General features: G+C 64.0%; 103 protein-coding genes, 3 tRNA genes, 1 pseudogene and 1 riboswitch (2 of these 108 running past the window's edge). Of the genes and pseudogenes, 49 read left to right on the top strand and 58 right to left on the bottom strand.

Going from position 1 to position 111,873, the window contains the following annotated elements; genetic code table 11:
• The 3 genes from QTA58_RS06000 to QTA58_RS05990 all read right to left on the bottom strand — a co-directional run.
• Window positions 1-826, bottom strand: the 5' portion of a protein-coding gene (locus tag QTA58_RS06000) for an MFS transporter (protein ID WP_289672082.1). Its footprint begins 440 nt before the window's first position; 826 of the gene's 1,266 nt are visible here — the first part of the coding sequence; it begins with the start codon at window positions 824-826; its stop codon lies beyond the left edge, outside the window.
• Window positions 827-1,061: 235 nt separating this feature from the next.
• Window positions 1,062-1,697: a hypothetical protein gene (locus QTA58_RS05995; protein WP_289672081.1), complete on the bottom strand. Its 636-nt coding sequence runs from the start codon at window positions 1,695-1,697 to the stop codon at window positions 1,062-1,064.
• Between the two features lie 110 nt (window positions 1,698-1,807).
• A complete protein-coding gene (locus QTA58_RS05990) occupies window positions 1,808-2,521 on the bottom strand; it encodes a pyrimidine 5'-nucleotidase (protein ID WP_085422157.1) in 714 nt (237 codons plus the stop codon).
• Window positions 2,522-2,626: 105 nt separating this feature from the next.
• Between QTA58_RS05990 and QTA58_RS05985 the strand changes: the two genes are divergently transcribed.
• Window positions 2,627-3,529, top strand: a complete 903-nt coding sequence (locus tag QTA58_RS05985; RefSeq protein WP_289672080.1) for a DMT family transporter — start codon at window positions 2,627-2,629, stop codon at window positions 3,527-3,529.
• A gap of 74 nt (window positions 3,530-3,603) precedes the next feature.
• Complete coding sequence (locus QTA58_RS05980; protein WP_289672079.1) at window positions 3,604-4,377, top strand: isocitrate lyase/phosphoenolpyruvate mutase family protein; 774 nt, start codon at window positions 3,604-3,606, stop codon at window positions 4,375-4,377.
• Window positions 4,378-4,385: 8 nt separating this feature from the next.
• On the opposite strand, the gene argB is transcribed toward QTA58_RS05980, so the two are convergent.
• Complete coding sequence (gene argB, locus QTA58_RS05975; RefSeq protein WP_085422160.1) at window positions 4,386-5,273, bottom strand: acetylglutamate kinase; 888 nt, start codon at window positions 5,271-5,273, stop codon at window positions 4,386-4,388.
• A 139-nt stretch (window positions 5,274-5,412) separates the two neighbouring features.
• On the opposite strand from argB, the gene QTA58_RS05970 reads away from it, so the two are divergent.
• From QTA58_RS05970 to QTA58_RS05960, 3 genes are all read left to right on the top strand, one after another.
• Complete coding sequence (locus QTA58_RS05970; protein ID WP_085422161.1) at window positions 5,413-5,958, top strand: sigma-70 family RNA polymerase sigma factor; 546 nt, start codon at window positions 5,413-5,415, stop codon at window positions 5,956-5,958.
• Entirely contained in the window at window positions 5,955-6,680 is a 726-nt protein-coding gene (locus QTA58_RS05965) for an anti-sigma factor (protein ID WP_289672078.1), read from the top strand. The genes QTA58_RS05970 and QTA58_RS05965 overlap by 4 nt, the downstream gene beginning before the upstream one ends.
• 135 nt (window positions 6,681-6,815) lie before the next feature.
• Window positions 6,816-7,373, top strand: coding sequence for a fasciclin domain-containing protein (locus QTA58_RS05960; protein WP_289672077.1), 558 nt, complete (start codon window positions 6,816-6,818; stop codon window positions 7,371-7,373).
• Between the two features lie 64 nt (window positions 7,374-7,437).
• Here the strand turns inward: QTA58_RS05960 and yihA are convergent, their stop codons facing one another.
• The 4 genes from yihA to rpmH form a co-directional block, all read right to left on the bottom strand.
• Window positions 7,438-8,097: a ribosome biogenesis GTP-binding protein YihA/YsxC gene (gene yihA, locus QTA58_RS05955; protein WP_289672076.1), complete on the bottom strand. Its 660-nt coding sequence runs from the start codon at window positions 8,095-8,097 to the stop codon at window positions 7,438-7,440.
• Window positions 8,098-8,221: 124 nt separating this feature from the next.
• Window positions 8,222-10,021 carry a membrane protein insertase YidC gene (gene yidC, locus QTA58_RS05950; protein ID WP_085422165.1) on the bottom strand — a complete coding sequence of 600 codons (1,800 nt, stop codon included), beginning with the start codon at window positions 10,019-10,021 and terminating at the stop codon, window positions 8,222-8,224.
• A complete protein-coding gene (gene rnpA / locus QTA58_RS05945) occupies window positions 10,021-10,413 on the bottom strand; it encodes a ribonuclease P protein component (RefSeq protein ID WP_085422166.1) in 393 nt (130 codons plus the stop codon). The genes yidC and rnpA overlap by 1 nt, the downstream gene beginning before the upstream one ends.
• Before the next feature lie 27 nt (window positions 10,414-10,440).
• Window positions 10,441-10,575: a 50S ribosomal protein L34 gene (rpmH, locus tag QTA58_RS05940; protein WP_081953029.1), complete on the bottom strand. Its 135-nt coding sequence runs from the start codon at window positions 10,573-10,575 to the stop codon at window positions 10,441-10,443.
• A 471-nt stretch (window positions 10,576-11,046) separates the two neighbouring features.
• Here rpmH and QTA58_RS05935 point away from each other — a divergent pair, with 471 nt between their 5' ends.
• From QTA58_RS05935 to QTA58_RS05925, 3 genes are all read left to right on the top strand, one after another.
• Entirely contained in the window at window positions 11,047-13,080 is a 2,034-nt protein-coding gene (locus QTA58_RS05935) for a methyl-accepting chemotaxis protein (protein ID WP_289672075.1), read from the top strand.
• A gap of 245 nt (window positions 13,081-13,325) precedes the next feature.
• Window positions 13,326-14,756, top strand: a complete 1,431-nt coding sequence (locus QTA58_RS05930; protein ID WP_234811214.1) for a HAMP domain-containing sensor histidine kinase — start codon at window positions 13,326-13,328, stop codon at window positions 14,754-14,756.
• Between the two features lie 138 nt (window positions 14,757-14,894).
• Window positions 14,895-14,971: transfer RNA gene (locus QTA58_RS05925), tRNA-Arg, on the top strand.
• 137 nt (window positions 14,972-15,108) lie between these two features.
• On the opposite strand, the gene QTA58_RS05920 is transcribed toward QTA58_RS05925, so the two are convergent.
• Window positions 15,109-15,321: a hypothetical protein gene (locus tag QTA58_RS05920; protein WP_085423346.1), complete on the bottom strand. Its 213-nt coding sequence runs from the start codon at window positions 15,319-15,321 to the stop codon at window positions 15,109-15,111.
• Window positions 15,322-16,006: 685 nt separating this feature from the next.
• On the opposite strand from QTA58_RS05920, the gene QTA58_RS05915 reads away from it, so the two are divergent.
• Window positions 16,007-16,957: a WecB/TagA/CpsF family glycosyltransferase gene (locus QTA58_RS05915; protein ID WP_289672074.1), complete on the top strand. Its 951-nt coding sequence runs from the start codon at window positions 16,007-16,009 to the stop codon at window positions 16,955-16,957.
• A 39-nt stretch (window positions 16,958-16,996) separates the two neighbouring features.
• Here QTA58_RS05915 and QTA58_RS05910 read toward each other — a convergent pair whose 3' ends face one another.
• From QTA58_RS05910 to QTA58_RS05895, 4 genes are all read right to left on the bottom strand, one after another.
• Window positions 16,997-17,878, bottom strand: a complete 882-nt coding sequence (locus QTA58_RS05910; RefSeq protein WP_289672073.1) for a hypothetical protein — start codon at window positions 17,876-17,878, stop codon at window positions 16,997-16,999.
• Between the two features lie 130 nt (window positions 17,879-18,008).
• Entirely contained in the window at window positions 18,009-19,529 is a 1,521-nt protein-coding gene (locus QTA58_RS05905; RefSeq protein ID WP_289672072.1) for a hypothetical protein, read from the bottom strand.
• A 70-nt stretch (window positions 19,530-19,599) separates the two neighbouring features.
• Window positions 19,600-20,733, bottom strand: coding sequence for a cellulase family glycosylhydrolase (locus QTA58_RS05900; protein WP_289672071.1), 1,134 nt, complete (start codon window positions 20,731-20,733; stop codon window positions 19,600-19,602).
• Window positions 20,717-22,879: a GumC family protein gene (locus QTA58_RS05895; RefSeq protein WP_289672070.1), complete on the bottom strand. Its 2,163-nt coding sequence runs from the start codon at window positions 22,877-22,879 to the stop codon at window positions 20,717-20,719. Before QTA58_RS05895 ends, QTA58_RS05900 begins: the two co-directional genes overlap by 17 nt.
• Window positions 22,880-23,113: 234 nt before the next feature.
• Between QTA58_RS05895 and QTA58_RS05890 the strand changes: the two genes are divergently transcribed.
• Window positions 23,114-24,520 (top strand): lipopolysaccharide biosynthesis protein, encoded by a 1,407-nt coding sequence (locus QTA58_RS05890; protein ID WP_289672069.1) that lies wholly within the window; start codon window positions 23,114-23,116, stop codon window positions 24,518-24,520.
• On the top strand, window positions 24,517-25,611 hold the full coding sequence (locus tag QTA58_RS05885) for a glycosyltransferase family 4 protein (RefSeq protein ID WP_289672068.1): 1,095 nt from the start codon (window positions 24,517-24,519) through the stop codon (window positions 25,609-25,611). The genes QTA58_RS05890 and QTA58_RS05885 overlap by 4 nt, the downstream gene beginning before the upstream one ends.
• Here QTA58_RS05885 and QTA58_RS05880 read toward each other — a convergent pair.
• Window positions 25,597-27,081, bottom strand: a complete 1,485-nt coding sequence (locus QTA58_RS05880) for a hypothetical protein (protein ID WP_289672067.1) — start codon at window positions 27,079-27,081, stop codon at window positions 25,597-25,599. The genes QTA58_RS05885 and QTA58_RS05880 overlap by 15 nt on opposite strands.
• Before the next feature lie 271 nt (window positions 27,082-27,352).
• On the opposite strand from QTA58_RS05880, the gene QTA58_RS05875 reads away from it, so the two are divergent.
• The gene (locus QTA58_RS05875) at window positions 27,353-27,574 is read left to right on the top strand and encodes a hypothetical protein (RefSeq protein WP_289672066.1); all 222 of its coding nucleotides are present in this window, start codon (window positions 27,353-27,355) and stop codon (window positions 27,572-27,574) included.
• 37 nt (window positions 27,575-27,611) lie between these two features.
• On the opposite strand, the gene QTA58_RS05870 is transcribed toward QTA58_RS05875, so the two are convergent.
• The 9 genes from QTA58_RS05870 to QTA58_RS05830 form a co-directional block, all read right to left on the bottom strand.
• Window positions 27,612-28,145, bottom strand: coding sequence for a MarR family winged helix-turn-helix transcriptional regulator (locus tag QTA58_RS05870; RefSeq protein WP_289672065.1), 534 nt, complete (start codon window positions 28,143-28,145; stop codon window positions 27,612-27,614).
• Entirely contained in the window at window positions 28,145-29,380 is a 1,236-nt protein-coding gene (locus QTA58_RS05865; protein WP_289672064.1) for an FAD-dependent oxidoreductase, read from the bottom strand. Before QTA58_RS05865 ends, QTA58_RS05870 begins: the two co-directional genes overlap by 1 nt.
• Window positions 29,377-29,700 carry a 2Fe-2S iron-sulfur cluster-binding protein gene (locus QTA58_RS05860; RefSeq protein ID WP_085422181.1) on the bottom strand — a complete coding sequence of 108 codons (324 nt, stop codon included), beginning with the start codon at window positions 29,698-29,700 and terminating at the stop codon, window positions 29,377-29,379. The genes QTA58_RS05865 and QTA58_RS05860 overlap by 4 nt, the downstream gene beginning before the upstream one ends.
• 9 nt (window positions 29,701-29,709) lie before the next feature.
• Window positions 29,710-30,933, bottom strand: a complete 1,224-nt coding sequence (locus QTA58_RS05855) for a cytochrome P450 (RefSeq protein WP_289672063.1) — start codon at window positions 30,931-30,933, stop codon at window positions 29,710-29,712.
• A 13-nt stretch (window positions 30,934-30,946) separates the two neighbouring features.
• A complete protein-coding gene (locus tag QTA58_RS05850; RefSeq protein ID WP_289672062.1) occupies window positions 30,947-31,660 on the bottom strand; it encodes an ABC transporter ATP-binding protein in 714 nt (237 codons plus the stop codon).
• Window positions 31,653-32,399 carry an ABC transporter ATP-binding protein gene (locus QTA58_RS05845; protein ID WP_289672061.1) on the bottom strand — a complete coding sequence of 249 codons (747 nt, stop codon included), beginning with the start codon at window positions 32,397-32,399 and terminating at the stop codon, window positions 31,653-31,655. The genes QTA58_RS05850 and QTA58_RS05845 overlap by 8 nt, the downstream gene beginning before the upstream one ends.
• Window positions 32,386-33,366: a branched-chain amino acid ABC transporter permease gene (locus QTA58_RS05840; protein ID WP_289672060.1), complete on the bottom strand. Its 981-nt coding sequence runs from the start codon at window positions 33,364-33,366 to the stop codon at window positions 32,386-32,388. Before QTA58_RS05840 ends, QTA58_RS05845 begins: the two co-directional genes overlap by 14 nt.
• Before the next feature lie 22 nt (window positions 33,367-33,388).
• Entirely contained in the window at window positions 33,389-34,249 is an 861-nt protein-coding gene (locus QTA58_RS05835) for a branched-chain amino acid ABC transporter permease (protein WP_289672059.1), read from the bottom strand.
• A 131-nt stretch (window positions 34,250-34,380) separates the two neighbouring features.
• A complete protein-coding gene (locus QTA58_RS05830; protein ID WP_085422186.1) occupies window positions 34,381-35,547 on the bottom strand; it encodes an ABC transporter substrate-binding protein in 1,167 nt (388 codons plus the stop codon).
• 363 nt (window positions 35,548-35,910) lie between these two features.
• On the opposite strand from QTA58_RS05830, the gene QTA58_RS05825 reads away from it, so the two are divergent.
• Entirely contained in the window at window positions 35,911-36,039 is a 129-nt protein-coding gene (locus QTA58_RS05825; protein WP_272937841.1) for a hypothetical protein, read from the top strand.
• Between the two features lie 6 nt (window positions 36,040-36,045).
• Here the strand turns inward: QTA58_RS05825 and hutC are convergent, their stop codons facing one another.
• Both hutC and QTA58_RS05815 read right to left on the bottom strand, forming a co-directional pair.
• Window positions 36,046-36,774 (bottom strand): histidine utilization repressor, encoded by a 729-nt coding sequence (hutC, locus tag QTA58_RS05820; protein ID WP_289673037.1) that lies wholly within the window; start codon window positions 36,772-36,774, stop codon window positions 36,046-36,048.
• Between the two features lie 77 nt (window positions 36,775-36,851).
• Complete coding sequence (locus QTA58_RS05815) at window positions 36,852-38,213, bottom strand: formimidoylglutamate deiminase (RefSeq protein WP_289672058.1); 1,362 nt, start codon at window positions 38,211-38,213, stop codon at window positions 36,852-36,854.
• A gap of 104 nt (window positions 38,214-38,317) precedes the next feature.
• Between QTA58_RS05815 and hutI the strand changes: the two genes are divergently transcribed.
• The 5 genes from hutI to QTA58_RS05790 all read left to right on the top strand — a co-directional run bounded on the left by hutI (window position 38,318) and on the right by QTA58_RS05790 (window position 44,407).
• The gene (gene hutI, locus QTA58_RS05810) at window positions 38,318-39,580 is read left to right on the top strand and encodes an imidazolonepropionase (RefSeq protein WP_289672057.1); all 1,263 of its coding nucleotides are present in this window, start codon (window positions 38,318-38,320) and stop codon (window positions 39,578-39,580) included.
• The gene (gene hutH / locus QTA58_RS05805) at window positions 39,577-41,112 is read left to right on the top strand and encodes a histidine ammonia-lyase (RefSeq protein ID WP_289672056.1); all 1,536 of its coding nucleotides are present in this window, start codon (window positions 39,577-39,579) and stop codon (window positions 41,110-41,112) included. Before hutI ends, hutH begins: the two co-directional genes overlap by 4 nt.
• Before the next feature lie 208 nt (window positions 41,113-41,320).
• A complete protein-coding gene (gene hutG / locus QTA58_RS05800) occupies window positions 41,321-42,145 on the top strand; it encodes an N-formylglutamate deformylase (protein WP_289672055.1) in 825 nt (274 codons plus the stop codon).
• The gene (gene hutU, locus QTA58_RS05795) at window positions 42,142-43,827 is read left to right on the top strand and encodes a urocanate hydratase (RefSeq protein ID WP_289672054.1); all 1,686 of its coding nucleotides are present in this window, start codon (window positions 42,142-42,144) and stop codon (window positions 43,825-43,827) included. Before hutG ends, hutU begins: the two co-directional genes overlap by 4 nt.
• A gap of 4 nt (window positions 43,828-43,831) precedes the next feature.
• Window positions 43,832-44,407 (top strand): HutD family protein, encoded by a 576-nt coding sequence (locus tag QTA58_RS05790; RefSeq protein WP_289672053.1) that lies wholly within the window; start codon window positions 43,832-43,834, stop codon window positions 44,405-44,407.
• 60 nt (window positions 44,408-44,467) lie between these two features.
• Here the strand turns inward: QTA58_RS05790 and QTA58_RS05785 are convergent, their stop codons facing one another.
• Complete coding sequence (locus tag QTA58_RS05785) at window positions 44,468-45,637, bottom strand: pyridoxal phosphate-dependent aminotransferase (protein ID WP_289672052.1); 1,170 nt, start codon at window positions 45,635-45,637, stop codon at window positions 44,468-44,470.
• A 103-nt stretch (window positions 45,638-45,740) separates the two neighbouring features.
• Between QTA58_RS05785 and QTA58_RS05780 the strand changes: the two genes are divergently transcribed.
• Window positions 45,741-46,589: an alpha/beta hydrolase gene (locus tag QTA58_RS05780; RefSeq protein WP_289672051.1), complete on the top strand. Its 849-nt coding sequence runs from the start codon at window positions 45,741-45,743 to the stop codon at window positions 46,587-46,589.
• 47 nt (window positions 46,590-46,636) lie between these two features.
• On the opposite strand, the gene QTA58_RS05775 is transcribed toward QTA58_RS05780, so the two are convergent.
• From QTA58_RS05775 to QTA58_RS05750, 6 genes are read right to left on the bottom strand one after another with little or no spacing between them, the layout of a single operon-like run.
• Entirely contained in the window at window positions 46,637-47,905 is a 1,269-nt protein-coding gene (locus QTA58_RS05775; RefSeq protein ID WP_289672050.1) for an ABC transporter substrate-binding protein, read from the bottom strand.
• 16 nt (window positions 47,906-47,921) lie between these two features.
• Window positions 47,922-49,238, bottom strand: coding sequence for an FAD-dependent oxidoreductase (locus QTA58_RS05770; RefSeq protein WP_289672049.1), 1,317 nt, complete (start codon window positions 49,236-49,238; stop codon window positions 47,922-47,924).
• A gap of 2 nt (window positions 49,239-49,240) precedes the next feature.
• Window positions 49,241-50,185: a branched-chain amino acid ABC transporter permease gene (locus QTA58_RS05765; protein WP_289672048.1), complete on the bottom strand. Its 945-nt coding sequence runs from the start codon at window positions 50,183-50,185 to the stop codon at window positions 49,241-49,243.
• Window positions 50,182-51,090, bottom strand: coding sequence for a branched-chain amino acid ABC transporter permease (locus QTA58_RS05760; RefSeq protein ID WP_289673035.1), 909 nt, complete (start codon window positions 51,088-51,090; stop codon window positions 50,182-50,184). Before QTA58_RS05760 ends, QTA58_RS05765 begins: the two co-directional genes overlap by 4 nt.
• The gene (locus tag QTA58_RS05755; protein ID WP_289672047.1) at window positions 51,087-51,818 is read right to left on the bottom strand and encodes an ABC transporter ATP-binding protein; all 732 of its coding nucleotides are present in this window, start codon (window positions 51,816-51,818) and stop codon (window positions 51,087-51,089) included. Before QTA58_RS05755 ends, QTA58_RS05760 begins: the two co-directional genes overlap by 4 nt.
• On the bottom strand, window positions 51,815-52,618 hold the full coding sequence (locus QTA58_RS05750) for an ABC transporter ATP-binding protein (protein ID WP_289672046.1): 804 nt from the start codon (window positions 52,616-52,618) through the stop codon (window positions 51,815-51,817). Before QTA58_RS05750 ends, QTA58_RS05755 begins: the two co-directional genes overlap by 4 nt.
• Before the next feature lie 81 nt (window positions 52,619-52,699).
• Between QTA58_RS05750 and QTA58_RS05745 the strand changes: the two genes are divergently transcribed.
• Window positions 52,700-53,092, top strand: coding sequence for a RidA family protein (locus QTA58_RS05745; RefSeq protein WP_085422201.1), 393 nt, complete (start codon window positions 52,700-52,702; stop codon window positions 53,090-53,092).
• Window positions 53,093-53,205: 113 nt separating this feature from the next.
• Window positions 53,206-53,511 carry a hypothetical protein gene (locus QTA58_RS05740; RefSeq protein WP_289672045.1) on the top strand — a complete coding sequence of 102 codons (306 nt, stop codon included), beginning with the start codon at window positions 53,206-53,208 and terminating at the stop codon, window positions 53,509-53,511.
• A gap of 29 nt (window positions 53,512-53,540) precedes the next feature.
• Here QTA58_RS05740 and QTA58_RS05735 read toward each other — a convergent pair whose 3' ends face one another.
• Complete coding sequence (locus QTA58_RS05735) at window positions 53,541-53,762, bottom strand: DUF982 domain-containing protein (protein WP_085422203.1); 222 nt, start codon at window positions 53,760-53,762, stop codon at window positions 53,541-53,543.
• A gap of 155 nt (window positions 53,763-53,917) precedes the next feature.
• Here QTA58_RS05735 and QTA58_RS05730 point away from each other — a divergent pair, with 155 nt between their 5' ends.
• Together QTA58_RS05730 and QTA58_RS05725 are read left to right on the top strand one after the other, a co-directional pair.
• Window positions 53,918-54,979 (top strand): polysaccharide pyruvyl transferase family protein, encoded by a 1,062-nt coding sequence (locus QTA58_RS05730; protein WP_289673033.1) that lies wholly within the window; start codon window positions 53,918-53,920, stop codon window positions 54,977-54,979.
• Window positions 54,980-55,094: 115 nt separating this feature from the next.
• Window positions 55,095-56,396, top strand: coding sequence for a Coenzyme F420 hydrogenase/dehydrogenase, beta subunit C-terminal domain (locus tag QTA58_RS05725; protein ID WP_289672044.1), 1,302 nt, complete (start codon window positions 55,095-55,097; stop codon window positions 56,394-56,396).
• Here QTA58_RS05725 and QTA58_RS05720 read toward each other — a convergent pair.
• Genes QTA58_RS05720 through QTA58_RS05710 form a run of 3 tightly spaced genes read right to left on the bottom strand, consistent with a single transcriptional unit; the run spans window position 56,370 to window position 59,067 of the window.
• A complete protein-coding gene (locus tag QTA58_RS05720; RefSeq protein ID WP_289672043.1) occupies window positions 56,370-57,344 on the bottom strand; it encodes a beta-xylosidase in 975 nt (324 codons plus the stop codon). The two genes, QTA58_RS05725 and QTA58_RS05720, sit on opposite strands and share 27 nt — an antisense overlap.
• On the bottom strand, window positions 57,341-57,967 hold the full coding sequence (locus QTA58_RS05715) for a histidine phosphatase family protein (protein WP_289672042.1): 627 nt from the start codon (window positions 57,965-57,967) through the stop codon (window positions 57,341-57,343). Before QTA58_RS05715 ends, QTA58_RS05720 begins: the two co-directional genes overlap by 4 nt.
• Window positions 57,964-59,067, bottom strand: coding sequence for an inositol-3-phosphate synthase (locus tag QTA58_RS05710; protein ID WP_289672041.1), 1,104 nt, complete (start codon window positions 59,065-59,067; stop codon window positions 57,964-57,966). Before QTA58_RS05710 ends, QTA58_RS05715 begins: the two co-directional genes overlap by 4 nt.
• 145 nt (window positions 59,068-59,212) lie before the next feature.
• On the opposite strand from QTA58_RS05710, the gene QTA58_RS05705 reads away from it, so the two are divergent.
• The 4 genes and pseudogenes from QTA58_RS05705 to QTA58_RS05690 all read left to right on the top strand — a co-directional run bounded on the left by QTA58_RS05705 (window position 59,213) and on the right by QTA58_RS05690 (window position 64,408).
• Window positions 59,213-60,970, top strand: coding sequence for a hypothetical protein (locus QTA58_RS05705; RefSeq protein ID WP_289672040.1), 1,758 nt, complete (start codon window positions 59,213-59,215; stop codon window positions 60,968-60,970).
• Window positions 60,971-61,044: 74 nt separating this feature from the next.
• Window positions 61,045-62,577 (top strand): glycosyltransferase family 39 protein, encoded by a 1,533-nt coding sequence (locus tag QTA58_RS05700; protein ID WP_289672039.1) that lies wholly within the window; start codon window positions 61,045-61,047, stop codon window positions 62,575-62,577.
• Window positions 62,578-62,658: 81 nt separating this feature from the next.
• Window positions 62,659-63,355 (top strand): annotated as a pseudogene (locus QTA58_RS05695) (SDR family oxidoreductase).
• 15 nt (window positions 63,356-63,370) lie between these two features.
• Window positions 63,371-64,408 (top strand): 4-hydroxyproline epimerase, encoded by a 1,038-nt coding sequence (locus QTA58_RS05690; protein WP_289672038.1) that lies wholly within the window; start codon window positions 63,371-63,373, stop codon window positions 64,406-64,408.
• 33 nt (window positions 64,409-64,441) lie between these two features.
• Here the strand turns inward: QTA58_RS05690 and QTA58_RS05685 are convergent, their stop codons facing one another.
• Complete coding sequence (locus QTA58_RS05685; protein WP_289672037.1) at window positions 64,442-65,335, bottom strand: tetratricopeptide repeat protein; 894 nt, start codon at window positions 65,333-65,335, stop codon at window positions 64,442-64,444.
• Window positions 65,336-65,605: 270 nt separating this feature from the next.
• Between QTA58_RS05685 and pyrC the strand changes: the two genes are divergently transcribed.
• The 4 genes from pyrC (at window position 65,606) to QTA58_RS05665 (ending at window position 69,733) form a co-directional block, all read left to right on the top strand.
• Window positions 65,606-66,649: a dihydroorotase gene (pyrC, locus tag QTA58_RS05680; protein WP_289672036.1), complete on the top strand. Its 1,044-nt coding sequence runs from the start codon at window positions 65,606-65,608 to the stop codon at window positions 66,647-66,649.
• A 118-nt stretch (window positions 66,650-66,767) separates the two neighbouring features.
• On the top strand, window positions 66,768-67,952 hold the full coding sequence (locus QTA58_RS05675) for a GGDEF domain-containing protein (RefSeq protein WP_289672035.1): 1,185 nt from the start codon (window positions 66,768-66,770) through the stop codon (window positions 67,950-67,952).
• Between the two features lie 97 nt (window positions 67,953-68,049).
• Window positions 68,050-68,745 carry an orotate phosphoribosyltransferase gene (locus tag QTA58_RS05670; RefSeq protein ID WP_085422213.1) on the top strand — a complete coding sequence of 232 codons (696 nt, stop codon included), beginning with the start codon at window positions 68,050-68,052 and terminating at the stop codon, window positions 68,743-68,745.
• 61 nt (window positions 68,746-68,806) lie between these two features.
• Window positions 68,807-69,733, top strand: a complete 927-nt coding sequence (locus QTA58_RS05665; protein WP_289672034.1) for a carbohydrate kinase — start codon at window positions 68,807-68,809, stop codon at window positions 69,731-69,733.
• 276 nt (window positions 69,734-70,009) lie between these two features.
• Here the strand turns inward: QTA58_RS05665 and pgi are convergent, their stop codons facing one another.
• From pgi to QTA58_RS05650, 3 genes are all read right to left on the bottom strand, one after another.
• Window positions 70,010-71,635, bottom strand: coding sequence for a glucose-6-phosphate isomerase (pgi, locus tag QTA58_RS05660; protein ID WP_289672033.1), 1,626 nt, complete (start codon window positions 71,633-71,635; stop codon window positions 70,010-70,012).
• Window positions 71,636-71,720: 85 nt separating this feature from the next.
• On the bottom strand, window positions 71,721-72,965 hold the full coding sequence (locus QTA58_RS05655) for an alpha/beta hydrolase (protein WP_289672032.1): 1,245 nt from the start codon (window positions 72,963-72,965) through the stop codon (window positions 71,721-71,723).
• Window positions 72,966-73,105: 140 nt separating this feature from the next.
• Complete coding sequence (locus tag QTA58_RS05650) at window positions 73,106-74,803, bottom strand: long-chain fatty acid--CoA ligase (protein WP_289672031.1); 1,698 nt, start codon at window positions 74,801-74,803, stop codon at window positions 73,106-73,108.
• Between the two features lie 240 nt (window positions 74,804-75,043).
• On the opposite strand from QTA58_RS05650, the gene QTA58_RS05645 reads away from it, so the two are divergent.
• The gene (locus tag QTA58_RS05645) at window positions 75,044-75,436 is read left to right on the top strand and encodes a PRC-barrel domain-containing protein (protein WP_085422218.1); all 393 of its coding nucleotides are present in this window, start codon (window positions 75,044-75,046) and stop codon (window positions 75,434-75,436) included.
• 277 nt (window positions 75,437-75,713) lie between these two features.
• Complete coding sequence (locus QTA58_RS05640) at window positions 75,714-76,820, top strand: hypothetical protein (protein WP_289672030.1); 1,107 nt, start codon at window positions 75,714-75,716, stop codon at window positions 76,818-76,820.
• A 206-nt stretch (window positions 76,821-77,026) separates the two neighbouring features.
• On the opposite strand, the gene nadE is transcribed toward QTA58_RS05640, so the two are convergent.
• The 5 genes from nadE to QTA58_RS05615 form a co-directional block, all read right to left on the bottom strand.
• Window positions 77,027-78,025 (bottom strand): NAD(+) synthase, encoded by a 999-nt coding sequence (gene nadE / locus QTA58_RS05635; protein ID WP_085422220.1) that lies wholly within the window; start codon window positions 78,023-78,025, stop codon window positions 77,027-77,029.
• On the bottom strand, window positions 78,022-79,575 hold the full coding sequence (locus tag QTA58_RS05630) for a class I adenylate-forming enzyme family protein (protein WP_289672029.1): 1,554 nt from the start codon (window positions 79,573-79,575) through the stop codon (window positions 78,022-78,024). Before QTA58_RS05630 ends, nadE begins: the two co-directional genes overlap by 4 nt.
• Window positions 79,576-79,585: 10 nt before the next feature.
• A complete protein-coding gene (locus QTA58_RS05625; protein ID WP_085423352.1) occupies window positions 79,586-79,840 on the bottom strand; it encodes an acyl carrier protein in 255 nt (84 codons plus the stop codon).
• Between the two features lie 123 nt (window positions 79,841-79,963).
• The gene (locus QTA58_RS05620) at window positions 79,964-80,809 is read right to left on the bottom strand and encodes a GNAT family N-acetyltransferase (RefSeq protein ID WP_289672028.1); all 846 of its coding nucleotides are present in this window, start codon (window positions 80,807-80,809) and stop codon (window positions 79,964-79,966) included.
• 29 nt (window positions 80,810-80,838) lie between these two features.
• A complete protein-coding gene (locus QTA58_RS05615) occupies window positions 80,839-81,792 on the bottom strand; it encodes a D-2-hydroxyacid dehydrogenase (protein WP_289672027.1) in 954 nt (317 codons plus the stop codon).
• A gap of 113 nt (window positions 81,793-81,905) precedes the next feature.
• Between QTA58_RS05615 and QTA58_RS05610 the strand changes: the two genes are divergently transcribed.
• Window positions 81,906-83,018, top strand: a complete 1,113-nt coding sequence (locus QTA58_RS05610) for an NAD(P)/FAD-dependent oxidoreductase (protein WP_289672026.1) — start codon at window positions 81,906-81,908, stop codon at window positions 83,016-83,018.
• Between the two features lie 174 nt (window positions 83,019-83,192).
• Here QTA58_RS05610 and QTA58_RS05605 read toward each other — a convergent pair whose 3' ends face one another.
• Window positions 83,193-84,119 carry a dihydrodipicolinate synthase family protein gene (locus QTA58_RS05605; protein ID WP_289672025.1) on the bottom strand — a complete coding sequence of 309 codons (927 nt, stop codon included), beginning with the start codon at window positions 84,117-84,119 and terminating at the stop codon, window positions 83,193-83,195.
• Window positions 84,116-84,823, bottom strand: coding sequence for a ribonuclease activity regulator RraA (locus QTA58_RS05600; protein ID WP_289672024.1), 708 nt, complete (start codon window positions 84,821-84,823; stop codon window positions 84,116-84,118). Before QTA58_RS05600 ends, QTA58_RS05605 begins: the two co-directional genes overlap by 4 nt.
• Before the next feature lie 166 nt (window positions 84,824-84,989).
• Between QTA58_RS05600 and QTA58_RS05595 the strand changes: the two genes are divergently transcribed.
• On the top strand, window positions 84,990-86,021 hold the full coding sequence (locus QTA58_RS05595) for a uroporphyrinogen decarboxylase family protein (RefSeq protein WP_289672023.1): 1,032 nt from the start codon (window positions 84,990-84,992) through the stop codon (window positions 86,019-86,021).
• Window positions 86,022-86,506: 485 nt separating this feature from the next.
• Here QTA58_RS05595 and QTA58_RS05590 read toward each other — a convergent pair.
• Window positions 86,507-86,582, bottom strand: a tRNA-Thr gene (locus QTA58_RS05590).
• Between the two features lie 122 nt (window positions 86,583-86,704).
• The gene (locus QTA58_RS05585) at window positions 86,705-87,661 is read right to left on the bottom strand and encodes a nitronate monooxygenase family protein (protein WP_289672022.1); all 957 of its coding nucleotides are present in this window, start codon (window positions 87,659-87,661) and stop codon (window positions 86,705-86,707) included.
• A 265-nt stretch (window positions 87,662-87,926) separates the two neighbouring features.
• Between QTA58_RS05585 and QTA58_RS05580 the strand changes: the two genes are divergently transcribed.
• Window positions 87,927-89,156 (top strand): hypothetical protein, encoded by a 1,230-nt coding sequence (locus tag QTA58_RS05580; RefSeq protein ID WP_289672021.1) that lies wholly within the window; start codon window positions 87,927-87,929, stop codon window positions 89,154-89,156.
• Window positions 89,157-89,160: 4 nt separating this feature from the next.
• Here the strand turns inward: QTA58_RS05580 and ppk2 are convergent, their stop codons facing one another.
• Entirely contained in the window at window positions 89,161-90,042 is an 882-nt protein-coding gene (gene ppk2 / locus QTA58_RS05575; protein ID WP_289672020.1) for a polyphosphate kinase 2, read from the bottom strand.
• A 174-nt stretch (window positions 90,043-90,216) separates the two neighbouring features.
• On the opposite strand from ppk2, the gene phoR reads away from it, so the two are divergent.
• From phoR to phoB, 7 genes are all read left to right on the top strand, one after another.
• Entirely contained in the window at window positions 90,217-91,497 is a 1,281-nt protein-coding gene (phoR, locus tag QTA58_RS05570) for a phosphate regulon sensor histidine kinase PhoR (RefSeq protein WP_289672019.1), read from the top strand.
• A 194-nt stretch (window positions 91,498-91,691) separates the two neighbouring features.
• Complete coding sequence (locus QTA58_RS05565) at window positions 91,692-92,726, top strand: substrate-binding domain-containing protein (protein WP_085422245.1); 1,035 nt, start codon at window positions 91,692-91,694, stop codon at window positions 92,724-92,726.
• A gap of 185 nt (window positions 92,727-92,911) precedes the next feature.
• Window positions 92,912-94,396, top strand: coding sequence for a phosphate ABC transporter permease subunit PstC (gene pstC, locus QTA58_RS05560; RefSeq protein ID WP_289672018.1), 1,485 nt, complete (start codon window positions 92,912-92,914; stop codon window positions 94,394-94,396).
• A complete protein-coding gene (gene pstA, locus QTA58_RS05555; protein ID WP_085422247.1) occupies window positions 94,393-95,712 on the top strand; it encodes a phosphate ABC transporter permease PstA in 1,320 nt (439 codons plus the stop codon). The genes pstC and pstA overlap by 4 nt, the downstream gene beginning before the upstream one ends.
• Window positions 95,713-95,726: 14 nt before the next feature.
• Complete coding sequence (pstB, locus tag QTA58_RS05550) at window positions 95,727-96,542, top strand: phosphate ABC transporter ATP-binding protein PstB (protein ID WP_085422248.1); 816 nt, start codon at window positions 95,727-95,729, stop codon at window positions 96,540-96,542.
• Between the two features lie 43 nt (window positions 96,543-96,585).
• The gene (gene phoU, locus QTA58_RS05545) at window positions 96,586-97,299 is read left to right on the top strand and encodes a phosphate signaling complex protein PhoU (RefSeq protein WP_289672017.1); all 714 of its coding nucleotides are present in this window, start codon (window positions 96,586-96,588) and stop codon (window positions 97,297-97,299) included.
• A gap of 42 nt (window positions 97,300-97,341) precedes the next feature.
• The gene (gene phoB / locus QTA58_RS05540; RefSeq protein ID WP_085422250.1) at window positions 97,342-98,025 is read left to right on the top strand and encodes a phosphate regulon transcriptional regulator PhoB; all 684 of its coding nucleotides are present in this window, start codon (window positions 97,342-97,344) and stop codon (window positions 98,023-98,025) included.
• Between the two features lie 19 nt (window positions 98,026-98,044).
• On the opposite strand, the gene QTA58_RS05535 is transcribed toward phoB, so the two are convergent.
• Together QTA58_RS05535 and QTA58_RS05530 are read right to left on the bottom strand one after the other, a co-directional pair.
• Window positions 98,045-98,479, bottom strand: coding sequence for a PACE efflux transporter (locus QTA58_RS05535; RefSeq protein WP_289672016.1), 435 nt, complete (start codon window positions 98,477-98,479; stop codon window positions 98,045-98,047).
• A gap of 353 nt (window positions 98,480-98,832) precedes the next feature.
• Window positions 98,833-99,366 (bottom strand): GcrA family cell cycle regulator, encoded by a 534-nt coding sequence (locus QTA58_RS05530; protein WP_085422252.1) that lies wholly within the window; start codon window positions 99,364-99,366, stop codon window positions 98,833-98,835.
• Between the two features lie 408 nt (window positions 99,367-99,774).
• On the opposite strand from QTA58_RS05530, the gene QTA58_RS05525 reads away from it, so the two are divergent.
• The 3 genes from QTA58_RS05525 (at window position 99,775) to QTA58_RS05515 (ending at window position 103,111) form a co-directional block, all read left to right on the top strand.
• The gene (locus QTA58_RS05525) at window positions 99,775-100,971 is read left to right on the top strand and encodes an aspartate aminotransferase family protein (protein WP_289672015.1); all 1,197 of its coding nucleotides are present in this window, start codon (window positions 99,775-99,777) and stop codon (window positions 100,969-100,971) included.
• A gap of 54 nt (window positions 100,972-101,025) precedes the next feature.
• Window positions 101,026-101,943, top strand: coding sequence for an ornithine carbamoyltransferase (gene argF / locus QTA58_RS05520; RefSeq protein ID WP_085422254.1), 918 nt, complete (start codon window positions 101,026-101,028; stop codon window positions 101,941-101,943).
• 181 nt (window positions 101,944-102,124) lie between these two features.
• The gene (locus QTA58_RS05515) at window positions 102,125-103,111 is read left to right on the top strand and encodes an Hsp33 family molecular chaperone (RefSeq protein WP_085422255.1); all 987 of its coding nucleotides are present in this window, start codon (window positions 102,125-102,127) and stop codon (window positions 103,109-103,111) included.
• A 40-nt stretch (window positions 103,112-103,151) separates the two neighbouring features.
• Here the strand turns inward: QTA58_RS05515 and QTA58_RS05510 are convergent, their stop codons facing one another.
• The 3 genes from QTA58_RS05510 to QTA58_RS05500 all read right to left on the bottom strand — a co-directional run bounded on the left by QTA58_RS05510 (window position 103,152) and on the right by QTA58_RS05500 (window position 106,570).
• Window positions 103,152-104,726 (bottom strand): tannase/feruloyl esterase family alpha/beta hydrolase, encoded by a 1,575-nt coding sequence (locus tag QTA58_RS05510; protein WP_289672014.1) that lies wholly within the window; start codon window positions 104,724-104,726, stop codon window positions 103,152-103,154.
• A gap of 111 nt (window positions 104,727-104,837) precedes the next feature.
• Entirely contained in the window at window positions 104,838-105,230 is a 393-nt protein-coding gene (gene apaG / locus QTA58_RS05505; protein WP_085422257.1) for a Co2+/Mg2+ efflux protein ApaG, read from the bottom strand.
• A gap of 155 nt (window positions 105,231-105,385) precedes the next feature.
• Entirely contained in the window at window positions 105,386-106,570 is a 1,185-nt protein-coding gene (locus tag QTA58_RS05500) for an O-succinylhomoserine sulfhydrylase (RefSeq protein WP_289672013.1), read from the bottom strand.
• Between the two features lie 47 nt (window positions 106,571-106,617).
• Window positions 106,618-106,696: riboswitch (SAM riboswitch) on the bottom strand.
• 72 nt (window positions 106,697-106,768) lie between these two features.
• Here QTA58_RS05500 and QTA58_RS05495 point away from each other — a divergent pair.
• Both QTA58_RS05495 and QTA58_RS05490 read left to right on the top strand, forming a co-directional pair.
• Window positions 106,769-107,863 carry a 2'-deoxycytidine 5'-triphosphate deaminase gene (locus tag QTA58_RS05495; RefSeq protein WP_085422259.1) on the top strand — a complete coding sequence of 365 codons (1,095 nt, stop codon included), beginning with the start codon at window positions 106,769-106,771 and terminating at the stop codon, window positions 107,861-107,863.
• A gap of 52 nt (window positions 107,864-107,915) precedes the next feature.
• Window positions 107,916-107,989, top strand: a tRNA-Gly gene (locus QTA58_RS05490).
• Window positions 107,990-108,002: 13 nt separating this feature from the next.
• Here QTA58_RS05490 and QTA58_RS05485 read toward each other — a convergent pair.
• Together QTA58_RS05485 and QTA58_RS05480 are read right to left on the bottom strand one after the other, a co-directional pair.
• Window positions 108,003-108,272, bottom strand: coding sequence for a hypothetical protein (locus QTA58_RS05485; protein WP_289672012.1), 270 nt, complete (start codon window positions 108,270-108,272; stop codon window positions 108,003-108,005).
• An 88-nt stretch (window positions 108,273-108,360) separates the two neighbouring features.
• Window positions 108,361-110,301 carry a glycosyltransferase family 2 protein gene (locus QTA58_RS05480; RefSeq protein WP_289672011.1) on the bottom strand — a complete coding sequence of 647 codons (1,941 nt, stop codon included), beginning with the start codon at window positions 110,299-110,301 and terminating at the stop codon, window positions 108,361-108,363.
• A gap of 59 nt (window positions 110,302-110,360) precedes the next feature.
• Between QTA58_RS05480 and QTA58_RS05475 the strand changes: the two genes are divergently transcribed.
• Window positions 110,361-111,242, top strand: a complete 882-nt coding sequence (locus QTA58_RS05475; protein ID WP_289672010.1) for a transporter substrate-binding domain-containing protein — start codon at window positions 110,361-110,363, stop codon at window positions 111,240-111,242.
• A gap of 46 nt (window positions 111,243-111,288) precedes the next feature.
• On the opposite strand, the gene QTA58_RS05470 is transcribed toward QTA58_RS05475, so the two are convergent.
• On the bottom strand, window positions 111,289-111,873 hold the 3' portion of the coding sequence (locus QTA58_RS05470) for a helix-turn-helix transcriptional regulator (protein WP_085423355.1). It continues 81 nt past the right edge of the window; only the last 585 of its 666 coding nucleotides appear in the window; the start codon falls outside the window, past its right edge; its stop codon occupies window positions 111,289-111,291.

The raw sequence follows: 111,873 nt of genomic DNA, 5'->3' as shown, positions 1-111,873 counted from the left end.
CCGCCCATTGGGCAATGCCGATAAAGGCGGCGGCCGTCAGCGCACTGGCGTGATCGAGGCCCGCAGCCTCGAACAGGATGATGATGGTGAGAGCAAAGCCCCATGTGAAGAAGCCGTTGGCGGCAAAGCTCATGGCGAGAAGGACGAAGCGCGGCCGGTCGATCGGGGCGGGCTCGGCCGTCGTCGCCGCGTCGGATTTTTCCCCCGGTCCTTGCCGTGGCCGGCGGGCAAGCGCGGTCCAATGCAGCGGCATGCAGACAGCGAGCATGAGGGCCGCATAGGCCAGCGTCGTCGTGCGCCAGCCCCATTCAGCCTGCAGAAGCCCTGTCAGCGGCCAGACGATGGTCGATGTCAGCCCGCCGGCAAGGATCAGCACGCTTAGCGCCTGGCGCGCTTTCTCGCCGGCGATCTCCGTCACCGCGATCTGCGCCGGCGTCGTCAGCATGCCGGCGCCGGCGATGCCGAGAATGATCCAGGACAGGAGATAGGACGCCGGACCATTGGCCAGGCCCATGATGAGCAGGCCGGCCGCGCCCACCGGCGATCCCAACACCATGATCGGGCGCGCGCCATAGCGCTCGAAGATGGTGCTCAGCGGCCAGGAGGCCATGGCCATGACGACAAGCATGACCGTCGGTCCCGCCATGATCATGGGCAGGGTCATGCCAAGTTCGGCGGCCATGGCAGGTCCGGTGACCGCAGGCAGCCAGAACGTGGCGCCCCAGCCGATGAGCTGGGTCAGCGACAGCGCGGCAACAGCACGGACTGTGGGCGAGCGGAACGGCCATCGAGGGAATCGACGGAACGGAAGGGTGATCGGCGGCATGATGAGGCTTGGTAATTGAAAGGTCTGTGCTGAATCGCATCCAGACTATGCAACGGTTTTGCGACAGCGATATAAAGACAGAAGTTCAAAGGTCGGGAAGCTGCCCTCAAAAGATCGGGACGCGCCTTGAAGGCCGGGCGTTGAAACGAAAAGACCCGCCCCCCTTGGGAGAAGGGGCGGGTCCTTCAGACGACTGCCGGAGCTAGTTCAGGGCCGAGGCCCCAGGGGCAGGGAACTAGAGGGGGCGGTCCGGCAGGTCGTCGATGGAAATGGTTCCGTCCTTGTTGGTGTCCATGCGGGCAAACAGCTTGTCGCTTGCGGCGGAAGCTTCGGCCTTGGTGATCTTGCCGTCGCGGTCCTCGTCGACCATGCGGAAGAAGCCGCCGCGCATCATGTGACCGTGACGCGGTCCGTCAAAGCGCGCTTCGCGCCGGTCGCGGTCGTGATGGTCCCAGCCGCGACGGTCCCAGGCATGGCGATCGCGATTCCGGCGGTCGTCGTCGCGCCGGTCCGCCCTCCGGTCCTGCTGATCGTCGCCGTTATCGGCCTGCTGCGGAGCGGGGTTGTTCTTGCGGAATTCTTCGCGCTTGGCCTGACGATAGTCGAAGAGTTCGCCGCGGGTGATCGTGCCATCCTTGTTGGCGTCGATCTCGGTAAACAGCGCATCCTGGCGGGCGGTCATCTCATCCTTGGAGACCTTGCCGTCCTTGTTGGTGTCGGCGTTCTTGAGCAGGCGGACGAACATCACGTCCTGCATGACGGCTCCCCTGCGGTCCGGTCCGCCGCGCCCGGGAGCTGCGATTGCCGGCAGGGCGGCTCCGGCGACGAGAGAGGCGGCGAGGGTCGCCAAAACGATCTTCTTCGCGGTCATCGAGGGGTCCTTTCCGGTTGCGTCGATAGCTTGAGGCTATGTCCCGCACCCGGTCAAAACCACTTAAACATCCGTAATGTGGATGAACTTTTGGTAAGCCTAATGAAACCTTAACCGGCGTTGAGGCCGCCGAGGAAGCCGGCAAGGTCGTCGGTCACGTAATCGATGTGATCGTCCTCGTCCGTCAGCTTTTCCCAGCGCTCCATCAGCACGTCGTCGAGATTGCGCGGCACGAGGAGGATCGTTCGCATGCCGAGCGCCTTCGGCACCTGCAGATTGCGCGGCAGATCCTCGAACATCGCGGCGTTCTTCGTGTCGACCCGGTGCAGGCTCGCGAACTTGTCGTAGGTGGCGCCTGCCGGCTTCGGCACATAGCCCGCCGCCACGATGTCGAAGATATCGTCGAAGTGGTCGAGGATGCCGAGCGCGCGGGCGGCGGCCTGCGCGTGGGGCACGCTGCCATTGGTGAAGATGAACTTGCGGCCGGGAAGCGCCTTGATCGCCTCGCCGAGCTCGGGATTGGGCAAGAGCGCCGAATAGTCGATCGCATGCGCCCGTTCCAGGAAGCTGTCCGGATCGATGCCGTAGTTCAGCATCAGGCCCTGAAGCGTGGTGCCGTGCTCGTGGTAATAGCGCTTTTGCAGCGCTTTCGCCTCCGCCGGCTCCAGTTGCAGCAGCTCCTGCACATAGGCCGTCATGTTGACGTCGATCTGCGCGAACAGATTGACGTGATGCGGGTAGAGCGTGTTGTCGAGATCGAACACCCAGTCGCGGATATGGGCGAAATCGGCGGGGTCGGGAGAGGTCTTCGGTTTCTTGTCCATGCCGGTCTTATGCACCGCCGGGCCGGCAAAGAAAATCGAAAAGGCGACCGGTTTCCGTCAAATCCGGCCTTGGCGGCCAGTCGGGGCGCGTGATACCGCCACGATATGGAACTCTGGATCCCCATCACCATCGGCGCTGCCTTCTTGCAGAACCTGCGCTCCGCGCTGCAGAAGCATCTGCAGGGTTCGCTCGGCACGCGCGGGGCGAGCTTCGTGCGCTTCGGCTACGGGTTTCCGGTGGCGATCCTCTATGTGCTGGCGCTGCATCATTTGGCCGGCTATCCGTTTCCGGCGCTCAATTGGACCTTTGCCTTCTGGGCGGTGATCGGCGGCCTTGCGCAGATCTTCGCGACCATCATGCTGGTGCACCTCTTCTCGCTGAGGAATTTTGCCGTCGGCACGGCCTATTCCAAGACGGAGCCGGTGCAGGCGGCGATCTTCGGCTTTATCCTGCTCGGCGAGAAGCTGACGCCCGGATCGGTCGCTGCGATCATCGTCGGCGTCGTCGGCGTGATGATGATTTCGATGGCGCGCATGCCGCTTTCCTGGCGGAACATACTGGTGGCACTGACGGGCCGCACGGCGCTGATCGGCATCGCCTCCGGCGCCGTCTTCGGCATTTCGGCGGTGGCCTATCGCAGCGCATCCCTCTCGCTCGGCGGACCGGGACCGGTCATGGAGGCGGCGGTGACGCTCGCCTGCGTGACGACGTTCCAGACGCTCTTCATGCTGGTCTGGATGTTCTGGAAGGACAGGCGCGAGATCGTCCAGGTGCTTCTTACCTGGCGTTCGTCCTCGCTGGTGGGGCTCGCCGGCGTCGTCGGCTCGGCCGGCTGGTTCACGGCGATGACGCTGCAGCAGGTGGCCTATGTGCGGGCGCTCGGCCAGATCGAGCTCGTCTTCACCTTCATGGCCTCCTATTTCCTCTTCCATGAAAAGGTCAACCGCATGGAAGTGGCGGGATGCCTGCTGATCGTCTGCGGCATTCTTGGTTTGCTCTTCTCGTGATCCGTGCCCGATTTGCGGCGGCATCCGTCGCAGAATCCGGTTAGGATGAGGCGTTCAACGGGAGGAATGATCCGATGTCTCAGAAGGACAAGGCAACCGCATTCGCCGCGCTTCACCAGAAGGGCAATCCGGTCATCATCTACAATATCTGGGACGCCGGCACGGCGAAGGCCGTGGCGGATGCCGGCGCCAGGGCGCTCGGCACCGGAAGCTGGTCGGTCGCAGCCGCCCAGGGCTATGCCGACGGGGAGAACCTGCCGCTGGAAGCGCTGCTCGCCACCGTGAGGTCGATCACCGCTGCGGTCGACCTGCCGCTGTCGGTGGATTTCGAGGGCGGCTACGCGGAGGATCCGGCGGAACTGGCGAGGAATGTCGGCAAGGTGATCGACGCCGGCGCGATCGGCGTCAATTTCGAGGATCAGGTCGTGCAGGGCAGCGGCATCTATCCGGCAGCACGGCAGGCAGAACGCATCCGGGCCGTGCGCGGGATGGCCGACGAGCGCGGCTTGCCCTTTTTCATCAATGCCCGCACGGACCTTTTCCTGCAGGAAGCGGACCGGGCCAGACATGCCGGCCTTCTCGAGGAGGCGATCGAGCGCGCCCGGGCTTATGCGGAGGCAGGCGGCAGCGGCTTCTTCGCGCCGGGTCTCGCAGACGACGATCTGATCGCTAGGCTCTGCGAAGCCTCGCCGCTGCCGGTCAACATCATGATGTTTTCCGGCGTCTCCGCTCCGAAACGGCTGGCCGAGCTCGGCGTCGGCCGCGTGAGCTACGGGCCGGGGCCTTATAGGGCGATGATGGCGAGGCTGAAGGAAGAGGCCGCGGCGGTCTTCGCCGCCGCCGGCTGATCTTCGGATTACGGGACGATCAGGGTGCCGGCGCCGCGCTCGGTGAAGATTTCGAGCAGCACGGAATGGGCGGTCTTGCCGTTCAGGATGACGACGCCCTGAACGCCCGCCTTGATCGCGTCGATGCAGGTCTCGACCTTCGGGATCATGCCGCCGGAGATCGTGCCGTCCTTGATGAGCGCCTGGGCCTGCGCCACCGTCAGTTCCTTGATCAGTTCCTTGTTCTTGTCGAGGACGCCCGGAACGTCGGTGAGGAAGAGCAGGCGCGTGGCGCTGAGCGCGCCGGCAATCGCGCCCGCGAACGTGTCGGCGTTGATGTTGTAGGTGGCGCCGTCGCGGCCGGGTGCGACCGGGGCGATGACCGGGATCATTTCCGACTTGGCGAGCAGGTCGAGCAGCGTGCGGTCGACCTCCACCACCTCGCCGACGAAGCCGAGGTCGAGGACGCGCTCGATATTGCTGTCGGGATCGACGACTGTCTTCTTGGCCTTCTCGGCGAAGACCATGTTGCCGTCCTTGCCGCAGAGACCGATCGCCCATTCGCCGGTCTGGTTGATCAGCGCGACGATCTCCTTGTTGATCGAGCCGGCCAGCACCATCTCGACGATCTCGACCGTCTTCTGGTCGGTGACGCGCAGTCCGCCTTCGAACTTGGATTCGATGCCCATCTTGGAGAGCATGGCGCCGATCTGCGGGCCGCCGCCATGCACGACGATCGGGTTGACGCCGGACTGCTTGAGAAGCGCGATATCCGCCGCGAATGCCTTGCCGAGCTCCGTGTCGCCCATGGCGTGGCCGCCATATTTCACGACGATGGTCTTGTTCTCGTAGCGCTGCATATAGGGCAGCGCCTGCGCCAGAAGCTTCGCCTGAAGTTCGCTGTCGGAAGCGGTCATCGAATTCCCCGTGATCTCTGAGTGGGGCCTTTTAGCGCATGTTTTTGACGGAGGAAATAATGCCCGGGCAGTTTAGCGGATTGACATGCAAGCTGCGGGCGTGCCTGTTGCATGGAAGACATCTGCGCAGGGAGGCGGGATGGATGCCGGTGAGGAGATTGCGGTTCTGATTTCGCGCGTGGCATTGCGCGATCGAACCGCGTTTTCCGCACTCTACACGGCAACGGCTCCGAAACTTTTCTCGGTGTGCCTACGTATCCTGAAGGATAGGACAGAAGCCGAAGATGCGCTTCAGGAAGTGTTCGTGAAGGTATGGCAGCGGGCGGACCGTTTCGCGGCGATCGGGACAAGCCCTATGGGTTGGCTCGTGGCAATCGCACGCAACCATGCCATCGATATTCTGCGTGCCCGCCGGCCCTTGGCCGATAGTATCGAGGAAGAGGGCCGGAGCCTTCCCGATTCCTCTCCGGACCCCGAGGTGGCAACCGTCGTCAAAGGTGAAGGAAGGCGCATTGACAGGTGTATGGAAGAGTTGGAATCTGATCGTGCCAGCGCAGTCCGCAGCGCATATGTGGAAGGTCTGACCTATCAGGAGCTGGCCGAACGCCACGGTGTGCCTTTGAACACCATGCGTACGTGGCTGCGGCGCAGCCTTTTGAAGCTGAGAGAGTGTCTGGACCGATGACGAGGCCGGAACAGAGCGAAGGAGACCGTTCCCGCGACGAGGTTCTCGCCGGCGAATATGTGCTCGGCGTCCTCTCCCTGGAAGACCGCAGGCGGGTCGAGGCGCGCATCGAGCACGATCGCGACTTCGCCGCCATCGTTGCGCGCTGGCAGGAGAACCTTACGCGTCTCGATGACGAATACGCACCCGTGCCGCCGCCGTCCCATCTGTTTCCGGCGCTGGAAGCGCGCCTTTTTCCCGATGCCGCGGCTGCCGGAGGGCGGCGCCCGGCCGGTCTGTGGAATTCGCTTTTCCTCTGGCGGGCGATTTCCTTCGCATCTATCGCCCTGCTGGTTACCTATGTGTCGCTCGACAGCGGCTGGATCGGCATCAGGCAGCCGGCAGCCCCCCTCGTCGCGGAAATGGTCGGAGAGGGCAGTTCCTTGGCGCTGATGGCGCATTACGATGCGCAGAACGGCCGTCTGCGGATCACGCCGGTGGCGGCAGGCGCGGCGGACGAGCGTTCGCTGGAACTCTGGCTGGTGCCCGGCGGCAGTGATCCCGCCATTTCGCTCGGAGTGCTGCCGCAATCGGGCGAGGGAGAGGTGGAAATTCCGGCGAACCTTCGAAGCCGCATCGCCGAAGGCGTGACATTGGCCGTCAGCATGGAGCCCTTCGGAGGTTCGCCCACCGGACAGACCACCGGCCCGGTCATAGCGGCTGGACAGACGAGGCGCCCTTGATGCGCCCGTGAGGCGCTGGCGGCTGATCGACAAAAAAATACAGGGCATCTGAAACTCTTCTTCCGAAAGCCTCGTCCCTGGTGATGTTCCCGATGAGGACGGGACGATCAACCACAAGAGGAAGAGGAAACGAAAATGTCGAAGCCCGCACTCCGCGCCCTTGCCGCGGCAGCCGTTCTTTCCGCCGGCATCCTGGCGGCTCATGCCGAGAACCCGAAGGTCGGCGGCGCGGCGATGTTCGAGGACAAGAACATCGTTGAGAACGCGATGAACTCCAAGGATCACACCACCCTGGTCGCAGCGGCCAAGGCTGCCGGCCTGGTGGAAACGCTGCAGGGAAAAGGCCCCTTCACCGTTTTCGCTCCGACCAACGCCGCCTTCGACGCCTTGCCGGCGGGCACGGTGGATACGCTCCTGAAGCCGGAAAACAAGGAAAAGCTTGCCAAAGTCCTGACCTGCCATGTGGTTGCGGCCGACGCCATGTCGTCCGCCATTTCCAAGATGGTCAAGGACGACGGCGGCGAGCACGACGTCAAGACCGTCGGCGGTTGCGTGCTCAAGGCCAAGCAGGACATGGGCAAGATCACCCTCACGGATGAGAATGGCGATGTGGCGAAGGTCACCATTGCCGACGTCAAGCAGTCGAACGGCGTGATCCACGTCATCGACCGGGTGCTTCTGCCGAAGATGTAGGAAAGGCGGGTCGCAATCGCGTTATCGTGGATACCCGGGCGCTTCCAGGCGCCCGGTTTCCGTTTCAGGTGCCCTGGCCGACCGTTTCGGCGATCGCCTGGCGCAATTCGTTGAGACCTTTTCCCTTCTCCGAGGAAGTCGAAAGCACTTCCGGATAGGCGGCCGGACGCCTGCGGATCTTCTCCGCCGTCTCGGCGATCAGCTTCGGTACGGCGGGTTCCTTGATCTTGTCGGTCTTGGTCAGCACGATCTGATAGGAGACGGCCGCCTTGTCGAGCAGGCCGAGGACCTCCTCGTCGTTCTTCTTGAGGCCGTGGCGGCTGTCGATCAGAACGTAGACGCGTTTCAAGGTGGCCCGGCCGCGCAGATAGTCGAAAACCAGCTTCGTCCAGGCATCGACCTGCTCCTTCGGCGCCTGGGCGTAGCCGTAGCCGGGCATGTCGACCAGCGCCATGGGCGGCAGGTCGGCGCCTTCGCCGGAATAGCCGTCCGGCACGAAATAATTGAGCTCCTGCGTGCGGCCCGGCGTGTTGGATGTGCGTGCCAGGCCTTTCTGACCGACGAGCGCATTGATCAGCGACGACTTGCCGACATTCGAGCGTCCGGCAAAGGCAACCTCGAGCGGCCCTTCCGGCGGCAGGAATTTCATCGAAGGCACGCCGCGGATGAAGATCCAGGGGCGGCCGAAAAGCGGCTTGTCGTCCGTGCTCTTGTCTGCGGGCATCGCGTCCTGTGGTCCTGTCTTTCGAGAACAAAAAACCGCTTCAGGGTTTTGAGCGGCAATGTCAAGCTTGGAAGGCTTGCGGGAAGGAGAAATGAAAAGCCCCGCCGGAGCGGGGCTTTAAAATCTATTTCGATGCCGCCGGTTTTCGTCGGAAGAGGCCCTTCAGATTGGAGAAGAGCTCGATCTTGGCGCCGTGGCGCTTCATGATCAGCGCCTGCTGGGTGATCGACAGCGTGTTGTTCCAGGCCCAGTAGATGACGAGGCCGGCCGGGAAGGACGCCAGCATGAAGGTGAAGACGACCGGCATCCAGGTGAAGATCATCGCCTGGGTCGGATCCGGCGGCGTCGGGTTCATGCGCATCTGCAGGAACATCGTGATGCCCATGACGAGCGGCCAGACGCCGATCAGCAGAAAGTGCGGCACGTCGTAGGGCAAAAGGCCGAACAGGTTGAAGAGCGACGTCGGGTCCGGCGCGGAAAGGTCCTGGATCCAGCCGAAGAAGGGCGCGTGCCGCATCTCGATCGTGACGTAGATGACCTTGTAGAGCGCGAAGAAGACGGGGATCTGCAGGAGCACCGGCCAGCAGCCGGCGATCGGATTGATCTTCTCCTCCTTATAGAGGGCCATCATCGCCTGCTGCATGGCCATGCGGTCGTCGCCATGCTTCGCCTTCAGCTCCTCGAGCTTCGGCTGCACGCGCTTCATGTTCGCCATGGAGGCGTACTGCTTGTTGGCGAGCGGGAAGAACAGCGCCTTCACCACGACCGTCGTCAGGAGGATCGCCACGCCGAAATTGCCCACGTGACGGAAGAAGAAATCCATCAGCTGGAACATCGGCTTGGTGATGAAATAGAACCAGCCCCAGTCGATCAGGCGGTTGAACTGCGGGATCGAATAGTCGGTCTCGTAGCGCGAGACGAGCGGCACTTCTTTGGCGCCGGCGAAGACCAGGTTCTTGAGCTCGGTCGACTGACCGGGCTGGATGGTCAGGTCGTCGCCCTTGTAGTCGGCCTGATAGCTCGCCTGCCCGCCGGTGAAGTGCGAGAAGCGCGTGACGTAGGGCAGCGTCTGCGGCGGAACGATGGTGGCCGCCCAGTACTTGTCGGTGATGCCGAACCAGCCGGTCGTCGCCTTCTCGTTGGTATACTGCTCTTCCTCGATATTGGAGTAGGTGTGTTCGCTGAGGCGGCCGCTTTCGCCCATCACGCCGATGAAGCCCTCATGGATGACCCAGACGGAAGGCGTCGCCGGCTTGTTGTTGCGGATGACGCGGCCATAGGGGGTCAGCGCCACCGGAGCAGCCGTCTTGTTGTCGACCTTGTCCGTGACCGTCAGCATGTAATGGTCGTCGACGGAGATCGTGCGGGTGAAGGTGATGCCCTTGTCGTTGGTGAAGGAAAGCGTCACCGGCGTCTGCTGGGTCAGCTTGTCGCCGCTTGCGAGCGTCCATTGGGTGCTCGTGCCGGGCACGGTGCCGATGGCTTCGTTGGGGATGTAGCCGAGCTCGGTGAAATAACCGTCGCGCGTATCCGACGGCGAGAAGAGCGTGATGATCGGGCTCGAGTCGTCCACGGTCTCGTGGTATTCGCGCAGCTTCAGGTCGTCGAAACGGGCGCCGGTCAGGTTGATGGAACCGATGAGCGCGGGCGTCTCGATCTGCACGCGGGGCGTTTTCGCAAGCGCCTGGTCGCGGGTGACGGTCGTCTGCGCAGGGTTGGCGCCCGGCAGGTTGCCGGTCGGCGTGCTCTGGGCGCCGGGGCTTTCCGGAGAGGTGGTCTGGGCGGCCTCGCCTTGAAGCGCGCGGCGAGCCTCCTCGGCGCGCTGCTGGGCCTCCATCCTCGGATTCATGTAGAGGAACTGCCAGGCAAGGACGATCAGCACCGAGAGCGCGATCGCGATGAAGTAATTACGGTTCTTTTCCATCATGCTTTCCTGGAACGGGTCTCCTCGGACCGCTTCGGTTTCGGCTTGCTTTCGATGCGATCGATAAGCTGTGCCGTCATATCCGCAAAGGGAGCCGTCAGCACCTCCCGCCGCGCGACAATCACATAGTCGTGTCCGTTCTTCATTGCAAATCCGGCAGATTGCCTCACCGCCTCCTTCAGGCGGCGGCGCATGCGGTTGCGTTCGACCGCGTTGCCCTGCTTCTTGGTGACGGTGAAGCCGACGCGCGGCGGCTCGTCCGGCGCGGCGCGGTCGAGGACCTCCAGAAGGAAGGTCCGGCCCCGGCGGCTTTCGCCTTCCCGGACGGCGAGGAACTGCGGCCGGCTCTTGAGCCGCCCGACAGTTTTCTTGTCTTTCGTTTCGCTCGTCATCGCCCGGTCATCTCGGGCATCCCGGCCTTAGGCCGAGAGACGCTTGCGGCCACGGGCGCGGCGTGCGGAAAGAACCTTGCGGCCGCCTTTGGTGGCCATGCGGGCACGGAATCCGTGGCGGCGCTTGCGGACAAGCTTGGACGGTTGATAGGTACGCTTCATTTATTTTAACACCGCGGTGTGCGGCCCTTCTTGGATTTTGCCGTCGTCACGACGGCAAGAGCGTTTCGGAAAAACGATCCGCGCAAACGGCTGCACGCGTGCAAGCCCGCCAGAGCTGAACGTGCGCGGCTTATAAGAGGACTTTGAAGGGAAAGTCAATCGCCGCCGGCCTTTTCGCCCGGATCTCTTCGCGTCCGCATATGCGGCCAAAGCGGAACTCGGCATGTCGATCGTCAAGAATTGCCGCGGCCCCTGCCTGCCTGATCTTCACCGTCGAAGTGCGGGAGGCGCAGGAAGCGAACCGGAGCCTTGCCAAGTATTGAGGCATTATACTCCCGGCCGCGCGGCGGGGGCTCTATTCGAATCTAAAGTATTTCTTAATGCATGAATGCTAATTTTAGCAATCAATGGAAGGAATTGCCGGCGGGACGGCGACTTCCTGCGTTTCATGGCGTGATGAGGGGAAAAGCAATGAAGATTCGAGGAAAGATCAATCTCCTCGTGGGCCTTATGAGCCTTGTGGCCTGCTTTATCGGCGGCATGGCTTTGTTTGCCATGGCGGAATACCGCACGATGATGACCGAATACGAGCTCGCCGCAGACCGCGCACACAAGGGCGAACACCTGAACCGCCTCGTCACCGCCGTCGTGATGGATTCCCGCGGCGTCTATATGTCGAAGGACACCAAGGAAGCCAAGAAATTCGGCGACGGCATTCTCGGCTATCTGACCGAGATGGACCAGCTTCTCAAGGATTGGGACGGGATCGTTCCCGCCGACGAGCGCGCCGCATTCGACAAGCTGCTGGCCCGCTCGAAGGAATTCACGGCGTTCAGGACCGAAACCGCCCGTCTCGGCCGCGAGGTGAGCCCCGCCGCCGCCAACGAGCAGGGCAACAACGACGCCAACCGCGAAAACCGCAAAGCCTATCAGGCCGAGATCGATGCGATCGTCAAGACGGACAAGGCCGTGCTGGCCGCGGTCGAGGAAAAGCTGAATACGTTCACCCACACGCTTTTCGTGCTGGTCTCCGCCGTCACTTTCGCGGGCGTGGCTGCCGGCGCCGGCTTCGGCCTCTATCTGGGCCGCCGGCAGCTCAGCCAGCCGATCATGAGCCTGACGAAGACCATGAAGCAGATCGCCGGCGGCGATTTCGATGCCGCAGTCACCGTGGGCGATCGGGTCGACGAGATCGGCGACATGGCCGCGGCCATCGAAGTCTTCCGCAAGAACGGGGCGGAAGTGGCCCGCATGAATGCCTCCGAGGCGGCCATGCGCGCCAGCAGCGACGAGCTCCAGGCCCGCATGGCGGACGTCGTGGCCGCCGCTGCCGAGGGGGATTTCACCCGCCGCATCGGCAAGCAGTGGGGCGACGAAGGTCTAGATCGGGTGGCGCGTACCGTCGATCAGCTCATGGCGAGCGTCGATGCCGGCGTTTCCGAAACCCGCCGCGTCGTGAAGAGCCTCGCCGAGGGCGACCTGACCGACAGCATGAAGGGCGACTTCAAGGGCGCCTTCGCCGAACTGCAGCACAACGTCAACGGCACGATGCAGACGTTGCGCGCCACGATGAACAATGTCCGCGTCGCAACCGGCTCGATGAACGGCGGCGCCACCGAACTCAGCAAGGCGGCGAACGATCTTTCGCGGCGGACCGAACAGCAGGCCGCGGCGCTCGAACAGACCTCCGCCGCCCTCGACCAGATCACCGCCGTCGTGAAGACCTCGACCGAGCGTGCTCATGAGGCGACCGTCATGGTCGGCGAAGCCAAGGAGAGTGCCGTGCAATCCGGCGAGGTGGTCCGCAACGCCGTGGACGCCATGGGCCGCATCGAGCAGGCTTCGCGCGAGATCGCCCAGATCACCAACGTCATCGACGAGATCGCCTTCCAGACCAATCTTCTGGCGCTGAATGCCGGCGTCGAGGCGGCTCGTGCGGGCGAGGCCGGCAAGGGCTTTGCCGTCGTGGCGCAGGAAGTGCGCGAACTCGCTCAGCGTTCGGCAAGCGCTGCGAAGGACATCAAGACGCTGATCAGCAAATCCGGCGAGGAGGTCGCCGGCGGCGTGCGTCTCGTCCAGAAGACGGGCGAGGCATTGTCCGAGATCGAAACGCGCGTGCTGCGCATCAACGACCATATCCATTCGATCGCCGTCGCATCCCGCGAACAGGCGACCGGGCTTGCCGAGGTCAACACGGCCGTCAACCAGATGGACCAGGTGACCCAGCAGAATGCCGCCATGGTGGAGGAAACCTCCGCCGCGACGACGAAGCTGTCCCTGGAAGCCGACAGCCTGTTTTCGCTCGTCTCGAATTTCAACATCGGTGACGGGGGGCAAAGCCCCGCGAGGCAGGAAAGGTCGCCGCGGCCGGTGCCAGCCGCGGGCCACCGGCCCCATGCCTCTCCGGTCAAGGCCATGACGGGCGCGCTCGTCCGCGCTTTTGCAGGCAGCGGCACCGCTCCCAGAGCCGCGGCCGCCGCAGCCGGAGATTGGGAAGAGTTCTGATCCGGCCGTTTCGGATAGCCGCCAGGCAGGCGGAGGCGGGAAACCGCCTCCGCCTTCTCTTTTGCACTGCAGTGAAGAGGGACTGGTAAATTGTAATCGAACCTCTAAAATAAGGGATCAGCCATAGCCCGCCGCCTGCCATACGCGGCGGGGTTGGAATTCGGAAATGGAGACCCCGCATGGACGACGAGGTTCGCACCTCGGAGCGCTCGGAGGCCTCGCCGGAAGGCGCAGGTCCGGAGCCGATGCCGCGTCTTTTCCGCGGTCTTTCCGGCAGGCTTCTGTGGCTCACCATGATCTTCGTCATGCTGGCGGAAGTGCTGATCTTCGTACCTTCCGTTGCGACGATGCGCATGAACTGGCTGCGCGACAGGCTGGATACGGCTGCCGCTGCGGGGATCGTCATCGACGGCCTCCAGCCGGCCGAGCTTCCCCGCGCGGTGCAGGACGACACGCTGCTCGCCACCGGCACCAAGGTGCTCGCACTCAAGAAGGACGGTACGTCGCGGCTGCTCGCCGCCACCGATACCCAGCCTCAGGTCGATCAGGTCTTCGATCTTGCCAACATGCCGATGCTCTCATCGATGCGCGACGCGCTCGATACGCTTGTCTTCGGCGGTGGCCGCGTCATGCGTGTCTTCGGGCCGGTCGGCGACAGCGACATGATCATCGAACTGGTCATGACCGACTATGCGCTGCGCAAGGACATGCTGAAATATTCGAAGACGATGTTTCTGCTGTCGCTGCTCATTTCGCTGATCACGGCCGTGCTGATCTTCCTGGCCATCAACCGCATGATGATCATGCCGATCCGCCGGCTGACCCACAGCATGCAGCTCTTCTCCGAACAGCCGGAAGATCCCGCCCGCGTGTTCGCCGGCGACCGGTCCCGCGGCGAGCTCGCCGTGGCCGGCCGGCACCTTACCGCCATGCAGGTGGAGCTGCAGCGCACGCTGAAGCAGCAGAAGAACCTTGCCGATCTCGGCCTCGCCGTCTCCAAGATCAACCACGACATGCGCAACATCCTGGCTTCGGCGCAGTTGATGTCGGACCGCCTGACGGATGTCGACGATCCGATGGTGCGGAGTTTCGCGCCCAAGCTGCTGCGGACGATCGACCGCGCGGTCGGTTATACGAGCGAGGTGCTCGCCTACGGCCAGGCCTCCGAGGCCGCGCCGCGCCGGCGGCGCATCCGGCTGGCCGATCTCTGCCAGGAAGTGCGCGACATTCTGGCGATCGATCCGGAGGCCGGCATCGAATTTCTCGAACAGGTCGGCGTCGATGTCGAGGTGGATTGCGACAGCGAACAGCTTTTCCGGGTCATCCACAATCTCTGCCGCAACGCGGTGCAGGCGCTGGTGAATTTCGATCCCGAGGATGCGGCCATGGTCCGGCGGATCACGGTCTCGGCGCACCGGGTCGGCAGCGTCGTCAGCATCACGATCGACGATACCGGTCCCGGCATGCCGCGCAAGGCGCGCGAGAACCTGTTCTCCGCTTTCCGCGGTTCGGCCCGTTCCGGCGGCACCGGTCTCGGCCTGGTGATCGCCCGCGAACTGGTTCTGGCGCATGGCGGCACGATCGCCCTCGTGGAGAAGCCGGGTCCCGGAACGCAGTTCAGGATCGAAATTCCCGACCGCCCGGTCTCGCTGGAGGATTACCGGGCCCGGGCCTGATGCAAATATATGTTGCTTCTCAACGGCTTGAGCGAGAAGTGACAGTAAAATGACGTGGCCCTCGGTAAAATCGCTTGCAATCCTTCGCGGCACCCATTAGAGGATCGCCACGCAAGCGGTGACGCGCCGCTCGCTTACGCACCCGTAGCTCAGCTGGATAGAGCACCAGACTACGAATCTGGGGGTCAGGAGTTCGAATCTCTTCGGGTGCGCCATTTTCCATCACCTCTAAATATGCCAGGGCTGCTTCCATCCGAAGCGCGCAAATAGGCAGCGCCTCGTCGATCGCTTGTCGCGAACGCTCGGCGCCCATTCGGGCTGCGGTCGCCGGATCGGCCTGGGCGGCTTCTGCCTAATACCTGCGGCGCCTGATCGACGAGACGAGGTAACCCAGTGCAAGCGTCATTGCTGCGACCGCAAGTCCGGTGCTGATCACGCCGGCCGGCGTGATCCTGGCGCTGCCTTGCAAAGTGATGTGCTTTCCCACACGCAGATCGAAAACCGACTTGATTTCCTCGGGATGCGAGGGGATCTCGGGCGAAGGTTCTTCTTGAACGACGGACATCTTGAAACTCCGGATCGGATGGACGACCGCCCGCACAGCGGCGGCGCAGCCAGGAACGGCATCGTTCCAGCATGACTGGAGCGTTCCTTTTCGAGGATACTCCGGCATGGACTGGACGAGAACCGGCGAAACGCGAGCAGCCGGTACCGTGGCGACAGCCATCACCCACGCGCGCAGCCCTTCCGTCGTGCGGCAGACACTTGCGCACACGAAATCCCTCCCCAAACGAAGGTGGATCGGGCGTTTTCATTTCCGGACGTATCGGCAATCTTTAATTGCATTTGTATATTTTAATATAAGAATAATTGAATGGAATGATTGATGGTGGCCGCAATTCGAGGGGCGCTGCAGCAGGCCGTCGCGCGCAGTCCTGCACCGAACAGTGTGAGACTGCCCCTGGGATCGCGTTGAGTTTCCGTGACGCAGATCGGTTCATTCGACCTGTAGCATCCAAAGTACTTTAGCTGAAAAATCCCAATAAAAACAGGTTGAAATCCCGCTTTTCAGGCCTTTCCGCGCGGTCGGTACAGTAGAGAAAAGCATATGGGTGCATCCGAGCGGCGAAAGAGATTCAGGATTATCTGAGAAATACGCAATTTTATTCAAATTTTATCTATTAACCGAATGCTAATGATCTTCTTAACCTCCGAATAAATATTAGCTAGTCATTACTCAATCGGAGGTAATGGCATTGCAGGATTTCGACACCGGCTCGCCGGAAAACTCGGACAGGGTTTGCGCAATCACGGATGGCTGCCGGCTGCAGTGTCCTGGAGGTGAAGCTTCCGCCATCTGCTCGGCGCCGGGCGCGCAGGGCCTGGGACCGGAAGACGAAGCGAAGCCGGCATCGGATGCGGCGGGACCTCCGATTCAGGGCGATCCCCTTGCATTCCCGAGCGTGCTGCTCGGGGGATTGCCGATCACGGCGGTCGATCGCCGAAGTGCGGCCTCGCTGATGATCGCAATTGCGCGAAGGCGTCGTCACGACAGCCGGCCCTACTATTTCACCTCGGCGAACGGCGAGGTCATTGCGCGCGTTCATGCGGATCCGAAGATCGCCAGCCTGTTTCTGGAAGCCGACCAGATCCTTGCCGACGGCCAGCCGCTCGTCACGGCTTCGCAATGGCTGTGCAGGGTAAAGCTCCCGGAGCGGGTGGCTACCACCGACCTCTTCCACGACGTCGCGCGGCTCGCCGAGAAGGAAGGCATAACCTTCTATCTGCTGGGATCGACCGAGGCGGAAAACCTCAAGGCCGTGGCCGCGATACGGGCGCGTTACTCCGACCTGCGCATCATCGGCCATTGCCACGGTTATCTCGCCGGGGAGGCCCTCGAGCAGAAGCTCGACGAAATCAATGCGCTCGCGCCGGATATCTTGTGGCTCGGCCTCGGCGTTCCGCGCGAGCAGATCTTCGTCCACGACTTTGCCGCCCGGCTGGCCAATGTCGGTATCATCAAGACCTCCGGCGGACTTTTCGACCACCTGGCCGGGAAGACGCGGCGCGCGCCGCTCTGGATGCAGAAAGCGGGCTTCGAATGGTTCTGGCGCATGCTGATGGAGCCGCGCCGGCTTTTCTGGCGGTATATCACCACCAACCCCCGCGCTCTCTATGTGATCCTGCGCTATTCGAAATGACTGCCGGATGCTCTTCGCGCGGCGACGTCTTGCGGCCTTTCAGCCGAAGATGACGAGTTCGGTGAATGTCAGGTCGCCGGGAGAGGGCGGTTTCGGACCCTTGAAATATTTCGGTCCGCTGCCTGCAAAATACCGGCCTGTCAGGCCGGGCACCTGCCCGTTGGCGTCGACGATGCAAAGGAACGTTCCTCTTCGCAGCAGGAAACGGCCGATTGCTCCGGCGCATTGGCTCAGCTCCTCGGGCGATCGGCAGTAGATGACCTGGTTGCACGGGACGAGGCCCCGCACTATGCGGCGCGCCTTGAAGACGAAGGGAAACACCTTCCCCTCGCCGACGCAGAGCAGCGAGCGGCAGCCGAGCGCCGCGTGTTCCAGAAGGATCTCCCTGTCGCTGTCGGACAGCATGGCCATTTCGGGCAGATCGGAGCGGGCGTCAAGCACGCGGTAGGCCGGTTTGACGGGGCTCAATGCCGGCAGGAAGGCGAACTGCCCGTTGGAAAAGCGGCGGAAACCGAGCGCTTCGTTGACCTTGATCGTCTCGGGCGCCGGCGAAACGTTGATGTAGGTCACGTTCTTCTTTCTGAATGCGGCCATGACCATCTTGCCCGCAAAGGGGCGAAATTCCGGATCGACCGCCCAGCTTGAAAGATTGCAGCGGATTTCTTCGCCTTCCTGCCCCTGATGACGGAAATAGAGCGCCAGCAGAACACCGACGATCTGTCCGGACATATCCAGGGCAAAGCCGTATTGGGGCAAGTCGGCGACGACGGGCCGCCGTGCCATCCGGCTCAGGGCCCGCTTCCAGTAGCTTGGGGGGCGCTCCGGAAAGCCTCTGCTGAGGCATTCGGCGACGCCGTCCCAATCGTCTTCGTGAATCGGCCGGCAGGTGAGGCCAGGGGGAAATGCGCCTAAAACAGCCACGATCAACTCCGCAACATTACTGGCGTGGTGGTATATGTCTTACGTTGAAATACATATTAGCGTATCCTCATTAATAAAAATTTGCCGTGGCGCCCGCTGGCAGGTATCGCATCTGTGCTGATGCCGGTGACTATCCGAAGCGGGTTCTTGCCATTCCCATTTCGCGCCAACGCGTGCCCAGCGAAATGCCGACGAGCAGCAGACAGAAACCGAGAGCGAGGGGGGAGAAGAACGCCTCCTCCTGCAGCACGGCATTGGCCGAGATCGTGACGATCGCGACAAAGGCGAAGAGGAAGTCGGGTTCGCCCGTTTCGATCAGGTGTTTGCGCGCGGACAAGGCGAGCGCCGCCAGAAAACCGAAAAAGGCGAAGCTGCCTATTCCCATCTGGTAAAGCATGACGCCGACGGCGCTTTCGACGGGAACCGAGGCGACGCCTTCTCCCTGGGCCCGCCCCCAATCGAGATTGACGCTGGTGCTCGAGAGATTGCCGCCGATGCCCAATCCCTGCCCCAGCGGGTTGGACAGAAACTCCCGAACACCCGCGATCAGGCCGAGAACATGGTAATCGCCATGCGTGGCACCATAGGCGGTTGCCGCCGTGGTCCAGATCGCCGCCAGCGCAACCACGGCCACGAGTGTCGATCGAGCCCGGGCCGGATGATAGATCAGCCGTGCGGCGAGCGCGACGGCCAGCATGAATGTGGCGCCCTTCGAGCCGATCACGAGAAGCAGGGGCAGCGCAGCGGCGGGCAGCAGCCAGCGCCCCTTGAAGAGAAGCCAGGCAGACAGGATGCTCAAGCCATAGGCATAGCTGATCGGGTGAAAATTCGGGCCGCCATTGCGGAAGATCGGCGGGAAGAGATCGCTGAAAAGCCGGATGTTGAAGAAGGTCGTCATCATCGTGTCCTCCAGGCCGCGGAGCACGAATCCCGTTTCCCTGAGCGCTTTCTCCCACACGCCGGCCTCGATCTGCTCCTTGAGGCCGCGCTGGATGTAGAGATCGCCGTGGAACAGGCCGAGGAAGTCCATTCTGAAGATCTGCTCCAGATAGCCGTAGGCGACCGCGCCGGCGCAGAGCCAGAGCATGCTCTTGCGGATGTCGACGGGATAGAGGCTGGCGGCCAGGACGGCAATGTGGAAGCAGGCCAGGGGCGTGATCGTATTGCGGAAGTAGATGACGGCATCCTTGGGGCCGCCGCGCAGGGCTCCCAAGGCAAAATAGAAGCAGACCAGCCCGCACAGCGCGAAAGTGAAGAGCAGCCAGGGGCGCAGTTCGGTCACGCTGCGCACGCGATATTGAAACGATGCCAGGAAGAAAATGCCGAAAGCGGTCATCAGCATGACGAAGTTGGCGCCGCGCAACGCATCGAACGTATTGTCGTCGGGCACAAAGGGGGTGAACCAGGCGACGACGAGGTTCTGGTAAAGAAAGGCGCAGGCGATGACGACGGGAATGGCCCAGGGCAGGGCGATCGAGAGGGTCAGCGTCAGCAGGAACGTTGCGGCGATCCCGAACGGGGTCCAGACGGCGAAAGCCGCGACGGCCGCAACGACGGCGAGGAACGCGACGCAGAGGTGAAACAGGGCGTCGGGGTCTTGCCATCTAAGATCTTCGGTGCCGAATCCGGTCGGCGTCCTGGTGATGTTCATTGCCGGTCTTTCCCGCGCTCCGCTGCATGCCGTGCAGGGAAACGGTGTCTCTCTTTTCGTGTCAGCGCCTCTATCCGTCTCCGATGAGGGCGGCGATCATCGATCGGTCGAACCCTTCCGTGCTCAGCCGGCTCCCGATGAAGCCGAATCCCTGGTCGAGCTCCCAATAGGTCCAGCCGATCCCGTGCGCCTCGGCCGCCTGGCGGACGGCGCGGACCCAGAATGTGCGGCTTTCGGCATCCACGCAGAAATTGAGGACGCCGAACTCATTCATCATCACCGGGCAGCCCTGTGTCTTCGACCAGTGTGCGAGCCCGGCAAATTCGGCCGCGATCGCCGCTTCCGTCCATGGCGTCGACGATTGCTCCTCGATCAGGGTTGCCGCCTGCTCGTCGCCGGCCGCCCGCAGCTCTTCGATGAACTCGCGGATGCGCGGCGTATCCTTCGTGGCTGGAAAAGGCAGGTTGGCGATCCGGGCAAGCGGCGATGACGTATCCCAGGTCTGGCATTGGTGCGTGAAAGCCATGGGCGCGTAGAAATGGATGGCGGCGATCTGGTTGTCGTCGGCAAGCGGCGGCGTGTCGTTCAGCTCCCAGATGCCCTGGTAGGGGGCCGGCCCCCAGACCAGCGTATGAAGCGGGCATCTGTCCCGCACGGTTTCGGCAAGCCGGTCCCGCAGGGGGATCCATGCGCCTCGTTCCAGGGGCGGTTCGTTCAGGAGTTCCGGATAAACGGAACTTGCCGGCAGATCGGCAATGACGTCGCGAAGGGCCGTCCAGGCCCGGGCGGCCCTCTCGGCTCCCGCATCGAAATCATCTCGCAAGGCGGTGTGAAGACTTGCGGAAGGGTGCATGTCGACGATGACGGCAAAGCCTCGGCCGACGAGGTTCATCACCCCGTCGCGGATCCGGTGGAGCGCCGCCGTATCGCCCGCCGATATGAGGTCGCCGTTTACCGGCAGCCGGACCGACTCGAAGCCCGTCTGGCGAAGCTTTTCGAGCACCGCTTCGCTCGGGGCTATCCCATCTTTCCGGTCGAGCCAGTCCGGCAGGTTGAACCCGCGCGAAGGAACGGCAGGCTCGGCCGCCTGTGCCGAACCGGACAGAGGGAGGGAAAGCGCCGTAAGGGCGGAGCCACCCGCAAGCGTCAGGACGCGCCTGCGGGTGATCGTCGCCGTTCGGTATCCGCTATTCGTCAGCCGCATGACCACGCCTTCCCAAGACGCCGCGCGCCCATTCTCCATCCTCGGCCGGCCGGAGGTGCCGGGCTGCCTGGTTTTCGGCCGCCTCCATGCTCTCGGGTATTATCGCAAGCGTGGCGCACCGGCGGATTTGGCCGGCATCGAGACGTTGCCGCAGCAGCGTGAGGGCTTCGGAAGTTTCCTCGGATGGGCCAAGTGCAAAAAGCATGAGGTCCGCATCCACGAAAAGCTCCGCGTCCCAGCTGCTGTCGGTGATGGAAGGGGCCATGACGAGCACGAAATCGAATGCCCCGGCATCTGTCAGGATGTCGTTCATGGTGAGGCGATCCCGCGATGCCGGACCGCCTTCCGCCGCGGCATTGTACATGACGGTTTGGAGGCCGCTTGCGCTGTCGACGAACATGCCCGTGCCGCGTCGCGCCGGAATTTCCAGTCCCGGCCGGCGGCCGAACTCGACGACGAGCACGTTTTGGTCCGCCTGTTCAAGGCCGATCCCGATCATGGCGCCTGCAAGTTTCGCTTCGAGAGGGTCATGGGTCGAAGACACCGCGAGCACGTAGGGTTTGGGATGCTCGGTAAGGTGGGAGATGATCCGCCGTACGAGCTGCAGCAGGTCGCGCGAGAAGGCCTCGCTGCCCGCTTGGGAAAACCGCCTCCTGATTGCCCTTATGCTTGCATGCACGCCGGTGCCGGCCGCCCCGGGCCGGCGGTATTCTCCAAGGTCGGCAGGTGCGGTCGATATGTCGCCTTTGGGGAGCTCGACCGTTTGCGGACGGCTCCTTGCAGGGCCTTCCGGGCCGTCTTCCGGCGGATGGGCGGGTCCGCGCATCAAGGCAAGACCGCATCCGGCGAGGAGGCCCAGGGCGGCACTCACCGGCAAAAGCAGAAACGGTTTCGGCCATGTCGGTTGCACCGGCGGAGCGGCCGCGCTGATCACCCGCGCCTCGGAGAGCTGGAGACCTTGCAGCTGCGCCGTTTCCTCGGCGCGCTTCAGGAAGTCGTCGAGTACGGTGCGGGCCGCCTGGGCTTTGGCCTCCAGCCGCCGTAACTCCACCTGCGCCACGTCCGAGTTCTCCGACTGACGGCGCAAGTCGTCGAGCTTCGCCTGAAGCGTTGCCACGTTTTGTGCGGCGAGATCGTATTTCGCCTTCAGCTCCCGCGTTATCCGCTTCGCCTCCGCGGCCATGAGGCCCCTGGTCCTGTTCAGCTCGGACTGAAGCCGCTTGATGGTGGGATGCCGCGGTTGGTAGACGATTTCGTAACTGGCAAGCTCCGCCGCGCGCTGATTGTAGTCTTCGCGCAGCTTTTCGGTCGTGCTGGAGGAAAGTATTTCCGAGAGCCGGTCGAGGCCGGCCGGCAAGGTGCCCGCGGCCAGTGCCTGATCATACTTGTCCTTCGCCTGGTCGGCGTCTCCTCGCGCGACGATCAACTGGCTGGTGAGCTGGTCGATCTGAGACTGCAGGGTGCCTCCGGAAGCAGGATCCAGAATCTGATGCCTGGATTTGAAATCCGCAACCGCGCGCTCGGCGTCGCCGACATTCTTCTGAAGGCCGCCGATCCTGTCTGCAAGCAGGGAGTTCACGTCGCTGTTGGCGGTCTCCCTTTCTCCCGCAAGGCCCGCTCTGTAGCGGCCGACGATCGCATTGGCGATGCGTGCCGCCTTGTCGGAGGATTGGGACTTGAAACTGACGTCGATCACATAGGTGAGGCCGGCGCGCTCCGCCGAGACCGCGCGTTGAAAGCGCTTGAAGGTCGAATCCTTCGCAAGAGCATCGTCCGCGTAAAGGAACGACAAAAGACCGCGATCCGAAAATTCGGAATCGTTCTCGATGCCTTCGCTTTCGAAGACATCCATCAGCAGATCGCGCGATTCAATGATGAACACCTGGCTTGCGATGGCGGCGCTGTCGGGGCCGATTCCGGGAAGAACGCTGTTGAAATTGGTGGCGTGGGAATCGCGCGGATCGATCAGTATCGATGCCGTCGCCGTGTAGCTCGGCTTCGCCACCGCAAGATAAAGGAGCGTCAACGCCAGCATCGCGCCGACGCATGCCAGCACCGTCATCCGACGTTGCCAAAGGACGCTCCAGATCGCTTCGACATCGAACAGCGGCGGAAAGGTGCGCTCGTCAATGCTAAACGGTTTCATCCTTCCGTCCCCCAGCCGCCGGTTCCCTGCCCCAAGTCACAGGGCAGTATCGATTATCAACATTAGCTATCCGTTAAATTCGCTACCATTGAGTGCGTGATCTATCCGGAGCGCCGGTAACCATGCCGCCAGTTCGTTGTGGCGCGGCCGCTTGTTTTCGCGTTATTCAGAAGCGCATTCCGCTGCGCGGTTTGCCGGCTGCCGATCTGGATATATCTTCTCAGGATTGCATTAGTGAGCGAGTATATAAGTAACCGCGAAACCGCCGCAGAGACCGGTCAGGCGGCCGGCATGCGCCTGTCGATCGGCGCGCTCGCCAGAAGCGGCGCCATCGCAAGCGTGATAAAGCTTGCCAGCGCCGGCCTGTCCTTCCTCATGCTGGTGGCGGTCGCGATGGTCACCGACGAGCGGCAATTCGGCCTTTACAGCGCCGCCTATGCCGGCGCGAGCCTTGTCTCCTTCTTCTCCCTGGTGGGCCAGCACAGCACCGTCCTGCGCTTCTGGCCCCAATATGCCGGAAACGACGATCTCGATTCTGCCAATGGCCTGATGGCCCGCGCCATCCTCGTGGCATTGGCCGGGCTCGCCGCCTTCAGCCTGATCATCGTCGCTGTCGGATTTCTGCCGATTGCCGGCAGGGACGTGCCGGAATGGCGCTCGCTCTGCGCGGCCACGACGGTGCTGGCCTTCGCGCTCGGCTGGTCGGAATTCACCTCCTGCGCATTCCGCGCCAAGAACGCGCTCATAGCGGGCCTGCTGCCGCGGGACATCATATGGCGGGCCGCGACCATCGCGGCCTTTGCCGCGGCGGGCTTCATGCATGTCGAGATGAGCGCGGTTGCCGCGACCTTTCTGACGGCCGGGCTTCTTCTTCTTTCGGTCCTGCCGCAAACGATCGTCTTGCTGCGCGACACCATCCGTGCCAAGCGCGGGCCGCTCACGGACGGGCAGAAGGCGGAGTTCAGGACCGTGACGCTCGGCGTCTGGGGCGTCACCGCGCTGCCGCCGGCGCTCGGTCAGGCGAGCACGCTGCTCGTCGCGGCAATCCTCGGTCCGGAAGCCGCCGGAGCGATCTTCGTCGCCGACCGGACCATGCGGCTTGTGGTGCTGACCCTCAACGGGATCAATCAGGCGCTTGCGCCGCAAATCTCGAACGCCTTCTACAGCGGCGACAGGCCGCATGTGCAGCGCATCACCAGCCTCGCCGCCCTCGGGGGCTTTGCGATTGCGCTTCTGGCGCTGTTGCTCTTCATAATGTTCGGAAGCCTCATTCTGTCGATCTTCGACCCCGCCTACGGCACGCCGACGATGCACGTGACGTTGATCATCCTCGGCATCGGGGCGACGATCGGGACGGGCTGCGGTCCGACCGAAATCCTTCTGCAGCTGACCGGCCTGCAGCATGCGCTCTTCAAGCTGCTCGTCGCCGTCAACACTCTGGGGCTCGGTGCGACGGCGGCGCTGACCTATCTTCTGGGACCGATCGGCGCGGCGCTCAGCATCGCGGGCACGATCGCGGCGTGGTGCGTGATCGCCGTGTTCATCGCCCGGCGGGAAATAGGCATCAACCCGTCGATCTTCGGCTTCTTCACCGGGCAGGACGCGCTTGCCGCCCGCGCCTTCCTGAGGGACCGCGCATGAGGATCGTCCAGGTGCAGACCCAGGCGGAGGCCGCCGGTTCGCAGCGCATTTCCGACATGGTGGGCGAAGGGCTGCGTGCCCGTGGCCACCAGGTGCGCACCGTGTTCATGTACAGAAAGACCGACGTCTACGACCGCGATCCCCACGCGGATTTCATCCTCACCGAACCGCCAAGAGGATTGCCGGGGCAGATGCGGGCGGCCATCGGCCTTGCGGGCTATCTGCGCAGCGCGCGGCCGGACGCGGTCATTACCTTCCAGCACTATGGCAATATCTTCGGCACGATCGGCGCGCGACTGTCGGGCGTCCGGCCGATCGTCGCGAACCAGAGCGGCGCGCCGCAGACCAGAGGGGTGAGGGGGCTCCTCACGCAGATCGACAAGCTGATGGGCACGGTTGGGCTCTATCACGCGAATGTCGTCAACTCGGCCTGGACCAAGGCGCAGTTCAGCCACTATCCGCAAGCCTATCGGCGGCGGATCCTGCGCATCGACCACGGCGTTCCCGCGCCGTTGGAGGAGTTCGACAAAGCGGCGGCCCGCGCCGCCTTCGGCCTGCCCCGGCAGGCATGGATTGCCGTTTCCTCCGGCCGTATGGCACCTTCGAAGAACCAGATCGCGCTCGTCGGGGCGCTCGCGCACCTGCCTGACATCCATGTGGCAATCGCCGGCACGGGTCCCGAGCGGGACGCGCTGATCGCCCTTGCCGAAAGCCGGCGCGTCGCGGAGCGGCTGCATCTGGTCGGCGAGGTCCCTCCCGCGCGCATCTTCGAATTCCTCGCCGCAGGCGATGCCTATGCGTTTCCCTCGACGACGGAGACTTTCGGCCTTGCTGCGGTCGAGGCGGCGATTGCCGGCCTGCCGGTGGTGGCGAGCAATCTCGACGTGATGCGGGAGGTGCTGACGACGGAGGATGGCGAGCCCGCCGCGCTGTTCGTCGAAGCTGATGCGAAAGGCATGGCCGAGGGGCTCGCCGGCCTCATCGCTAGGCCGGAGCTGGCGGCCGAGCTTGCCGCAGCCGGGCGGCGGCTCAGGGAGCACTATTCGCCGGCGAGAATGTGCGCAGGCTACGAGGCGCTACTGTCTTCCTGAGCGTTTCCGCACGGCCGCGATCCCGTCGATCACCTCCAGCCGGCCGGAGCGGTTGAGAGTGTGGATTTTCGGATAAGGCCAGTCGCCGTCGGCGGCAACCGGCCGACGTGCCGTGAGCCGCACCGTCCGCCTGTCGAGCATCAGCAGTTCCGAGAGGCCGAGGCCGCCTCCATAGCCGAGCGTCCCGTCCTGGACCGGCAGAAAGATGCGTCCTTCGGGGTTGCGGATGAAGGCGCCACCCGGACGGGCACCTCGGCGGTCGATCAGGATCGGGTTCAGCGGATGCGCCATCCACGGTCCGGTAAGGGAAGCGGAGGAAAAAACCGCAAGCGTGTCGGACGTGCTGCCATAGCCGTCACGGTGGGTAGCGAAAAGCCAGAGCAGCCCCTCGTGCTCGAGAAGCGTGGCATCCGAGATTTCGCCTTCGATGAGCACGGCCTCGGCGGCCCAACGGTCCGGAAATGCCATGGCGCGGTAAAGCGTCAGCTTTCCGCCGGAGCTTGCCTCCGGAAGCATCCAGATCGCGCCGTCGCGTTCGAACACCTGCGGATAGGAGAGGTGATGCGCTTCCTCCAGCACCACCCGCGCTTCCTGAGGGACGCCGTCGATATCGAACGGCACGACGGAAATGACCGCCTTGCCGGTCGCATGGGGATAGTCTTCCACGAACACGAAGGATCGGCCCTGCCATTCGAAAGCGAAGGGGTCGGCATAGAAGCGGTCGCCCGGGTCCGGCAGGACCGACCAGCCGTCCCCGAGGCGGCCTGTCTCCGCCACTCCCGGCCCGTCGGTAAAGCGGTAGCCGACACGCCAGTGCGCATGGCGGAAGCGGGCACGCCGGATGGCCTCCCGTCCGAGACGCGGCAGGGCTTTCGTCAGATAGGCGGAGGCGAACCGCATGGCGGTACCGTCATCATTCGGGGCAGCTGCCGGCCCCGGCTCGTTGCCGGCAAGACGGCCTTCGGCGAAGGCACGAACGGCCGAGACAGCCAGGGTTATCGCGCGGGCGAGCACGTCCTCGATGCCGAGCGCCGCGGACTCTCGCTTGTCGATCATCGGCCAGGCCCGGTCCACGACAGTCTTACGGTCGAGAACGGCCTCGATGACGGGCAGCTTGCCGGCTGCGACGGCCACGGCCGCGGACAGGTCGCAACGGGATCCGTCGAATGCAAGCGTGATTGTGGGGACGTTCGAGGGTGCGGCATCGCCCGTAAGGTCCAGCCGCAGCGCGGCGAAGCGGCTGCGGGGGCTGGCCGGAATTTCCGCTGTGGGAGCGGCAAGACCAGGGCCGGTCCGGCGAAAGATGCGCCGTTCGAACGCAAGTGCGGCATTCGCCGCAGCGGGCCAGTTCGCCGGCTCGGGCCGATGCAGCACGGCGATATCGTACCCCTCCGCCCGAAGCCGTTCGACCACGATCATCTGCCAGTTGCGGGCGCCGGATTGCGGAACGATGATGTCGATCGGCGGCATACGGCGCTTCCCAGCCACGGTTGCGTTTCGCGGTTTCTGCAGGCTTCAGAAGCATCATGGTTGAACGCAAAAGCTTACTTTCACGTTATTCCCGAAGCCGGCTGCAAGCGCCACGGGCAGTCCCGCCACGTCTCGCCGGCCGAGCCCCTGTCGTTCCATGCGGCAAATCGGCATCTACGCTCGTCCGGCACGAGGGGACGGGAAGACAGAATCGCCTTTCTTCGCTATACAGCATGTCTGACCGCAACGATCCCGCCCGCGGCACGGTGCAATGAGCATTATTCTGAAAGAGCATCAGGAGCGCGTCTCCCACGCGGTTTCCGCCTACCGTTCAGAAATTGCGGAGATAGAAGCGCATATCCGGCTGCGCGCGATGTCGCCTGACGTATCCGACGCGGAGCTTGCCCTTCTGAGGCGCCTCAAGGATGAAAAAGCGGAAATCCTCTACCGGTATGAAAACCTCAAGGAGGCTTTCCGAGCCATTCTGCCGTGATCTCGTTCGCCCCGCTCCTGGAAGCGGGAACGCCGTATTACAGCTTCCGGACGTTCTTCATCATCAGCCGCATGACGCGGATGGCGGCCTCCAGGTCATCGGGGTCGGCGCCTTCGATGAGCGTCTCCTCGCGGCGGAGTGCGATGCGGATGATCTTGGCGTGGAGCTCGTAGCCTTTTTCGTTGAGCCACCAGAGCCGCTTGCGCGGATCCTTCTCGGACGAGACCGAATCCAGATAGCCGAGCTCGTCGAGCGTGGCGAGTGCGCGGCTTGCTGCCGCCTTGTCGAGATTGATGACTTCGCAGATGCGCGCGGCGGTGATCCCGGGCTCGATGGCGAGCATCGAGACGGTACGCCACTCGCTGATGCCGATGCCGAAGCGCTCGCGGTAGAGGTTCGATGCGCCGCGCGAGAGCGCGTTGTTGATGCTGGAGAGGAAGAAGGGGACGTAGTTGGTGATGTCGAGGATCTCGACGCCGTCTCGTGTGGTCGTCGATTCCGAAATACGTCCTTGAGGGCACGGCGCGCGCGCGTCCGCTGGCGCTTTGGTCTGCCTCTCGGTCGGTGTCATTAGGTTTGCACTTTCCTGGTCTTTGCCAGTCCGCCGATGTCGAAACCGCATTGCGCCAGTTCGTCGAACTTCACCTTGGCGGGCGACTTGAGCAGCTGGCGCGCGGCCATGTGTTCGGCGGCGGCGTTGATTGTCTCCAAGGCCAGCAATTTGCCCAATTTGAAACGGAACACAAGCTTGCGTCCATCCTCTTTCTCGATCGCGTGATCTTCGTCGGCACCAACGCCCAAACCGGCGATCTGGAGCTTGAGCGGTCCCTGATCGCTCCAGAACCACGGCACGGCCTCATAGGCGTGAGGCTTGCCGGTGAGACGGCGGGCGATCGTTCGGGCATGGTCCGTGGCGGCCTGTATCGATTCCAGCCGTATCGACCGGCCGGAGGAGGGGTCGGGAAAGGCCGCGCAGTCGCCGAGGGCGGAGATATCCGGATCCGAGGTCCGCAAGAAGCCGTCGACCACGATGCCGTTGGCGACCGTAAGCCCCGCTTGCTCTGCAAGCTCGACATTCGGGCGAATGCCGGCCGCGACGAGCACCATGTCGCCATCGATGACCTCGCCGTCCGCGAGGCGTGCGCCGACCACGTCGCCCGCTTGGTCGCGCAGGATCTCGGTGACCGCCGCACCACGGACGAGCCGGGTACCCGATTTCGTATGATAATCCAGGAAATGCTGTGACATGGCGGGGGAAAGCGCTCGCGCCATCAGGCGCTCCGCCGCCTCCACCACCGTCGCCTCGTGGCCGCCCGCAGCCGCGACGGCGGCAAATTCCAGGCCGATGAAGCCGCCGCCGATGACGATCGGGCGCCGGCTGCTGCGGGCGAGGGCGTCCCGAAGGCGGCACGCGTCTTCTGCGGTGCGAAGACCGAAGGCTCCCCGTCCGTCGAGCCCCTTGATCGGCGGGACGAAATTGCGCGCACCCGTCGCGAGCACGAGGTGGTCGTAGGCGATGGCGACGCCGCCCAGGGTCTCGATCGCTTTTGCGTTCCGGTCGATCCGGATCACGCGCTCGGAGGCCATCAGGGTGATGGCGTTGCGATCGAAGAAGCTTTCCGGCCTGAGCTCGATGGCGTCCACGCGCCCGTCCTTGAGATAGGCTTTTGACAGGGGCGGACGTTGATAGGGCCGTCCGGGCTCGTCGCCGATCAGGGTGACCGGGCCTTCATAGCCCTCCTGCCTCAGGCTGGCGGCGAGCTGGAAGCCGCCTTGCCCGGCGCCGATGACGACGACGCCCGTCATGTCTGGCTCTCCGGCAGATGCACGACGAGGCCGTCCAGCTCGGGCTCTATACGGATCTGACAGGACAGCCGGCTCGTCGGCTTCACCTCGCAGGCGGCGCTTTCCAGCATGTCCTCTTCGCCGTCGGCTCGCGGGCCGACCCGGTCCGCCCACGCATCGTCGACATAGCAATGGCAGGTGGCGCACATCATGGACCCGCCGCATTCGCCGACGATGCCGTCGATATCGTTGGCAAGCGCGGCGCGCATGACATTGTCGCCGTTGGCGATGTCGATGGTCGTCTCCGTGCCGTCATGGGCGATGAAAGTCACGTTCGTCATCCTGGGCTCCTATTTCGCGACGAATTTGAGCGGCAGGCGGTCCAGCGCGTGGATGGCGTTGTTGGGCCGCCAGACGGGTTCGCCGTCGAACTCGATGCGATCCACCTTCTCCGCGAGCACCGAGAGCACGATTTCCAGTTCGAGGCGCGCGAGGTTCTGCCCGACGCAGCCGTGGATGCCGGCGCCGAAGGCCATGTGGCCGACCGGCTTGCGGTCGATGCGGAAGATGTCCGGATCGCCCCATTTGGCGGGGTCGAGATTGGCGGAAGCAAGCGCGCAGAGGATTTTCGTGCCCTCGGCGATGCCGTATCCCGCCACTTCCGTATCCTGGTTGGCCGTTCGCGCGAAGGTATGGACGGGGGAGGTGAAGCGCAGCACTTCCTCGAAGCAGGGCCGGGCGAGGGCCAGGTCGGCCTTCAGCCTGTCGTATTCCCGCGGATTGGACGCGAGGCACCAGAGTGCATTGCCGATGCCGGTTACCGTCGTGTCGACGCCGGCCGACAGGAAGGAGCGCACCAGCATGGCGGCTTCCTCCTCGGTCACCTCGCCGTCGTCCGCGGCGCCGTAGATGAGCGCCCCGAGCCCGTCCTTGGTCAAGCGGTCGCGGGCGCATGCCGCGGTGATCCAGGGCACGATATCCGGTACCTGCGCCATCGCCGCCCGGCGGAACTTGTTGTCCGGGCCGAGCGCGTTGAAGACCATGGCGCCGTAATCCACCAGCCGGCGGCGGTCGCTGTCGACCATGCCGAGCGCCTTCGGGAAGACCGTCACGGGAAAGGCTTCCGCGAGCTCGGCGACAGCCTCGAAACGGCCCTTTGCGACCAGGCCGTCGACGATGCGCTCGGCCGCCTCGCGGAAGGCGTCCTTCAAGCCGGAAATGGCCTTGGGCGACAAAGCGCGCGCCATCACCTTGCGCGTCTTGGTGTGATCCGGCGGGTCCACCTCCAGAATGATCGACGGCGCCCGCCAGGGCTTGCCGTACTTGAAGTCGTTGAGTCCCACGCCGCGGGACGAGACGAAGCGGGTATGGTCGGAAAAGATCTCGCGCGTTTCGTCGTAGCGGCCGCAGGCGAGCACCGAATATTTCGGGATATAGACCAGCGGCCCGTGCCGGCGCAGTTCCGCATAGTAATCCCCCGCGTTGAGCAGCACCTCTTCCGTGTAGGGATCGATGTCCCAGACGGGAATGCCGGCGGCGGGCTCGAAGGCGACATGCCCCTCGATCATGTTCATGGCGATATCCTCCTCAATTGGTCGTGCGGCCGACGCCGATATGCCGCTCCAGCAGCTCCGGCTGCTGTCGCAAGGCGGCGGCGCTGCCGTCGTAGACGATGGTTCCGTTGGTGATGACGACCGCGCGCGTGGCGAAGGCGAGCGCGGCGGAGGCATGTTGCTCGACCAGCATCACGGTCCGCCGCCCGTCCGCGGCCAGTTGCTCGAAGGCATGCATCAGCTGTTCGCAGATGACGGGTGCGAGACCCTCCAGGGGTTCGTCCAGAAGCACGATCGCCGGCTCCGTCATCAGGGTTCTGGCGATCGAAAGCATCTGCTGCTCGCCGCCGGACAGCTGGGTGCCGCCGTTCCTGCGGCGCTCCTTGAGCCGGGGGAACAGCGCATAGGCCTCCTCCAGCGAGGCGTTGCCCCGCATGACGACGGTCAGGTTCTCCTCGACCGTCAGCGACGGGAAGATGTCGCGGGTCTGCGGCACCAGCCCGAGGCCCAGCATGGAGCGCCGGTGCGGCGAATGGCGCGATATGTCGGTGCCCGCAAGCGTGATGCGTCCGCCATGGAGCCGCGTCAGCCCCATGATCGTCGCCAGCATCGTCGTCTTGCCGGCGCCGTTGCGGCCGATGACCGCCAGCCGTTCTCCACGGGAAATGCTGAGGGAAAGTTCGCGCAGGACGTGGGTCTGGCCGTATCCTGCGGTGACGTTTTCGAGTGCGAGCACGGTCTCAGACATGGGCTTCTCCGAGGTAGAGCTGGCGGACCATGGGGTCGCGGCTGATCTCGTCGGGCGTGCCTTCGGTGAGAATGCGGCCGTTGACGAGCACGACGATCGACCGGGCGATGCGGAAGACCAGATCCATGTCGTGCTCGATGATCAGCACCGCGAGCTCGGTGGGCAGACGCTCGATCGCCTGCAGGATCAGGTGGCTTTCGCTCGACGGAACGCCGGCCGCGGGTTCGTCGAGGATCAGCACGCGCGGCCTGAGCGCCAGGGTCAGCGCCAGTTCGACGAGCCGTTGCTGGCCATAGGCAAGCAGGTGGATCGGCTTGTCGGCGAGAGGCAGCAAGGCGAATTGGTCGAGCAGGGCATCGATTTCCGCTTCGGTCGCACGGTCTGCCGCTGCTCCTCCGAACATGCGCCCGCCGCGCCCCTGCCTTTCGAGGATCGGCAGCCGGATGTTTTCGCGCACCGTCATGGTGCGGAAGAGCGTCGTGATCTGGAAGGTCTTGGCGATGCCGCGCTTGACGCGTTCGCTCTCGCCCAGACTGCCGATATCGCTGCCGTCGAAGCGGATGTTTCCGCCGCTCGGCTTCAGCTTGCCGGTCACCAGATTCGCGAATGTCGTCTTGCCAGCTCCGTTGGGGCCGATCAGCGCCTTCCGGGCGCCGGGGGGCAGGTCGAAGTCGATCTCCTGCGCGACGGTCAGTCCGCCGAAGGACTTTCTGAGGCCGCGGACTTCAAGGCCTTGCATCGCCGTTCCTCCCGATGAGATTGCGAAGAGCGGCAGGAATGCCGAGCATGCCCGCCGGCACGAAGAAGACGATGCCGAGAACCAGCGCGCCGATGATGAAGAGCCAGTTGAACGGATCGACGGAGGCGGCGACGTGGTGAACCACCATGAAGATCAGCGTGCCGATGATCGCGCCGTGAAGCCTGCCGGCGCCGCCGAGGATCAGCATGATCAGGGCCTCGGCGGAGAGATTGAAGGCATAGACCTCGAGGCTGACGAGCTGGGTGACCTGGGCCGCGAGCGCGCCCGCCACGCCGGCGATCGCACCGCCGATGGTGTAGATCGTGACCAGCCGGCGATAGACCGGACTGCCGATCGCCACCATGCGCGCCGCGCTGTCCTTGATGCCGCGGACCGAAAGGCCGATCGGCGAGAGCGTGACGATCTTCAGGACCGCATAGCAGACGCAGAGGACGGCGAGCGCATACCAGAAGCCGGTCCGGCCGACGAAATCGAACTTGAAGAGGCCGAGGACGGGCTCCATGCGGATGCCGCGCAGGCCGTCCGCGCCGCCGGTCAGGTCGCGCGCCTTGTTGGCGATTTCCTGACAGATCAGCGTTACGGCGATGGAGAGCATCAGCAGGGTCAGCCCGTGGGCGCGCATCAGCAGCAGGCCGGAAACCAGGGCGAGGGCGGCGCCGGCCGCCGCTCCGACGACGAGGCCGGTGACCGGATCGGCCGAGACGTGCACCGCGAAAAGGCCGGCGGCGTAAGCGCCGGTGCCGTAGAGCGCGGCATGGCCGAGCGTGGCGATGCCGGCATAGCCGAGCACCAGGTCGAGAGACAGCACGAACAGCATCATCACCATGATCCGGGTGAGGAGTGCGAGATCGTAGGGGAAGAGAAAATAGGCGATGACGGCGAGTGCCAGCATGACCGCCTCGGGCATCAGCGGCACGCCGCGGATGCGGGTTCGGATCTTGGTCAATGGGATCTCCTGAACGCTCATGTCACGCCTTTCCGAGAAGGCCCCTGGGACGGATCGCGAGCACGGCCATGACGGCCGCGAAGAAGACGATCGTGCCGAAGTCGGGGATCAGGTAGCGGGAGGCCGTTTCGAGGATGCCGAGCGCGAGCGCCGCCATGAACGAGCCGGTGATGGAGCCCATGCCGCCGACCGAAACGACGATCAGGAACAGGACCATGTAGCGGAGCGGATAATAGGCATCGATGGGCAGGAGTTCGGCGCCGAGAATGCCGCCAAGCGCCGCAAGCCCCGCGCCGAGACAGAAGGTTGCGGCGAAGACCGCGTCGATGTTGATGCCGAGCGCGCTGGCGATGCTGCGGTTGTCGACGGCGGCGCGCAGCCTGGTGCCGAAACGGCTCCGTTCGATCGTCAGGTAGAGCCCGGCGATCACGACGGCGCCTGCCAGTATCACCGCCAGCCGGTGAGCGGGCAGCACGCGGAAGCCGAGATCCACCGACTGCTGCAGAAAATGGGGCAGAGGGATTGCCAGCAGACTGGAACCCAGCAGCCGGTTGATGAGGGCAATGAAGATGAAGGTGATGCCGATGGTCGCCAGCACCTGCTGCAACTCGCCGAGCCCGTAGATGCGGCGATAGACCAGGCGCTCGAGCAGGAAGGCGATGGCCATGGTCGCCATGATGGCCAGCAGGGCGGCAGCCATGAAGGAAAGTCCGGCGCGGGCGATCAGCGCGTGGGCGGCCGCGCCCCCGAGAAGCGCGAAGGCGCCATGGGCGAGATTGATCACGCGCATCAGGCCCATCGTGACCGACAGGCCGATGGAGATCATGAACAGGATCATCCCGTAGGCTATGCCGTCGACGGCAATGTTGAGTATGAGTGACATCGTCCGGTCCTTGCTTCGGCGGCGCGAGAGATCCCGCCCGCGCCTTCCGGCGCGGAAACAGCCGCCTTCTTCGATCGACAGTTCAGAGATGCATGGGACCGGCGGCGCTGCTGGCCGCCGGCGGCCGGGGGTCAGTCGGTCCAGCCGAGGTCGCCGACCGTTGCGATCACGCCCTTCTCGCGGTTGACGAGCCGCCCGCTGTCCTTGTCGCGCTCGACGTCGCGGATGTAGACGTTTTGGATCAGGGTGCGGGTCTTCGGATCCATTTCCACGGGGCCGCGCGGGCTTTCCCATTTCAGCGATTTCACCGCTTCGATCGCCTTCGGCCCGTCCGCGCCGGCGGCCTCGACCATCTTGTAGATCAGGTGCGTGCCGTCATAGGCGCCGACTGAGGCCCAGTTGGCCACGGCGCCGGCGGACAGCTCGCCGAGCTTCTTGGTGAATGCGGCATTGACGTCGGAATCATGCGCTTCGGAATAGTGAAACGCGGTCGTCAGGCCGATTGCCGCATCGCCGAGCGCCTGGAGATTGGATTCCTCGGTTTCGGCGGTTCCCAGGAAGCGGATGCCCTCTTTCGCGAGGCCGTTTTCGTTATAGCTCTTGGTGAAGCCGAAGGTCGGCGGGCCGCCGGGCAGGAAGGCGAAGACGCCGTTCGGCGCTTGGCTGCGGACCCGCTGGATAAAGGGCGTGAAGTCCGTGGTCGCGAGCGGCATGCGGATCGTGTCGATCACCTTGCCGCCCTTCTTCTCGAAGGCGGCCTTGAAGGCGTTTTCGGCGTCGATGCCCGGGCCATAGTCGGAAACCGCCGTCACCACTGTGTGAATGCCCTGGTCATACGCCCAGTCGGCAAGCGGTGTGGAAACCTGCCAGAGCGTGTAGCTCGTGCGGAGAAAATAGGGCGACTGCTTGTTGATCGCCGACGTGGCGGCGTTGAAGATGACGGTCGGCGTTTCCGACTGCTCGATCAGCGGCGCGAGCGCCAGCGCGTTCGGCGTGAAGGTGAGACCGGCGAGGTAATTGACCCGGTCGCGAATGAGCAGTTCCTGGGCCAGCGTCTTGGCAAGGTCCGGATTGGCGCCGCCGACGTCCTTGTAGATGAATTCGATGTCGTGGCCGCCGGACTGGCTGCCATGCTGGGCGACGTAGGTCTCGATCGCTTCCTTGTATTGCTTGCCATAAATGGCGAAGGGGCCGGAGAATTCGGCGATCACGCCGACCTTGATGGTATCCGCCCAACAGGCGCCCGCGCAAAGCGTCGCCATCGCGGCCGCAAGCGCGGCGCGTACAAGATTGTTCATGATTTCCTCCCAAAGCGTCAAACGGCGCCGGCCAGATCCTCCATGGCCAGGCGAGCCGATGAGTTGCGATCACAACTCGACCAGCATTAAGACCTCAACGAGTTGTGATGTCAACTCATAATTTCCTGACGCGATCGGGGGCGAGGTTTTCCAAATCAAATCGCAATGGAACCCGCTGCCGGAAACGCTCTGTCGGAACAATCCATCCGCGCGCCGGTTCTTCTTTCAGGAGGAAGAAGATGGACCGATTACCGCACAATCATCACGATTGGATCTTTTACATCGGCCTCAACGCGGCCCTCGCCGGCCTCATTGCCGTGGCGATCTGGTATTTGGCGGGCTTCTGAACCGGGTGGCGCCGCCATGACGAAGAACGCGATTATCGGCATGCTCGTCGTCGTGGTCGTCATTCTGATCGGCGCGTTCCTGATGCGTGGGCCAAGCCAGCCCTCCGATGACAGCCCGCCACCGGCAACGGCCCCGGTGCGGTAAGCCGCATCAGTTGCCGCCGGGCTTGAACTGCGCCGTGACCATATGCCGGTTGCCGGGATAGGTCAGACGGACGTTCGTGACCGGGCCCGCATGGCTCCATGTCTGCCGTTCGATCACAAGACAGGCATGCCCGGCGCTCAGCTTCAGGAATTTCGCCTCCTTCTTGCCTGCGGATACTGCCTGAATGCGGTGCTCGGCAGCCGTCCAGGGTATCTGTGCGAGCAGCCATGGGCCTGGCGCCAGGGTTTCGAACTCGAATGCGCCGGCTTCCGGCACGGTTTCGAGATTGATCAACCGCTCCTCGAGGCAGAAGGGCTGCCCGCCGGCGGAATGAAGGCAGGTGATGTCGATGACGCGGGCCGGCGAAGAAAGCGCCGAAGACAGGCCAAGCCGGCGGCGGTCCTCCGCATCCGCGTCACGCTGGGCGCGCGATATCAGCGCATAACCGTAGGCGAGGTTCAGGGATTGGACTTCTTCCCTGATATCGTGAATCTCGAGAACCGCGGACTGTGCCTTCGGCTGGGTGACGAAGCTGCCCGATCTCTTCCGGCGCTCGATCAGCCCCGCCTGGACGAGCTGCGTCATGACCTTGTTCACGGTCATGCGCGAGCAGCCGTATTGCCGGGCAAGATCCACCTCGAACGGCAGCCGGAACCCGGGAGGCCATTCGCCGGATACGATGCGACCTTCGATATCGCTCAGGATCTTCCGATGCAGGGTGGAATCTTGGGAAATGACCGTCGTCCTTGCCTTGTCTTTCCTTCCGGCACTAGCGCAACATGAGGATATTGCAAGGCCAATTGGCCCGCAGATCAGGTTTCCATGAGGGAGCGCATGGTGCGGGCGAACCGCTTGCTGATCGCGTCCCGGCTTACGTGACGGCCGCCCGCCACCCGTTTCCGGCCGCGCGCCCAGACGCTGTCCACCGATATGCCGCTGCTGAAGATCCAGTGATCGAGCAGGCGGTCTTCCGAAAGATAGGGGACCGCGCCTATGTCGAGCGAGACGATATCCGCCGGAGCGCCGGCAACGAGGCCCGACGCCGATTGCAGCGCGGCTCCGCCACCGATGATCGCTCCGTCGAAGAGCCTGCGGCCCGTCGATCCGTTGGGATCGGCGACGACGTTGCGCGCCCGCAATGCCAGGCGCTGCGAATATTCGAGCTGGCGCAGTTCCTGCGGCAGAGAGACCAGAACGTTGGAGTCCGAACCGATCCCGTATCGGCCGCCTTTGGCCAGAAAGGCAGGGGCGGCGAAGGTCCCGTCTCCGAGATTGGCCTCGGTGATCGGGCAGAGCCCGGCGACGGCCCCGCTGCGCGCCATGGCTTGGACTTCCCGGTCCGTCATGTGGGTGGCGTGTATCAGGCACCAGCGCTTGTCGACGGGTGCGTTTGCAAGCAGCCAGTCGACCGGGCGGGCGCCGGACCAGGCGATACAGTCCTCCACCTCCTTCACCTGTTCGGCGACGTGGATATGGATTGGCCCGTCGCCGGCCATCGGCAGAAGCTCGGCGAGCTCGTCCGGCGTCACGGCGCGCAGGCTGTGCGGTGCGATGCCCAATTCCATTCCGTCGAGGCGGGATTTCATCGTCCGGCAGGCCCGCATGAGCTCGGCGAAGCGGTCGATCGAATTGACGAACCTGCGCTGCCCTTCGACGGGCTCGGCCCCGCCGAAGCCGGAATGGGCGTAGAAGACCGGCAGCAGGGTAAGCCCGATGCCCGCCGCCTCGCTTGCCGCGCCGATCCGTTCGGCCAGCTCGGCGATGTTGCCATAGGGCTGTCCATCCCTGTCGTGATGCAGGTAGTGGAACTCGCCGACGCGGCAGAATCCGGCTTCGAGCATTTCCATGTAAAGCTGCGCCGCCACCGCCTCGACCTGCTCTGGCGTCATCGTCAGGGCGAATTTGTACATCACGCTGCGCCAGCTCCAGAAGCTGTCGACCGCAGGTCCCCGGACTTCCGCGAGCCCCGCCATGGCGCGCTGGAAGGCGTGGCTGTGCAGGTTTCCCATTCCGGGGATCAGGACGGCATGGGCCTCGTCGCCGGCCGTGGCCGGCACGCCGGTTTCGATCCCGGAGATAAGGCCGCCGTCGAGAGTGAGGCGCACGTCGGAATGCCAGCCTTCGGGCAGGAGCGCCGCGTCCGCGTGCAGAGTGGTCCCGGTCGATCGCGTCATCGTTGAGCAGCCTCCTTCTCGCCGGCCAAGGCTTACCAGATTTTTCGCTTGTCAGTGCTTTTATTATGTATATACATATTTACGCAGAAGGAAAGGGGAAGGCGATGAGCAGGCTGGGAAATTCCTCCGAGGAAGCTGCGCAGGGGGCAGGGACAACGCTCTGGCGCAACGCCAGGCTCGCGACGCTTTCGCCTGACATGGCCGGTCTCGGCATCGTCGGGAATGGGGTCCTCGCGGTTCGCGGCGGCCGCATCGCCTATGCCGGCGCGGCGGATGGGCTTCCGTCACATTTTCCGCGCGATGCGTCCGAGGTCGATTGCGAAGGGCGCTGGATCACGCCGGCGCTGATCGACTGCCACACCCATCTGGTCTACGGCGGCGATCGCGCGCTCGAATTCGAGATGCGGCTTGCCGGTGCATCGTATGAGGAAATCGCCCGCGCCGGCGGCGGCATCATCTCCTCGGTCAAGGCGACCAACGGACTTTCTGAGGATGCGCTGGTGGAACAGGCGCTGCCAAGGCTGGATACGCTTCTGAGCGAGGGTGTCTCCACGGTCGAGATCAAGTCCGGTTATGGCCTCAACGTCGAGGCCGAGCTGAAGATGCTGCGGGCCGCACGGCGGCTTGCCGACCTCCGCCCCGTGCGGATCGTGACGAGCTGGCTTGCCGCACATGCCGTTCCGCCGGAATACAAGGGCCGGAGCGCTGCCTATCTCGATGACGTGGTGCTGCCCGGTCTGGAGGCGGCGTCCGAACAGGGTCTCGTCGATGCCGTCGACGGCTTCTGCGAGAACATCGCCTTTTCGGTCGATGAGATGCGGACCGTCTTCGACAAGGCGAAGGAACTCGGCCTGCCGATGAAGCTGCATGCCGAGCAGCTTTCCAATCTCGGCGGCGCCAGGCTTGCCGCATCCTGCGGCGCGTTGTCCGCCGATCACCTGGAATATCTCGACGAAGAAGGCGCGAAAGCGATGGCGGAGGCGGGCACGGTTGCCGTTCTTCTCCCCGGCGCCTTCTATACGTTGCGCGAAAAGCAGGCGCCGCCGGTTGCGGCCCTTCGCGAAACCGGCGCGCATATCGCGATTGCCACGGACAGCAATCCCGGCACGTCGCCGCTGACCTCCCTGCTCCTGACGATGAACATGTCGGCGACGCTCTTCGGGCTGACGGTCGAGGAATGCCTGGCCGGCACGACACGCGAGGCTGCGAGAGCGCTCGGCCTGCTCGCCGAGACCGGCACGCTGGAGGCCGGAAAATCGGCCGACTTCGCGATCTGGAACATCGAGCGGCCGGCCGAGCTCGTCTACCGCATCGGTTTCAACCCTCTTCACAGCCGTGTCTTCAAAGGCCAGCAGGTATCCGCATGACGATCATTCTACACCCGGGCAAAGTTCCGCTTGCCGACCTTGCCGAGATCTACTGGAGCAACGGATCGGCGAGGCTTGACCCGTCTTCCGACGGCGCCATCGACAGGGGGGCGGCGCGCATCGCCGAAATCGCCGCCGGAAATGAGCCGGTCTACGGCATCAATACCGGTTTCGGCAAGCTCGCCTCGATCAGGATCGACGCCGCCGACGTCGCGACGCTGCAGCGCAATCTCATCCTCTCGCATTGCTGCGGCGTCGGCGCGCCGCTTCCGGAAAACGTGGTGCGCCTCGTCATGGCGCTGAAGCTCATCTCGCTCGGCCGCGGCGCTTCCGGTGTGCGCATCGAGCTGGTGCGGCTGATCGAGGCCATGCTGGAGAAGGGCGTCATTCCCGTCATTCCGGAAAAGGGCTCCGTCGGCGCATCCGGCGATCTCGCGCCGCTCGCCCATATGGCAGCCGTCATGATGGGCGAGGGCGAGGCCTTCTTCCAGGGCGAGCAGATGGCGGCCAGGCAGGCACTTGCGGCGGCGGGGCTGGAGCCGGTCGTGCTTGCCGCGAAAGAAGGGCTGGCGCTGATCAACGGCACGCAGACCTCCACCGCGCTGGCGCTTGCCGGGCTGTTCCGCGCCCACCGCGCCGCCCAGTCCGCGCTGGTGACTGGCGCGATGTCCACAGACGCGGCCATGGGCTCCTCGGCGCCGTTCCATCCCGATATTCATGCCCTTCGTGGCCACAAGGGGCAGATCGATGCCGGTGCGGCGCTGCGCCGGCTTCTTGAAGGTTCGGAAATCCGCATGAGCCATATCCAGGGCGACGAGCGCGTGCAGGACCCCTATTGCATCCGCTGTCAGCCGCAGGTGGACGGAGCCTGCCTCGACCTCTTGCGTTCGGTCGCGAGAACGCTCGAGATCGAGGCCAATGCCGTCACCGACAATCCGCTGGTGCTGTCGGACAACGAGGTGGTGTCCGGCGGCAACTTCCATGCCGAGCCGGTGGCCTTTGCCGCCGATCAGACGGCGCTTGCCGTCTGCGAGATCGGCGCGATCGCCCAGCGCCGTGTCGCATTGCTCGTCGATCCGGCGCTCTCCTACGGCTTGCCGGCCTTTCTTGCGAAGAAGCCCGGGCTGAATTCCGGGCTGATGATCGCCGAGGTGACGTCGGCTGCGCTGATGAGCGAGAACAAGCAGCTTTCGCATCCGGCCTCCGTCGATTCCACGCCGACCTCCGCGAACCAGGAGGATCACGTATCCATGGCCTGCCATGGCGCCCGCCGTCTCCTGCAGATGACCGACAATCTCTTCTCGATCATCGGCATCGAGGCGCTGGCCGCCGCCCAGGGCGTCGAGTTGCGCGGCCCCCTGAAGACCAGTTCGGAACTGCAGAAAGCGCTGGCGACAGTCCGGGCCGCGGTGCCCTCGCTGGAGGAGGATCGCTACATGGCGCCCGACCTCAAGGCCGCTAGCGAGCTTGTGGCCTCGGGCGCGCTCGCCGCGGCAATCTCTCCGGGCATCCTACCGGTGCTGGAGGTATGATGATGACGTGCGTGTGGATACCCCCCTCTGCCCTGCCGGGCATCTCCCCCTCAAGGGGGGAGATCGGCAAGCGGCAGCGTCGATCCATCTCCCTCTCCGCTCGACATTTCCGTTTTCGTGAACGGTTGTTGTTTGCGGTCCGAGCTGGCGTCAGGTCGATCTCCCCCCTTGAGGGGGAGATGCCCGGCAGGGCAGAGGGGGGTGCAGGATGAACCCGCCGGTCTTCGAAACCCGCAGGGGCACGTCTCCCGTCATCCTCGCTTTTCCGCATACGGGCACTGAAGTCCCGGCAGCGGTATGGGACCGGCTGAACGGCAACGGCCGGATGCTTGCCGACACCGATTGGCATATCCACGAGCTCTACGCGGGGCTTCTCGACGATGCGACGACGGTGCGCGCCACGTTTCATCGCTACGTCATCGACGCCAATCGTGATCCCGAGGGCGTAAGCCTCTATCCCGGACAGAACACGACCGGCCTCGTTCCGGAGACCGATTTCGACGGTAAGGCGATCTGGAAGGATGGCGCCGAACCTGCCGCTACGGACATTGCGGAGCGGTTGAGCGCGTTTCACGCTCCCTATCATGCGGCCCTCCGGGCCGAGATCGAGCGGGTCAAGGCGATACACGGCATTGCCATTCTTTATGACTGCCATTCGATCCGCTCGCATATCCCCTTCCTCTTCGAAGGCAGGCTGCCGGATTTCAACATCGGTACGGATGGCGGCCGCACCTGCGACCCGGCGATCGAAAAGGCCGTCGTGGACGTGACGGGCGCCGCCACGGGTTACGCCAGTATCCTCAACGGCCGCTTCAAGGGCGGCTGGACCACGCGCCATTACGGGCGACCCGAAGAGGGGGTGCACGCCATTCAGATGGAGCTCTCCCAGGCCTCGCATCTCGTCACCGAAGCGTCTCCTTTCGCCTATGACCCGCCGAAGGCCGAACGCCTGCGGACCCACCTCAAGGACATTCTCGTGCGCATCGAACGGATCGCGTCCGAGCTCAAGAAGACAAGCCGGAGCAAACCATGATCAATCCGCGTCACAACATCCGTGAAGTCCGTGCGCCGCGGGGGCCGGAACTCAATGCCAAAAGCTGGATGACCGAAGCGCCGCTGCGCATGCTGATGAACAATCTCGATCCGGATGTGGCCGAGAACCCGCATGAACTCGTCGTCTATGGCGGCATCGGCCGCGCGGCGCGCACCTGGAACGACTTCGACACGATCGCCGCGACGCTGAGGACGCTGAATGAGGACGAGACGCTGCTGGTGCAGTCCGGCAAGCCGGTCGGCGTGTTCCGCACGCACAGGGATGCTCCGCGCGTGCTGATCGCCAATTCCAACCTCGTGCCGCATTGGGCGACCTGGGACCACTTCAATGAGCTCGATAAGAAAGGTCTTGCCATGTACGGCCAGATGACGGCCGGCTCGTGGATCTATATCGGCACGCAGGGCATCGTGCAGGGCACCTATGAGACCTTCGTGGAAGCCGGGCGCCAGCATTATGGCGGCAATCTCAAGGGCAAATGGATATTGACGGGCGGTCTCGGCGGCATGGGCGGCGCGCAGCCGCTCGCCGCCGTCATGGCCGGCGCCTGCTGCCTTGCCGTCGAATGCGACGAGACCCGCATCGATTTCCGCCTGCGCACCCGCTATGTCGATGAAAAGGCGAAAACCTTGGACGAGGCTCTGGCGCTGATCGATCAGTGGACGAAGGCGGGCGAGGCGAAATCCGTCGGCTTGCTCGGCAACGCGGCCGAGATCTTCCCGGAGCTGGTGGCCCGCATGAAGGCCGGCGGTCCGCGGCCGGATATCGTCACCGACCAGACTTCCGCGCACGATCCGCTGAACGGTTATCTGCCCGTCGGCTGGACGGTGGAGGAGGCAAGGGCCAAGCGCGAAAGCGATCCGAAAACGGTCGAAGCCGCCGCTCGTGCTTCGATGAAGCGCCATGTCGAGGCCATGGTCGCCTTCTGGGATGCGGGCGTGCCGACGCTCGACTACGGCAACAACATCCGCCAGGTCGCCAAGGACGAGGGGCTGGAGAATGCCTTCGCCTTCCCCGGTTTCGTGCCGGCCTATATCCGACCGCTCTTCTGCCGCGGCATCGGCCCCTTCCGCTGGGCGGCCCTTTCCGGCGATCCCGAGGATATCTTCAGGACCGATGCCAAGGTGAAGGAACTGCTTCCCGACAACAAGCACCTGCACAACTGGCTGGACATGGCGAGGGATCGTATCTCCTTCCAGGGGCTGCCGGCGCGCATCTGCTGGGTGGGGCTGGGCGATCGCCACAAGCTCGGCCTCGCCTTCAACGAAATGGTCCGCAACGGCGAATTGAAGGCGCCGATCGTCATCGGCCGCGACCATCTCGACAGCGGTTCGGTCGCCTCGCCGAACCGCGAGACCGAAGCGATGAAGGACGGTTCGGACGCCGTCTCCGACTGGCCGCTGCTCAATGCGCTGCTGAACACGGCATCCGGCGCGACCTGGGTATCCCTGCATCATGGCGGCGGGGTCGGCATGGGATATTCCCAGCATTCCGGCATGGTGATCTGCTGCGACGGCTCCGAAGATGCCGACCGCCGCATCGGCCGCGTGCTCTGGAACGACCCGGCGACCGGCGTCATGCGCCACGCGGATGCCGGCTACGACATCGCGCTCGATTGCGCCAGGGAGAAGGGCTTGCGCCTGCCGGGCATCCTCGGGAACTGACGCCGTGCGCATCCTCCGTTCCGTGGACTACAAGCGCATGCCGTGGAAGAACGGCAGCGGCCAGACGACGGAGATCGCCGTCTTTCCGCCGGGTGCTACGGTCAACGACTTCGACTGGCGCATCAGCATGGCGACGGTCGGGGAAGATGGGCCTTTCTCCATCTTTCCGGGCGTCGATCGCACCCTGAGCGTGTTGAGCGGCGAGGGGATCGAGCTGACGATTTCGGAAAAGCCGTCCATTGCCCTCGTTCGAGGCTCCGAGCCCTGCCGCTTCGCGGCGGACGCACCGACAGGCGCTCGCCTCATCGGCGGCCCGATCACCGATCTCAACGTGATGACGAGGCGCGGCCGGTTCACCCACAAGGTCACGCACCGGATATGTCAAGGCCAGGTGCAGCTGACACCGGGCGGCGCGGTCAGTCTGGTCGTGACGACCGATCGCTGCAGGCTGAACGGCAAGAGCAATGCACTCGCCCCGCTCGATACGGTCCTGCTGGAACCGGGCGACGGCACTGCGACCTTCCACTCGGATAGCATGACGACCCTGTTCGTCATCAGGATCGAAACGTTCGCTTTATGATCCGTCGTGCTTCAGGGCGATGAGGGATTGTCCCCCCGGGGCTAGACTGCCTGCCGCTTGTCAAAGTTCGTTGAAGAATTTGGTAAGCCGGTTCATGGCCTCGTCGATGCGCTCGATGCTTTCGGAGCCGAAGCAGACGCGCAGGTGGCCTTCGCCTATGCCGCCGTAAAAACTGCCTGCCTCGACCACGACCCCCGTCCGTTCGAGAATGAGATCGGCGGCTTCCTGGGATTTCAGGCCGGTGCCGCGAATGTCGGGAAAGGCGTAGATCGTGCCTTCGGGCCGGGCGCAGATGACGCCCGGCATCTGGTTCAGCCGCGCCACCACCAGATCGCGCTTGCGGCGGTCGTCCTCGACCATGGCATCGAGGATCGAGGCCGGGCCGGTCACGGCCGCGAGCGCGCCATGCTGAATGAAGGTGTTGACGTGGGTGACCTCGGTGGACGTGATCTTCATGAGGCCCGGGATGAGGCTTGCGTCGGCGGCGATATAACCCAGCCGCCAGCCGTCCATCGCGTAAGCCTTGGTGAAGGCATACATGCCGACGGTGCGCTCTTTCATGCCCGGCAGCGAGGCGATGCTGACATGCTCGGCGCCGTCGAACAGGATCTGTTCGTAGACTTCGTCGGACAGCACCGCGAGATCGTGCTCGATCGCCAGATCGGCGACGATCTGCAGCTCCTCGCGGGAGTAGACGCGGCCCGTCGGATTGACCGGATTGACGAGCACGATCATCCGGGTCGCCTTGGTGATCTTCGCCTCGATCAGGTCGCGGCGGATGCGGAAGCCGCTCTCCCTGTCGAGAGGTGCGATGACCGCCTTGCCGCCGGCCATTTCGATCTTGCCGAGATGCTGCGGATAATAGGGTTCGAGCAGGATCGCCTCGTCGCCGTCGTCGATCAGCGCCATGAAGGCGGCGAAGGATGCCTGCGTCAGGCCGTTGGTGACGATGATCTCGTTCGCCGAAATATCGGTGCGATTGTAGTCGCGCAGCTTTGCGGCCAAGGCCGAACGCAATTCCGGCAGACCCTGCAGATCGCTGTAATGCACCTCGCCGCGCCTCAGCGCCGCGATGGTCGCTTGCTTGATATGCTCCGGCGTGTCGTGGAACGGCCGGCCGAGCTCCAGATGGATGAGGTCGCGCCCTTCGCCCGCCATCGCGGCCGCCTTGGCATACATGCCGAAGCTCTTCTTGGAGGTTTCAGTGACGCGGCGGGCTAAACGGACCATCGGTTCCTCGTATGTCTTCTCTTTTATCCGCCCTTGAAGTGAGCATTTGATCAAATCTGCGGATGTTCTATTGTGGCGGGAGCGGCAGATCAAGGAGATTTCAATGCAGCGCGATATGGATGCACAATTCAGTCTCGATCACGTGCCCGGGCTTCCGGCGATTTTCGAGCGCCGCCGGCAGTTGGCGGATGCGGCTTTGACGCGCTACACGGTCCATCGCAAGGTCTCCTATGCCGATTTGCCGGACCACACGCTGAACATCTTCCCGCCCGAGGGCGCGAGAGGGCCGGCGCCCGTCCAGTTCTTCATCCATGGCGGCTTCTGGCGTTCGCTGGACGCCGATCTTTTCAGCTTTCTCGCGGATGGGTTCGTGCCGTTCGGTGCGATGCTGGTGGTGATCGACTATCCGTTGATGCCGGCGACTCGCATGGCCGGCGTGGTCGAGGCCTGCCGGAACGCCTTGGCCTGGACGCATGAAAATTGCGCCCGATACGGCGGCGATCCCGACCGGTTGTTCATCTCCGGCAATTCCGCCGGCGGGCATCTGGTGGCCGAACTCGCCGACCGATCGTCTCTCTCGAAAGCCGGGTTGCCCGAAGACGCCGTCAAGGGCGTAACGGCGATCAGCGGCATCTACGATCTCGAACCGGTGACGCGCTCCTTCCAGGACGATTCGCTCGACCTGACGGCGGACGAGGTGGCAGCCTTCAGCCCGCTCAACCGGGTTTATGACCTGGCCGCGCCGCTGATCGTTACGCTTGGCGACGACGAGACGGAGGAATTCCACCGCCAGTCCGAACTGTTCATGCGCCATTGCCATCAGGATCGCTTTCCGGTCTCGCTTCTGAAAGTGCCCCGCACCAACCACATCACCGTTCTCAGCGAAGCGCTCGCCGAGCCGGGGAACGTCCTCAATCAGGCTGTTCGCCGCCAGATGGGCATGCCGGCCTGAATACGCGCGGCGGCACTGCGCCGCCGCGCGAATTGTCGAACCGCCGCCTACTTGTCGATCTCGGCGATCGCGTCGGCGACGCGGGTCTTGTCCCACTTGTCCACCACGGTCAGCTTGCCGTCACTGCCGACGCCCCAGATGAGATAGGGGCCGGTGACGTCGCCGAACTGATCGAAGGAGATCGGGCCGGTTGCGCCCTCGTAGCGGATCGGCTTGCCGGCCTTGATCAGTTCCTTGGCCTTCTTGAAGCCGTCCGGACCGGGATGGATAACCTCGCCGTCGCCGGTGGTGATGGCACGGATGTTGTCGCGGATCGCGGTGCCGTCCGGCTTGCCGGCCTTCTCCATGGCGAGCAGGGCGACTGCCGCAGCGTCGTACATGGTGTGCAGGCCGGGGCCGTTCGGGGCCGAGCCGAATTTTGCCGCCCAGGCCTTGTTGAAGGCGTCCACGGACGGGCCTTCCGTCTGGGCGTTGTCGATGCCTTCCGCCTTGGCGAGATATTGGGCGCCGACCGATTTCACGAACTCGTCCGCGCGCAGCGAGTTGCTGAGCAGGAGATTCTGCGAACCGCCGAAGGAGATCCACTCGCGAAGAGCCGTCGCGCCGTCGGCCGGGAAGGCGATCAGGAAGAGCGAGTCCGGATCGCCCTGCATCGCGGCATTGACCTCGGCCCGGTAGGACGCCTGTTCCTGGTTATACGGCGTCACGCTGCTCACCGTGCCGCCGACTTTTTCGAACGCGGCCTTGAAGGAGCGGGCGAGCGAGACGCCGTAGTCCGAGTTCACGTGGATGACGGCGATCTTCTTGTAGCCCTTGGTCTTGGCGATGTTCGCCATGACGACGCCCTGGGGCCGGTCGGTCGGCAGCGTGCGGAACCAGTAGCCGCCGGTGCCGCCGTCGCGGGCAAGCTGGGTGAAGGTCGGCGCCGACGAGCAGCAGGAGATCTGCACGACCTTGCCCGGCACGCTGACCGAGGTCAGGATCGGCATGGTGACGCCGGACTGGATGGCGCCGAGGATGACCGGCGCCTTCTCGATCTCCACCAGGGTCTTGGCGGCATCGACGCCGACATTCGGCGAGCCCTGGTCGTCGCGAAGGATATATTTCACGTTGCAGCCGGCAACCCCGCCGGCTTCGTTGAACTGGTCGACGGCAAGCTGGCCGGCATCGCCGATCGCCTTGCCGATCGCCGCCATGGAGCCGGTGATCGATAGCACCGATCCGACGGGGATTTCGCAGGACTGAGCGGCTGCGGGCAGCGCGCTTGCCATGAGGTCGAGGCCGAAGGCGCCCGACAAAAGAAGATGTTTCGTCATGTCTGTTCCCTTTTTCTTATGCGGCGGTTGATGATGGTTTATGCGCTGTTCTTGTGATTGCCCTGCGGTCGGACATCAGTCCCCGGATCAGGAAGAAGGACGGTGCAACCCGTGCGATCGGCCGGAAAGGCACGGCGTCCGCCGGCATCAGCGGAACGGCCAATTGATCAAGCGGTACCGCGCCGAGGACGGCATCCGCCAGCACGTCGCCGAACATGGTCGTCATGGCGACACCCCGTCCGTTGCAACCCGTCGCGCCGATGAAGTTGGGGCCGAATTCGCAGATATGCGGCAGGAAATCCGTGGTGACCGCGGCTGTTCCGCGCCAGACGTAATCCGTTCGCGGGACGGACGGCAGGTTGAGCTCGAAGGCGAGGCGCTCGGCAATGGTACGGGCCATCCGTTGTTCGGCGCTTACAGGAAGTATCGCCATGCCGCCGGAAATCAGCCGGTTGTCGCGGGTCAGCCGGTAGGTGAAGATGTTGGCGCGAGTATCCGACACCGGCTCCCGGCGCGGCGAGAAGCGCTGGATCAAGGCGGCGTCGAGCGGCTCGGTCGCGATCTGGTAGACCTGGAGCGGTATGACGGTTTTGCCGAGGCGTGCGGCAGCGCCGGTTTCGAAGGCATTGGTGCAGAGAAGGATGTGCCCGGCGCTGACGGAACCTGCGGGCGTCACGACGCGCCAGCCGCCGGCATCCTTTTCCACGCCCGTCGCCGGCGACTGCTCGAAGACCTGAGCCCCGGCCGCAACGGCTGCCCGCGCGAGCGTCCGCGCATAGGCGACCGGATTGATCGTGCCGCCGGAACGGTCGGACAGCGCGCCGTGATAGATCGGCATGCCCGTGCGCTCGCGGGTTTCGCGCCCATCGATCCATTCCACGGGCCGGCCGAAGAGCTGCCAGGCCTCGACACGCTTCTTCAAGGCTTCCGCCATCTCGGCGGAATGAGCGGGCTGCAGCCAGCCGGTGCGCTGCGCGTCTTCCAGCCCATATTGCCTGGCTATCTCGAACACCCGGTCGCCGCCCTGGGCGACGAGCCGCAGCAGCCTGTGCCCCTTTTCCTCGCCCAGCTTCGCGATCACGTAGGCCGGGTCCGCCTTGGAGAAGTTCGGCACCACGAAGCCGGCATTGCGGCCGCTTGCACCGAAAGCGATCGCCTGCCCCTCGACGAGCGCGACCGAAGCGCCGCGTTCGGAGAGCCTGAGGGCGGCACTCAGTCCGGTAAACCCGCCGCCGACAACGGCGACGTCCGCCGTGAGATCGCCTTCAAGCTTCGGATAATCGGTGATCTCCGTCGTCGCATGCCAGAAGGTGGGCGGATTGGGGTTCGGCATGTCTACCTCGCATGCCGGGAAACGGATTGGGCTTCGCCGATCAGCCCGCGGGGCCGGAAAAGCAGTGTCAGCACGATGAGAAGGCCGATGATGATGACCTGGATCGCGCCGCCCTGGCTTTGGTAATGGACCGGCAGCAGGCGGCTGATCGCAAAGCCGCTCATGGTCCAGAGCGCCCAGACGCCCACCGCGCCGACGATCGCGCCGCGATTGTTGCCGCTCCCGCCGACGATCAGCATCGCCCAGATCTGGAAGGTGAGGAGCGGCAGGAAGTCGAGCGGGCTGACATAGCCGATGAAGCCGACATAGAGCCCGCCGGCCAGCCCCATCAGCGTCGAGCCGAGCACGAAGGCCTGCAGCCGTACCAGCGCCGGGTTCTTGCCGAGCGAAGCGGCGGCGGTCTCGTCCTCGCGGATGGCTTTGAGCAGGCGGCCCCAGGGCGATTGCAGCGCGACCTGGAGGCCGGCAAAGACGATCGCCGTTATCGTGCCGACCAGGCAGAGGTAGAAGAGATTGTAGGCTCCCGGCGTGCCGAAGGTGGAAAACAGCGGCCGTGGAATGCCGGTGAGCCCCTGCGCGCCGCCGGTCAGCGCATCGAAGTTCAGACCGACGAGCTGGATGCTGATCGCGATGCCGAAGGTGGAAATAGCAAGATACTCTTCCCGCAGCCGGAGCGTCGCGAGCCCGACGAGAAGGGCTGCGAGTGCCGCAAGGATCATGCCCCCGACGACGCCGGCCGGAAAGGGCAGGGCAAAGCCGCCGATCAGCTCCGGCCGGTCGGGACCGGTCAGGATCGCGGTGCCATAGGCGCCGATCGCGAAGAATCCGACGACGCCGGCATTGAAGAGCCCGGTATAGCCCCACTGCAGGTTCAGCCCCATCACCACGATCGAATAGGTGAGCGCGACGATCAGGAAGAAGACGAGATAGGCGAGATAGCCGCTCATTTCGCACCTCCGCGAAGGGCGCCGAAGATGCCGTTCGGCCGGACGTAGAGAACCGCGAGCAGGATGAAGAAGGGCACCGCCATCTTGTAGCCGGCCGGAACGAAAAGGACGGAGAGGGATTCCGCCAGTCCCACGATCAGGCCGCCGATGACGGCACCAAAGACATTGCCCACCCCGCCGAGGATCGCGGCGGCGAAGAGCGGCAGCAGAAGCTGGAAGCCGATCTCGGGCCGGAGTTGTACCGTCAACCCGTAGAGCACGCCGGAGACGGCGGCCAGCGCCGCGCCGATCACCCAGGTCCAGCGGACGACGACGCGGGTGTCGATGCCGTTGATGCGGACGAGATCCGGATTTTCGGCAAGCGCCCGCATCGAGAGCCCGAGCCGGGTCTTCTGCAGAAAAAGGTGCAGCGCGACAACGATCGCCAGGGTGAGGCCCAGCGTGAAGACATGGTCCGGCATGACGCGAAGCCCCGGCATCACCCGGATCGCGATCTGCAATTCGTTCGAATAATATGCCGCGCTGCCGCCGAAGATCAGCAGGATCACCATGCGCACCAGGAGCGATACGCCGAAGGAAGCGAAAACCACCGTCATGTGGCTGGTGTGGCTGCGCAGGGGCCGGAAGACGAGATGGTCTATCAGGAGCGCCAGCGCCGCCGTCAGCACCACGGCGATCAGGGTCGCGAAGACGAGCGGCAGGCCGAAGGAGAAGGGGGAGATCGGCCCGGCGAAGGTGCCGGTGAGCGCGAGCGCGCCGAGCGCCATGTAGGCGCCCCAGGTGATGAGTTCCGCATGGGCGAAGTTCGCAAAGCGCAGGATGCCCATGGTGAGCGTCAGACCGATCGCGCCGAGCGCGATGATCGATCCGGTAAGAATGCCGTCCGCGAGAGCCTGAAGCATCAGCGTTTGCGACCTCCGGCGCCGAGATAGATGGCGGCGACTTCCGTGTCGCCAGCGAGTTTGGCCGAATCCCCGTCGATGCGGTTGCGGCCCTCCGCAAGCACATAGGTGCGGTCGGATATGGCGAGCGCCGCCTTGACGTTCTGTTCGACCATCAGAATGGAGACCCCGGTCGCAATCAGCGTCTTGAGGCGCGAAAAGACTTCGCTCACCATCAGGGGAGAGAGGCCGGCGCTCGGCTCGTCGAGCATCAGCAGACGCGGTTCGGTGAGCAGCGCGCGGGCGACGGCCAGCATCTGCCGCTGCCCGCCGGACAGGACTTTCGCCTTCTGACCCCGATACTGCGTGAGCGCCGGGAAATCCTCGTAGGCTTTGGCGATGCGGCGTCCGGCATCGGCCTTGGATAGCGTCGAGGCGCCGAGCTTCAGGTTTTCGTCGATCGTCAGGCTGGTGAACACGTTCGCCGTCTGCGGCACGTATGCGATCGAGGCTGTCGCGAGCTTGTGGGTGAGGAGATTGGTGACTTCCGTGCCTTCGACGGCGACCGATCCCGCCGAGATCGGCACGAGGCCGGCGATCGCCTTGACGAGCGTCGACTTGCCGGCGCCGTTCGGACCGATGACGGTCACCATTTCCGCCGTGCCGACATGCAGCGACACGCCATGCAGGATCGGCAGGTCCGGACGGTAGCCGGCGACAACGTCGCGGACTTCGAGGAGGAGAGGGCTCATGCCGCGGCCCCTCCGAGATAGGCGTCGACGACCATACGGTCGGCGCGGACCTGTTCCGGCAGGCCCTCGGCGATGACTTTGCCTGCAGCCATGACGACCACCTTGTCGCAGAGCGACATGATGAAATCCATGTTGTGCTCGATGATCAGGAAGGTCATGCCGCGCTTGTTCAGTTCGACGATCCGGTCGACGATCGTGTCGAGCAGCGCGGGATTGACGCCGGCGCCGGGCTCGTCGAGCAGGATGATCCTCGGATCGGCCATCAGCGCGCGGGCGAGTTCCACCAGCTTTTGCTGCCCGCCGGAAATGGCCCCCGCAAGCTGTTTCTCGACGGGAGAGAGCCCGCAGAATTCGATGATGGCGCGGGCCTTTTCGAGGTTCGCCTTTTCTTCTCGGGCGACGAGACCCGGCCGGAACCACGTGTTCCAGAAGCGCTCGCCATGCTGTCTTGCCGGGACGAGCATGACGTTTTCCAGCACGGTCATGCCTGCGAATGGACGGGGGATCTGAAAGGTCCGGGCGAGACCCCTGGAAAACACCTTGTAGGGGGGAAGCCCGTCGATGCGCTCGGCATCGAGCATGATCTCGCCACTGTCGACCGCAAGCTCGCCGGCGATGGCGTTGAAGAGCGTCGTCTTGCCGGCACCGTTCGGGCCGATCAGGCCTGTGATCCGGCCCGGTTCCGCCGTGAAGGACACATCATCGACCGCGCGCACGGCGCTGAAGCTGCGCACGGCGTTCCTGATGTCCAGACGGCCCGATATCCGCCTGCCGGCAAGCGGCAAGGGCTCCTTGGTCATTCACGTTCCCCGTTATGGTTGTTGACTGGGGAGCTTAGTCGTGATCATGTGATCAAACAAGATGGATGGAGCGAAAAATTCATGTCGGATGCACGCTGGACGATCAACTCAGGTTCGCGTTTCGAGGAAATGGCGGGCTATTCCCGCGCCGTCGTGCAGGATCCGTGGGTGTTCGTGTCCGGTACGGCCGGTTATGACTTTGCGAACGGAGGCACGATTTCCAGTGACGCGGCCGAGCAGGCGCGCCAGTCCCTGAAGACGATTTCCGAGACGTTGCAGAAGGCCGGGTCGTCGCTTTCGGATATCGTGCGGGTCCGGGTCTATCTGGCGAGCCGCGACGATGTCATGGCCGTCTCCAAGGTCCTGGGCGAAACCTTCTCCGATCCGCGCCCCACCAACACGACGATCATCTGCGGCTTTGCCATGGAGGAGATGAAGGTGGAGCTGGAAGTCACCGCCCTGAAACGCGGCTGACCGGCCTCCATTGCCGCCTGATCGCGTCCTTCGCCGGAGGAGGGCAACGGTTTCCGTGGAACATGCTGGACGCCCTCGGGTTCGGTAGCCGAGACCTACCAACGAGGTGCACCATGACCAGACTGATCTCCGCTGCCGTCCTGTCAATTCTTCTTGCCGTCGGCAGCGCATCCGCGCAGTCGACCGGCGGCACGTCCGGAAATACGGCCGGCGGCGCGACGGGCGCGACGACGGGTCCGGGCAACACCAACAATACCGGCGGATCGACGGCCGGAACGGGCGGGCAACTCGATCAGGGAACGACAGGCAGCGTCCCCGGCCAAAAAACCCAGCCGCCGAACAAGTGCGATCCCGATGAGGCTGCCAAGGACGGCGCTGCGGCCAATCAGAACAATGCTTCCGCGGGCTGCGTGAAATAGAATTCGCTCGCGCTTCGGCTTCTTCAGGCTCAGTTGAGCTGCGCGCTCTTCAGCGCGGCCTCGAATTTTTCGCGCGCTTCGTCCGGCGTCTTCCTGCCGTCAAGAGCGGCGAGAATGGTGCTCTCCGCGACTGCGAATTCGCGGTCCTTGATGTTCGGCCAGCCGGACATCATGAACTTGTGAGCCTCCAACGGCCCGAAAATCAGATTGTCGCCGACCAGAACCGGCTTGTCCCATCGTACGGAAAGCATGGTTTTCCTCCCGATAGAGCAAGGTAGAGCGGCAGGCCCGGAAGGCAACCTGTTTAAGGCGCGAGGGATCGGGTCGATGCGAACCTCGGCCGATTGGAACGTAAAGGGTGCTGACCGGTTATCCGGAAGCACGCGATCTGCTTCAGTGGGAAGAAATGCTCAAGGTCGGAATTCTGACATTCCATCGCTGCATAAACTACGGCTCCTACTGGCAGGCGCGCTGCCTTGCCGAAGGCCTCGCTTCCATGGGGGTTGAAGCCGTTCTACTGGAACACGCATCCGATCGCGTGAACCGAGCGGAATGGCGCTGCGCCCTGCAGCCGCTGCTTCCTGCCCCAACGCCGGCGGAAGATTACCCGCTCTACAGGGCGAAGATCCGCAAGTTCTTCGGATCGTTTGCCGCCCTGCCGCTTTCCTCTCCGTTTTCGCTGGAGGACCCCGCGGCGATGGACGATTACCCGCTGGTCATCGTCGGCAGCGACGAGGTCTGGAACCTCCGGCATCCCTGGTATGGCGGATACCCGTTGTTCTACGGCGAAGGCCTGCGATGCGGGCGGCTCGCATCCTATGCGGCGACCTTCGGAAATCTCGCGTCTTCGGAACGGCTGGAAGGCTGGGCGGAGAAGCTGCGCGGGTTCTCCCACATTTCGGTCCGTGACCTCAATTCCGGGCGGCTCATCCGCGACACGCTGGGTTTCGAGCCGGAACTGGTTCTGGACCCGTGCCTCCAGTTTCCGGAAGCGATAGTTGCCGATACCGACGGCGGGCGGGAGCCCGACTATGCTGCCGTCTATGGACACAGCTTTCCCGCCTGGTTCCGGAATGCCGTGCGGGATTGGGCGAAAGATCGGGGCTATCCGCTCGTCAGCATCGGCTACCGGAATGATTGGGCCGACGCGCAATGGATCGACGCCGGACCGGAAGAGTTCGCGGGCTTCATTGCCGGAGCAAGGGCGGTCGTGACGAACTTCTTTCATGGATGCGTCTTTTCGCTTGTAAACGGCAAGCCGTTTGCAGGCGTCCTGTCCGACTACCGGTCCAGCAAGATCCGCGACCTGACGCTGACGGTCGGAGCCGGTCGTCACGTCATGACCGAAGATATGGAGCCATCGCACCTGGACGTCATTCTCGATAATCCCCTTCCAGCGGCCGTTTCGCAGCGGATCTCTTCCCTGCGCCATGCCTCCAGCGCCTACCTCAGCCATGTCCTGCAATAGCTCCGCTCGACAGGACCGCCTCGCGGCAGGCACAGCACCCGGGGATATCGTCAAATCCGGCCTCTGCATCGGCTGCGGCGCCTGCGCTGCAAGCTCCGCACGGCCCGATATCCGCATGGAACTCGATCGGTACGGACAGCTGAAGCCGAGAGGTCCGAAAGCCTGGTTGCGCAGCCGCGATAGTGGGTTCTCCCGGATTTGTCCGTTTTCCCCGGCGGCGCGGGACGAGGACAATCTGGCGACCGAGCATTTCCCGTCCGCGAAAGACCGGCACCCGCTGCTTGGTCGTTTCGAGGCCGCTTATGTCGGCCATGTCGCGGAGGACGAATATCGGGTGAACGGCAGTTCCGGGGGCATGGTCACCTGGGTGGCGGCGGAACTCCTGCGTCGCGGGCTTGTCGATGGCGTCGCGCATGTCAAGGAGAGCGATGATCCGCAAACGGAGGGGCGCCTGTTCCACTACACGCTCTCGCGTGATCTGCAGGCGCTGCAGGCAGGCGCCAAGTCCCGATATTACCCGGTCGAACTCTCCGGCGTGCTTCGGAGCATGCGCGACATTCCCGGCCGGTATGCGGTGGTCGGCATTCCCTGCTTCGTCAAGGCCGTGCGGCTGGCCTGCGCCGATGATCCGGTGTTGAAGGAGCGGGTGGCTTTCACCCTGGGGCTCTTCTGCGGTCATATGAAGAGCGCGCGCATGGCCGAAAGCTTCGCCTGGCAGATGGAAGAGGACATCAGCCGCGTGAGGCAGCTCGACTACCGGGTGAAGACCCCCGACCGGCCGGCGAGCTGGTACCGGGCCCAATTGACGCTTGCAAACGGTGAGACCCGTGCCCGGGATTGGTGGCACCTGGCCGATGGTGACTGGGGGGCGGGTTTCTTCCAGAATTCCGCATGCAATTTCTGCGACGACGTGGTTGCCGAAACGGCCGACATCGCCTTCGGCGACGCCTGGAAGGAACCTTATTCGTCCGATGGGCGGGGAACGAACGTCGTGCTCGTCCGGTCACGGATGCTTCTCGACCTTCTTCGTGAGGGAATGGGTGCGAACCGGATTGCGCTGTCGCCTGTGGATGCCGATTTCGTGGTCGCCACCCAGGCCGCCGGGTTCCGCCAGCGCCGGGAAGGCCTCTCGTTCCGCCTCACCTGGCCGCGTCTCGGTCTGCGCCCGCGCAAGCGCGTCCCGGCCGGCAGCCATCATCTGACGTCGCAGCGCAAGATGATCTATATCATGCGCTACGGGATCAGCTTCTGGAGCCACCGGGTTTTCCTGGCTGCCCGCCTGCTTCACAGCCCCGGGCTCTACATTCTCTGGGCCCGAGCCGCCTTGGCCTTCTATCAGGGGCTGGCCTATTCGCGGGGGCCGGTTGGCCGGGTTGCCCGGCGGCTGGGATTAGCGGGCTCCGAGGGAGGCGCGTGATTCGAGCCCCGGCAGCCGGGCGGTCGGCTTGGTGGCGCGCGACACGTATCCGCTGTCCTGACGCGGTGCGTATCGATCGACCATCTCCTCGCAGAACTCCGCGAATTCTTCGGGCACGAGCGGTGCGCTGGTGTGATGCGGCGCCATGCCCCTGTGCTCGGGCGTGAAGCAGAATGTCACGGTGACGTCGAAATCCTCGAGCGCCCGCATCTGCCGGTCAAACCAGTCGAGCGCATTCGGCCGGAACCGGTCGGCCCAGGACAGGCCGGTGCGGATGGATTTCACGCCCAGTCGCTTCATCCAAGCGACGGCGTCGTCCAGCCGCGGGTCCTCGAAATGGAACCACTGTACGAGCCCGAGTTCGGGCGTGTGCTTCGCAAACTCGTCGAGCGCCGGTTTCGGCGTGCCGTCTTCCCGCAGGATGCCCATGTAATAATGCCGATAGTAGGAGGAGCCTTCCGCTTCCCGGTGCCGCGTCGTCGCCTCCCAGGACCGCGGGAGATCGTAGAGGCTGTACCACTGGCACCGTTCGACTTTGCCCTTGAGCAACTCGGCCGTTCGCTTCAGGCCCCAGAGCTGCACTTCTTCCGCGCCGAAGGTCGACACGCCCACCTCGCTCACCCAGATCGGCAGATCGGTGACGGCACGGATTTCATTGATCTTCTCCGGCCATTCGTGAATCTGCCACAGGTTCCAGTCGAGGGGAAAGCCGTGCACGGCGACCGCGTCGACATGGTCGAGCACGCCATAATTCTTCATGCGGTCGATGAAGAAAGGATCGATCGGCGATATCCCCCCGAGCACTTTCGTGAGTTCCGGATTCCTTGCCGCGACGGCATCGGCGGCGAGAATCGCCATCTGCGCAAAGAGGCTCCATTCGGGATCGATTTCCGGATCCCAGTGAGATTTGTTGTTCGGCTCGTTCCAGATCATCGCAGCTTCGATCATGTGTCTTCCCCGATAGGATTGGGTTGCAAGGCTACTTCGTTGAGCGTCATCACTTTCGCGCCCCAGTCGCCCACCGCGAGCGTGGTGATGGAGGCGGGCGCGATCTCGAATCTGGGCCAGGCGTCGACCGGCAGTCCCAGAACATGGCTGACGGCCGCCTTGATGACATCGGCATGGGACACCAGGGCCAATTTCCTGCCGCTGTTGCCGCTCGTCAGGATCTCGATGAGGCGCATGACCCGGCTCTGGACGTCCAGCATCGTTTCGCCTCCCGGGGTGCGCGTGAGGCTTCGGACGGTATTCCACCGGCGCCACGAGGGATCGGCATCGAGATCCGCGAACGTCTTTCCCGACCAGGCGCCGAAATCCACCTCATCCAGTTCGGCGGCAATCTCCGGCGGCTCAAGGCCGCAGGCCGATGCGATGGCGGCCGCTGTTTCGCGGGTGCGCTCCCGCGGGCTCGCGTATATGCCACCGAGATCCTCGCGTTGCATCCTCTGCGCCAGAGATCTGGCTTGCGCGCGGCCTGCTTTGCCCAACGAAATGCCGCCTGCTCGCCCCGCCAGAAAACTCCCGACATTGTCATGGGCTGCGTGACGCACCAGGAAGAACGTCACCGTCATTCCGCCGCTCCGCGCAGGACGTCTTCCTGGTCGTCGATGAAATTCTGGGTGCGCCGGCGGGCTTCCTGATCGGTAAACTGCCGTGGTGGGGATTTCATGAAGTAGCTCGACGGTCCGGTGAGCGCACCGCCCAGGCCGCGGTCGAGCGCCAGTTTTGCGCAGCGTATCGCGTCGATGACCACGCCGGCGGAATTGGGGGAGTCCCAGACTTCCAGCTTGAGCTCGGCATTGAGCGGCACGCCGCCGAAGGTCGTGCCTTCCAGCCGGATATAGGCCCATTTGCGATCCGCCAGCCAGGGGACATGATCGCTCGGGCCGACATGGACGTCGTCGGCGGAGAGCGGAACGTCCAGCTGGCTGGTCACCGACTGGGTTTTGGAAATCTTCTTCGATTCCAGCCGTTCGCGTTCCAGCATGTTGAGGAAATCCGTGTTTCCTCCGAAATTGAGCTGATAGGTGCGGTCCACCCGAACGCCGCGCTCGCGGAAGAGATTGACGAGCATCCTGTGGACGATCGTCGCGCCGACCTGGCTCTTGATGTCGTCGCCGATGAGCGGCAGCTTGCGGGCCGCGAACTTCTGCCGCCATTCGGGTTTGGAGGCTATGAACACCGGAATGCAGTTGATGAATGCGCAGCCGGCGGCCAGCGCCTGTTCGGCATACCATTTCGTCGCTTCCTCCGAGCCGACCGGCAGGTAGGAAACCAGGACGTCCGTCCCGGTCTGCCGCAGGATTTTCGCAACGTCGGCTACCGGTTCCGCCGATTCCTCGATGCGATCGCGGAGATATTTCCCTATCCCGTCCAGCGTCCTGCCGCGCTTCACCTCGACGCCGGTCGGAGCGACCTCCGCAAAACGTTGGGTATTGTTCGGTTCCGCATAGATGGCTTCCGCAACGTCGCGCCCGACCTTGGTGGCCGCAACATCGAACGCAGCGGATATTTCGACATCGCGCACATGGTATCCGCCGAGGTCGATATGCATGAGGCCTGGAACCGGTTCGTTGTCCCGGGCGTTACGATAGTAGGTGAGCCCTTGAACCAATGACGAGGCGCAGTTGCCAACCCCCACCAATCCGACCCGAATGGATTTAGAACGCATGCTTCCCTCCGGCATTTGCGAGCTGCAGGATCTACAAAGCTAACAAAGGGAAGCCGCAACAGTTCCAGATGCCCTACTTTTAATCTGACCTTATGGATCGCTCTTCCGTTTCAGGCGTTCGGTGCGCTGCAACGGAGAAGAGCGGATGTTGGTCTATGGCGATGTCGAGCGCATCGAGGACGCAGCGGCGATACGCGCATCGATCGCGGGAATGATGACCGCCTGCGCCGGGATGCAGCCTGGCCGGCAGCGTCATGAAACGCTGGTTCGGGCGTTCATCCTGACGGGGGAGCTGGTCCAGGGACTGGCCGACCGGGAATTCGGCATAAAAGGTGCGGACGATGTGTCCGAGGTTCAGGATGCGGGCGCGGAACTGCTGCTCGGACAGGCCCGGGCGATCATGCAATCCTGGCGGAACGGCTTTGCCGGGGAATTGCCTTTCCCCGAGGATTGGCCGGCCAGACTGGAATATCTGGATAGTATCGAGCCGCTGCGGACGAAGCGGGCGGAGGGTTATGCCTTCTATACGCTTTATCCCGAGAGTTACATGGAAGCCGCTTCGCTCTCGAAGTTGACTTCCAGAACGTTCGTGATCGGGATCCGCAGCATAGGCACCGGGCTTGCGGCTCTGGTTTCCGCCGCGCTTGGCGCCGGGCCGGCCTGTTCGCTGCGGCCGACAGGGCACCCGTTCGAACGGCGCGTGCAAGTCACGCCGGCGCTCTCCCGCCGCATTCTCGCGGACCCCGACGCCGATTTCGCCATCGTAGACGAAGGGCCGGGATTGTCGGGGAGCTCGTTCGGCAGCGTTGCAGACTGGTTGCAAGCCAGGGGCGTCGCACCGGATCGGGTTCATTTCTTCCCGAGCCATGCGGGCGATCCGGGACCGCGCGCAAGCGAGACCCACCGATTGCGCTGGAAGGAACGACCCCATCATGTCGTCGGTTTCGACGACCTCGTTCTCAAGGCCCGGGATCCGAAACATCGTCTGCAGACATGGGCGGCCGACCTCGTGGGCGTCGCGAAGCCGTCATGGCGGGATCTGTCCGGCGGGGCGTGGCGCGCCGTTCGGCATGGTGATCCCTCGCTCTGGCCGCCGAGCGATATGCAGATGGAAAAACGCAAGTTCCTGATGGAGGCCGAAGGACGGGCCTGGCATGCCAAGTTTGCGGGGCTTTGCGGGAGCGATACGGACAAGGCGCGAAGAGGTTCTCTGCTGAGCGAGGCCGGATTTATCCCGAAAATCGCCGGCACCTGTTACGGGTTCATCGTCGAGGAATGGGTCCCGGGGGCACCCCCCGACAGGACGGGCATGGACAGGCGCCGGCTCGTGGAGCATCTCGGCCGCTATCTTGGTTTTCGCGCGCGCCATCTTCCCGCGCCCGGCGGCGGCGCGTCGATTGACGATCTCTGCCATATGGCCGTCTTCAACATTGGGGAAGCGGCAGGATCGGAAATGGCGGAAGAGGTCAGGCGCCTGATAGGCTCGCCCAGCAGGTTCCGCGGGCGGCTGCATCGGGTCGATACGGATAACCGGCTTCATCCATGGGAATGGTTGATGACGGCGGATGGCCGGTTGATGAAGACGGATGCGCTGGACCACAACGCCGCCCACGATCTGGTCGGCTGCCAGGACATCGCCTGGGATGTCGCAGGCGCCTGCGTGGAATTCGATCTTTCAATAGAGGAGCGGAACCGCGTTGCCGAGCTCGTCGCCCGGGAGGCGGATTGCGATCTGCGTGAAGACGTCCTCGCTGTTTTCGAAGCCTGCTATCTGGGCTTCCAGATAGGGCTGTGGTCGCAGGCCCGCGCGCGTGCGGAGGGGCAAGAGGGAGAGCGCATCGAAAGCCATATCAAACGATATCTCGACCGGCTGCGCCGACCGGCCCGGAATGATATTCCCTAATGATATTCCCTGTTGATCCGCATCGCGCGTCGTGCCACCTGCTGCCATGACATCTTCCGGTGCGGGGAGCAGAAATGGATCGTGAAAGCAGCCCGGCCTTTGCGCGCAAGGAAACCGGAAACGCCGGCGGGCTGACCGGGTTCCTCTCGCAGGGCCTGTGGCCGGCGACGATCGTCCTCGGCATTTATTTCGCGCTGAGCATCGCCGTGCGGCTCGCGCTGCCGAATTCGCTGACGCTGGACGAGGCCGAGCAGGCGCTGTTCTCGCAATACTGGCTTGCCGGTTACGGGCCGCAGCCGCCTTTCTACAACTGGGTCCAGAACGCCTTCGTCGGCGTGATGGGCATATCGCTGTTTGCATTGACGCTGCCGAAGTTCCTGATGCTGCTTCTGTGCTACTTCTTCTTCGGCATGGCGGCACGGGAGATCGACCGGCGCCCACCCTTCGTGGCGATGGCGATGCTGAGCCTGCTCACCCTTCCGCAGCTCTCCTATATGCCGCAGCAGGACTTGACGCATACCATCGCGGTGCTGATGGCCGCGTCGCTCTTCCTCTACGGACTTTTCCGGACGCTTGTCCGGTCCGATTGGCAGGGCTACGCGGTTCTCGGGATTGCGATCGGCATCGGCACCATCTCCAAATATAATTTCGTGTTGCTGCCGGCCGCGGCGGCCGTCGCCGTCTTCTGCGACCGGGATTGGCGTCTCCGACTTTTCGATCCGCGCGTGCTGCTGACGGCGGTCCTCGGCCTGGCGATCGTCCTCCCCCACGCGCTCTGGCTGCTCGGCAATCTCGATCTCGCGACGGCCGGCACGATCGGCAAGATGGTCGAGGCCGATGCGCCGCAGGGGCTTGCCCGTCTTGCCCGCGCGCTGGGCTCGCTCGTTCTCGCCTGCATAGCCTTCGGCGCGTTGACGGTGGTCATCTTCGCAGCGGCCTTCAAGAGGGATTTCCGTCAGGCGTTGAGGGCAGGAGACCGCTGGACGCGCCTGCTCGGCATCATGATGCTGACTGCGCTTTTCGGCGTCGTGCTGGTGATCGTCGTCGCGGGAACGACCAGGATCACCGAACGCTGGCTCGACCCCTATCTGCTGGTCCTGCCGCTTTATCTGCTGTTGAAGCTGGAAAGGGCGGGGGCGGATACCGGCGCGAGCCTCAGGCGCTTCATTCCCCTCTTCGCCGTCATCATGGCCGTGACGCTGATCCCGCTGGCGGGAAGGACGCTGACGGCGGGGCTGACCGGCTCCTATTCCCGCATCAACTATCCCTTCGCGGCCTTCGCCGAAACACTGAAATCCGGACAGCAGCCGGCTTTGATCGTCGCGGCCGGCATGCATCTCGCCGGCAATATGCGGCTGCAGTTTCCCGGCGTGCCGGTCATCGATTCCGCGCAGCCGGTCGAGGGGTTTCCGTCTCCGGATGCGATGAAGGGGCCGGTTCTGGCCATCTGGGCCGATAACGGAAAAACGCCCGGCACGCAGCCGATCGACCTGTCTTCGGTCGATGCGCTTGCATTGACACCATCCCCATCGCAATCTTTGTCGCTTCCTTATTATTACGGCGACGGCAAAGCGGGGCTGAGGCTCGGCTATCTCTGGCTTCGTTGAAGGCGGTAGGCAAAGCCGCGGAGCTGCGATATCTGTTCGCGAATGCCGGCTTTCGGGCGGCGAAATTTCAAGGAGAATCCGATGGCTGAGACGGAAAAGGTGGCGCTGATCACCGGCGGCGGACGCGGCATGGGCGAGGCGATCGCCCGCGAACTGCGCGAACAGGGCTACAGGCTGGCGCTGATGTCGCCGTCGGAAAGCTGCGAGAAGCTGGCGTCGGAGCTCGGCGGCGTCGCGTCCCGTGGGGTGGCGGAGAAGGCGGAGGACATCCAGTCGATCTTCGACCTGACGATGAAGGCCTACGGGCGGATCGACGCCGTGGTCAACCATACCGGCCATCCGCCGAAGGGAGACCTGCTCGACATCGCCGACGAGGCCTGGACCCTCGGTTCCGACATGATGATCCTGTCGCTGGTGCGCATGGCGCGGCTCGTCACGCCGGTCATGCTGAAACAGGGCAAGGGCGCCCTCGTCAACATCACCACGTTCGCCTTCGCTGGTCTTTCCGGTGTCCTGTACCTATCGCGCAGCCGCCGGCGCCTTCACCAAGCTCTATGCGGACCGTTATGCGGCCGACAATATCCGCATGAACTGCATCCTGCCCGGCTATATCGACAGCCTGAACCACAAGCCCGAAACCGCCGAAAAGGTGCCGATGAAGCGCATCGGCCATGTGGAGGAGATCGCCAAGACGGCGGCCTTCCTGCTGTCCGACGGCGCCGGCTACATCACCGGCCAGAACATCCGCGTCGATGGCGGCATCACCCGGCACGTCTGATCTGGAGCATATCTCATGAGATGGAAGCGCACGATCCAGCTTCTGGACGTCCATTGCGAAGGCGAGATCGGCAAGGTCGCGGTGGGCGGCGTGCCGAAGATCCCGGGCGAAACGGTGGCCGCCCAGCTACACTGGCTGAATACCGATCCGAAAGGGCGGGAGCTGCGCCGCTTCCTTTGCCTGGAGCCGCGCGGCGCGCCGATCGGCTCGGTCAATCTGCTCCTGCCGGCCAAACATCCGGACGCGGACGCCGCCTTCATCATCCTGCAGCCTGATCAGGCGCATGCGAGCTCGGGCTCGAATTCCATCTGCGTCACCACCGCGCTTCTGGAATCCGGCATTGTCGAGATGAAGGAGCCCGAGACGATCGTGACGCTTGAAACGGCCGCCGGTCTCGTCAAGGCGACCGCCACCTGCCGCGACGGCCGCTGCGAGAAGGTGAAGCTCACCATGGTGCCGTCCTTCGTGCATGAGCTCGACGTGCACCTAGAGACGCCGCACTGGGGCGAGATCACGCTCGACCTTTGCTATGGCGGCATCTTCTATGCGCTGGTGGATGTCGGCCAGATCGATTTGACGATCGAGAAGGGCAATGCCGCGGCTCTCGTCCAGGCCGGCATGGTGCTGAAGGATCTCATCAACAGGGAAATCCCCGTCGTGCATCCGGAAATCCCGGCGATCTCCGGCGTGGCCTATGTGATGTTCCGGGATACGGAGGCCGACGGCACGGTGCGCACCTGCACGACCATGTGGCCGGGCCGGGCCGACCGCTCGCCCTGCGGCACCGGCAATTCCGCCAATCTCGCAGCGCTGCATGCGCGGGGGAAGGTAAAGGTCGGGGATGTCTTCAAGTCGCGCTCGATCATCGGATCGCAATTCGAGGTGGGACTGGCGGCGGAGACGACGGTCGCGGGAAAGCCGGCGATCATCCCGACGATCGCCGGGCGCGGCTTCACATTCGGTCTGCATCAGGTGGCGCTCGACCCGTTCGATCCGCTCTCGGAAGGTTTCGCGATGACCGATGTCTGGGGACCGTCCGCCGGAGAAATCTGAGCTTTCGAAATCTGAGCTTTCGAAATCCGAGCCTCAGATTTCCTTGCCGGCGGTGACCGTCGGTTGCTTCAGGTCGCCCGGCTTCAGCACCAGCGAATTGACGCCTTCGGGCGTCGAGGGATCGACGGGAGCCGGAACGACGCCGAGCTCCTGCATCTGCAGGAACTTGTAGGCGCCGAAAGTATCGCCGTTTTCCGCTGCCTCGCGGTACAGTTCGGCCGCCTTCACGGCATTCGCTGCGACGCCTTCTCCCGCCTCGTACATCAGGCCGAGATTGATCATCGCATCCGTATTGCCGCGCTGGGCGGCGAGATCGTACCAGGCGATCGCCGTCTGGTCGTCCTGCGGCAGGAGCTGCCCTTCGTCATAAATCACGCCGATGTTGAAGGCGGCCGTGTCGTCGCCTTCCCCGGCGGCTTTTTCGAACCATTGCAGTGCCTTCTGGACATCCGGCTGCGTGCCGAGGCCATCGCGGTAGGCGACGCCCAGATTGTAGGCGGCGAGCACGTTGCCGCTCTGGGCCGCCTCCGAATAGAGCTGGAATTCCGCCTGCTCGTCGCCTAGCCGGCCCATCAGCATGCCGAAATTCACCTTGGCGGCCGGATAGCCTGCCTGAACGGCGGCATCATAGGCGTTCATCGCCTCGTCGGCCTGCTGGGTCTTGTTGAGCGCACGGCCGAGCTGATAGGCGAAACGCGGATTGCCCGTCGCCTCGTAAGCCGTGCGGCAGGCATTGACCGCCGAACCGTCGATCTCGTCGATGCCGACCGGCGCAAACTCGCTGTTGCGCTGCTGGTCGTAAGGACTGCCGGCCAGGCGGTCGCATTCCGTCTGCATGGCCGGGACGATCTGCAGGTTGGCCCGTTCCTCGGCGCCAGGAGAAACCGCCAATGCGCAGAGCGCCACGGCGGTGCCTGTGGCAATCATAAAACCCCTGTTGACTTTAGAGGCGCGGGATTTCATTGTTCGCTCCGACTTAACTGATTCTTCAGATTGCGTACGAACGCTGAAACGCGGGCGGCGGTTCCTGCTGCCTTGAGCTTTCGTGACGGATTCTCCTCTCCTATCCTGCACATTTGCGTGAATGTCGGTATTCGGCAGATCGGGGTATGGCGGGCCGCACCCCATCACTTTGGATTGTCTTGTGCGAGCCGTTGGTGGTATGGGGACGCATCGATCAGTTCCGGAAGTTTCCCCATGAAGACGCTCACCCTCCGCCGCCCCGATGACTGGCATCTGCACCTGCGCGACGGCGCCGTGCTGCAAGGGGTGATCGGCGACACGAGCCGGCATTTCGCCCGCGCCATCATCATGCCCAATCTGGTTCCGCCGGTGGTGACGACAGGGGATGCCAGGGCCTATCGGGAACGTATTCTCGCGGCGCTTCCGAAGGGCGACCGCTTCGAACCGCTGATGACGCTCTACCTGACGGAGCACACCGATCCGGACGATGTGGAGGAAGGCAGGAAGAGCGGCCTCATCTCCGCGGTGAAGCTTTATCCCGCGGGTGCCACGACCAATTCCCACGGCGGCGTCCGGGATTTCGACAAGGCGATGCCGGTGCTGGAGCGCATGGCGAAGATCGGCCTGCCGCTTTGCGTGCACGGCGAGGTCACGACGCCGGAGGTCGATATCTTCGATCGCGAGGCCGTCTTCATCGAGACGGTCCTTGATCCGCTGCGCCGGCGCCTGCCGGAGCTCAAGGTCACCATGGAGCATGTGACGACCGCCGACGGCATCGATTACATCAAGTCGTCCAGGGGCAATCTGGCCGGCTCCATCACCACGCATCACCTGATCATCAACCGCAACGCCATCCTGGTCGGCGGCATCCGTCCGCACTATTACTGCCTGCCGGTCGCCAAGCGCGAGAACCACCGGCTGGCGCTCCGCGCCGCTGCGACATCGGGCGACGCCCGCTTCTTCCTCGGCACGGACTCCGCGCCGCATGTCGATCCGCTGAAGGAATGCGCCTGCGGCTGTGCCGGCATCTATACCTCGGTGAACACCATGAGCTGCCTGGCGCATGTCTTCGAGGAAGAGGATGCGCTCGACAAGCTGGAAGCCTTCACCTCTCTCAACGGTCCGGCCTGGTACGGTCTGAAACCGAACGAGGAGAGGATCACGCTCGAAAAGCGGGACGAGCCGGCGAAATTTCCCGACAAGCGGGAGACCGGCGCCGGGCCGATCACGGTCTTCGACCCGATGTTCCCGCTCTACTGGCAAGTGGTTGAGGCGTAAGATCAAGTGCCGCCGGGATCGGTTGCATTTGGATTGATCCGGTAACCTTTTGGATAGAATCCCCAGGTAGCGTGAAGCCCAGATTTTCCGCCGGGTGTGCCCGAAGAGAAAGCTTGGCATGATGCTTGACTACCATTCTCTTCTGCTGGCGCTCGGCGTGTCGGCGGCGTGCCTGATGGTGACGCTGTTCGGCACGTGGTTTTCCCGTCGCACCGATTCCTTTCTGCTCACGCTCGTCGTCGCCCTCGGCCTCACCGTTTCCGGCATTTTCGTCTACAGTTCCTATACGCTTGAAGCCGGCCTTGTCGGCGCATCCTTCGCCTACGCCTTCCTGATGGCGGGCTTCAGCACCATCTATTCCGCCTCCGTTCAGTTCCGCACGGGCATCAGGCCCTGGCGGCTGGCCGCCGGCCTGTCGGTCGTCAACATGGCCCTCGGCCTGCCTCTGATGGCGAGTGGGTTCGACGGCCTCGGCTTCATCGCCATGAACCTCGCCGCCGCTTTGCTGCTGACCGGCACCGCCCGGCAATATTGGCTTGCTCGCCCGGAAGCTCCGGGACCTCTGGGCGGCATGGCCGCCCTTTACACGATCAGCGGTTTTTCGTTTGCCCTGTGTGCCGCCGTTCTGATCTCCAACAGGCAATGGGTCCTTGGCCATGCGCCGGACAATTGGGCGGAAACTCTGAATATCGGCGTGTGCATCGCCGGCATGACCGGCATCGGTGCCCTCTCGCTCGCGCTGCACCAATGGCGCATGGCGGCCCATCACCGCCGCGACGCGATGACGGATGCCCTGACGGGGCTTCTCAATCGCCGCGCGCTTTTCGAGCAGCATGGTCATCGGATCCTCGGCTCCTCCACGGCCGTCATCGTCTTCGACATCGACCGTTTCAAGTCCATCAACGATCAGCACGGCCATGCTTCCGGCGATCTGGTGCTGAAGATCTTTGCCGAGGATCTTGTAAAGGGCGCGGGCGCGAAACGTCCGCATGCGATCGCGCGGCTTGGCGGCGAGGAGTTCGTCGTGATCCTGGACAACGTCCTCTCGGGCCGGGCCGAGCGGATAGCCAACGATATCTCGCGCAGTTTCGCCGCCCGCGAGATCAGGATCGGCGAAGCATCGCTTCGCTGCACTGTTAGCGCTGGCATCGCCATGGGGGCGGCAGGCGGCCAACCCTTCGAAACCGTGCTCAGCCTTGCCGACAATGCGCTCTACGAAGCCAAGCGCGCCGGACGCGACCGGGTGGAAGTCGCCGGGTACCTGCGGCCCGTGGATCTGAACGACACGCGGACCAGCGCCTGATCCTCTTTTATTTATGGCATCGACCGCGGCACCGTCTGGCGCCGGCCGCCGCTTGCTGCTATTGCGGCGCGTGGTTTTGAAAAAGAAGGAGCGGCGCATGATTCAGACCACATTTCCGGACCGCGGCGTAATGGCCGAACTGATGGCGAAGATGCTCTGGGAGATCGGGGCGGTCCATTTCAGCGCCGACAAGCCCTACAAGCTTTCCTCGGGCATGATGAGCCCGGTCTATATCGACTGCCGCAAGCTCATCTCCTACCCGCGCATCCGCTCGACGATCATGGATTTCGCCGCCACGACCGTCATGCGCGATGCGGGCTTCGAGAGGTTCGATTGCGTCGCCGGCGGCGAGACGGCCGGCATTCCGTTCGCAGCCTTCCTGGCCGAGCGGCTCGGCCTGCCGATGATCTACGTCCGCAAGGTGCCGAAGGGCCATGGCCGCAACGCGCAGATCGAAGGCCATATGCCGGAGGGCGCGCGCGTTCTCGTCATCGAGGACCTGACGACGGCGGGCGGCAGCATGTTCACGTTCATCGATGCGATCCGCGCCGCCGGCGGCGTGGTCGACCACGGCATCGCGCTCTTCTTCTACGATATCTTCCCGGAGGCCGGACTGCGCTTCTCCAAGGGCAAGGTCCAGCTTCACCACATCGCGACCTGGCGCAACGTCCTTGCGGTCGCGCGCGCCGGCAAGCTGTTCGACGAGAAGACGCTGTCGGAAGTCGAAGCCTTCCTCGACGCGCCGCTCGCGTGGTCGGGCCGTAATGGCGGGGTGAGTGAGCTTTCGCTCTAGCATTTTTACAAAAGCTCGCTTAATCGATTGAAAAACGTTGAGAGCGAGCGGGAGGAACCCCATGATTTTGTGCTGCGGCGAAGCCTTGATCGACATGCTGCCGCGCGAGACGACGGCAGGCGAAAAAGGGTTCGCGCCCTATGCCGGCGGCGCGGTCTTCAATACGGCGATCGCGCTCGGCCGCCTCGGGCAGCCGACAGCCTTCTTCACCGGCATCTCCGACGACATGATGGGCGACATCCTGCGCGAGACGCTGGCAAAGAGCGGGGTCGATTACAGCCTCGCCGCCGTCTCTTCGCGCCCGACGACCATTGCCTTCGTCAAGCTCGTCAACGGCCAGGCAAGCTATGCCTTCTACGACGAGGGCACGGCCGGGCGGATGATCACCGAAGCCGATCTGCCGGCGCTCGGCGGCGACTGCGAGGCCATGCATTTCGGCGCGATCAGCCTCATCCCGGAGCCCTGCGGCGGCACCTACGAGGCGCTGATGGCGCGCGAATACAAAAGCCGCGTCATCTCCTTCGACCCGAACATCCGGCCGGGCTTCATCAAGGACAAGGAGAAGCATATGGGCCGCGTGCGCCGCATGGCCGCCATGTCGGATATCATCAAGTTCTCGGACGAGGACCTCGACTGGTTCGGGATGGAGGGCGATCACGATGCGCTCGCCGCCCACTGGCTGAACGAAGGCGCAAAGCTCGTCGTGCTCACCCGCGGCGCCGAGGGTGCTACGGGTTATACGAGAAGCTTCAAGGTCTCCATGCCGAGCGAGCGGGTGACGGTGGTCGATACGGTCGGCGCCGGCGATACGTTCGACGCCGGCATCCTGGCTTCGTTCAAGATGCAGGACCTGCTGACGAAGGAAAAGGTCGCGGCGCTCACGGAAGAGCAGGTCGGCAAGGCACTGGCGCTCGGCGCTAAGGCCGCCGCCGTCACGGTTTCCCGCGCCGGCGCCAATCCGCCCTTCGCGCATGAGATCGGTCTGTAGGGCGACGCGGTCTATATTCCAGGGCATGCCGTGTCAGCCCCCCTCTGCCCTGCCGGGCATCTCCCCCACGGGTGGGGAGATCACAACTGGCAGGACTTTCCCGCCAAATAGACCATATGCAGAGTTCCCACCTTTATTGATTGGGGAAACCGGCGCGTCCATCCAATCTCCCCACCCGTGGGGGAGATGCCCGGCAGGGCAGAGGGGGGCTGACACGGCATGCCCGAAAAAATCCGGCCCGAAGAAACCCGCCGAACCCAAATCACATCAGCCGAACTACTTCTTCAATTCCGCCAAAGCCTTCACCAGCCCCTGCGTCGAGCTGTCATGGCCCGCGGCGCTCTCCTTGCCTTCGACGACGGGCAGCAGGCCGGTCGCCAGTTCCTTGCCGAGTTCGACGCCCCACTGGTCGAAGGAGTTGATGCGGAAGAGCACGCCTTCGACGAAGACGCGGTGCTCGTAGAGCGCGATCAGCCGGCCGAGCGCGAAGGGCGTCAGCTTGTCGTAGACGAAGGTGATCGACGGCCGGTTGCCGGCAAAGACGCGGTGCGGGGCGATGAAATCCGCCTGTTTCTCGTCCATGCCCTTGGAAAGGAGCTGCTCTTTGGCTTCCTGGAACGTGCGGCCCTTCATCAGCGCTTCCGACTGCGCCAGGCAGTTGGCGATCAGGAGCTCGTGCTGGTGGCGCAGATGCGGCTCGAAGCCGTTGGCCGCGATCATGAACTCCGCCGGGATGATGCTCGTGCCCTGGTGGATGAGCTGGTAGAAGGCGTGCTGGCCGTTGGTGCCGGGCTCGCCCCAGACGACCGGGCCGGAATTGCCCTCGACCGGCTTGCCGTCGATCGTGACCCCCTTGCCGTTCGATTCCATGTCGAGCTGCTGCAGATAGGCCGGAAAGCGCAGGAGCCGCTGGTCGTAGGGCAGGATGGCGCGCGAGGGATAGTTCAGCACGTTGCGGTGATAGAAGCCGATCAATCCGAGCAGCATCGGCAGGTTCTGGCGCACCGGCGCGGTGCGGAAATGGTTGTCCATCGCATGCGCGCCGTCGAGGAACTCTCCGAAGTTTTCCGGGCCGACCGCGATCATCAGCGGCAGGCCGATCGCCGACCAGATGGAGTAGCGGCCGCCGACCCAATCCCAGAAACCGAAGATGCGGTCGCTCTCGATGCCGAAGGCGGCGACCTTGTCGAGCGCCGTGGAGACGGCCGCGAAGTGATGCTTCACCGCGGCCTCTCCGAGCTTGTCCGCGATGAAGGCGCGGGCGGAAGCCGCATTGGTCATCGTCTCGATGGTCGTGAAAGTCTTCGATGCGATGATGAAGAGGGTGGTTTCGGCGTCGAGCAGTTTCAGCGTGTCTGCGATATGCGCGCCGTCGACATTGGAGACGAAATGCGCGCGCGGGCCGTCATGGAAGGGGGCGAGCGCCAGCGTCGCCATGACCGGCCCGAGGTCCGAACCGCCGATGCCGATATTGACGACATCGGTGATTTTCCTGCCGGTGGCGCCTTTCAATGCGCCGGAGCGGATGCCGTCGGCGAATTTCCCCATGGCGGCGAGCACGGCATTGACCTCCGGCATCACATCCTTGCCGTCGACCAGGACCGGCTTGTTGGCCCGGTTGCGGAGCGCCGTGTGCAGGACCGCACGGCCTTCCGTGAAATTAATTGCAACGCCCGAAAACATCTCCTCGCGCTTGGCGGCGACGCCGCCGACCTCGGCAAGCCTTTGCAGCAGCAGCAGGATTTCTTCGTTCACGGCCGTCTTGGAATAGTCCATCAGAAGGTCGCCGAAGGTGGCGCTGAACCTTTCGAAACGCTCGGGATCGGCGGCGAAAGCGGCCCGGATATTCGTGGCGTTGGTCTTCGTGACGGCGGATTTCAGGTCTTGGATGATGGCCTGCATGGGGGCTTCCTCACGCTCGGAAAGGGGATGCACGGGAACCTATTCGCTTTCCCCGTCAAATCAAGCGCCGCGGAAGGCTTTTCACCTATTGCCCGACCGCCGTGGTGACCGTGTTGCCGACGGCATTGCCCAGGCGCTCGACCTGTTCGTCGTAGGTGCGCCGGGTCGCCGGATCGAAGATCGCAATCGGCGTGCTGACGGCGACGCTCGCCGCTCCTCCAACGGTCTGCGCCGCCCCGAGCGCCACGGCGCCGAGCCGGTCGCCGAGCCCGACATCGCTGTCGGTCACCGCCTGGCCTTCGATCAGCCGGTTGCCGATCAGCTTCACCACTTCCGGGCTTTCCGCGAACTTGCCGTGGTTCAGGCTGTCGCCGGTCTTGAGCGCGGTAAGGTCCAGCACCACGATGCCGGCTTTCTCGAACTCGCTGCGATAGGGTTCGACGGTCGGGTCCACCTGCCCGAGTCGGTCGATATTGCCGGAGATGCGGCGCGACAGGCTGAGCGCCCGGTCGTCCCGCGAGACGAAGAGGGTGAAATGCGGACGATTCTCACCGATTTCCGCGAGCTGCTGGCCGAACACGTCGACATCGAGGTCGGGGGAGGCGAGGATGACGTTCTGGATCTTGGGCGCCACGCGGCCGTCGCGGATCGCCATCTGCCGGAGCGCCTCGACGGTCAGCCAGGAACCCATGGAATGGGCCATGATGGTGACTTCGCCGACCTCCGGCTCCTTCGCCAGCCGGTGCAGCATCTCTTCCAGCGCATCGCGGGAATAGTTCGTGCTTTCCTTATCGTAATTATAGGCGAAGATGCTGCCGCGCGACGGCCAGGTGAAGAGCACCGGCGCCACGTCCGCCTTCGAATCGTGGACGATCTGGGCGAAGCGGTAGACCGCGTCCTCGTAGCGGTTGTTGAAGCCGTGCACGAAGACCAGCACGCGGCGGCTTTTCGGCAGATGCCCTCTGAGCCAGCTTCGGGCGCCATCGACCGTCAGCGGCGTCACGGAGGCGGTCGCGAACTCCTTCGCCGGATTGGCGGGCAGCTTCGACGGCCACTGCACCTGACCGATCTCGCGGGCGCTGTCCGGCGGAATGGAGACGGCGATCTCGGTGACATGCGGTTCCCTGCCGCGTTCGCCCGAAAACAGCACGCCGGGCGTCTCGGTGGGACGCCGCGTGGTCGCGACGAGGACATCGACCTTCGAGGCTCCGGCAGCCTGAGCCGAGTTGGGAATGAGCACGCCTTCGGGCCGCCCGGCGCAACCAGCGAGAACGGCCAGCACCGCAGCGACGGCGATCAGGCGGAAGGAAAATCCGGCGCGGCTCTCCAAGCGAACTCCAACATGCTCCTGTTCAAGCCCTTACCGGAAAGCGCTAATCAAGGATCGTCGGGCCGTCCACTGCTAACCGCGGAATTCCGCCTATGTGACCAATTCTTGATTGCCGCCTGTCGCAGCGATGCAACGGTCGGTCAGCCCCGCAACTCGCGCCGCAGGATCTTGCCGACGTTCGATTTCGGCAGTTCGGTGCGGAATTCTATGAAGCGCGGACGCTTGTAGTTGGTGAGATTGGCGGCGCAATGGGCCTTCAGGTCGGCTTCCGTCAGGTTCGGATCCTTCTTCACCACGAAAAGCTTCACCGCCTCGCCGGAATGTTCGTCCGGCACGCCGATCGCCGCGCATTCCAGTACGCCCGGATGGGTGGCGACCACTTCTTCCACTTCGTTCGGATAGACGTTGAAGCCAGAGACGAGGATCATGTCCTTCTTGCGGTCGACGATCTTCGTATAGCCCTGGCGGTCCATGTAGCCCATGTCGCCGGTGCGGAAATAGCCGTCCGGCGTCATCACCTTGGCGGTCTCGTCGGGGCGGTTCCAATAGCCGGCCATCACCTGCGGGCCGCGGATGCAGATTTCGCCGACGTCGCCGAGCTCGACGTCCCGGCCGTCGTCGTCACGGATGGAGACTTCCGTCGACGATATCGGCAGGCCGATCATGCCGGTGAACTCCTTCGTATCGAGCCGGTTGGCGGTCGCGACGGGCGAGGTCTCCGAAAGACCGTAGCCCTCGGTGATCGGGCAGCCGGTCATCTTCAGCCAGCGTTCGGCGACCGGCCGCTGCACCGACATGCCGCCGCCGAAGACGAGCAGCAGCGCGGAAAAGTCGAGCTTCTGGAAATCCTGATTGTTCATCAGCGCGTTGAACAGCGTGTTGAGGCCCGGAAATATGTGGATCCGGTACTTCTGCAGCTCCTTGACGAAGGCGGGGATGTCGCGCGGGTTGGCGATGAGGATATTGTGGCTGCCGGTGGCGACGCCCATCAGCGAATTCACCGTCAGCGCGAAGATATGGTAGAGCGGCAGGGCGCAGAGGAATTGCAGCTGGTCCGGCCGCGGCTTCGAAAGAAAGGCCGTTTCGAGCCACATCGCCATCTGCTCCTTGTTGGCGAGCAGGTTGGAATGGGTGAGGATCGCCCCCTTGGAAACGCCGGTCGTGCCGCCGGTATATTGCAGGAACGCAATGTCCTCGGCGGAAGCCTCGACGGGGCTCATGGCCGATCGGGCCCCTTCGGCGATGACCTGCTTGAAGCTTTTGGCCGCTGGAAGCGACCATGCCGGCACGAGCTTCTTCACTCGGCGGACGACGAGATTGACGATATGGCCCTTGAGGCCCAGCATGTCGCCCATGGTCGCCACGACCACGTGCCTGATCCCGGTGTTCGGCAAAGCCTGTTCGACGGTCCGGGCGAAATTTTCCAGGACGAAGATCGCCTTGGCGCCGGAATCCTTGAGCTGGTACTCCAGTTCGCGCGGCGTATAGAGCGGGTTGACGTTGACCACCACCAGGCCGACGCGGAGAATGCCGTAGACGACCACCGGGTTCTGCAGGATGTTCGGCAGCATGACGGCGATGCGATCGCCCTTCGCGAACCCTTGCGCCTGCAGCCAGGCGGCAATCTTGCGGCTTTCCGCTTCGAGCTGCCGGAAGGTCAGCGACTTGCCCATGCTCGAAAAGGCGAGACGGTCCGCATACCGTGCGCAACTGTCTTCGAAGAGCTCGCCGAGGGAATGATGCTGCAGCGGCGGGATTTCCGCCGGAACCGTCGGCGGGTAGGAGGCGAGCCAGATTTTTTCCGGATTGGCGTCGGTACGTGCTGTGACTTCGTTCATATGGACCTCCTCTATCGCTTTTTTGCCGTACCGCGCTTGCCGGCGCGTGGGCTGCAAAATCCTCCATTTTGCCGCCCGAAACAGATTATGCCATGGCGCCCGGGCTTCAACCATAGGCGCATGTCAAACAGCTATATAACTTTGACGTAAACGTCAATGATTGCACGCGCCGGGGAACATCCCGCCGGGAGAGGCGTTTTTCCGATGTGACAATGCATGAGGAAACAAAGGAGGTGCGTCATGCTGCATCAGGAACCGAGAGCCGGTCAGGACCCCTATGTCAAGGATTCCCCGTCGCTGATCGCCAGCGACAAGGTGGAAGGAACGCGAGTTTACGGCGCCGACGGCAAGCATATCGGCTCGATCGAGCGCGTGCTTCTGGAAAAGCGCGGCGGCCGCGTCGCCTATGCGGTACTGAGCTTCGGCGGCTTCCTGGGGATCGGCGACGATTACTATCCGCTGCCCTGGGAAAAGCTGCGCTATGACGAACAGCTCGACGGCTATCGCATCGACCTGACCAAGGACCAGATCACCGGCGCGCCGCGTTACCGCGATCTCGACGACGAGACCTGGTACAACGACAAGGGCCGGACCATCTACGACTATTACGGCGTCCCGCCCTACTGGATGTAATCGCCTGATCGATACCACGCAGGCGAGTTTTGGGCCCCGCGATTTGCGGGGCCTCAGCTTGATGACAAACCTCGCGTCTTGCTCGGCGTCATCCTCGGCCTTGTGCCGAGGATCTATAAACGTCGATGGTTTGCAGATGCTCGGGACAGGCCCGAGCATGACGATCAGAGATTTCGAACCTTTGTCAGCAGTCTGGGGCCCCGCGATTTGCGGGGCCTCTTTTTCGTTTATTTAATCCTCCTCGTGCAAGGTCGTGCCTCCAGTGAGGTGACGGGGCATGACGGCAAAGACGGAGGCGGGTACGGTCCGCGATTTCGAGCGGGGGGATGTCGAGCCCGTCGCACGGCTTTTCCAGAAGACGTTCCGTAACTCCAAAATCCAATCTCCCTCGCTGAATGCCTATCTCGAGGAGGCTTTTTTCGATCATCCCTGGGCGGAGCCCGATATCCGCTCAAAGGTCTTTGCGGCGGGAGATGGCCGCATATCCGGTTTCGTCGGCGTCTTTCCCGCACGCCTGGAATTCGACGGCCGGCCGTTGCGCGCAGCTTTCGCGGGCTCGCTGATGGTCGAGAACCCGAGGGAAAATCCGCTTGCAGGCGCGCGCCTCGTGCGCGCTTTCCTGTCGGGCCCACAGGATATTTCCCTGACGGAGACCGCAAACCAGACGGCGCTCGGCATGTGGCAGAAGGCCGGTCATCCCCTTGATCCTGGTTACAGCCTGAATTGGCTGAAGGTCCTGCGGCCCGCCTCCGTCGGCGTGCAGCTGCTGGAACGGCGCGTCGGCCTCGCGCGGCTGCTTCGCCCGTTCGGACGATTGACCGACCGCGCGACCGCGCTTGTCGGAAAGGCGTCCTTCCATCCGGCCCAGGGCGGCAAACTTGCTTTTCGCGACGTGACGCCCGCCGAATTCGGCACGGCGCTGCTGGTGTTGAAGGACTTTTATCCGCTGAGACCGCGATGGGAGGTGGACAATATCGGCTGGTTTCTCGATCAGGCCGAGCAGAAACGGAAATTCGGCTATCCGGAATGGCGGGTCGGCTACGGTGCCGACGGCCGCCCGCTCGCCGCCTATGTCTATTTCACCGAGCCCGGCGGCATCGGCTGGGTCCTGCAGGCGGTTTCTGCGCCGGCCGCGGCCGGCGAGCTCGTCGACGATCTTTTCGCCCATGCCCATGGGCTCGGTTGCGCCGGGCTGCGCGGTGCGGCGCATCCCTGGCTGAACCCGGCGCTGATGACCCGCCGCGCCTTCTTCTACAGCCGCTCCTTCTATGTCGCGGCGGCACGCGACAAGAGCCTGCTCGAACCGGTCAGGGCGGGGCAGGCGCTGATCAGCGGACTGGCGGGCGAAGGCTGGGCGCGGCTGATCGGCGACCGGTTCGAGTAGGGTTGGCGGGGTGATCCCCTCACCAACAAAATCTAAGACTTAGCCGCTGGCTAAGATCTTGATTTAGTAACCTCTCCCACATGGGGAGAGGTAGAGCGTCGAGCGCGCGGCACGGTTATCTCTCCCCTTGTGGGAGAGAAAGCAATTTCGAAATCTTAGCCAAAGGCTAAGTTTCAGAAATTGCAAGTGAGGGGATTTCCTCCGGATCACCCCAGCATCGTCAGCGGCTCCGCATGCAGATATTCCGCCACCTTGCGCTTCGATCCGATGTTGCGCCACACCGCATCCACCTGGTCCGGCGTCAGGCCGGCGGCCTCGCCGACGTCTTCCCGGGAAATGCCGTTGTCGAGGCCGTAGAGGCAGAGGTCCATGCGGTCGTAGGGGAGCGAGAAATAATATTCGTCCTGCCCCTGCGGCAGCGACCATGTGTCGGTGGTCGGCGGACGGCGGCGGATCTCGGCCGGCACGCCGAGCGCTTCGGCGAGCTGATAGACCTGGCTCTTGTAGAGATGCGCGATCGGCTTGAAGTCGGCGGCCCCGTCGCCGTTCTTCACGAAGAAGCCCTGGTCGTATTCCAGCCGGTTCGGCGTTCCCGCGACGGCGAAGTTCAGCCGGTCGGCATGGTAGTATTCGATCTGCTTGCGGGTGCGCTGCTTCATGTTGGCGGCCGCGATCATGCCGAGATAGACGTCGAGCGGCATGCGGTGGCGGCTCTGTTCGCCTTGCGGATTGGCGACGACCAGCCAGGAGATGTTGTAGCCGCGGCCGGCAAGCGCGTCTTCCAGCACCACCTTACAGCCCCAGCCCTCGCCGAATTCAGGCACGACCTGGCGGATGAAACCGTCGCGGCGGGCATAGCAGCCGGCGGCGGCGAGCGCCGGGCCGATGTCTTCCAGCACCGTCCCGATGCCAACGGCTTCCGCGAGCGCTCTGCCGAGGCGCAGGCTTTCGGGATCGCTGTCATGTTCCGGCATGAAGATGCCGGTCACCTTGGCCGGCCCGAGCGCGCGGGCGCAGAGCGCCGCCGTCACGCTGGAATCGATGCCGCCGGAGAGCCCGAGCACCGCCCCGCGCTTGCGCAGGTCCTTCAGCACCGCTTCGCGGATCCAGCCGCAGATGCGCTCGATCTCCGCCTCCGCATCGAGCTTCAACGTATCGGGCGAGAATTTCTCGGCCGCCTCTGCGCGCTTCAAGCTCTGGGTCATGCCACGTTCTCCCGTATGATTTCGCTGGTTTCACCGGCGCCGAGCCGGATCTTGCCGGTCGTCGTGCGCGGCAGTGCGTCGCGGAACTCGACGCTTTTCGGCACCATGTAGTCTTCGAGCTGGCCCGCGCAGTGATGGATGATCTCGCGCTCGGTGAGCGTCGCGCCGTCTTCGAGCACCACATAGGCGCGGATCGCCTGGCCGAAGACCGGATCGTCGACGCCGCCGACCGCGGCCTCCCTGATGCCGGGCAGCGCGTAAAGCGCACGCTCGACCTCCTGCGGGCTCACCTTTTCGCCGCGCGTCTTGATGATGTCGTCGCGCCGGCTGATGAAATAAAGGAAGCCGTCCGCGTCGGCGCGGAAGAGGTCGCCGGTATGCAGGCGCCGCCCGTCGGCCGCCGGCGAAAGCGCGCGCACCGAGGCCAGGCCGTCACCCCAATAGCCGGGCATCACATGCGGTCCCTCGACGACGAGTTCGCCGATCGTGCCGGGAGGGACCGGCCGGCCGTCCTCGTCGACGACGAAAGCCGTGCCGCCCGGAATGGCGTGCCCGACCGAAAGCGGCCGGCGGGAGACTTCCTCCGGCGGCAGATAGGTGGCGCGCAGGCATTCGGTCTGGCCGTACATCAGGAAGAGCTGCGTCCGGGGAAGAAGCTGCTGCAGCCTTTCGGTAAAGGCGGGCGGCATGGCAGCCGCAGCACTGGTGATGTAACGCAGATGCGGCAGGAAGCCCGGCGCCAGATCCTTCATGCCGGTGATCAGAGCGGCCATCGGCGGCACCAGCGGGAAGCCGGTCGCCTTGACCTCGCCGAGCCGTTCCAGGATCTTGCGCGGGAAGGCGAAGCTCTTTTCCAGCACCAGCGTACCGCCCACCGTCACCATCGTGACGACCTGGGTGATGCCGTAGCCGAAGGAGAGCGGCAGCACGTTCAGCACGATGTCGTCGGCCGTGTTGCCGAGATAGGAGACGATCGCGTCGCAGGCGGCCGCCACATTGGCATGCGTGAGCATCACGCCCTTCGGCCGGCCCGTCGAGCCCGAAGTGTGGATCAGCAGTGCCAGCGCCTCGCTGTTCGCGCGCTCGCGGAGCGGGCTTTTCGGCTCCCCTGCCAGCAGCGCCTCGAAACGCAGCGCGTCGCCGATCTCTTCGCCGGCGCCTGCCTGGGCAACGATCAGGACCGGACGGATTTTCGTCATGGCGATGGCAGCATCCACCATCGGACGCTGCCGCGCCTGGGCGACGATTGCCGAAGCCTCCGTGCTGCCGAGAATGCTTGAAAGTTTTTCCGCCTTGATCGCCGGATAGAGCGGGCAGGGCACCGCGCCGGCTTTCCAGGCGCCGAAGAAGCTCAGCACGGCTTCGTGGCAGTTGTCCAGCACCATGAGCACCCGGTCGCCGGGCCTGATGCCGGCGCGCATGAGGCCTGCCGCCAGCCGGTCGGATTGCGCATCGAGGTCCGCATAAGTCAGCCGGACCGCGCCCGCGATGAGCGCGGTCTTCTCCCCGAACCGTCGGGCGCTGTCGCGGAGCCTTGCCTCTATGCGCATGAGCGCATCCTCAGGCCGCGGCCAGCTTGGCCGAGAGATAGTGCGTGACGTTGTCGATGCTGTCGAGATTTTCCGGAACGATCTCGTTATCGGCAACCGTGATGCCGTAGGTCTGTTCCAGGAAAGCGATCAGCTCCAGCACGCCGGTCGAGTCGATCACGCCGGTTTCGAGCAGCGACTGGTTGTTCGCCACCTGAGCGTCCGCGCGGAACAGGAAATTCTCCGCAATGAACTCGCGTACCGTATTTTCGAATGCTTCCGCCATCGGCCGGCCCCTTTCCATCCAGGTCTGTCGCGCGGTTGATTGAACCGACATCTTCCGCACGACCCCTAAATGTTTCGCTAAAGCCGGAAATACTATTCGAGCTATGTATCGTTTAAGGGCGGATTATCTGAGGCCGAGCACCATTTCGGACTGGGTGAGCGTGCTCTTGCGCCAGCCGACACGCCGCATGAACCGGTCGAGCACGCCTTGCGGCACGTTCTCGATAATGTAGAGCTTGCGGCCGGGATAGCGGGCGGCGAGCCCGTCCGCCAGCGACCGGCCGAGACCCTGCCGGCGATGCGCCGGATCGGCCGCAAGACCATAGAGCCGCACGTCCCGGCCGCTGTCGTCGACCAATGCGGCGGCCCTTCCATCCAGCGCAAAACCTTTGAGCGGCGAGCCCGCGTGCCGGAACGAGACCGGGTCCGTCTGCCATGTCGGATTGGCATCCGAGAACTTCGAAAGTATCTCCACCGCCATTCCGGGATCGCATTCCGCGGCGGGAGCGGCATCCGGCGTGGCGAGCCTGCGGCTGCGGCCGAAGCCGACAAGCTTGCGGGTGATCGCAAAGCCGAGCGAGAGATAGAGATCGCGGGCCCGGACGTTGGAATCGATCACTTCGAGGACGAGCTGCCGGTCGCCGCGCTGCCGTGCCGCTTCGATCGCCTCGCCCATCACGGCGCGGCCGAGGCCCTTGGCGCGGATCGTCGGGCCGATGCCGAGGGCGCTGATGCGGGAACGCTCGCCGCGCCGGGCGACGAGCAGGATGCCTGCCGGACGCTCGCCGTCGAAGAAGACCTCGCTGATGGCGGGATCGACATCCTCGCGCTGGATGCGCAGCGCCAATGCCTGCGGCGTGACGTTCACCGGCACCACATAGCCGGAGAATCCTTCCGTGAAGGCGGCGGCGCCCTCGTCCAGCGAGCAGGCCGAAAGCGGTCGACGGGTGACGGCGGTATTCAGGTCCATCGACGGCGCTCCCTTAAAGCGTAGTTCGGTTAAAGCACGTTGGTCGGCGTGCCCTTTTCGAAATTTTCCACATGGCTGATCACTTGCGCCCAGAGCGTCTGCATCGCCTCGTCGCTCGCCCAGGCGACATGCGGCGTGACGATGACGTTCGGCCGCTCGAGCACCGTCAGCAGCGGATTGTCCGGCGCCGGCGGCTCCTTCGTCAGCACGTCGAAACCGGCGCCGGCGATCAATCCCTCGTCGAGTGCCGTCACCAGGTCGGCCTCGTTCACCAGCCCGCCGCGCGCCGTGTTGATGATCAGCGGGCGGCGCTTCATCCTGCGGAATTCCGGCAGCCCGATGAGGTCGCGGGTCGCGGGCGTCAGCGGCATGTGGAAGGTGATGATGTCGGCAGTCTCCAGCACCTCGCCGAAGGCAGTGTAGCCGGGCTCGATCTTCTCGGCATCCTTGCGGGCGGCGAAGATGACCTTCATGCCGAAGGCTTCTGCGATCTTCGCCACCGACTTGCCGAGTGTGCCGCGCCCGAAAATGCCGAGCGTCGAGCCGGCGAGATCCTTGATCGGATGGTTGAAGAAGCAGAACTGGTTGGCCCGCTGCCATTCGCCGGCGATCACGTCCTGGCGGAAGCCGGCGATCGAGCGGCGCAGCGCGAAGATCAGCGCGAACGTGTGTTCCGGCACCGTATTGACCGCATAGCCGCGCACGTTGGAAACGGTGATGCCGCGCTCCTTGGCGAAGGCAAGGTCGATCACGTCGTAGCCGGTGGCGGCGACCGCGATCATCTTGAGCTTCGGCGCCCCGGCGATCGATGCTTCGCGCACCGGCGCCTTGTTGGTGATGACGACATCGGCATCCCTGATGCGTGCCGCGACCTCTTCCGGCGCCGTCTTGCCGTATTCCACCCATTCGTGCGCGAAAGCGGGCCTCGTGATCGTCACCGAAGGACCGATCGTATCGCGATCAAGAAATACCACCTTCAGCATCGATAAAAGCCTTGCATTGATTAAACTCCTCCTCCGATCGGAGCGCTGGCCGCGCCGGTTTTCTCGTATATCATCCGGACCGGCAATCGGAAGGCAAAAGTGCGGAGGAGGATATGAGCGAAGTGCTGGAGCTCGATTGCGTCGTCGTCGGCGGCGGCGTGGTCGGGCTGGCGGTGGCGCGCGAACTGGCGATCGCCGGCCGCGAGGTCGTCCTCCTCGAAGCCGAGCCGATGACCGGCAGCATCACCTCTTCCCGCAACAGCGAGGTCATCCACGCGGGGCTCTATTACCCGACCGGCAGTTTGAAGGCGGAGCTTTGCGTCGCCGGCAGGCACAGGCTCTACGGCTATTGCGATGAGCGCCATATCCCGCACAGGCGATGCGGCAAGCTGGTCGTCGCCTCGAACGAGGCGGAGGTCGCCTATCTCGAAAAACTGCTGAAACAGGCGAAAGCGAATGGCGTCGACGACTGCCGCCTGATCGATGCCACGGAGCTTGCCCGGCTGGAGCCGCGGATCCGGGGTTTTGCGGCGCTCGTCTCGCCCTCGACCGGCATCATCGACAGCCATCGCCTGATGGAGGCCTATATCGCCGATATCGAGGCGCATGGCGGCGCTATCGTCCTCAATTCTCCCGTTCTCGGCGGCGAGCTTCTGTCCGATGCGATCCGGCTCTCGGTCGGCGGCCGCGATCCGGTGGAGATCGAGGCGAGATTGGTGGTGAATGCGGCCGGCCTCAGCGCCTGGGCGATCTCGGAGAGCTTGAGCGGCCTGGACCGGAGGGCCATGCCGGAACGGCATTATGCGAAGGGCTGCTATTTCTCGCTGAGCGGCCGTGCTCCCGCCGGCCGGCTGATCTATCCGGTGCCGGAGCCGGGCGGGCTCGGCGTCCACCTGACGCTCGATCTCGCCGGTCAGGCCCGTTTCGGCCCCGATGTCGAATGGGTGGAGACGATCGACTACGACGTCGATCCGCGCCGCGCCGACAAGTTCTATGCCGCGATCCGCCGCTATTGGCCGGACCTTGCCGATGGCGCGCTGCAGCCCGCCTATTCCGGCATGCGGCCGAAGGTCGTCGGCCCGGAGGGGGGAGGGGGCGGCGACTTCGTCATCCAGGGGCCGGAGGCCACCGGCCACCCGGCCTATGCAGCCCTTTACGGCATCGAAAGCCCCGGGCTGACGGCTTCGATGGCGATTGCGGAGAGGGTGCGGTATCTCGTTCGATAAGTCAGGGGCAAGCGGCCCCCTCACCCGGCCTCCGCTACGCTCGGCCACCCTCTCCCCGAGGGGAGAGGAGGAACGGCGACGGCGCGGCATATCCCCTTCTCCCAGCGGGGAGAAGGTGCCGGCAGGCGGATGAGGGGGCGCCCGCCCATTGCCGTCGCTGAAGCACCTTCCGCTTCAGAACGCCGCCCGCTTGTCCTTCTTCGCCATGCGGCCGAGCAGATAGTCGACTTCTGCCTTCGCTGCCGGGGTGAGCATCTGCGCCGGCTTGCGCTGGACGTCGGTCGCGATCACCCCGCGGCGCTTCAGCACATGCTTGCGCACCGCAAGGCCGACCCCCACCTGCTGTTCGTAGCGGATCAGCGGCAGATGCGCGTCGAAGAGGTCATGCGCCTCGTCGCGCTTGCCGTCCGCGAAAAGCTGCACCAGCTCCGTCAGCATGTCCGGAAAACCGTAGCCGGTCATGGCTCCGTCGGCGCCGCGTTCCGGCTCGAAATCGAGGAACAGGCCGCCATTGCCGCAGAGGATCGAGAAGGGGCGCAGTTCTCCCGCCTTCTGCATGGCCCTGAGCCTGGAGATCTTTTCGAGCCCCGGCCAGTCCTCGTGCTTCAGCATCAGGCAGGAGGGATGATTGGTCATGATCTGCGCGATCACCCCCGGCGACATGACGACCGTCAGCGTTAGCGGATAGTCCTGCAGCACCCATGGCACGTCCCCGCCGACCGCTTCGACGGCGCCGGCGAAATAGCTGACGATCTGGTCGTCCGTGCGAAGCGAAGGCGGCGGCGCGATCATCACGCCGGCGGCGCCCATCTCCATCGAATCCCGTGCCAGCGACCGCATGCCCGCAAAACCCGGCGCCGAGACGCCGACGATGACCGGCACCCTGGCGCGCGAGACCACCCGCTTGACGATCGCCCGGCTTTCCTCCGGCTCCAGCTTCGGCGCCTCGCCCATGATGCCGAGAATGGTAATGCCGGTGCAGCCGGTCTCCTCATAAAAATCCGTCAGCCGGTCGACCGACGTGAAGTCGATCGAACCGTCTTCGAGGAACGGCGTGGTGGCGATCGCGTAGACGCCCTTCGAATGGGTTCCGAATGTCATTTCTGCGCATCCTTCCAGGCCTGGTAGCGTGCCTTCGTTTCGGTATTCATCGGGTAAAGGCCCGGAAGCGGCACGCCGCGGTCGACCTCCGTCATGATCCAGGCTTCCATACGCTCCTGTTCGGGCGCCTCGGCCAGCACGGCATCGAGGAGCTTCGCCGGGATCAGCACGGCGCCGTCCTCGTCCACCACGACGATGTCGTCCGGAAAGACGGCGACGCCGCCGCAGGCGATCGGCTCCTGCCAGCCGACGAAAGTGAGCCCGGCGACCGAAGGCGGAGCGGCGATGCCGTCGCACCAGACCTTCATGCCGCTTGAAAGCACGCCTTCCGCATCACGCATCACGCCGTCGGTGATCAGCGCCGCCACGTTGCGCTTCGCCATGCGGGCGCAGAGGATATCGCCGAAGATGCCGGCATCGGTAATGCCCATCGCACCGGCGACTGCGACGCAGCCTTCCGGCATCGCCTCGATCGCCGCGCGGGTGGAGATCGGCGAGGCCCAGCTTTCGGGCGTGGCGAGGTCCTCGCGGGCGGGCACGAAGCGCAGCGTGAAAGCCTTGCCGACGGCACGGCCCTGGCCGGGCTTCAGCGGCCTGGTGCCGCGCATCCAGACGTTTCTGAGCCCTTTCTTCAAAAGCACCGTGGTCAAGGTGGCGGTGGAAACGCTCTTCAGCGTCTCGACGATCTCAGGGTCCAGCGACATGAATTCTCCTCGGGAAATGTCTTGAGCCGCCGAAGACCGGCAGCGGGCGCGATATTCCTTCGCGTGCCCCCGTTCGTCAAGGAAAGTGATGTCGGCGTTTTTGTTGACAGGATATGGCTCCATCGCTGTATAACGTCTTTCAACATTGACACACGGGAGGATGGCAATGCTTTTTCCAACGACACTCGTCGGCAGTTACCCGCAACCCGAATGGCTGATCGACCGCGCCAAGCTCGCCGGTCGTTTCCCGCCCCGCGTCCGTGCCCGAGAGCTCTGGCGCATTCCGCAGGAATATCTGGCCGAAGCGCAGAACGACGCGACGATCATGGCGATCAAGGCGCAGGAGGAAGCCGGCCTCGACATCATCACCGATGGCGAGATCCGCCGCGAGAGCTATTCCAACCGGTTCGCCACCGCGCTCGAAGGCGTCGACCTCGACAATCCCGGCACAGCGCTCGATCGCTCCGGCCATCCGAACCCGGTGCCCCGGATCACCGGAAAAATCCGCCGCAAGCACGCGGTGGAGGCCGACGACGTGAAGTTCCTGCGCAGCCATACGGACCGCAAGATCAAGATCACCGTGCCCGGCCCCTTCACCATGTCGCAGCAGGCGCAGAACGATTACTACAAGACCGAGGAAGAGGCCGCTTACGATTATGCCGATGCCGTCAATGCCGAGATCAGGGATCTCTTCGCCGCCGGCGCCGACGTGGTGCAGATCGACGAGCCCTATATGCAGGCCCGGCCGCAGAAGGCGGAACAATATGGCCTCGCGGCGCTCAACCGGGCGCTCGACGGCGTGAAGGGCACCACCGCCGTGCATATCTGCTTCGGCTATGCGGCGATCATCCACGAGCGCCCGTCGGGCTATTCCTTCCTGACCCAGCTTTCCGGCTGCTCCTGCCATCAGGTGTCGCTCGAGACCGCGCAGTCCAAGCTGGACTGCTCGACGCTGACCGGCCTTTCCGGCAAGACGCTGATGCTCGGCGTCATCGATCTCTCGGACATGAACGTCGAGACGCCGGAAGTCGTCGCCGACCGCATCCGCCGCGCGCTGCCCTATGTGGAGGCGGAGAACATCATCGTCGCGCCGGATTGCGGCATGAAATACCTGCCGCGCGACGTCGCTTTCGGCAAGATGAAGGCCATGGTCGAGGGTGCGAAGATCATGCGCCGCGAATTCGGCGAAGCGGCCTGACCCAGCAGAATACCCGCCGAAGTGCGAACACCGCTTTCGCACTTCGATCCGGCCCGCCGTTCCGAGGGGATGGCGGGTGCCGGCCGTTCACCAGTCAGTCGTCATGAGATGGATAGCAGGCGCGGAGGCCCGGCGCACGCCTCGTGTGTGATCCGCCGCACCGAGCCTCCGGCCGCGACCGACGGCGGGAGGACACCGCCTGGTGCGACGGTGCAGACGTTTTTCGAATCCGGCTCTTGGTTCCACTGCCGTTAATGATCAGAGTTAGCGGATCGTTACTTTCCACAGCGCCTGTGCCGAAGCGGCACGGATTTCCCCCGGATGCACCTCAAATGGCGGCGAAACGCCAAAACGGGATTTCCCAATTGTTAAAGGCGGACCCTCAGGCCGGCGGTCAGGCACTGCGCACCGCCGTCCGAATCGCTGACGAGGCCGTAGCCGCCCGGGCGGTGGTGGCCAGACTCTGAGTAAATGCCGGAAGGAAGTGGTGCCGCTTACGTGACTCGAACACGTGACCCCATCATTACGAATGATGTGCTCTACCGACTGAGCTAAAGCGGCACGGGCAGCGGACGGCTCGGCCGGGCTGCGAGTGATGCGGCTGATACAAGCAATGACCGGCGATTTCAAGCCGGGATTTGATCTGCCCGGCGATTTTCCTCAAATCACCGTCTCTCCGCGGTTCAAAGCGCAAGCCGGGCGCGTGCAGCCCGGTATTCGCCGTCCAGCCGGTCCACCAGTTCGGCGACGGAAACCACCGCCTTGACGGCGCCGACGCCCTGTCCGGCGCCCCAGATCTCCTTCCAGGCCTTCGGTCCGCTCACGGCCTTGTCGAAATCCATCTTGGTGGGGTCGGCCTCAGGCAGTGCGTCGGGGTCCATGCCCGTCGCGGCGATCGAACCCTTCAGATAGTTGCCGTGAACGCCGGTGAAATAGTTCGAATAGACGATGTCGGCGGCGTTCGAGGCGACGATCATCTCCTTGTAGCCGTCGGCGGCGCGCGCCTCGTGCGTGGCGATGAAGGGCGAGCCGATATAGGCCATGTCCGCTCCCATGGCCTCGGCCGCGAGAATGCCGCCGCCGGTGGCGATGGCGCCCGCGAGCAGCAGCGGACCGTCGAACCATTGACGGATTTCCTGCACCAGCGCGAAGGGCGAAAGCGTGCCGGCATGGCCGCCGGCGCCGGCGGCGACCGCGATCAGCCCGTCCGCGCCCTTGCGGATCGCCGAATTGGCGTGCCGGTTGTTGATGACGTCGTGCAGCACGATGCCGCCATAGGAATGCACCGCCGCATTGACCTCGGGCACGGCTCCGAGCGAGGAGATGACGATCGGCACCTTGTATTTCACGCACATCGCCAGATCGTGCTCCAGCCGCTTGTTCGACATGTGGACGATCTGATTGACGGCAAAGGGGGCGGCTGGCTTTTCCGGATGTGCGGCATTGTAGGCGGCGAGCTCCTCGGTGATGTAGGCCAGCCATTCGTCGAGCTGGCTTTCCGGCCTCGCATTGAGCGCCGGAAAGGCGCCGACCACCCCGGCCTTGCATTGCGCCAGCGTCAGTTCCGGATGGGAGATGATGAAGAGCGGCGACGCGACGACCGGCAGGCGCAGCCTGTCCTTGAGGATTGCTGGAAGCATAAGGAAAGAGCCCTCCCGATTTACCTTTACGCAAACGTAAGTCTGTCTAGCAGATGCCGTGGGCCGCGAAAAGCCGGTGGAAAAACTTCCGCGGGCCGGCCGGAGGAGCGTGCGTGGACCGGCGCCGACATATCCTGACCTTATTTCTCGCCATGGTTCGGCGGAACAGGCGGTGCTTGCAGTTCCGGATCGGAGAGGTTACCGAAACGTAAACGTGTGCGTATCGGGCCCGTGTATCGGGAATGAGTAGGAAGAAGGACCGGCAGTGAGCGGTTTGGAAACGGCCATCAGGAATGCACTGGATCGCTCGGACCGGGCGGACCGGGAGATCAGGGCTCGTATTTATCAGTCGGCGCGCCAGGCGCTGGATGCCGGTCTTCGCAAGCAGGGCGTCACCGACCGGCTGGTCATCATGCAGCAGCACGAACGGCTGGAAGAGAAGATCCACGAAATCGAGATGGAGGAACTTCAGCGCGTGACGCAGCCGGCGTCGGCATCCGTCGTCGAGCTCCACCCGGAGCCGGACCATGCGCCGAAAACCGAACCGGTCGAGGCGCCCTTCGTGGAAGTCGCTCCGACGCAGGCCGCTCCGCCTGCTGCGCCTCAGGTTGCCCCCCCGGTTGCGCCCGCTCAGCCGGTGGCGCCTGCCGCCACCGTGGCGGTCGGGGCTGGTGAGGGGCTTGCCGATTTCGGTGCGACGCGCGCCGACCGCCTCGAGGCCGAACGGACCGAAGCCGGATCACGGACAAAAGCGGGAACCGTCGAACCCGTGAAGGCGAAGAAGGACGCGGCGCCGCCATCCGACACCGGCCTGAATGTCCCGCCGGAACGGGCCGCCAAGCCGAGAAGGCGCCGGGGTTTCCTTTCGCATCTCCTGACCTGGATAATCACGCTTGCCGTCGTCGGCGGCGCCTGCTGGTGGTTCTATCAGTCCGGCATGGTCCAATCCGTCATCGAGGAAGCCATGAAAGCGGCCGACCGGCCGGGCGGAGCCGGGCAGGGCTTGGGCGGGGGGCCGATCGCCTTCGATCCGCAGAGCGGCTTTTCCGACGACTGGGTGGAAATCTTCGTGCCCTCGAACGTGGCCGAAATGAAGCCCGGCGGTCAGGCCGGGGTAGAGGCCGTGACGGGAGCCGAGGGGCAGGCCGTCCGGATCGTGTCCGCCGCGCCGGGCGAGGGTGGCGACGTGGCGATCGATGTGCCGCCGGAAGTGCTGCGCGAAATGGCCGGCAAGAGCTCGACGGTGGCGCTGACGCTGCAATCGGGCCAGAATCGTTCCGCGCAACTGTCGGTGCGCTGCGATTTCGGAAGCCTGGGCACCTGCAGCCGCCACCGGTTCACGGCCACGCAGGAGAAGCTGGAGGCGCTCTTCCGCGTGACCTTCGACCGGTCGCTGGCACCGAACAGGCCGGGCCGGCTGATCATCAACAGCGGCATCGACGGCGCCGACCGGCCCGTGCTGCTTTATTCCGTGCGCATTCTGCCGGGCCAGTAAGCGCCTATTTCAGGAACTTCGGACCGAGGCCGAGGATCTTTTCGTCGAGCTCGCCGATCGCCTGCTTGTCCTTGCTCTCGTAGTCGAGCGACAGCAGGATATGGCGGATGACGTTGACGCGGGCGCGGCGCTTGTCGTTCGCCCGCACGATGGCCCAGGGCGTTTCCTTCGTATGGGTCTTGTCGAGCATCACGTCGCGCTTTTCGGTGTAGTCGTCCCACTTGTTGAGCGCGGCGACATCCATCGGCGACAGCTTCCAGATCTTGAGCGGGTCGTGCCGGCGGTCGTGGAAGCGCTTGAGCTGCATCTCGCGGCCGATATCCAGGTAGAATTTGAAGAAGAGGATGCCCTCGTCGAAGATCGTGTCCTCGAAACGCGGCACCGCCTTCATGAAATCCTTGTATTGCTCCGGCGTGCAGAATCCCATGACCGGCTCGACGCCGGCCCGGTTGTACCAGGAACGGTCGAAGAGCACGATCTCCCCCGAAGTCGGGAAATGCGAGATGTAGCGCTGGAAATACCATTGCCCCGCTTCCGTCTCGGTCGGCTTGTTGAGCGCCACGACGCGGGCGGAACGGGGGTTGAGATAGGCATGGATGGAGAAGATCGTGCCGCCCTTGCCGGCTGCGTCGCGGCCTTCGAAAAGCGCCATCAGCCGTTTGCCGCTCGCCTTCAGCCAGAACTGCACCTTCACCAGTTCGATCTGCAGTTTCTCCAGCTGCTTCTCGTATTTCTCCCTGTCCATCTTGTCGTCATAGGGATAGCCGCCCGATTCGAGCGCGTGCTCCTCGATCCAGCCCGGCAATTTCGGATCGTCGATATCGAAACGCTTGAACTTGCCGTTGATGTCGAGAGTGACTGCCCGGCTTCCGGTCGCATCCGCCATGATCTTTTCCCTCCAATACGCCGACAGGGCGAACTTCATATGTAACGCAAGTTCGAAATTCCGCTACAGCCCTGTGCGTCTTGATTTTTATGATATTCATCGGAAGCGATGCATATCTGTCATGCAAGGGATATATGAGCACGCGTTCAACTCAATGAGGCTGCAGGTCGGGTCGTGGGGTCGGTTCAGGAGAAATGGCGGAAGGCTTGGGATGCGCTCAGTGCGGGGGTCCGGCGTGAAAGGCCCCTGCTGCTGCTCCTGACGCTGCTCGCCTTGCTCGCCTTTCTGGCCGGCATGCAATGGCCGGGCGTCGTCGTGGGCTGGCTGCTTCTGGTGCTCGTCGTCGTGGCGCGCAGGCCGGCCGCGCCGCCGGTCGAGGAACCGCAGGTCGTCGAGGATGAGGAGCCGGTCTTCGATCCGTTGCCGCAGGTGGCCGCGACGCTCGGCGCGCTGGACACCCCGGCTTTCGTGCTCGGCGGCGACGCCACCGTCCTTTTCCAGAACAAGGCGGCGGAGAAGGCTTTCGGCATCTTGCCGGCCGGGTCGCATCTGTCCGCGAGACTGCGTTCGCCGGGCATTCTCGACATGGTGCGCGAGACCATCGCGACCGATGAGCCGAATCAGATCGAGCATTCTGAGCGTCTTCCTTCGGAACGCGTCTACACCCTGCGCATCGCGCCGATCGATCTCAGCCAGCCGGTGCCCCACGGTCCGGAGAGCGCGGCGGAAAAGCTGTATCTTCTGTCCTTCCGGGACATTTCAGAACTGCGCCGCATCGACCGCATGCGCTCGGATTTCGTCGCCAATGCCAGCCATGAACTGCGCACGCCGCTTGCCTCGCTGAGGGGCTTCATCGAGACCCTGCAGGGGCCGGCACGTTCCGATCCGGCCGCCCAGGAGCGCTTCCTCGCCATCATGTTCGACCAGGCGACGCGCATGAGCCGCCTGGTCGACGACCTGATGTCGCTCTCGCGCCTCGAGCTCAAGTCCCACATCGCGCCCGACCAGACGATCGATCTGAAGCCGCTGATCGGCCATGTGCGGGATGCGCTGCTGCCGCTTGCCGACGATCTCGGCGTCGAGATCCGCACCCATCTGCCGGAAGGCAAGGTGGAGGTGCTGGGCGATCGCGACGAACTCGTCCAGGTTTTCGAGAACCTGATCGAAAATGCCTGCAAGTACGGACAGGAAGGCAAAGTCGTCGACGTTTACCTCAGGAACGGCGCTTCCGAACCGGTGGAAGTCGCTGTCGTCGACCACGGGCCGGGCATTCCGGCCGAACATGTTCCGCGGCTGACCGAGCGCTTCTACCGCGTCAGCGTGGCCGACAGCCGCTCCAAGAAGGGCACGGGTCTGGGCCTTGCGATCGTCAAGCATATCCTGACCCGCCACAGGGCCCGCCTGATCGTGAAGTCGGAAGTCGGCAAGGGAAGCGAGTTCACCGTGCGGTTTTGACATAAAGCCATGCCGCTGCAAGGCTGTGCAGCGATTTTATGTAGTAATAACAATCATTTGATGTGTCACAAATGTTTCATCGAAGTGACATAAAACGAAGAGGCTACAACGGCTAAGACAAGCGGGCTGAGCGCCGGCGAGAGCGAGAGCCGGCGACGTTCGCATTCACACAAGCCCATGACGGGAGAGACCTCATGAACATCTTGAAACTTTCTGCAGCAGCCCTCGTGGCCTCCGTTGCGTTTGCCGGTGCTGCCGCTGCGCGCGACCAGGTCCAGGTTGCCGGTTCCTCCACCGTTCTTCCCTACGCGAAGATCGTTGCCGAAACTTTTGCCGAGACCTTCCCGAACTTCAAGGCTCCGGTCGTTGAATCCGGCGGCACGGGCGGTGGTCTGAAGGCATTCTGCTCCGGCGTCGGCGAAGGCACCATCGACGTCGCCAACGCTTCGCGCCCCATCAACAAGAGCGAGCTGGAAGCCTGCAAGGCCGCCGGCGTCACCGATATCCAGGAAATCCGCATCGGCTACGACGGTATCGTTTTCGCGGCCGACTCCAGCAATGGCGACATGAAGATCGAGCCGAAGGACCTCTACAAGGCTCTTGCCGCTGAAGTCGTTGTGGACGGCAAGCTCGTCGCCAACCCGTACAAGAACTGGTCCGAGATCAACCCGACCCTGCCGAAAGGCCCGATCGCCGCCTACATTCCGGGCTCCAAGCACGGCACCCGCGAAGTCTTCGAAGAGAAGATCATGTCCGAAGGCTGCAAGGAAGCCGGCGCCGCCGACGTCATCAAGGGCCTCGTTTCGGATGCCAAGCAGGCTGCGGCCAAATGCATCGCCGTTCGCAAGGATGGCGTGTCGGTCGACATCGACGGCGACTATACCGAGACGCTCGCCCGCATCGCGGCCAACAAGACCGGCGTCGGCGTTTTCGGTCTGGCCTTCTATGAAAACAACATGGACAAGCTGAAGGTCGCGACCGTCAAGGACATCGTTCCGTCGACGGAAACCATCTCTTCCGGCCAGTATCCGGTTTCCCGCCCGCTCTTCTTCTACGTGAAGAAGGCTCACCTCGGCGTCATCCCGGGCCTCAAGGAATATGTGGAATTCTTCGTCTCCGACGACATGGTCGGCCCCGAGGGCCCGCTTGCCGAATACGGCCTCGTCGCTGCTCCGGACGACCAGCGTGAGCAGGTCCGCAAGGACTTCGAAGCCGGCAAGACCATGTAATGAAATGATCGGCGCCGCCCTCTGGCGGCGCCGATTTTCCTTGATCGGGCTGTTCATCGCAGCTCGAGGCGCCGCAGGAAAAGCGGCGGTCGACGCGCACGGCGCGGACGCGGATGCGATCGGTTCCGATGAGCGGAGCTGGGCGGTATGGGTTGCCGCCATCGGCGGTAGGCCGGGGGATTCTGATGAGTACATCATTGATATTATTGATTGTGGCGTTGATCGGCATTGCCGGATACGTTGCCGGCGCGCGGCGCGCCATGGCGCTTGCCGGCGGACTGTCGTCCAAACTGCATTCCCGACCGGGATATTACGGGTCGTTCATCGCCCTGTGGGCGATCGTTCCCGCCTTGCTGATCCTTGCGGTTTGGCTTGTCGCCAGCCCGATCTACATCAATTCTTCCGTTCGTTCGGGCTTCCCCGAAGAGGTGAAGGCTCTCTCCGAGGCCGAGCAGGGGCTGAACTTCGGCATGGTGAGCTCGCTTGCGCGCGGCATGAACGTGCTGTCGCTGGAAGAGATCGAGCGGGTGGGCAGCAATCCGGCCGAGCTGCGCGCCGCGCTCGGCGCCAAGGGCGTGCCGCTCGCGGGTGAGCCGCAGCCCTTCATGGTCGAGGCCGCCGGCGAGCTGAACACCATGACCGCGTTGAGCCGGACGGCGATGACGATCGTGGTGCTCGCCGCGTCGCTGGCCGGTGCGCTGCTCGCGTTCCGCCAGATCGCTCCCCGTTTCCGCGCCCGCAACCGGGTCGAGAAGGTCATCCTGGCCAGTCTCGTCGTCGCGTCGTCCATCGCGATCCTCACGACGATCGGCATCGTCCTGTCGATGCTGACGGAAGCGGGACACTTCTTTGCACGCGTGCCCGCCTGGGAATTCTTCTTCGGCACCGTCTGGGATCCGCGCTTCGCGGCCGCCGGCGCGACCGACTCGGAAGGCCAGTTCGGCCTGATCCCGCTGCTTCTCGGCACGCTCTATATCGGCCTGGTGGCGATGCTCGTCGCGGTCCCGGTCGGTCTTTTCTCGGCCATCTACATGTCCGAGTATGCCTCGCCGAAGGTGCGTTCGATCGCCAAGCCGCTGCTTGAAGTCCTTGCCGGCATCCCGACCATCGTCTACGGCTTTTTCGCCCTGACTGTTGTCGGTCCCTTCCTGCGCGATCTCTCCTCGCAGGTGAATGGCCTGCTGACCGGCGACTACATGAACTTCATCCAGGCGCAAAGCGTGCTGACGGCCGGTTTCGTCATGGGCATCATGCTGATCCCTTACGTTTCCTCGCTGTCCGACGACATCATCACCGCCGTGCCTCGCGCCCTGCGCGACGGTTCGCTCGGTCTCGGCGCGACCCGCTCCGAAACCGTCAAGCGCGTGACGTTGCCCGCAGCGCTTCCGGGCATCGTCGGCGCCATCCTGATGACCGCTTCCCGCGCCATCGGCGAGACCATGATCGTCGTGCTGGCCGCCGGCGTCGCCGCCCGCATCCAGTTCGATCCCTTCGAGCCGATGACGACGGTGACGGTCAAGATCGTCAGCCAGCTGACGGGCGACCTCGAGTTCACCTCGCCGCAGACCCTGGTGGCCTTCGCGCTCGGCATCACGCTCTTCGCGATCACGCTTTGCCTCAACATCTATGCACTCTACATCGTGCGCAAATATCGGGAGCAGTACGAATGACCGATGCACTTTCTCCCGCAGCAGGCATCCCCAAGGCCAAGCCCGCCCGTCGCGATATCGGCATCAAGCGCCGTTACGCCGCCGAACGCCGCTTCCGCGCCTATGGCATAGCCGCCCTGTCCTTCGGCATCATCTTCCTGCTGATCCTCATCTGGTCGGTCGTCTCCAAGGGCTATACCGCCTTCCAGCAGACGATGATCACCGTGCCGGTCGAGTTCTCCGAGCAGGTCATCGACCCGCAGAACGAGCGGGCCACCGATCCGCAGAAGTTGATGACGGCGAACTACCCGATCCTCGCCCGCAACGCGGTTGCCAAGGTGCTCGGCGTGGCCGAGAACGACCGTGCCGGGCTGCGCGCCGTCAACCAGATGATCTCGGATGGCGTCCGCACCCAGCTTCGCGACATGGTCGTCGCCAATCCGTCGCTGATCGGCACGACGCAGACCGTCTCGCTGCTGGCCGCAGGCGATCTCGACTCCGCCTTCAAGGGCCAGATCGATCTTTCGGTTCCCGAGACCAACCGCAAGGTTTCCGACCGCCAGGTGGGCTGGATGAACCAGCTTGCCGAAAGCGGCGCGCTGGCGAAGCACTTCAATACCGGCATTTTCGTCAATGGCGCGTCGAGCCGTCCGGAGGCCGCCGGCGTCGGTGTCGCCCTCATCGGTTCGTTCTACATGATGCTGATCGTGCTGGTCCTGTCGCTGCCGATCGGCGTCGCCGCCTCGATCTATCTCGAGGAATTCGCCCCGAAGAACAGGTTCACCGACCTGATCGAGGTGAACATCAACAACCTCGCTGCCGTCCCCTCGATCGTCTACGGTCTTCTCGGGCTTGCCGTCTTCGTCAACTTCGCCGGCCTGCCGCGCTCCGCTTCCCTGGTGGGTGGCCTGGTTCTGACCCTGATGACGCTGCCGACGATCATCATCGCCACGCGCGCGGCGCTGAAGGCGGTGCCGCCATCGATCCGCGCGGCCGCCCTCGGCCTCGGCGCCTCCAAGATGCAGACGATCTTCCATCACGTCCTGCCGCTTGCCATGCCGGGCATCCTGACCGGGACCATCATCGGTCTCGCCCACGCGCTCGGCGAAACCGCACCGCTGCTTTTGATCGGCATGGTCGCCTTCGTGGCCAACTATCCGACCACGCCGCTCGATCCCTCGACGGCGCTGCCGGTGCAGATCTACATGTGGGCGAACGAAGCCGAGCGCGCGTTCGTCGAGCGTACCTCGGGAGCGATCATCATCCTGCTCCTGTTCCTCATCGTAATGAACGTTGGCGCAATTCTCTTGCGGCGGCGCTTTGAGCGTCGCTGGTAGAAGGAGTAGATACGATGAACATGATGTCGGAAGCAGCAGTTGAAAAGGCGCTGGACCAGAAGATGAGTGATGTTTCGCATAAGATGATCGGCAAGGACGTGTCCGTGTATTACGGCGAGAAGCGAGCGCTTTTCGACGTGAACCTCAACGTCCGCGAAAACACCGTGACGGCTCTTATCGGTCCCTCTGGCTGCGGCAAGTCCACCTTCCTGCGCTGCCTCAACCGCATGAACGACACGATCGAGAATTGCCGCGTCACCGGCAAGATCACCCTCGATACGGACGATATCTACGATCCGCAGATCGATGTCGTCGAACTGCGCGCCCGCGTCGGCATGGTCTTCCAGAAGCCGAACCCGTTCCCGAAGTCGATCTACGAGAACATCGCCTACGGCCCGCGCATCCACGGGCTGGCCAGGAACAAAGCCGACATGGACCAGATCGTCGAGGCGAGCCTCCAGCGCGCCGGCCTGTGGACGGAAGTCAAGGACCGCCTGCATGAATCCGGCACCGGCCTTTCGGGCGGCCAGCAGCAGCGCCTCTGCATCGCCCGCGCGGTCGCCGTATCGCCGGAAGTCATCCTCATGGACGAACCCTGCTCGGCGCTCGACCCGATCGCGACCGCCAAGGTCGAGGAGCTCATCCACGAGCTGCGCGCCAACTACACGATCGTCATCGTGACGCACTCGATGCAGCAGGCCGCCCGTGTGTCCCAGCGCACCGCCATGTTCCACCTCGGCCAGCTGGTCGAGGAGAACGACACGGACAAGATGTTCACCAACCCGGACGACCAGCGCACCCAGGATTACATCATGGGCCGTTTCGGCTGATCGGCCGGCTGTGCCGCCTGACATCAATTTCGAGGATTAGAAGATGGCATCGACCCATATCCTGTCGGCCTACGACGACGAACTGAAATATCTGAGCCGCCGCATTTCCGAAATGGGCGGTCTTGCCGAGCAGATGTGCTCGGACGCCGTACGCGCGCTTGTGAATTCCGACTCGGCGCTTGCCCAGAAGGTCATCTCCGACGACGTGATCCTGGATCACGCCGAGCGCGAGATCCAGGACAAGGCGATCGTCACGATCGCCAAGCGCCAGCCGATGGCGTCCGACCTGCGCGAGATCGTCGGCACCTTGCGCATCGCCGGCGATCTGGAACGCGTCGGCGATCTCGGCAAGAACACCGCCAAGCGGGTCATCGCGGTTCAGGGCACCGGCGTGCCGCGCAAGCTTGCCCGCGGCATCGAGCACCTTTCCGATCTCGCGCTCGTGCAGCTCAAGGAAGTGCTCGACGTCTATGCGAGCCGGTCCGCCGAGAAGGCGGAAGCGATCCGCATCCGCGACGAGGAAATCGACGCGATGTACACGTCCCTGTTCCGCGAGCTCCTCACCTACATGATGGAGGATCCGCGCAATATCACCACCTGCACGCATCTGCTGTTCTGCGCCAAGAACATCGAGCGGATCGGCGACCACGCCACCAACATCGCCGAGACGATCTACTACATGACGACGGGTGCCCAGCCGGAAGGCGAGCGTCCGAAGGACGATACGTCGAACACGCTCGGCGCCGTTACCGAGTAAAAACGGCACCGAATGACGGAATGCTGACGGAGCAGGGTGAGAATGCTGCCAAAAATCGCTGTCGTGGAGGATGAGGAAGCGCTGAGCGTGCTTCTTCGCTACAATCTCGAAGCCGAAGGTTATGACGTCGAGACGATCCTGCGGGGGGACGAGGCCGAGATAAGGCTTCAGGAGCGCACGCCGGATCTTCTGATCCTCGACTGGATGCTGCCCGGCGTTTCCGGCATCGAACTCTGCCGGCGCCTGCGCATGCGCCCGGAAACCGAGCGCCTGCCGATCATCATGCTGACGGCCCGCGGCGAGGAGAGCGAGCGTGTCCGCGGCCTGGCCACGGGTGCGGACGACTATGTGGTCAAGCCCTTCTCGACGCCGGAGCTTATGGCCCGCGTCAAGGCGATGCTGCGGCGGGCGCGCCCGGAAGTGCTCTCCAGCGTTCTGCGCTGCGGCGACATCGAGCTCGACCGCGAGACCCACCGCGTGCATCGCAAGAGCCGTGAGGTCCGCCTCGGCCCGACGGAATTCCGCCTGCTGGAGTTCCTGATGGCATCGCCCGGCCGCGTCTTCTCCCGTTCGCAGCTCCTGGACGGCGTCTGGGGCCACGACATCTACGTGGACGAGCGCACAGTCGACGTGCATGTGGGGCGCCTGCGCAAGGCGTTGAATTTCTCCAACATGCAGGATGTCATCCGCACCGTCCGCGGTGCGGGTTATTCGATGGAATCCTGATCGCTGGAAGAGGCGCGCGTCATCGCGCCTCAGCCTCCTGCCATTCCGGCAGCGGAAACAGCCGGTCGTAGGCCCAGTTGAAGGCGAAGGCATAGAAGACGTAGAAGACGGCAAAAGCCACGTCCATGACCAGCGCTTCCCACAGGCTGATATCGAGATACCAGGCGACGAAGGGCAGAAGCACGATCAGCAGGCCTACCTCGAAAAGGATGGCATGGCCGACGCGGATTGCCGGCGTTTTCTGCGTGCCGCCGGTCAGCCGCCGCATCAGATGGTCGAAACCGAGATTGTAGAGATAGTTCCAGCCGGTCGCGATCGTCGCACCGCCGATTGCGATGACGCCGATGTCGGAGAGCGGTTTGCCGAAGGCAAGCGCCCCGAGCGGCGTGACGATGAGAAGCGCGATGACTTCGAAGCTGATGGCGTGGCGGATACGGTCGCGGGTCGAGCGCATGATATTCCCCGGTGGGTTCGTTCCGGGTCGTCCCGGAGTTTTGGCCCGATATTGGGGGAGGTCGTCCTCGCATCCTTGAGATAGGTGCTTTCGCACTGCTCGGCAAGCCGCGGCAGGGCATAGCTGCCATGCACACGAAAAAAGCGGGCCTCGAAGCCCGCTTCAGCTTGATGACAAATCTTGCGTCTCGCTCGGCGTCATCCTCGGCCTTGTGCCGAGGATCTGTAAACATCGATGGTTTGCAGATGCTCGGGACAGGCCTGAGCAAGACGATCAGAGATTTTCGAACCTTTGTCGGCAGTCTGAAGCGATCTCGAAGCCCGCTTTCAATTCATTCTCGTGCCGCGTTCGTGTCAGGCCCGGGCACTCGCCCTGCGGCGGTCGTGAACCGGCTGATAGGCAAGCCGCGTGTGATAGCCGCAATAGGGCGAATTGTCCGGGGAGTCGCAGCCGCAGAAGTGGAAATCTTCCTTGAGCGGATCGCCGACCGGCCACTTGCAGGTGCGCTCGGTGAGTTCCGTCAGGGCGAGGCGACGGGAGATCGGCACCACCACATTGGCGGCCGGACGATATTCCATCTCCTCGAAAGCCTCGACTTCGATCTCTTCCTTGAGAAGAGTTGCGCCGACCGCGCGGGCGACGGTCCGGGTGGCGACGCGCGACGCATAGTTCGGAGCCCGGGGCGCCGATGTGGTCCGCTTGGCGGCCGAACGGCCCGTGGCCACCGTGCCGCCGGCTTTCGCCCGGCCCGGCAGGCTGAGGCGGTGCACCTTGCCGATCACGGCATTGCGGCTCACGCCTCCGAGCTGTGCGGCGATCTGGCTGGCGCTCAAGCCTTCCGACCACAATCTCTTCAGTTTTTCGACGCGCTCGTCTGTCCAGTTCATGCCCGTTCTCCGCCTTTGGACGTTGCAGGCATGCAGAATCCTTCCACCTTTGCTGCAGACATCATTCCGCAACACCCACTACATCTATGCTTGAGGTGACTAGTTCCGCCGCATGCAGTCTAGTAATTGACGATTAACCTAGTGTGAGGCTGACTCCGTGGCAAGAGTCGGGAGAATCTGCAGGAATCGATTTCTTGGTTTTCCCCAACTTGCTGTTGGAGAGAGTCATTTTTGTCACATATGCAGGCGCCTGCCTGTTTCTTTAGCAAAGCCGGCTAAGGTGCCGGGCTTTGTTGACATTCGGGCCCTAAACCCCGATAGTGCCCCCGCCGCCCCATTGGGCGGCATTTTTGATTTTTCCGGCCGTTTTGGCCGGTCTTTCGGACTGCCTAGAGGAGTGATGTCGCCATGGCTGAAGCCGCGCTTTTCGACACCTTTGCCCGGGCCCCGTTGCGCTTCGAACGCGGCGAGGGCGTATGGCTCGTGACGGAAAGCGGCGAGCGATATCTCGATTTCGGATCGGGCGTCGCGGTCAACTCGCTCGGCCATGCCCATCCCCATCTCGTCGAGGCGCTGAAGGCTCAGGCCGAGAAGGTCTGGCACACCTCCAATCTCTATGAAGTGCCGGGCCAGGAGACCCTGTCGCGTCGCCTCGCCGAGAAATCCTTCGCGGACAAGGTGTTCTTCACGAATTCCGGTGCGGAGGCGCTGGAATGCGCCATCAAGACGGCCCGCCGGTACCAGTATGTGAAGGGCCATCCGGAACGTTTCCATATCGTGACCTTCGAAGGGGCCTTCCACGGCCGCACGCTTGCGACCATCGCCGCCGGCGGTCAGGCGAAGTATCTGGAAGGCTTCGGGCCGAAGGTCGAAGGGTTCGACCAGGTGCCTTTCGGCGATCTGGAAGCTTTGAAAGCCGTCGTCACGGAAAAGACGGCTGCTATTCTCATCGAGCCGATCCAGGGCGAGGGCGGTATCCGTCCGGTTCCGAAGGAATTCCTGCAGGCGCTGCGCAAGATCTGCGATGACAACGGCCTGCTCCTGGTTTTCGACGAGGTGCAGACGGGCGTCGGCCGCACCGGCAAGCTCTTTGCCTACGAGTGGTCGGGCGTCGCGCCGGATATCATGGCGCTTGCCAAGGGCATCGGCGGCGGTTTCCCGCTCGGCGCCTGCCTCGCGACCGCGGACGCGGCTTCGGGCATGACGGCCGGCACCCATGGCACGACCTATGGCGGCAATCCGCTCGCCGTCGCCGTCGGCAATGCCGTTCTGGACGTGATCCTGGACGACGGGTTTCTTCAGCATGTCCGCGACGTGGCCCTTGTCTTCCGACAGGGTCTCGCAGCGCTCAAGGATCGCTTCCCGAACGTCATCGAGGACGTCCGCGGCGAAGGCCTGTTGCTGGGCGTCAAGGCCAAGGTGCCCGCCGGCGATCTCGTCGTCGCCATGCGCAACGAACATCTGCTGGGCGTCCCGGCCGGCGACAATGTGGTGCGCCTCCTGCCGCCGCTGACCGTCACCGCCGAGGAGGCCCGCGAGGGGCTTGCCCGCCTTGAAAAGGCGGCGGAAAAGCTTTCCTCCGCCGAACTGAAGAAATCCGCCTGAGGGGCAGGAAGAGGGCGCCATTCGATGGTTCCCTCTCGATAGGGAACCGTTAAGATGGCCGCACCGAAGCATTTTCTCGATCTTTCCGCCATGTCCTCGGCGGATCTCAGGACGATCCTCGACGACGCCAAGACGCGCAAGCAGGCGACCAAGGCCGGCACGGCGGAAAAGCCGCTTGCCGGCAAGATGCTGGCGATGATCTTCGAAAAGCCGTCGACGCGTACCCGCGTCTCCTTCGATGTCGGCATGCGCCAGCTCGGCGGCGAGACGCTTTTCCTCTCCGGCACCGAGATGCAGCTCGGCCGCGCCGAAACGATCGGCGATACGGCGAAGGTCCTGTCCCGCTATGTCGATGCGATCATGATCCGCACCACGGACCATGCGCGCCTCGTCGAAATGGCCGAGCATGCGACCGTGCCGGTCATCAACGGCCTGACGGACGACACGCATCCCTGCCAGATCATGGCCGATCTGATGACCTTCGAGGAGCATCGCGGTTCGGTGAAGGGCAAGACCTTCGCCTGGACCGGCGACGGCAACAATGTGCTGCATTCCTTCGTGGAAGGGGCTGCCCGCTTCGGCTACCGCATGAACATGGCGGTGCCGATGGGGTCCGAGCCGCATGACAAGTTCCTGAACTGGGCCCGCAACAACGGCGGCGACATCATGCTCTGCCACGATGCCGAGCGCGCCGTAGACGGTGTCGATCTCGTGGTCACGGATACCTGGGTCTCGATGAACCAGGAGCACAAGGCGCGCGGCCACAACATCTTCCAGCCCTATCAGGTCAACGGGGCGCTGATGAAGCGGGCCAACAAGGATGCGCTGTTCATGCACTGCCTGCCGGCCCATCGCGGCGAGGAAGTCACGGATGAGGTCATCGACGGCCCGCAGTCGGTGGTCTTCGATGAGGCGGAAAACCGCCTGCATGCCCAGAAGTCCATTCTCGCCTGGTGTTTCGGCGCCGTCTGAGGCCTGCCGGCCGCGCCTTGATTTTTAAAGGAGCCGGTCCCATCTACCGGCTTTCAAATGTGCCGCATTCCTCTGGGGACGGCGGCGCTTCAACATACATCGTCGACCTCGTTCCGGCAGGCTCAGCGGTTCCGCTCGGGCCTGCGCATGTGTAAAGGTATCGGCGTGAAGGAGTTAAGTCATGGCCGAAGCGACTGTGGAACTGAACGATCTCGATTTTGCCGGAGACGACCGCGTCGTGCCTTTCCAGGTGGAAGGGCTGGATGTCCGCGGCCGGGCGGTGCAGCTCGGGCCGCTCCTCAATGCCATTCTCGGCCGCCATGAATATCCGGCCCCGGTCGCGCGGCTGCTGGCGGAAGCGATCGTTCTGACGGCTCTGCTCGGCACGTCGCTGAAGTTCGACGGCAAGTTCACGGTCCAGACCAAGGGCGACGGCCCAGTCGACCTGCTGGTTGCGGACTTCTCGACGCCGGATGCGCTGCGCGCCTATGCCCGTTATGACGAGGAAGCGCTGGCCGCTGCCGTCGAAGAGGGCAGGACCTCGCCTCCTGATCTTCTCGGGCGCGGCGTGCTCGCCTTCACCATCGATCAGGGCCGCGGCATGCAGCCCTACCAGGGCATCGTGCCGCTCGACGGGTCTTCGCTCGAAGAGATCGCCGGCGTTTATTTCCGCCAGTCGGAGCAGATCCCGACCAAGGTGCGCCTCGGCGTGGCCGAGCTTTTCGACCGCGATGCCGAAGGCAAGCCGCGTCACAACTGGCGGGCGGGCGGCCTCGTGGCGCAGTTCCTGCCGCAGGCCCCTGAGCGCATGCGCCAGCCGGACCTGCATGGCGGCGACGGCGACGACCGCGAGACGGATATTGCCGACGACGCCTGGACGGAAGCCCGTTCCCTGGTCGAGACCATCGACACGGACGAACTCACCGATCCGCAAGTTGCGATCGAGCGCCTGCTCTTCCGCCTCTTCCATGAACGGGGCGTGCGGGTCTACGAACCGCAGACGGTTCACGACCGCTGCAGTTGCTCGCGCGAGAAGATCAAGAGCGTGCTCGCCGGCTTCACCGCCGAGGAGATCGAGGCGAGCCAGGAAGACGGCCAGATCGCCGTCACCTGCGAATTCTGCTCGACCACCTATCGCTACGAAGCCGCCGAATTCGCGGCCGCATAATTTGCTCTTCCTTCTCCCCGCCGGGGAGAAGGAAGAGCATTCACGGCGCCTTGCACTCGAAATTGGCTCCGTCCTTGAGATCGCCGCTGCCGGAATATTTCGCCACCTGCGGATAGGGGCAGAGCGGGCGGGTCATGGCCGGCTTGCCGTCCTTCATCTGGCTCGCCTGGATCACCTCGGGCGCCTTGCCGTTTTCGACCCAGTCCATCAGCGGCGTGAAGGCGTCGAAGACGTCGGTGCCGTAGCCCATGCTGCAGTGGAACATGCCGGGCACCATGAAGAGGCGGTAGAATTCCGCCGTCCGGTCCGCGCCCATCGTTTTGCGGACGGATTCATAGTAGTTGACGCCCATCATCGGGTTGAGCGCCGGGTCCGACCAGCCGAAATAGGTGATCATCCGCCCGCCGCGCTTTTCGAATTCGCCAAGGTCCGGATTGGTGGCGTCGACGATCTCCCGGATCATGCCGATCTTCGGATATTCCTTGTCGAAATCGAAGGTCTTCCAGTCGATCGCCTTGCCGGAGGCGGGCAGCATGGCCATGTTCTTCACGAAAGTCTCGCCATAGGCGAGCTGCCGGCTCGGCCCCTCTTCGGAAACCATCCACATGTCCCAGCCGCTCGTGCCGGAGGCGTCGACGCCCTCGGTGCCGAACTGCACGCCGGGAAACACCGTCTCGCCCTTGATCTTCACGCCGCCGGCCAGTGTCTTCAGCGTTTCCACCTGCGCATTGGTGAAGCAGTCGGAACCGCCGGCTTCGCAGATCTTCAGATCCTTGGCCGGATCGAAATTGCACTGGCGCGGATCGGCGATCAGCCCGTCCTTGGCGCCGTCGATCCCGTCGCACTTGTCCATCACCGCCTTGGCCAGCGCGGGAAGCTGTGCCCTGCTGATCGGCGCTTTCAGGAGCGCCTGGGCGTTCCAGATGCCCCAGATCTGCGTGTTGGTGAGGTCGAGCACCGGCGCGCCGGCCAGGATGCCGTCGAAATCGCTGGGATAACGCTGCGCCGAGATAAGCCCCTGGCGGCCGCCGGTCGAGCAGCCGTCCCAATAGGAGAAGGAAGGATGCCGGTCGTAATAGCGCGCGGCGATCGCCTTGGCGGTCCCGACCGTCACATGCACGGCACGGGAACCGTAGTCGATCAGAAGGTCGAGATCCTGGGCGAAATCGCCGAGCTTGTAGGTGACGGCGTCATGGCCGGTATTCTGCTGAACCGTCAGGAAGCCCTTCGAAAGGGCGGCGTTGCGGGTCGTGATACGCGATGGAGCCGCAAGGTCCTCGCCGGCATAGCCCCCGTTGCCGAACATGTAGAGCCGCCGGTTCCAGTCGTCGGGCAGCGTGATCTCGAAACGGATCTGCGGGCGGATATAGCCCGTCACCTGGCAATGTCCCGGCACGGAGCCGACGCCCGCCACATGCGTGGCCTTCAGCGTCGTGACGTCGGCGAAGGACTGGCCGTTCAGCATGCCGCAGGCGATCTGCGGCGAGACGGTCGCGGCCGAAAGATCAGGCCTGTCCTTCTGATCGATGAAGCTGCTTTTGTTCTGGGCGAGCGCAGGGCTGAACGCCGCCAGCGCCAGCAGGGCACAGGACGCAGATAGAATGAGCCTTGTCACAGGTTCTCCTCCCAAAGACCGTTTGACGGCGTGAGCATGCCGAAGATGCGGGGAGGCAACAAATAGAAAAGCCGAAGCGGTCCATAACTTATCGGCTGCGGATCGCCCGCGTCAGTTCAGCACCCGAAGGAGGCCGGGAGAGTCCAGCGAGAAGGCGGGGATCGTCACCTTGAAGGTCTCTCCCTCGTCCGTCTGCATGTCGTAGTGGCCGAACATCATGCCCGATGGCGTGTCGAGCGGGCAGCCCGAGGAATATTCGTACGAATCGCCGGGCTGCAGCCGCGGCTGCTCGCCCACCACACCGGGCCCGTCGACCTCGTCCACCACGCCGTTCTGGTCGGTGATGTGCCAGTAGCGATGCACCAGCCGTACGGAAACGGGCGAATGGTTTTCGATGACGATGCGGTAGCCCCAGACATAGCGGCTCTCTTCCGGACTGGATTGCTCCTCCAGATAGTAGGGCTCGACGGCGACTTCGATGTCTTTTGTCCGGGCGCGATACATGTTGCACCTCAACAATGCTCAGGCATCCGATATTGTACCTGATTACCGGAACGTCAAGAAATCTCGCGGCTTGAACAACCGGGTGTGAGCGTTTCTTGAAGTTAGGGATAACTGATATGGTGAATCCGGTAAGCCCGGATTCACCATGACGGATCTCAGGCCGCGATCTTGGAGAGCGCCTTGGCGAAATCCTCGATCAGATCCTCGGTGTCTTCGATGCCGGCGGAGAGGCGCACGGTGCCGGGCGAGATGCCGAGTTCGGCGCGGGCTTCGTCCGTGAGGTTCTTGTGCGTCGTCGTCGCCGGATGGGTGATCAGGCTGCGCGTGTCGCCGAGATTGTTGGAGATCGTGACGATATCGAGCGCGTTCTGGAACTTGAACGCCGCTTCCTTGCCGCCCTTCAGCTCGAAGCAGACCAGCGTCGAGCCGCCCTTCATCTGCCTGGCGATGATATCGGCCTGCGGATGGTCCTTGCGGCCGGGATAGATGACGCGGGCGACCTGTTTCTGCTCGGCGAGGAAGTCGGCGATCTTCGAGGCGTTCGCGGTCTGCTGCTTCACGCGCAGCGGCAGCGTCTCCACGCCCTTCAGCAGCGTCCAGGCGTTGAACGGCGACATGGCCGGGCCGGTATGGCGGAAATAGTCGTGCAGGTTCTCGTCGATCCAGGCCTTGTCGGAAAGCACGACGCCGCCGAGGCAGCGGCCCTGGCCGTCGATATGCTTGGTCGCCGAATAGACGACGACATGCGCGCCGAGCTCCAGCGGCTTCTGGAAGAGGGGGGTCGCGAAGACGTTGTCGACCACCACCTTGGCGCCGATCTGGTTCGCGAGTTTCGCGACGCCGGCGATGTCGATCACTTCAAGCGTCGGATTGGTCGGGCTTTCCAGGAAGAAGACCTTGGTCTTCGGCGTGATCGCCTTCTCCCAGTTTTCCAGATGGCGGCCGTCGACCAGCGTGCAGTCGATGCCGTATTTCGGCGCGAGCGTCTCGACCACCCAGCGGCAGGAGCCGAAGAGGGCGCGGGCGGCGACGATATGGTCTCCGGCCTTGAGCTGGCAGAGGATCGCGGCCGTGACGGCGGCCATGCCGGATGCGGTGGCGCGGGCGTCTTCCGCCCCTTCCAGCATGCACATGCGCTTCTCGAACATGTCGTTGGTCGGGCTGCCGTAACGGGCATAGATGAAGCCGTCGGTCTCGCCTTTGAAGCGCGCCTCGGCAGCTTCCGACGTGTCGTAGACGAAGCCCTGGGTCAGGTAGATCGCCTCGGACATCTCGCCGTATTGCGAACGCAGAGTGCCCCCGTGAACGAGCTGGGTTGCCGGGCGCCATGTCTTGGTCATGCTAATCCCCATTTTCAAACAACAAAAAAACCGGCCGCGAAAGCAGACCGGTTTGGCACCCGGTCCTTTTAGCCACTTGTTTAACGTGGCTGCAAGCCGACCGGCCAAATCACCACGGGATAAAGCTGCCTTACGCCTGCTTGCGGCTTGCGTCAATGGCTTGCATTTGGTTTTGTCGCGCTGAAATACGGAAGAGACATGATGGCTCGTGCAACAGGCATTCTGGCAGACCGCGCGATTGCGGCACTTTTCGAAAGCGGACGGCTGATCTCCGAGCGCGAGCTCGATCGCGACCAGATCCAGCCGGCAAGCCTCGACCTGCGCCTCGGCTCGAAGGCTTTCCGTGTCCGCGCGAGCTTCATGCCGGGCCCGGCCAATCTCGTGTCGGACAAGCTCGACCGGTTGAAGCTGCACGTGATCGATCTTTCGGAAGGCGCGGTGCTGGAAACCGGCTGCGTCTATATCGTGCCCCTGATGGAGCGCCTCGACCTGCCGGCCGACATGTCCGCCTCGGCCAATCCGAAGAGCTCCACCGGCCGCCTCGACATCTTCACCCGCGTCATCACCGACTACGCGCAGGAATTCGACAAGATCCCGGCGGGCTATTCCGGCCCGCTCTATCTGGAAATCTCGCCGCGCACCTTTCCGATCGTCGTGCGCCGCGGCTCGCGCCTGTCGCAGATCCGCTTCCGTGTCGGCAACGCTCTGCTCGGCGAGCCGGAGCTGTTGAAACTTCACGAGGCCGAAACGCTGGTGGCCGCTTCGAAGCCCAACGTCTCCGGCGGCGGCATCGCGCTGTCGATCGACCTTTCCGGCGACAAGGAAGGCCTGATCGGCTACCGCGGCAAGCATCACACGGCTGTCGTCGACGTCGACAAGAAGGGCGAGCACGATATCTTCGACTTTTGGGAGCCGCTCTACAGCCGCGGGCGCAACGAGCTGATCCTCGATCCGGATGAGTTCTACATCCTCGTCTCGCGCGAAGCCGTGCATGTTCCGCCGCTCTATGCGGCGGAGATGACGCCTTTCGATCCGCTGGTCGGCGAATTCCGCGTCCACTATGCGGGCTTCTTCGATCCGGGTTTCGGCCATGAGGCGGCCGGCGGCCGCGGCAGCCGCGCGGTGCTGGAAGTGCGCAGCCACGAAGTGCCGTTCATCCTGGAAGACGGCCAGATCGTCGGCCGTCTCGTCTACGAGCATATGATGGAGCGGCCGGAAGGGCTTTACGGCACCGGCCTCGGATCGAACTACCAGGCGCAGGGGCTCAAACTTTCCAAGCATTTTCGTGTTTGACGCGCCGGCCGCTTGACAGCCGGCGGCATCTGTTGGAAGTCTCGGGACCGACGCGGGTGTAGCTCAATGGTAGAGCAGCAGCTTCCCAAGCTGAATACGAGGGTTCGATTCCCTTCACCCGCTCCAGTCTTCCGGCAAATTACATCAGCCTGCCCCATGCGGGGTTCCAGTTCACGCCTTCCGAGAGTTCCACGAAGATCGGCGGCTTGTCCGGCCCGCGGTTCTTGTTCTCCGCCATCCGGAAAGCCTCCTCCGGCTCCATCTCCTCTCCGGGAAAGATCGTGTCGTCTTCGGAAGGATCGGCGACCTTGCGGATATAGCCGCGGATCTGGTCGCCGGAATGGTAGAATCTGATGATCAGCGCGCCGGGAGCCGGCTCTCCGCCGCGATAGCGATAGTAGGTGCGCATCGTTCTCCTCCTGTTGTCGGGGCCTGTTACCTGACGCCCGGAGGCCCGAAAATGTTCCGGGAACCCTGAACAGGAAGATGGTCTTCCGTCAGGCTCTTTTGCCGCTGGGATGGTGCGGCGTCTTGTTCCAGAAGAAGGGTCTGGAGCGGAGTTCCAGCACCGCGCGCCAGGCGGCGGCCGAAGTCATCAGCCAGTAAAGCGATACGCCGGTCCAGCGCCAGCCGATCAGCCGTCTTTCATGTCCGATCATCGGCCCCAGCCCCAGGCCGAGGAAAACCAGGTAGCTGCCGAAGACGTTGATCGTATCGATCACGAAAAGCGAAAGCACGCTGGCCGGAATATCGTCTGCCGGCGCCGCCAGCATGGAATAGGCGCCGAGCGCCATGAAGACGATGATCAGCGGATGCAGGAGCGAGGAGACCAGCATGCCTCCGATCGTCAGCTGCGAAATGCAGAAGGCCGCGAGACCCATCTCGCGGATGAGCCGGCGGGGATCGCGCATCAGCACCAGCCAGGTCTGCAGCCAGCCCTTGAACCAGCGGCTGCGCTGTCCCATCCAGACCCGCATCGTGGTGGGCGCATCTTCCAGCGTCTGGCGGCCGATGACCCCGGAACGATAGCCGAGCCGGTAGAGGCGCAGTCCGAGATCGGCGTCTTCCGTGACGTTGAACGGGTCCCAGCCGCCTGCGGCGTGCAGCGCTTCGGTGCGGAAGTGGTTGGACGTGCCGCCGAGCGGCAGCGGCATCCCGGCGTTCGCAAGCATCGGCAGCAGCCCGCGGAAGAGGGCCGCATATTCCAGCGAGAACAGCGCGCTGATCCAGGAGTCCTGCCCGTTGGTGACGATCAGCGGCGCCTGCAGACAGGCGAGCTCGCGCGGCGACGCCCGGAAGCGCTGATAGGCCTCGCGCAATTGTTGCGGATGCGGCCGGTCCTCCGCGTCGTAGATCGCCAGGAACTCGCCGCGTGCGGCACCCAGCGCATAGGTGAGCGCCTTGGGCTTGGTGCGCGGCTCCGACGGCGGCACTTCGACGATCTCGAAATGGCCGCCGGCCGAGAGGGTTTTCAGCGCCGCGATCGTCTCCCGGTCGTCCGCTTCGCAGACGAGCTTGATGTCGAGCAGCGAATGCGGCCAGTCGAGCCGCCTGAGGCTGGCGATCAGCTGCTCGGCGACCGCGGCTTCGCGGTAAAGCGCCACCATCACCGTATAGCAGGGAAGGGGGCCGTGCTGGAGCCGGAAGGCCGGCGGCATCACCGTCCCGAAACGTTGCTGCGTCAAGGCCGCGAGCCTCAGAAGCAGGGAAGCGAAATAGACGAGCGACAGCAGGACATGCAGGAGGAGCAGCGCCGCAAGCGGCGCGACGATCAGGGCCGAGATCAGGGCGGCAAGCCCGATCCCCGCATGGAAGCCCTGGTTGCCGATGAGCACGATGCGGGCGGAAAACGCGGGGAAGCGGTCGAAGAGCCGGTTGACGGTGTCGCGCACCCGCCTTCCGGCGCCGGCCTGCCACACCGCCCGGCGGATTGCCGAAGGCGTGGTGATCACGAGGTCGCGGCCGAGCAGGGGCATGGCGGAAAGGGCGGCTCCGAAATCGGCGAGCCGCACCGCTTCCGGCACCACGGCCACCTGCGGAGCCCGATGGCGATGGCTGATGCGGATCTGATTCGGGCGCTGCAATTGCGTGTCGAGCGCCGGAATGTCGGCGATGGAAGCGGGATCGATCGTCTCGATGAACGGCAGGCGCAGGAACCGGGCGACCGCACCGTAATAGGCCGCCTCGTCGACCTGGCCGCTATGGAGCAGTTCGCTCTCGATGCTGGTGCCGTTCCGCCGCGCTCGTTCGGCAAGCGTTGCAAGCAGCGGCTTCGAGAAGCCGAGCGCGGCAAGGGCGGCGAGCTCCGGATCCTCGGCGGAATGCTCCTCGGCAAAATCATGGATATCGTCTGCAGGTCCGCCTGCAGGTGAGGCCGAATCCAGCCACGCGCGCTCTTGCACCGGCGGCGATGCCAGTGGATATTCCTGCAAATGCATGACTCTGCTACACCGCCCGAAAGCGGATGCCCCAACCTGTCCCGATCTGGATCATAGAGATGCGCCCCATGATTGCATCCCCGAGAATCAGGGGTTTTCTCAACCTGCTGCAGCTTTTCCTTGCGGCGGGCGGATTTCTTGTCTGCGGCGGGCCGGGACATGCCGCCGACGGCAATGCGCTGCCGCTGATGTTCGATGCCCGCGAACGGCTGTCGCGGCCCGATCTTTCCGAGGTCGTGCGGGTGCGCATCCTCACGACCGTCGATTTTCCGCCCTTCAATTTCGCCGACCAGACCGGCCGGCTTGCCGGCTTCAACGTCGATCTTGCCCGGGAGATCTGCACCGAGCTGAAGATCGAAACGAAGTGCCAGATCCAGGCGCTGCCGTTCGAAGAGTTGGAGAAGGCGCTGGAAAGCGGCGCCGGCGAAGCGGTCATGGCGGGCATTGCGGTGACGCCGGAGCGGCGCCAGCGCTTCGCGTTCTCGCGGCCCTATCTCGGCGTGCCGGCACGCTTCGCCCGCAATCTCGCCGCCAAGATCGGCGGCGATACGGCGGCCGCGCTCGCCGGCAGGCCGGTCGGCGTGGTGAGGGGCACGGCCCACGAACTGATGCTCAAGGCTTTTTTCCCGAAGGTCGACGCCAAGCCTTTCGATACCTATGAGGCGATGCTGGAAGAGCTGAAAGCCGGCAAGGTGGACGCGGTCTTCTCCGACGGGCTGAGATTGCCCTTCTGGGTGGCGGGCGAGGCCTCGGCAAAATGCTGCGCGCTCTTCGACGGCCCCTATCTCTCTGAAAAGTTCCTGGGCGAGGGCCTCTCCGTCATGCTCCGCAAGGGCGATCCGATGCTGGTGGCGGCGTTCGACCAGGCGCTCGGCACGCTCTCGCGCAACGGTCGCCTGCAGGACATCTATCTGCGCTATTTCCCGAACGGCCTTTACTGATCGCGGCCTTGTGAATTCTTTCCTATCCGCTATTCGCTATTCGCTCTTACTGGCTCGCCCAGATGATCCGCGCCATCCATTCCACGTCGGAAAGATCGAAGACGCGGTTGGAATGTTCGGGGTTGAGGGAAAGAAGTTCCACGGTGCGGGCGCTCTGGCGGGCGAGCACCTTGGCCATCACCTCGCCTTCCTTGGTTCTCAGCACCACGCGGTCGCCGCGGCGCACCTGCGCGCCGGGCTCGACGATCAGCACGTCGCCGTCGCGATAGAGCGGCATCATCGATTCGCCCTGGACCTCGAGCGCATAGACGCCGGCCTTGCGGGAGGGATCGACCGGGAATTCCACCACGTCCCAGCCCTGGCCGGCCGGAAAGCCGCCATCGTCGAAAAAGCCGCCGGCGCCGGCCTGTGCGAAGCCGAGCAGCGGGATCGTGCCGCCCTGCGGCGGGAAATTGCCGTCCGGAAGCGCCGAGCGGCCGGCAGCGGCGGGCAGATAGCTCATGAACTGGTCGATCGTGGCCCCCGTCGCCTCCAGCACCTTGGCGATCGATTCCGTCGACGGCCAGCGCAGCCGCCCGTCGGGTCCAAGCCGCTTCGATTTGTTGAAGGAGGTGGGGTCGAGCCCGGCACG

Source organism: Neorhizobium sp. CSC1952 (genome assembly GCF_030378245.1).
Classification (GTDB): Bacteria; Pseudomonadota; Alphaproteobacteria; order Rhizobiales; family Rhizobiaceae; genus Neorhizobium; species Neorhizobium oryzae_A.
The sequence above is the reverse complement of the archived record's forward strand: the minus strand, read 5'-3'. Positions and strand labels throughout refer to the sequence as shown.

Bases quoted from the DNA above. Each gene is read 5' to 3' on its own strand.
- QTA58_RS05585 (WP_289672022.1), bottom strand. From the start codon at position 87,661: ATGCTTCCAGCAATCCTCAAGGACAGGCTGCGCCTGCCGGTCGTCGCG.
- hutG (WP_289672055.1), top strand. From the start codon at position 41,321: ATGAACCCGCCGGTCTTCGAAACCCGCAGGGGCACGTCTCCCGTCATC.
- QTA58_RS05530 (WP_085422252.1), bottom strand. From the start codon at position 99,366: ATGAACTGGACAGACGAGCGCGTCGAAAAACTGAAGAGATTGTGGTCG.
- QTA58_RS05765 (WP_289672048.1), bottom strand. From the start codon at position 50,185: ATGAGCGGCTATCTCGCCTATCTCGTCTTCTTCCTGATCGTCGCGCTC.
- QTA58_RS05525 (WP_289672015.1), top strand. From the start codon at position 99,775: ATGGCTGAAGCCGCGCTTTTCGACACCTTTGCCCGGGCCCCGTTGCGC.
- QTA58_RS05935 (WP_289672075.1), top strand. From the start codon at position 11,047: ATGAAGATTCGAGGAAAGATCAATCTCCTCGTGGGCCTTATGAGCCTT.
- QTA58_RS05640 (WP_289672030.1), top strand. From the start codon at position 75,714: ATGACGGCAAAGACGGAGGCGGGTACGGTCCGCGATTTCGAGCGGGGG.
- QTA58_RS05670 (WP_085422213.1), top strand. From the start codon at position 68,050: ATGATTCAGACCACATTTCCGGACCGCGGCGTAATGGCCGAACTGATG.
- QTA58_RS05875 (WP_289672066.1), top strand. From the start codon at position 27,353: ATGAGCATTATTCTGAAAGAGCATCAGGAGCGCGTCTCCCACGCGGTT.
- QTA58_RS05595 (WP_289672023.1), top strand. From the start codon at position 84,990: ATGCTTTTTCCAACGACACTCGTCGGCAGTTACCCGCAACCCGAATGG.
- QTA58_RS05515 (WP_085422255.1), top strand. From the start codon at position 102,125: ATGGCCGAAGCGACTGTGGAACTGAACGATCTCGATTTTGCCGGAGAC.
- QTA58_RS05740 (WP_289672045.1), top strand. From the start codon at position 53,206: ATGACCAGACTGATCTCCGCTGCCGTCCTGTCAATTCTTCTTGCCGTC.
- QTA58_RS05980 (WP_289672079.1), top strand. From the start codon at position 3,604: ATGTCTCAGAAGGACAAGGCAACCGCATTCGCCGCGCTTCACCAGAAG.
- yihA (WP_289672076.1), bottom strand. From the start codon at position 8,097: ATGCCCGCAGACAAGAGCACGGACGACAAGCCGCTTTTCGGCCGCCCC.
- QTA58_RS05895 (WP_289672070.1), bottom strand. From the start codon at position 22,879: ATGAAACCGTTTAGCATTGACGAGCGCACCTTTCCGCCGCTGTTCGAT.
- hutU (WP_289672054.1), top strand. From the start codon at position 42,142: ATGATCAATCCGCGTCACAACATCCGTGAAGTCCGTGCGCCGCGGGGG.
- QTA58_RS05625 (WP_085423352.1), bottom strand. From the start codon at position 79,840: ATGGCGGAAGCATTCGAAAATACGGTACGCGAGTTCATTGCGGAGAAT.
- rpmH (WP_081953029.1), bottom strand. From the start codon at position 10,575: ATGAAGCGTACCTATCAACCGTCCAAGCTTGTCCGCAAGCGCCGCCAC.
- hutI (WP_289672057.1), top strand. From the start codon at position 38,318: ATGAGCAGGCTGGGAAATTCCTCCGAGGAAGCTGCGCAGGGGGCAGGG.
- QTA58_RS05835 (WP_289672059.1), bottom strand. From the start codon at position 34,249: ATGTCACTCATACTCAACATTGCCGTCGACGGCATAGCCTACGGGATG.
- pstA (WP_085422247.1), top strand. From the start codon at position 94,393: ATGACCGATGCACTTTCTCCCGCAGCAGGCATCCCCAAGGCCAAGCCC.
- QTA58_RS05730 (WP_289673033.1), top strand. From the start codon at position 53,918: ATGCTCAAGGTCGGAATTCTGACATTCCATCGCTGCATAAACTACGGC.
- QTA58_RS05815 (WP_289672058.1), bottom strand. From the start codon at position 38,213: ATGACGCGATCGACCGGGACCACTCTGCACGCGGACGCGGCGCTCCTG.
- QTA58_RS05600 (WP_289672024.1), bottom strand. From the start codon at position 84,823: ATGTCGCTGGACCCTGAGATCGTCGAGACGCTGAAGAGCGTTTCCACC.
- QTA58_RS05565 (WP_085422245.1), top strand. From the start codon at position 91,692: ATGAACATCTTGAAACTTTCTGCAGCAGCCCTCGTGGCCTCCGTTGCG.
- QTA58_RS05885 (WP_289672068.1), top strand. From the start codon at position 24,517: ATGAGGATCGTCCAGGTGCAGACCCAGGCGGAGGCCGCCGGTTCGCAG.
- argB (WP_085422160.1), bottom strand. From the start codon at position 5,273: ATGACCGCTTCCGACAGCGAACTTCAGGCGAAGCTTCTGGCGCAGGCG.
- phoU (WP_289672017.1), top strand. From the start codon at position 96,586: ATGGCATCGACCCATATCCTGTCGGCCTACGACGACGAACTGAAATAT.
- QTA58_RS05965 (WP_289672078.1), top strand. From the start codon at position 5,955: ATGACGAGGCCGGAACAGAGCGAAGGAGACCGTTCCCGCGACGAGGTT.
- QTA58_RS05870 (WP_289672065.1), bottom strand. From the start codon at position 28,145: ATGACACCGACCGAGAGGCAGACCAAAGCGCCAGCGGACGCGCGCGCG.
- QTA58_RS05705 (WP_289672040.1), top strand. From the start codon at position 59,213: ATGTTGGTCTATGGCGATGTCGAGCGCATCGAGGACGCAGCGGCGATA.
- QTA58_RS05615 (WP_289672027.1), bottom strand. From the start codon at position 81,792: ATGCTGAAGGTGGTATTTCTTGATCGCGATACGATCGGTCCTTCGGTG.
- QTA58_RS05605 (WP_289672025.1), bottom strand. From the start codon at position 84,119: ATGACATTCGGAACCCATTCGAAGGGCGTCTACGCGATCGCCACCACG.
- rnpA (WP_085422166.1), bottom strand. From the start codon at position 10,413: ATGACGAGCGAAACGAAAGACAAGAAAACTGTCGGGCGGCTCAAGAGC.
- QTA58_RS05755 (WP_289672047.1), bottom strand. From the start codon at position 51,818: ATGAGCCCTCTCCTCCTCGAAGTCCGCGACGTTGTCGCCGGCTACCGT.
- QTA58_RS05900 (WP_289672071.1), bottom strand. From the start codon at position 20,733: ATGCGGCTGACGAATAGCGGATACCGAACGGCGACGATCACCCGCAGG.
- QTA58_RS05645 (WP_085422218.1), top strand. From the start codon at position 75,044: ATGCTGCATCAGGAACCGAGAGCCGGTCAGGACCCCTATGTCAAGGAT.
- QTA58_RS05630 (WP_289672029.1), bottom strand. From the start codon at position 79,575: ATGCGCATAGAGGCAAGGCTCCGCGACAGCGCCCGACGGTTCGGGGAG.
- QTA58_RS05905 (WP_289672072.1), bottom strand. From the start codon at position 19,529: ATGAACATCACCAGGACGCCGACCGGATTCGGCACCGAAGATCTTAGA.
- QTA58_RS05960 (WP_289672077.1), top strand. From the start codon at position 6,816: ATGTCGAAGCCCGCACTCCGCGCCCTTGCCGCGGCAGCCGTTCTTTCC.
- QTA58_RS05880 (WP_289672067.1), bottom strand. From the start codon at position 27,081: ATGCCGCCGATCGACATCATCGTTCCGCAATCCGGCGCCCGCAACTGG.
- QTA58_RS05475 (WP_289672010.1), top strand. From the start codon at position 110,361: ATGCGCCCCATGATTGCATCCCCGAGAATCAGGGGTTTTCTCAACCTG.
- QTA58_RS05830 (WP_085422186.1), bottom strand. From the start codon at position 35,547: ATGAACAATCTTGTACGCGCCGCGCTTGCGGCCGCGATGGCGACGCTT.
- QTA58_RS05720 (WP_289672043.1), bottom strand. From the start codon at position 57,344: ATGATCGAAGCTGCGATGATCTGGAACGAGCCGAACAACAAATCTCAC.
- QTA58_RS05480 (WP_289672011.1), bottom strand. From the start codon at position 110,301: ATGCATTTGCAGGAATATCCACTGGCATCGCCGCCGGTGCAAGAGCGC.
- yidC (WP_085422165.1), bottom strand. From the start codon at position 10,021: ATGGAAAAGAACCGTAATTACTTCATCGCGATCGCGCTCTCGGTGCTG.
- QTA58_RS05920 (WP_085423346.1), bottom strand. From the start codon at position 15,321: ATGTCCGTCGTTCAAGAAGAACCTTCGCCCGAGATCCCCTCGCATCCC.
- phoB (WP_085422250.1), top strand. From the start codon at position 97,342: ATGCTGCCAAAAATCGCTGTCGTGGAGGATGAGGAAGCGCTGAGCGTG.
- nadE (WP_085422220.1), bottom strand. From the start codon at position 78,025: ATGACCCAGAGCTTGAAGCGCGCAGAGGCGGCCGAGAAATTCTCGCCC.
- QTA58_RS05535 (WP_289672016.1), bottom strand. From the start codon at position 98,479: ATGCGCTCGACCCGCGACCGTATCCGCCACGCCATCAGCTTCGAAGTC.
- pstB (WP_085422248.1), top strand. From the start codon at position 95,727: ATGAACATGATGTCGGAAGCAGCAGTTGAAAAGGCGCTGGACCAGAAG.
- QTA58_RS05990 (WP_085422157.1), bottom strand. From the start codon at position 2,521: ATGGACAAGAAACCGAAGACCTCTCCCGACCCCGCCGATTTCGCCCAT.
- QTA58_RS05685 (WP_289672037.1), bottom strand. From the start codon at position 65,335: ATGATTGCCACAGGCACCGCCGTGGCGCTCTGCGCATTGGCGGTTTCT.
- QTA58_RS05675 (WP_289672035.1), top strand. From the start codon at position 66,768: ATGATGCTTGACTACCATTCTCTTCTGCTGGCGCTCGGCGTGTCGGCG.
- QTA58_RS05995 (WP_289672081.1), bottom strand. From the start codon at position 1,697: ATGACCGCGAAGAAGATCGTTTTGGCGACCCTCGCCGCCTCTCTCGTC.
- argF (WP_085422254.1), top strand. From the start codon at position 101,026: ATGGCCGCACCGAAGCATTTTCTCGATCTTTCCGCCATGTCCTCGGCG.
- QTA58_RS05855 (WP_289672063.1), bottom strand. From the start codon at position 30,933: ATGAACATGATCGAGGGGCATGTCGCCTTCGAGCCCGCCGCCGGCATT.
- QTA58_RS05970 (WP_085422161.1), top strand. From the start codon at position 5,413: ATGGATGCCGGTGAGGAGATTGCGGTTCTGATTTCGCGCGTGGCATTG.
- QTA58_RS05620 (WP_289672028.1), bottom strand. From the start codon at position 80,809: ATGGACCTGAATACCGCCGTCACCCGTCGACCGCTTTCGGCCTGCTCG.
- QTA58_RS05785 (WP_289672052.1), bottom strand. From the start codon at position 45,637: ATGGTCCGTTTAGCCCGCCGCGTCACTGAAACCTCCAAGAAGAGCTTC.
- QTA58_RS05780 (WP_289672051.1), top strand. From the start codon at position 45,741: ATGCAGCGCGATATGGATGCACAATTCAGTCTCGATCACGTGCCCGGG.
- QTA58_RS05690 (WP_289672038.1), top strand. From the start codon at position 63,371: ATGAGATGGAAGCGCACGATCCAGCTTCTGGACGTCCATTGCGAAGGC.
- apaG (WP_085422257.1), bottom strand. From the start codon at position 105,230: ATGTATCGCGCCCGGACAAAAGACATCGAAGTCGCCGTCGAGCCCTAC.
- QTA58_RS05845 (WP_289672061.1), bottom strand. From the start codon at position 32,399: ATGCAAGGCCTTGAAGTCCGCGGCCTCAGAAAGTCCTTCGGCGGACTG.
- QTA58_RS05850 (WP_289672062.1), bottom strand. From the start codon at position 31,660: ATGTCTGAGACCGTGCTCGCACTCGAAAACGTCACCGCAGGATACGGC.
- QTA58_RS05715 (WP_289672042.1), bottom strand. From the start codon at position 57,967: ATGACGGTGACGTTCTTCCTGGTGCGTCACGCAGCCCATGACAATGTC.
- QTA58_RS05495 (WP_085422259.1), top strand. From the start codon at position 106,769: ATGATGGCTCGTGCAACAGGCATTCTGGCAGACCGCGCGATTGCGGCA.
- QTA58_RS05930 (WP_234811214.1), top strand. From the start codon at position 13,326: ATGCCGCGTCTTTTCCGCGGTCTTTCCGGCAGGCTTCTGTGGCTCACC.
- QTA58_RS05750 (WP_289672046.1), bottom strand. From the start codon at position 52,618: ATGACCAAGGAGCCCTTGCCGCTTGCCGGCAGGCGGATATCGGGCCGT.
- QTA58_RS05610 (WP_289672026.1), top strand. From the start codon at position 81,906: ATGAGCGAAGTGCTGGAGCTCGATTGCGTCGTCGTCGGCGGCGGCGTG.
- QTA58_RS05985 (WP_289672080.1), top strand. From the start codon at position 2,627: ATGGAACTCTGGATCCCCATCACCATCGGCGCTGCCTTCTTGCAGAAC.
- QTA58_RS05775 (WP_289672050.1), bottom strand. From the start codon at position 47,905: ATGACGAAACATCTTCTTTTGTCGGGCGCCTTCGGCCTCGACCTCATG.
- QTA58_RS05825 (WP_272937841.1), top strand. From the start codon at position 35,911: ATGACGAAGAACGCGATTATCGGCATGCTCGTCGTCGTGGTCGTCATT.
- pstC (WP_289672018.1), top strand. From the start codon at position 92,912: ATGAGTACATCATTGATATTATTGATTGTGGCGTTGATCGGCATTGCC.
- QTA58_RS05915 (WP_289672074.1), top strand. From the start codon at position 16,007: ATGGCATTGCAGGATTTCGACACCGGCTCGCCGGAAAACTCGGACAGG.
- QTA58_RS05745 (WP_085422201.1), top strand. From the start codon at position 52,700: ATGTCGGATGCACGCTGGACGATCAACTCAGGTTCGCGTTTCGAGGAA.
- QTA58_RS05500 (WP_289672013.1), bottom strand. From the start codon at position 106,570: ATGACCAAGACATGGCGCCCGGCAACCCAGCTCGTTCACGGGGGCACT.
- QTA58_RS05735 (WP_085422203.1), bottom strand. From the start codon at position 53,762: ATGCTTTCCGTACGATGGGACAAGCCGGTTCTGGTCGGCGACAATCTG.
- QTA58_RS05485 (WP_289672012.1), bottom strand. From the start codon at position 108,272: ATGCGCACCTACTATCGCTATCGCGGCGGAGAGCCGGCTCCCGGCGCG.
- QTA58_RS05650 (WP_289672031.1), bottom strand. From the start codon at position 74,803: ATGAACGAAGTCACAGCACGTACCGACGCCAATCCGGAAAAAATCTGG.
- hutH (WP_289672056.1), top strand. From the start codon at position 39,577: ATGACGATCATTCTACACCCGGGCAAAGTTCCGCTTGCCGACCTTGCC.
- pgi (WP_289672033.1), bottom strand. From the start codon at position 71,635: ATGCAGGCCATCATCCAAGACCTGAAATCCGCCGTCACGAAGACCAAC.
- QTA58_RS05665 (WP_289672034.1), top strand. From the start codon at position 68,807: ATGATTTTGTGCTGCGGCGAAGCCTTGATCGACATGCTGCCGCGCGAG.
- QTA58_RS05860 (WP_085422181.1), bottom strand. From the start codon at position 29,700: ATGACGAACGTGACTTTCATCGCCCATGACGGCACGGAGACGACCATC.
- QTA58_RS05865 (WP_289672064.1), bottom strand. From the start codon at position 29,380: ATGACGGGCGTCGTCGTCATCGGCGCCGGGCAAGGCGGCTTCCAGCTC.
- QTA58_RS05770 (WP_289672049.1), bottom strand. From the start codon at position 49,238: ATGCCGAACCCCAATCCGCCCACCTTCTGGCATGCGACGACGGAGATC.
- QTA58_RS05700 (WP_289672039.1), top strand. From the start codon at position 61,045: ATGGATCGTGAAAGCAGCCCGGCCTTTGCGCGCAAGGAAACCGGAAAC.
- QTA58_RS05725 (WP_289672044.1), top strand. From the start codon at position 55,095: ATGGAACTCGATCGGTACGGACAGCTGAAGCCGAGAGGTCCGAAAGCC.
- ppk2 (WP_289672020.1), bottom strand. From the start codon at position 90,042: ATGGCGGATGCGACCGGAAGCCGGGCAGTCACTCTCGACATCAACGGC.
- pyrC (WP_289672036.1), top strand. From the start codon at position 65,606: ATGAAGACGCTCACCCTCCGCCGCCCCGATGACTGGCATCTGCACCTG.
- QTA58_RS05710 (WP_289672041.1), bottom strand. From the start codon at position 59,067: ATGCGTTCTAAATCCATTCGGGTCGGATTGGTGGGGGTTGGCAACTGC.